A 114,598-nucleotide genomic window follows, 5' to 3' on the forward strand; every position below is an offset into this window, starting at 1 on the left:
GCAGCACACCATCGCGGTGATGTGGGCGGTGAGGATCTCCCGGGCGGTGCGCGGGGGCTGCAGGGGGAGGAGGGGGAGCGCCCGGTCGTCCCAGAGAGCGGCCGTGTCGGGGCCGGCCGGGGCGGGGGCGGGGGCGGGGCCCGGTGGCGGGGGCGGGGTGTCGGCTCCTGTCCCTGCCCCTGTGGCGCCGCCTGCTCCGGTGGGCTGGGCCGCCGCCTCCTCGCGGGCCAGCTGGGCACTGAGCCCGGCCGCCAGGGCCGCTCCGGGGGCGGTGGTGCCGGCGAGGTCGTCATCGTCGTCGAGGGGGTGGTGGTTCGGGTGGTTCAGGTGGTTCGGGTGGTTCGGGTGGTCGAGGCTGTCCTGGAGGCCCGGGTGATCCGGGTGATCCGGGTGATCCGGGTGATCCGGGTGATCCGGGTGATCCCGGTGATCCCGGTGGTACGGGTCCTGCTCGTCGTACGCCCGGTACGAGCCGTCGGCGTGCTCGCGTAGGCCGGTCACGATCTCCCGGGGACCGTCGGCCAACGGGACGGGGGCCGACGGGACGGGGGCCGACGGGACGGGGGCCGACGGGACGGGGGACGTCGGGGCGGGGGACGTCGGGGCGGGGGACGTCGTGAGGTGGTCCAGGACGCGGGCCAGGGTCGGGCCGTCCGTGCCCGGTGCGGCGTCTTCGGTGGCGGCGCGGCGGACGCCCAGGGTGTCCAGGACGCGGTGGAGGCGGGCCGCGTCCGTGCGCCAGGTGCGGTCGACGACCTCCTCGGGATAGTCGTCCCAGCCCACCGGTGCCCAGTCCGGACCCGTTTCGGCGGGCCCTCCGTGGAAGAGGCGCGCGGCGAGGAGGGAAACCGCCTCGTCCATCACCCCGGGCTCCTCCAGCAGGTCGCAGGCGGGACGCTCGCCCAGACGGGAGGCGAAGCCCTCGGCCAGGCGGTCGCGGCGGGACAGCTCCGTCAGGGCGGCGACCACGCCCACGTCCAGCCGGGAGGGCCAGCGGCCCATCCGCCAGGCGGGCAGCGCGACCCGGGTCAGCAGCCGGTCCCAGCCCGCGTAGGCGAGCCCGACCTGTTCCTGCGCGACGATCCGCAGGCCGTAGTCCACAGCCTGGGCACGCTCGGCGGCCGCCGCGGCGACTCCGCGCTCCATTTCCGCCGCGTGCACACGGCAGCTGCGCAGCAGGAGCCGGCACACCCGGCCGAGCCCCGCGTACACCGCGCGGGACAGCGGGTCGCGCCGCCCGCCCGACGAGGCCACCGCGACCGCGGCGTCCAGGCCCCGTATGAAGCGGCGGGCCGCGGCTATGTCGGGGTGGGCGGAGGGGCCCGTGCCGGCGACGACCGGGGCGAGGACCGCGCGCAGTTCTCCGACGCGCATCCACCAGAGGAAGGGTGAGCCGATGACGAGGACGGGCGCGGTGGGAGCCCGGCCCAGGGCGCCACCGGCGACGTCGTCGTGCTCCTCGGCCGGGGGCGGGCCGTGGGCCGGGTGGGTGCGGTCCTCCAGCCAGCTGTCGCAGTCCGGCGTGAGCGCTATCGCCGAGGGGGCCGGCACGTCGAGCCGGTCGGCCAGGTCGCGCACCATCCGGTAGAGGTCCGGCGCCGACTCCTCGGCGATCGTGACCGTGGGGGTCACCGCGGGCCGGGAGCGGGCGACGACCAGGGCGACACCGGCGGCGGCCGGCAGAACGACAAGCGCCAGCACGACGACGGCCCGGCGGACGACGTCCCACCCCTCGCCCGCGAGGTGCCCGGTGGAGTCGCCCACGAGCAGGATCACGGCGGCTGCGGCGGGCAGCAGGGCCACGGCCAGCGCACGGCTGCGGACGCGCAGCACGGCCAGCGCCCGGGAGCGCGCGGCCCGCGCGCCCATCTCCACACCACCGGTACCGGTCACGGCCGGACCTCACCCCCTCCTTGCCGACCTGTCTGTCCTGGGCTGTTCCGCTCTTCTCCCGCTCTTGCTCACTCCCCCACTGTGGCACCCGCCACTGACATCGCAATGCCGGTGGGCCAAGTGCCGGAACGCTTGCGCGGCACCATAGTTGGGACCTCCGTGCCCGTCAGCCGTATGGACCATCGGTCACTCGATGGAATGGCTTTGGGGAAAGGCGGATGACGGACAGCAAAGATCAGGCCCCGGTTCCAGGGAGTGGAACAGGGGCCTGTCGGATGCGGTGCGAAGGTGGTCCTCCGGGGCTGTACTACGCCCCCGTCGCGGCGTCCGCCGCGGCCTTCGCCGCGATGTCCGTGCGGTGCTGGGAGCCGTCCAGGCCGATGCGGGCGACGGCCCGGTAGGCGCGGTCGCGGGCCTCGGTGAGGTCCGTACCGGTGGCGGTGACGGAGAGGACGCGGCCGCCCGCGCTGACCACGGCGTCGCCCTCGTGCCGGGTGCCGGCGTGCAGGACGTAGGCGTGCGGGGCGTCCTCGGCGGCCACCTCGTCGAGGCCGGTGATCGGGTCGCCGGTGCGCGGGGTGCCCGGGTAGTTGTGGGAGGCGACGACCACGGTGACGGCCGCGTCGTCGCTCCAGCGCAGCGGCTCCAGGTCGGCGAGGTTGCCGGTGGCGGCGGCCATCAGCAGCCCGGCGAGCGGGGTCCGCAGGCGGGCCAGCACGACCTGGGTCTCGGGATCACCGAAACGGGCGTTGAACTCGATGACGCGAACGCCGCGCGAGGTGATCGCGAGACCGGCGTAGAGGAGCCCGGAGAAGGGGGTGCCCCGGCGGCGCATCTCGTCGACGGTCGGCTGGAGCACGCTCTCCACGACCTCGTCGGCCAGCTTGGGGTCGGCCCACGGCAGCGGCGAGTACGCCCCCATGCCGCCGGTGTTCGGGCCCTCGTCACCGTCGAGCGCGCGCTTGAAGTCCTGGGCGGGCTGGAGCGGGCGTACGGTCTCGCCGTCGGTGATGGCGAAGAGGGAGACCTCGGGGCCGTCCAGGTACTCCTCGATGACGACGCGGTCGCAGGCCGCCGCGTGCGCCCGGGCCGCCTCGAGGTCGTCGGTGACGACGACGCCCTTGCCGGCGGCCAGCCCGTCGTCCTTGACGACGTACGGGGCGCCGAACGCGTCGAGGGCGGCGTCGGCCTCGGTGGCGTTCGTGCAGACGTAGGAGCGGGCCGTGGGAACTTCGGCGGCGGCCATGACGTCCTTGGCGAAGGCCTTGGAGCCTTCCAGCTCGGCTGCCCGGCCGGACGGGCCGAAGACCGGGATGCCCGCCTCGCGCACGGCGTCGGCGACCCCGGCGACGAGGGGCGCCTCCGGCCCGACCACGACCAGCTCGGCACCGAGCCGCGTGGCCAGCGCCGTCACGGCCGCGCCGTCGAGGGCGTCGACCTGGTGCAGTTCGGCGACCTCGGCGATACCGGCGTTGCCGGGTGCGCAGTGCAGCGCGGTGACGTCGGGGTCGAGGGACAGGGAACGGCACAGGGCGTGTTCGCGGGCGCCGCCGCCGATGACAAGGACCTTCACGGGGTCAGCCTAATGGGAACGGGGCGGGCCGGTTTGTGCGGGCCGCTCAGGGGAGGGGGCGGGGCGGCTTGTGGCTTCCTCCAGTGCCCGTCCCGGGGGCCGGTCGGTCCGGGCCACAAGCGGCGCAGCGCCGGCCCCTTCGGTTGCCCGGTTGCCCGGCCGTGCGGTTGCCCGGCCGTGCGGCTGCCCGGCTGCTCTGCGCCTCGGTCACTCGTGCGCGATCTCCTCGACCACCGTCGCGCCCAGCTCCCGTACCAGCAGTTCCTTGCCGGAGAGGGCCGACTCGTCGAGGTCCGGGTCGTCGTCCTCCGGGATGTCGTCCTCGGGGGAGACCGGACGCCGCTCGGGCGCCGGGGGTGGGGGGGCGGGAGCGGGGGCGGGGGCCCGGTCGGACGCCGGTGCCGGTGTGGCGGGGGCGGACGGCGCGGAGGCCGGAGGCTGGTCCGCGGGGGCGGGCGCCGGCGGACGCGGCGCGGGCGCGCCCCCGCCACCGTTCCCGAACCCACCGCTGTTCCCGAACCCGCCGCCGGGCCCGCCGCCGGGTCCGCCGTATCCGCCGGAGGGGCCGGCAGGGGACGGGGGAGCCGAACCGCCTGAGGGGTCGACGACCGCCTCGATCTTCCACTGCACGTGGAACTGCTCGGTCAGGGCCTGTCGCAGCACGTCCTCGCTGCCGCTGCTCAGGAAGTTGTCGCGAGCACCGGCGTTGACGAAGCCGATCTGGAGGGAGGTGCCGTCGAAGCCGGTCACCTGGGCGTTCTGGCTGAGCAGGATCCAGGTGAAACGGCGCCGGTTCTTGACCGCCTCCAGGATGTTGGGCCAGATCGAGCGGGGGTCGACTCCGGAGCCCGGCGGCGGGGAGGCGGCGGGTGCGGGTGCGGGTGCGGCGGCCGCCGGCGCGGGGGCCGCCGCGGGTGCCGGGGGGGCGGCCGGAGCCGCGGGGGAAGTGGAGTCGGCCGGCGTCCCGGGCCGTCCGCCGCCCGCGGGTGCCGCCGTGGGCCACCCGCCGGGGCGGCGCCCGCCGCCCGCGGGAGCCGCGGTCGGCCAGGCACCGGGCGCGGGCCCCGAGGGGGGCGCCGCGGCCGGAGTGCCGGAGGGTGCGGCGGGAGGGGCCGTGGCAGACGCGGCAGGCGCGGCAGGCATGGCAGGGGCAGGCGCGGCGGCGGCTGGGGAAGGCGCCGGGGCGGCCGGAGGCTGTCCCACTCCGGCGGGGCCACTCTCACCGGGAGAAGAAGCGGTACCGGGAGAAGAAGCGATCCCGGCAGGGGAAACGGCACCGGTGGCGGGGCCCGAGGGCGACTCGCCCGGGCCTGCCCCACCGCCGCCGGGCCCGGGAGCCCGGACCGCCGCCCGGGCCGCGGCGGGCCCGCCACCGGGCGGGACCGGAGCCACGGTCGCGGCGGCCGGGGCGCGCCCGGCCCCGGGGTGCGCCTCGGGGCCGGGCGCGTACCCCATGGCGGGCGCCCCGGTGCCCGCGGAGAACTGCACACCGCGCTCGATCCGGTCCAGCCGGGCCATCACCGAACGCTCGTCGCCGTACGCGGCGGGCAGCAGCACGCGCGCGCAGATCAGCTCCAGCTGGAGGCGGGGCGAGTGGGCGCCGCGCATCTCGGTGAGCCCCTCGTTGACGATGTCGGCGGCGCGGCTCAGCTCGGCGGCGCCGAAGGACCGCGCCTGGGCCTGCATCCGCTCGACGACGTCGGCCGGGGCGTCGATGAGCCCCTTCTCCCCCGCGTCGGGCACCGCGGCGAGGATCACCAGGTCGCGGAGGCGCTCCAGCAGGTCGGTGACGAAGCGCCGCGGGTCGTTGCCGCCCTCGATGACCCGGTCCACGACCCCGAAGGCGGCCGAGCCGTCCCCCGTGACGAACGCCTCGACGACGGAGTCGAGCAGCGAGCCGTCCGTGTAGCCGAGCAGGGCGGTCGTCATGTCGTACGTCACACCGTCCGCGCCGGCGCCCGCGAGGAGCTGGTCCATGACGGACATGGAGTCGCGGACGGAGCCCGCGCCGGCCCGCACGACCAGCGGCAGCACGCCGTCCTCGACCGGGATCTCCTCCTTGCCGCACACCTCGGCGAGGTAGTCGCGCAGGGTGCCCGGCGGCACGAGACGGAAGGGGTAGTGATGGGTCCGCGACCGGATGGTCCCGATGACCTTCTCGGGCTCGGTGGTCGCGAAGATGAACTTCAGGTGCTCCGGGGGCTCCTCGACGACCTTCAGCAGCGCGTTGAAGCCCTGTGGCGAGACCATGTGGGCCTCGTCGATGATGTAGATCTTGTACCGGCTGGAGGCGGGCCCGAAGAAGGCCTTCTCCCGCAGGTCACGGGCGTCGTCCACGCCTCCGTGCGAGGCGGCGTCGATCTCGATGACGTCGATGGAACCCGGTCCGTTGCGCGCGAGGTCGCGACAGGACTGGCACTCGCCGCACGGTGTCGGCGTCGGGCCCTGCTCGCAGTTCAGACAGCGCGCCAGGATGCGGGCGCTGGTCGTCTTGCCACAGCCGCGCGGACCGCTGAACAGGTACGCGTGATTGACCCGGTTGTTCCGCAGCGCCTGCTGCAGCGGGTCAGTGACATGCCCCTGCCCGATGACCTCGGCGAAGGACTCCGGGCGGTAACGGCGGTAGAGCGCGAGAGACGACACGCATACGAGGTTATAGGCGCCCACCGACAACCGGATCGCCCCGTGAACCGCCACCCCGCGAACGCAGACGCCCCCCACGCACCCGCCAGAGCCGACCTACCCTTGCTGCCTTCCGGCCCTGGGGGAGTTCAGTCAGATAGCGCCGCGTGAGGGGCTGAGCCACACGTTACCCGATCCGGGGGCCCGAGAACGAGTTCGCAAGCACTCTCCGACGTCATGTAATGTTTGCCGCGGAGGATTCGCCTAGAGGCCTAGGGCGCACGCTTGGAAAGCGTGTTGGGGGCAACCCCTCACGAGTTCGAATCTCGTATCCTCCGCCATTGCTCTCACCGGGCAATACGTCGAAGGCCCCCGCAGCTTGCTGCGGGGGCCTTCGACGTTCATCGGGCGCGGTGCCGAGGGCGGGGTCGCCGGGGGTGGCTGGGCGCGCCTACTGCGTGTCGGCCCTGCTCGTGCGCCGGCTCCGCAGCTCCGCGTACCTCGAGCGCATAGCGGTGCTCGCGGCGGGGCCGGCAGCGAAGAAGAAGGCCTCGCTGTCATCGAGGCTTCTCCCCGTGCGGGCGTCCACCACGACCGGCTCGACCTCTTCGCCGCTGGCGGCGTCCACCAAGATCATGGATCGCTCCTGCGGTGCCAGGTGCCGGTTCCCCCAGGCCGCCAGGGCCAGGATCACGGGCCGGAGGGATCGGCCCCGCTCGGTGAGGACGTACTCGTAACGGAGTGGCTTGTCCTGGTAGGGCCGCCGTTCCAGCAGACCGTCCTCGACCAGCATCTTCAGCCGTGCGGTGAGCATGCTCGTGGAGATGTCCAGATTCCGCTGGAACTGGTCGAAGCGCGTGAAGCCGTCGAAGGCGTCATGCAGGATCAGCAAAGTCCACCACTCGCCGACATGCTGCACCGTCGTGGACAACGGACACTCCCGGTCCTCCAGCCGTACGCGACTCGGCATGCCGTCCTCCTGAGGTTACTGCTAATGTAGAAGTTACTGACTTCAATTTTAGCAGTTGCCGCGTGCTGCGGTGATGCGCGCACGCCGGGCGAGGCACGCGCGTACCCGGCACCGGCAGCAGCCGCCTCCCGCGCTGCTTCGCACCGGCATACAGGAGAACCAGTGACCGAGAGCCCGACGTCGATCGACCTCACCAACCTGCCCGAAGCGATCACCCGGTACCTGACGGGCCGCGCCGCCAAAGACGCCTCCGCCGCCGCGCCGGCCTTCGCGGCGCACGCCACCGTCACCGACGACGGACACACCTACGAGGGGAGTGAGGCCGTTACCCGATGGCTCGGGCAGACCGACACCGAGTACAGCTACACCACCACGATCACCGGTGCCGAACGCAACGCGCCCGACCGGTACACCCTCCACCAGCACCTCGAGGGGAACTTCCCCGGCGGGACGGTCGACCTGCGCTGCCGCTTCGTCCTGACTCACGGACTGATCAGCGAACTCAGCATCGCCCCCTGACCAGCCGCCCGCCACTTCCTGCGCACCCGATATCCGACAGGAGCACGCACAGCATGAGGACCTGGCTCATCACCGGCGGCACCCCCGGCGGATTCGGCATGGCCTACGCCGACGCCGCCCTGGAACTGGGCGACAACGTCGTCCTCACCGCCCGCCGCCCCCACCTGCTCGACGACTGGGCCGCCCGCCACGGCGACCGGGTGCTCGTCCACCCCCTGGACGTCACCGACGCACCGCAGACCCACCAGGTCGTCCGGGCCGCCGAAGACCGCTTCGGCCGTATCGACGTCCTGGTCAACAACGCCGGCCGGGGATGGTACGGCTCCGTCGAGGGCACGCCCGACAGTGACGTCAGGTCCTCCTTCGAGCTGAACTTCTTCTCCGTCACCCAGATGCTCCGCGTCGTTCTGCCGGGCATGCGAGAGCGCCGCAGTGGGTGGATCATCAACATGTCCTCCGTCGCCGGACTGCGCAGCGTGCCGGGCTTCGGCTACTACAGCGCCGCCAAGTACGCCGTCGAAGGGCTCACCGAGGCGTTGCGCCACGAGGTGGCCCCGTTCGGCATCAAGGTCCTGGCCGTGGCGCCGGGCGCTTTTCGCACCCACGCCTACGCGTCATTCACCGACGAAGCGGTGAGCGAGACGGTCGACGCCTACCTGCCTTTGATCCACTCCGTCCGTTCCTCCATGATCGAACGGGACGGTCGGCAGCCCGGTGACCCTCACCGCGGAGTGCGCGCCGTCCTGGACGCCATGAACAGCCCCACCCCGCCTCGCCGTATCGTCCTCGGCGCCGACGGCTACGCCGCCGTCCAGGAACAACTGACGGACATGGTGGCAGAACTGCGCTCTTTCGAAGCCGCCTCGCGCAGCGCGGACTTCCCCCCTTACTCCCCGAGGGCCCTACAGGACTGACTCGAGGCGCCGTCAGCAGATGAGTGCACGGCCGGAAGCGGGAAGGGCCGCGTCGCGCCCTCTCCGGCCGACCAGACGAAGCGGGAGGTCTCGCCCAAGGCCGACGGAGAGGGGGTCGTGCCGCGGGTGCTCCGCTTCACCCGCGGCACGATGCAGGGGTGAAGGACAGGGCGCCCCTCGTGGACTTTACGCGGGCGAAAGGGGCATGACCGGTGAAGTCGCCGACTGCCCGGAATCGATTCCGAGTTTCCGCCAAGTCGGCCGTTCGGGCCGGCCGCCGGTACGGGCCGGTCTCCTCGCCGGGCGGTCGGCGCTGACCTCGGGAGTGTGCCCTAACGCGGGGGGTGAGGGGGTCGTCGCGCACCGTTGCCGACGGGGCGGAGCGGGGCGGGCTTCCTGGGTGGGAAGGGGTCAACCTGGCAGTTCGCTCGCTACCGGACAGTAGCGTGAATGTGGCGCAATTCTCTCTCTCTGGGACGTCACCCTGTCACCATCAACGCCATCCAAGAACCAGGCGTCCGGACTGCGGCGGGGGGCGTAGCCATGGGACTGCTCGGCGACGAACTCGCTTTCGCGCAGGCACTGACCGTCCAGGAGCACGAGGGCGTGATGGCCCTCGGGAACCGGAAGCGCTACCAGGCCGACACCCACCTCCTGACCGAGGGCGACCGGTCCAGTCACGTCCTGATAGTCCTCCGGGGATGGGTGACCGTCTCCGTCGCGACGGACCGGGGTGCCACCCGGCTGATACTCGGTCTGCGCGGCCCCGGTGAGCTGCTCGGCGAGATGGCCGCGCTGGACCGCCACCCCCGCAGCGCCACGCCCGCCGGGTCGCCGCCGCCACCTCCGCCGCCGAGCCGCCCTCCCGACCGGACGACGGTTTCGAGCAGGCGCTGCGGCTCAAGCGCGCGGCGCCCGCCGCCCCCTCGGCGTCCGGGACGGGGGCGGCGGCCGGGGAGGACGACGGCGGGGTGCTCTGCCCGTACTGCCTGGAAACCATCCGGCTCGACCTCTCGGCGCTGTTCGTCACCGACAGCAGGATGCAGTACCGGCCCCTGGACCCGGCGGGCATCGGCAACGCCCTGCGCCGGCAGGACGTCATGCGCGGCGCCGTCCAGAAGTGCACGGCCGACCCGGACTTCCCCGAGCACTACATCCCGGTGCCGTACCTCACCTACGGGCGTCCGCTGACCGTCGCGATGGTCGGCCAGTCCGCCACCGGCAAGAGCCATCTGCTGACCCAGATGATCGCGGCCGTCACCGACGGCGGTCTGGAGCCGTTCGGGCTCAAGTGGCAGTCCGTCAGCCCCGAGCAGCACGCCCGTTTCGTACGGGAGCGGGTGCAGCCGCTGCGCAACGGGAGGGTCCTGGACCACACCGGCACGGTCGGCCTGGACGGCTTCGCCCGCTTCGTGGAGTCCCTGCTGATCACCGACCCCCACGGGCGGGTACGTCCGGTCGCCTTCTTCGACCTGGGCGGTGAGGACCTCGTACGGACCGACGCGGCGCTGCGGTTCCTGCTCGGCATCGACGCCCTGGTCTTCGTCGTCGACCCGGTCATGGCCTTTCCCCTGCCCCACCTGGACCACCTCAGGGAACGCCTGATGGTGGAGGTGAACCGGGACGGCGACCTCGCCTTCGGCACCGTCCTGGACCGGTTGCCGAAGACCGGCCCGTACCTGGACGTGGCGGCGGCGGTGGTGCTCGGCAAGGCGGACCTGCTCAGGTTCGAGCCGCCCGTCGACCGGTGGCTGGACCGGCCGCCGGCCACCTCGCTGGACCCCGCGCTGATCCGGGAGGAGAGCCGGGACGTCCACCGGTTGCTGCACCGGCACGCCGGCCAGGCGTGGTTGCGTCCCTTCGACGCGATCCGCCGCTGCACCCTGCACGTCGCCTCCGCCACCGGCGGCCAGGAGGACGGCGGACGCTACCCGGCCGGGGCCGGCCCCCGGCGGGTGCTGGAGCCCCTGCTGTCGCTGTTCGCGATGCACGGGCTCATCGAGGTACCCGGCGGCGCCGAGACGTTCGCCCTGGGTGCGGCGCCGGCGTTCGAGACGGTGCCGGTGGAGGACGCCCGAGGAGGAGAGCGGACATGAGCGAGGCGCAGAGCGGGTTCCCGGGCCGCGGGGAAGCGGCGGCCCCGCACGGACCGGACGGCGGCGCCGGCTCGGTGCACCAGGTCGTCTTCCGGTGGGAAGGCAACCACGGCCGCCAGGGCACCGGCATGAACGCCGTCGCCCGTTCCTGCACGGCCGAGCGGGCCGGGGAACTGGGCCGGGAGCTGGGCCCGCTGCTGTGGGTGTCCGGCGCCGCCGCCTCACGGCCGAGCACCGTGCGCACCCTGTCCCGCGACGGGGACGTCATGCTGGTCCGGCGCTGGCCCACCACCGACCCGGGCGGACGGCCCAGCACGGTCAGCCATGTCCTGGTCGGCGACCCGGGAACCCTGAAGACCCGTCAGTGCCTCGCCCTCGCCTACGGCGACTGGGGCACCCGGCAGGAGGCCGCCGAGACGGTGTCCGGACGGCAGCGCCCGGTCGACTGCGCGCATCTCGACCGGCTGGCCCGCGCCCGGCTGCCGCAGATGCTGGAGCGGTTGCCGACGGTCAGGGAGACGCTGACCGTGGTCGCCGCGGAGTGGCTGCGCGACCCGGCGCAGCGGGTGTCGCTGCTGGCGGAGCCCGGGGAGCACCGGCCCGGCCGTCCCGACGGCGACGAGGCCGCGCTGGTCTACCTGGGGCTGTTCCTGCTCTTCGGGGCGTGGCTGGGACGGGAGTGGACGTTCGCGACCTACGACGTGGTGGACACCCACCCGCTGCGGCTGATGTGCGTCCCGCGCTGGGAGTCGGACACCGGCGGGGCCGGCCCGCTGGCCCGGGTGAGCGGCCTTCCCGTGTCCGGTCCCCGCTTCGAGCACCGGGCGGCCGACCTGCTGGTCGACCACCTCCTCGCGCACCCGGAGGCGCCTGCCGGGGTGCCGCACCTGGTCCGGGCGTTCCCGGACGGAGCGGCCCTGGACTGGACGCGGCGGCGCGAACGGCTCCGGGACATCCTCGGCACCGACCGGCTCCTCCCGCACGCCGTGGTCCCCGCTCGGTCCCAGGCCCCGGCCCAGGCCTCAGCCCAGGCCCCGGCCCAGGCCTCAGCCCCGGCCCAGTCCCAGCCGCACGCCGCGGCTCCGGCGGCCCACTCCACTTCCAGACCCGGATGCCGGCCCCGGCACCCGCGGTCCCGGAAAGGGACCAGGACCAGGACTCGGAACGGGAGACGCTCCCTCCCGGTCCGTACTCCGGCCCCCGGTCCGCCCGCCCGCTCCCGGACCCCCCTCCGCACCCGTCCCCGGCACCACCGCCGGACGCGGCCCCGCCGGCGGAACCACCGGCCCACGACCCCGCCCACGACCCCGCCCACGACTTCGACCCCGCCCACGGCCCGCACCAGGCCGGACGAACCGGACACCGAGCGCCGGATCACGCTCAGGACCTCGAGACGTACGCCCTGCGCCAGGAGCTGCGGGACGCCCAGCGCAGGGACCCCGTGCGGCGCGAGGTCGTGAGGACACGGCTGCGCGCGCTGCCCGACGAGCCACTGGTGCGGGAACTGCGCTCCGACGACCTGCCCCAGGACTCCGTGGACCTCCTGCTCGACGAACTGGGCGACCCCCACCGCCTCCGGACGCGCCAGGAGGCGACCCGGCACGCCCTGTGCGACCACGTGCTCCGGAAGAACCTGTACTTCACCCCGTACGGACAGCCCGAGGCGAACGTGTCGAGGGCGGTCATGGCGGACCGCGCGGCCGCACTCTTCACCTGGGCCGTCGTCCCGCTCGCGCACGACAAGCGCTACCTGTCCGACCTGCGGGAGCTGCTGCACCGCATGCTCCGGGACCCCAGCGTCACCGCCGGCAACTGGCTCCACAAGGCCATCGTCGCTCCGGCGGGCGGCCAGGTGCCCGATCTCCCGCCCGCGTTGTGGCAGCAGATCGTGAGCGACGCGCTGCAACGCACCACCGGCCCCTCGGCGGTCGTCCCTCCGGTCGCGGCGGGGGCCGCGGCGCCGTCCCCGCGGCCGGCCCCGGAGGCCGGCCCCGAGCGGCCCGACCTCACGGCCCGGCTCACCGAGTTGCTGAACAACAATCCCGGTTGCCTGCTGGGGGTCCTCGGAGGGCTGGTCGCCGTACTCGTCGGCATCGTGGTGCTCGTCGTCTGACGCCGTACTCCTCCTGCCCCTGCCCCCTGCCCCCTCTCCCCTGCCTCCTGCCTCCTACCTCTCGATCCGTATCCGCCTCGACTCGCTCACCTGGTCGATTTCCGACACCCGGACCGTCGTCCGCATCGTCCAGGTGCCGGGGAGGGGCAGGGTGAGGGAGTTGGCGCTCCAGTAGCCGCCCCGGTCGACGAGCTCCGCGTGGACCGGGCCCACCCCGCGCTCGGGCAGCGTGAAGGACAGACGCAGTTCGGGTACGGCGGCCAGGCTGCCGTCGGGGCCGAAGACGACGGCCTGCACCGCGTTGTCGCCGGTGCGGCCGGGGTCCAGGGTGATCTGGACGGTGCCCCGGCCGGAGGAACCGAGGGCGAAGGGGATCGTGGTGACGGACGCGGGCAGCACCCCGCCCGCGGGTGCGGTCCGGGCCGCCTCGTCCGCCGCCCGGCCCGGCAGGGTGCCGGTGAGCACGGTCGTGACCGCCAGGACGACGCCCGCGACGGCGGCCTCGGCCAGCACGGACCGGCGCAGCCCCCGGCGGTGGGCGTCCCGGGCGGCGGGCGACTCCGGCGCCGGTTCCGGCCTCGGCTCCGGCTCCGGCTCCGGTGTCGGTGTCGGCTCCGGTGTCGGTGTCGGTTTGGGCTCCGGCCCCGGCGTCTCCGGCACCCGGGACGGTGAGCCGCCCACCGCCGCCGGAACCGGCACCCGCACCGGAACCGGCGTCCGCTCACGCAGGCGCCCGCGCTCGCGCCTCCGCTCGCTCACGCCCCCAGCCGCCCCCGTCACCGCGGCCCCCGCCACCTCCGTCTTCGCCGCCCCCGTCTCCCCAGCCCTCACCGTCCCCGTCTCCGCCACCTCCGCCACCTCCGCCACCTCTGTCTCCGCCGCCTCCGTCTCCGCCGGCACCAGTGCGGAGGTCCACCGCCGGGAGACCGCCGCCGCGGCCAGCAGCACGGCCACCAGGGCCAGTTTGGCGAGCAGCAGCCTGCCGTACGCCGTCCCGGTGAGCGCCGCCCAGGAACCGAGGCCGCGCCAGGACTGGTAGACGCCGGTGACGGCCAGGACGGTCACGGAGGTGGCGGCGACCCGGGAGAAGCGGGCGACCGTGGCGCCGTCCGGCCGGGCGCGCAGGGTCACCAGCAGGGCCACCAGGCCGCCGAGCCACACCGCGGTCGCCAGCAGATGCAGCACGGACGACGCCACCGCCGCCGGCACCTGGAGCCCGGCGGCGGCGTGTTCGGCGCCGGCCCAGGTCAGGGCGAGGCCGACCGCCAGCGCGGTGCCCGCCGCGGCGGCGAGGGGAGCGCGCTCCCGGTGACGGCCCCCGCGGGCCACGCGGGCGAGGAACAGCCCGACCGGCACCAGCAGCGCCAGCCTGACCAGCAGCAGCACACCGGGCCGGGTCGTCAGGGTGGCGCCGAGCGCGCCGGCGTCGAGGGCCGCCGACGGTCCCGCCCCCGCCTCGTACGGAGCCCGCAGCACCAGCAGGGCTGCGGTCGCCCCCAGCAGCGTCCACCAGCCCGCCCGCAGCGGCCGGCGCAGCGGGGCGGGGTCCGGCGGGCGGCACAGGGCGACGAAGGCGGCCGTGCCGATGAGCAGGGCGGCGGCCAGGTAGGAGAGGTACCGGGCGGCCTTGTGGAGGGCGGCGGTCAGCGGGTCCTCGGTGGGGCCGGTGTCCACCGGCGCCGTCGTCGCGGAGGGCTCGCCGACCGAGAAGGTGAAGGCGCCGGAGACGGGGTGGCTGTCCGCCGACACCACCCGCCAGGCCACGGTGTACGTGCCCTCGCCGAGTTCGCCCGGCAGTGCGACGCGGGCCGTGTCGGCACGGCCGTCCGCCCGCCCGGCCTCCGCCGTGCGCACCCGGTGGCCGCCGGGGTCCAGGACGCGGAAGGAGTCGTCGCGCAGGCCGACGGACTCGGTGAAGGTCAGGGTGACGTGGCGGGGTGCCCGTGGGAGGACGGTGCCGTCCCCGGGGTCGGTGGAGCGGAGGGCGGCGTGGGCGGACGCCGGACCCGCACCGCCGAGGACGAGCAGGACCAGCACGGCGCCCAGCAGCACCCGGGTCCGGACCCGCCGCAGGTCCACTCGCATCCGGGCTCCGGCGCGCCCACCGCCACCACGCCTCACGTCGCATCTCCGTCGTCGGGGACCCACTGCCTCGGCGCTACGTACGGACGCGGCGGGCACCGCGCTCACCGGATGCGCGGCCGGTTCACCACGACGGGCGTGCCGTCACCCCGCCGCCGGCCCCGCCGAGCCCCCTCGGCCGGCCCGCCGGGCCCCCCGGCCGGCCGCGGCGCGACGCCCGGCCGAGCCGCCGCCCGCGACCGGGACCGGGACCAAGGCCGGGACCGGGAACGAGACCGGGACCGCGCCCGCGCCCGGAGCCGGGCCCGCGTCCGGGGTGGCCCGCCCGCCGGGGAGGTTCACGCCCGGCACAGACGCCCGATCCGCGCGGCCTCGGCCGGATAGCGCGCGGTGAGGCCGGCCGCGTCGCCGTGCTCGTAGTCCCCGTGGGTGAACCCGGGCGCCATCGTGCAGCCGAACAGCGACCACGCGCCGCCCGCCGCCACCCGGCCGCCCATCCAGGTCCCGGCGGGGACGGTGAACTGCACGTGCTGCCCGCCCAGGACGTCCGGTCCCAGTACGGCCGTACGCGCGCCGCCGTGCGGGTCGAGGAGCAGCAGCTCCAGCGGATCGCCGAGGTAGAAGTGCCAGACCTCGTCGGCGGGCAGACGGTGCAGCGCGGAGAAGTCGTCCGGGCGGCCGGTCAGCAGGGCCACGATGGCCGAACCCGCCGGGCGTCCGTCCGGGCGTTCGGGCCCGGCCCAGGTACGCCGGAACAGGCCGCCCTCCCGGGGGATGGGCTCCAGCCCGTAGTGCGCGATCAGGTCCTCGGCGGTCGGCGGGGGCGGCGTCACGCCGGGAAGGCTACCTCCCGGCGGAGGAAGGCGAGCTGCGCCTTCTTCTCCGGCAGGTACACGTCCGGCAGGTCGATCTCGGGCAGGACGACCGCCGGTCCCGCGGTGAAGCCCTGCCTGAGGAAGCGGGCGATCGCCTTGTCGTTGCCCACGTCCGGGTCGACCACGATCCGCGTGCGGTCCAGGCCCAGCAGGACGTACGCCGTGAGGGCCGACGCCAGCGCGGCGGTCCAGCCGGGCCGCGCGCCCTCGGCCCCGGCGGGCGCGAGCAGCAGGTGGAGGCCGATGTCGCCGGGCTCGACGTCGTAGCACTCGCCCACCCGGTCGGCCCCGGGCTCGTAGGTCTGCAGCAGCGCGACCGGCTCGCCGTCCTTGACCACCAGGAAGGCGTGGTGGGTGTCGAGCGTGTCCAGGTGGGCGTAGAGGTCCGCGACCCGGTCGCGCGTGAGGCCGTTCATGCCCCAGAAGGCGGCCCGCTCCTCGCTCACCCAGCGGTGGATCACGGCGGCGTCAGCGGCGGCGTCGACGGGGAGGACGCGCACGGTGCCGAAGCCGCCGAGCGTCTGCTCGTGGACGGCGGTGCGGGAGGCGTACGGGTCAGACATCGGTCTCCTTCGTGAGCCGGTCGAAGTCGGTGACCACCGGGACGAGTCCGCCGTCGAGCCAGAGGCGCTGCTGGTCGCGGTGGTGGGGCGAGCCGGGGACGCCGACGGCGCCGTGGGGCACCACCCAGCGGCTGTCCTGCCGGTCGGCCAGGTCCCAGACGTACCGGGCGGCGGGGCCGCGCGCGGCCCGGTCGGTGAGGCCCGGCACGGCGGAGGTGCACAGCACGCAGTCGTGGTCGCCGGACAGGCCCGGTTCCCCGTCCGGGGAGGTGTCCGGCAGCGCCCGCCACGGTGCGAGGCGGTGGGTGTCGCCCCAGGTGCCGGCGGGCGGTCGCGCGGCCACCTCCTCCAGGGCGGCGCGGACCGCCTCGGCGCGGTCGATGCCGTACAGGCCGTCGGCGCGCAGCAGGTGTTCGAGGGCGTGGCCGACGCGCGGCAGCAGCGCGAGCCACGGCCCGAACACCTCGGGGTGGGCGGGCGGCACGGCGGCGGGGGCGAGGGCCGGGTGCGCCGCCAGCCGCCGTACGACCGCCGAGCGCACGGCCGCGTAGGCCGCCGCGTCGGTGCTGCCGGCGTCCATGCGCCGGTCCCAGGCGAGGAGACGTCCGCGCAGGGCGCCGGCCTCGGGGGACAGGTCGTCCAGGGCGGCCAGGTGATCCAGGAGGGGGCCGGCCGAGCCGAGGTGGGTGTCGGTGTGGATCGCGGGCATGTCGGCGGCCGACCAGCGGTCCTTCCCGGCGAGCAGGGTGGCGATGCGGTCGGCGCGGTGCGGTGGGGCGAACTCGACGCCGAGCGGGGCGGCCGGACCGCGCTGGTTGGCCATCACGGCGACGCCGTCGGTGAGTCCGGCGCGGGGCGGGGTGTGCCAGCCGTCCCAGTCGTGGCCGGGCTCCCAGGCGGGCACCGGGCGCAGGCGGTTGGCCTCGGCCCGTACCGGCACCCGCCCCGCGACCCGGTGCAGCAGTCCGCCCTCGGTGTCGGCGGCCTGCACGACGTTGACCGGCTCGGCCCACGCGTCCAGGGCGCGGTCCACGTCGGCGACCCGGCGGGCCCGCAGCAGCGGCAGCAGGGCGCCGAAGCCGAGGTCGGCGGTGACGCGGGGCGGGTGGCGCAGGCTGAGGGCGACCGGGGTGCCGTCGTCGAGGCCCTCGGGGCCGCCGGCGATCACCGGCCCCCGGTCGGTCTCGATGACCTCGACCTCGACGCTGCCCTCCCCCGCGACCCGGACCAGCTCCGTGTGCCGGGCGGCGCGGCGCCAGGTGCCGTCGGGGCCGAGCGCCTCGACGCCCGCGCCGGTGCGGCGCAGCCGCTCCCGGTAGAGGTCCTGGTAGTCGGCCATGGCGTTGGTGATGGCCCAGGCGACCGTGCCGGTGTGGCCGAAGTGGGCGATGCCGGGGACGCCGGGCACGGCGAGGCCGACGACGTCGAACTCCGGGCAGGACAGGTGGATCTGCTGGTAGACGCCGGGGTCCTCGATCCAGCGGTGCGGGTCGCCCGCGATGACCGCCTGCCCGGTGGTGGTCCGCTCGCCGCTCACCAGCCAGCCGTTGCTGCCGGCGGTGCCGGGTCCGTCGGTGGCGAAGAGCGCGACGGCCTCCGGGCCGAGGTGCGCGGTGATGTGCTCGCGCCAGAGCTTGGCCGGGAAGCCGGCGAAGAGGATGTGCGTGGCGAGCCAGACGCCGAGCGGCGTCCAGGGCTCCCAGCGGCCGGGGGCGAGGCCGGCGCGCGCGAACTCGGGCGCGGGTTCGTTTTCGGCCAGTGCCTCGTTCACCCCGTCCAGTCCCTCGTTCACCCCGTCGACGTAGGCCCGCACCCAGGCGGCCGTCTCCGGGTCGCCCTGCTCCAGGGCGGCGAAGCAGCGGCGGGCGGTGTCGGCGAGCCGGGCCCGCCGGGCGAGGCGGTCCCAGGACAGGGCCTCGGGCCCGAGGAAGGACGCGGAGGTCCCCTGGGCGCGGTGCCGCTCGACCTCCAGCTGCCACGCCCGGTCGCGGGCGGTCACCCGGCCCTGGGCGCGGGCGAGTTCCTCCGCGCTGTCCGCGCGCAGGTGCGGGATTCCCCAGGCGTCGCGGTAGGTCTCGGCGCTCACCCCTGTGCCTCTACTTTCCTTTAGGTTAGGCTCACCTAAGTTTTGGTCGTGGCCGAATAGTACGTGAAGGGTGAAGAAACGATGGGGCAGGGGCGGGGCTGGGAGGGCGCGGTCCTCAAGCTGATGCGGGGCAAGGACTTCGAGTTCACCGTGACGGACGTCGAGGACGTGACGCCGGACTTCCGCCGGCTGCGGCTGACCGACGGCGGCATGCTGGCGGCGACCGGCGTCCACCCCACGATGTGGGTGCGGCTGTGGTTCGACAACGCGGGCAAGCCGCACCAGCGGGCCTACACCCTGGTCGACCCGGACCCGCGGGCCGGCACCTTCGGCATGGAGTTCGCCCTGCACGAGGGGTGCGCCAGCGACTGGGCCAGGGCGGCCAAGCCGGGCGACACCGTCGAGGCGACGGTCCAGGGCACCGGCTTCGAGGTGCCCGAACCCGTCCCCTCGCGCCTCTTCGCGGTCGCCGACCCGGCGTCCCTGCCCGCCCTCAACTCCCTCCTCGACGCCCTGGGGCCGGTCCCCGCCACGATCTGGTTCGAGGGCGGCGGGGCGGACGACGGCCTGCCCTTCCGCACCGCCCCGGCCCTGCACGAGGTCCGCACGGTCCCGCGCCGCGAGGCGGGCGCCCACCTGGTCGCGGAGGTGAAGGAGGCTCTGCCGGGGCTGCTGCGGGCCACCCCGGAGCCGTACGTCTGGATCGCCTGCGACACGGTGACGACGCGGACGCTGACCTCGTACGCGCGCAAGGAACTGGGAGTGCCCAGGCAGCGGGTGAACGCGCTGGGGTACTGGCGCGCGACCTGAGCCCGCACGCGCGATCATCGGGGCATGGACGTCACACTGCACCTCGCCCAGGACCCCGAGGCGGACGAGCTCCTCGGCCGCAGTCCGCTCGCCGCGCTGGTCGGCATGCTGCTCGACCAGCAGGTTCCCATGGAGTGGGCGTTCAAGGGCCCGTCGGCCATCGCCCGGCGCATGGGCGCGGAGGACCTGGACGCGCACGACATCGCGGCCCACGACCCGGAGGCCTTCGCCGCCCTGCTCTCCGAGAAACCGGCGGTGCACCGCTACCCGGGGTCGATGGCGGGCCGCGTCCAGCAGCTGTGCCGGTACCTCGTCGAGACCTACGACGGTGACGCCGAGGCCGTCTGGCGGGGCGTGGACGACGGCGGGGAACTGCTGAGGCGGCTCCGGGACCTGCCGGGCTTCGGCGAGCAGAAGGCCCAGATCTTCCTCGCCCTGCTCGGCAAGCAGCTCGGCGTCCGGCCCGAGGGGTGGCGCGAGGCCGCGGGCGCCTACGGCGAACCCGGCTCCTTCCGGTCCGTCGCCGACATCACCGGGCCGGAGTCCCTGACCAAGGTGCGCGCCCACAAGCAGGAGATGAAGGCGGCGGCCAAGGCGAAGGCCTCCGGCACGTAACCGGGGCACCCGCGACGGCGGCCCGCCCGGCTTCGGCGGGGGTGCGCAACGCGTTCGCACCTCTCGCGCCGCGCCCGCCGAGACCCCCGGCCCTTCGCGCCCCGCCCCGGTGTCAGCCCGGTGGACCGGCCCGGGTGGCGGGTCCGGTCGGCGCGCTCCCAGCATGGAGCATGACCGAGCCACCGAGCGGTTCCCCGGAGGGCAGCCGTACGACGACCGCAGGGTCCACGCCCGGCTCGGGGCACCCGCCCCGGGCCCCGCGCCGCACGAGCCCGAACCGGCCTTCGAGGGACCCCTGCACCTGCTGTCCCGCACCGCCTGGCGGACCGTACTGCTCACCGGTGCCGCCTCACTGGTCCTGGGCGTGCTGGTCCTGGCCTGGCCGGGCGCCTCGCTGCTCGCCGCCGGCGTGCTCTTCGGCCTCTACCTCGTCGTCAGCGGCGTCCTCCAGCTGGCCGCCGCCTTCGGCACCCACCGGACGACCTCACTGCGCGTCCTCGCCTTCGTCAGCGGCGCCGTGTCGATCCTGCTGGGCCTGTTCTGCTTCCGCGGCCCGCTGCAGTCGGTGCTGCTCCTCGCGCTGTGGATCGGCATCGGCTGGCTCTTCCGGGGCGTCACGCAGGTCGTGGCCGCGGTCCACGACCCGGCGATGCCCGCGCGCGGCTGGCACGCCTTCCTCGGCGCGGTCACCGTGGTCGCCGGCGTCGTCCTGATCGACGCACCGGTCGAGTCGGCCGCCGTCCTCATGCTGGTCGGCGGCTGGTGGCTCGTGGCCGTCGGGGTCGTCGAAATCATCACGTCCGTACGCCTGCGCGGGCGCGCCCACCAAGCCCCGCACACGCCGTGAGGACCACCGGCCACGACCGGCCGCACGCCGAGCGGGCGGCCCCCGGGCCGGCGCGGCGGACGGCGTGCGCCCGGCGGAGGCGCGACCTGCCGTGAGCCCCGCACCGCACGCCGCCACCACCGTCCGCGCCGCACACGCCGGACGGACGACACACGCCGGACGGTCCACACACACCGGACGGCCCACACACACCAGCCAATCCACACACACCGGACGGTCCACACACGCCGGACGGTCCACACGCTCCTCGCGCCGCGTCGCCTGGCTGCGGACCCTGGTCCTGCTGCTCGCCCTGGTCGTGCCCTGCACGCACGCGACGGCGCAGGCGGCACCGCTCGCCCCGGCGGCCGGCGCGGGCGGGGGGGGCCGCGGGCAACGGCACGACCGGTGAGTACGACCACCTCGACACCGCCCTGCGCACACCGTCCCGCGGCGCGCGCCGCGCCGTCGCCGCCCGCCCGGCCCCGACGGCCCGCCTCCGCGTGCGCACCGACCGCGCGCTCGCGTTCCCCGTCCCGGCCGGACCGCCGCCCACCGTGCGCGGCCCGCGTTCCGTGGTCCTGCGCTGCTGACGGGACCGGACCGGCCCTCCGCGCCGGTCCGCCGGACCTCCGCGCCCCCCGCGGAGCGCCGCACCACGGAGCCACGGAACCAGGAACGGGAAACGAGGAACCCACCCATGCTGAACGACCCCTACGCCGTCCTGCGCGCCCTCCTGCGCGCCGAGGCCGCCCGCCGCTCCCCCGCGCCCGACGCCGGCAGGCCGCAGGCCCCGACTGAACCCCGGACCCCCGCGCGAGAAGGGAGGCGCGGCTGACGCGGTGGCCCCCGCGGCGGGGCGGTCCCGGTGCCGGGCCCGCCGCCGACGGCGCGCCGGGACGGCCGCCCGCCCCGGCCGCCACCCCCGTTTGCCCCGTTTGCGGCGTCTTTTCCGGAGCCGTACTCCAGCCCCATGGCTGCGCCTGCCGCGTCCTGGCCGGTAGGCTTTCCGTGTGATCTTCAAGCGCATCGGAAACGGCCGGCCGTACCCCGACCACGGCCGGGAGAGCACCCGGCAGTGGGCGGACGTCGCGCCGCGCCCGGTCCGCCTCGATCAGCTCGTGACGACCAAGGGCCAGCTCGACCTGGAGACACTCCTCGCCGAGGACTCCACCTTCTACGGCGACCTCTTCGCGCACGTCGTGAAGTGGCAGGGCGACCTGTACCTGGAGGACGGCCTGCACCGCGCGGTGCGCGCGGCGCTCCAGCAGCGCCAGGTGCTGCACGCGCGGGTCCTCGAACTCGACTGACGGGCCCCGGCGGCCCGCCGACGCCCCCGGTTGACCCTTTCGGGTTGCATTGCGCCGAACCGTGGAACGTCGACTGATCATCTAATAGGCATCGTCGCCCGGGCGCACTACGCTGCGCCCATGAGCATGCTCACTCCCCCTGGCATGGGTGGCCAGTACAAGATCACGGGGGACAGGTACCCGCGGATGCGACCGGCCCGACGGCGCGGCCGCTTCGCGTTCGCCGCCGTCGCCTGTGCCACCGCGCTCGGGCTGCTCGGCTGGGGCACGCTTCAGCTCATCGACGTCTTCACCGGCGGCGGCAAGGCCTCCGCGGCCGGGGCCGGGGCGGCCTGCCGGACGACCGCCGCGAAGGCGAGCGCCCCGCCCGCCGCCGTGGCCGTGCCGAAGCCGGCCCGGATCACCGTCAACGTGCTCAACGCCACGACCCGCGGCGGACTCGCCCAGAAGACCGCCGACGAGCTGAAGAAGCGGGGCTTCCGGATCGGCGAGGTGAGCAACGCGTCCGAGGAGTACGACAAGAAGGTCAAGGGCACCGGAGTGCTGGTCGGCCCCGCCTCCGCCGTCAAGGGCTCGCTGCCCGTGCTCGGTACCCAGCTGCCGGCGGCCGAACGCCGTACCGCCGCGGCCCGCAAGGACACCACCGTCGACCTGATCATCGGCGACGGCTTCAGGGAACTGGCGAAGCGGGCGGACGCCGACGCGGCGCTCGCCGAGCTGGCGGCGCCGCGGCCGACGCCCGCCGCGGAGAAGAAGAGCTGCTGAAAGAAGAGCCGCCGAGCAGCCGAGCAGCCGCGGGGGGCCGGGGGGCGGGACGGACCTACTCGGCCGACCCGTACATCCGGTCCCCCGCGTCGCCGAGGCCCGGCACGATGTAGCCCTGCTCGTTGAGCCGCTCGTCGACCGAGGCCGTCACGACCGTCACCGGGGTGCCGGCCAGCTCGCGCTCCATGAGTGCGACGCCCTCCGGAGCGGCGAGCAGCACCACGGCCGTCACGTCGTCGGCGCCGCGCTTGATCAGCTCCCGGATCGACGCGACCAGGGTGCCGCCCGTGGCCAGCATCGGGTCCAGCACGTACACCTGGCGCCCGGAGAGGTCCTCCGGCATCCGGGTGGCGTACGTGGAGGCCTCCAGCGTCTCCTCGTTGCGGATCATGCCGAGGAAGCCCACCTCGGCGGTCGGCAGCAGCCGCACCATGCCGTCGAGCATGCCGAGGCCCGCCCGCAGGATCGGCACCACCAGCGGGCGCGGGTGGGAGAGCTTGACACCGGTGGTCTGCGAGACCGGCGTGTGGATGTCGACCTGTTCGGTGCGCACGTCGCGCGTGGCCTCGTAGGCGAGCAGGGTGACCAGCTCGTCGGCGAGGCGGCGGAAGGTCGCGGAGTCGGTGCGCTGGTCGCGCAGCGTGGTGAGCTTGTGGGCGACCAGGGGGTGGTCGACGACGTGGAGACGCATGTCCCCCACAGTAACCGGGCCCCGTGGGACCGGCGTCCCCGCGGCGGGACTAGCCCCCGCGACACGGCCGCGCCCGTGTTCGGGCGTCAAACCGCCCGGGCGGGGGAAGGTGGGAGGGACGGACGCTGGGTGGTGAGACTGTGCCTGACCGGGACTTCCACAACATGCCGTCCCCCGGCGAGGAATCGGGGACGACGCGCGGGACTGAGCGGAGTACGGAACCGGAGCGGGAGGCCGAACGCCGTCGGCGGCGGGCCCAGTTCCTGCGCGACCTGGCGGAGGCCCGGGAGCTGCGGGACCGCGTGCAGCCGCGCCGCGCCAAGACCGCCCGGCTGCGCCACGCGATGCGCATGCGCACCTTCCGCTGGTAGCTCCCCGCCCCGGCCGGGGCGGACCGCCGCCGCGCCGCGCCGACGCCGCGGGGGCGGGCGTACGCGGACACGGCGGGAATCCGCGTACGATCCGCACGTGGCGGCGACGAGTGCGCTGAGGGGAGGCCACCCGGGCACGCACTCCCGGGAGGCAGTCGAAACTGCCGGACACAGGGCGCCGAAGACGCCCCCTGAGCGCCTTGTTTCTGCCACGATTCCGAGTGGGTGGGGCTCGGAGCACCGCTCCCCCACCCGCAGCCTCCGCCGGGGGGACCCCCAACCGGCACGCCTAGGACCAGTGGGAGAGTCACGGTGTACTTCGCCGCACTGCTCGCGCGCACCGAAGACGGGTGGGAAGCGAGCGACACGGAGCTCGACGATGTGGAGACCCTGTCGGATCTGGCCGACCTGGCCAGGGAAGCCTGTCCGGACGAGGACACGGTGCTCGTGCTGATCGAGCAGGAGGACGCGTGGTTCGGAGTCGTCCGGGTGGACGGCGAGGAGGACCCCCGTATCTACGTCTCGGACGCCGCCGCGGCCGCCCGCAGCAGCTACGGCGAGATCCTCCTCACCGACGAGCTGCTCGGCCGGGAGCCCGGCAAGGAGGGCGACGACCTCGACGCCCTCGACCTCGACGGCACCGAGGACGGTGAGTCCGACGACGAGGAGGACGCCGCCGACGGCGGTGACGCGGTCGCCGGCACCGCGGAGGCCGTGCCGCACGGTCCGGTCGGTGACGCGGGGGTCCTCGACGACCTCGGCGTGAGCGAAAAGGAACTGCGGGCGATGTCCGGGGACGCGGTCGGCGAGATCGCCGAGGCCCTGGGCGCCTCCGAGGTCCTGGAGACCGTCCGCTGACCGCCCCGGCCGAGGAGCAACCCGAGAACCCGGCACCGGCACCGGACGGGGCACCCCCCGGCCACCGCGCCCCGCCCGATCCCGTACGCGACCGGTGGCGGGCCGCGATGCGGCTCGCCCTGGCCGGGGCCGGGCGGGCGGCGCGGGGCGGGGACGTCCCGGTGGGCGCCGTCGTGCTGGCACCGGACGGCCGGACGGTGCTGGCGAGCGGACACAACGAACGCGAGGCCACCGGCGACCCCACGGCCCACGCCGAGGTCCTCGCGATCCGGCGGGCCGCCGCGGAGACGGGCGAGTGGCGACTGGCCGGCTGCACGCTCGTCGTCACCCTGGAGCCGTGCACGATGTGCGCGGGCGCCCTCGTGCAGTCCCGCGTCGACCGGGTCGTCTACGGCGCCCGCGACGACAAGGCGGGCGCGGCCGGCTCCCTGTGGGACGTGGTGCGCGACCGGCGGCTCAACCACCGCCCCGAGGTGGTCGAAGGGGTCCTCGCGGACGACTGCGCCCGGCTGCTCACGGACTTCTTCCGGGACCGCTGACACCCGCCGGATTCCGATTTCAAAGCACGCCGCACCGTGCTGTAAGGTCTGTCTCGGTAGCGTGTCCGAGCGGCCGAAGGAGCTCGCCTCGAAAGCGAGTGTGGCGCAAGTCACCGAGGGTTCAAATCCCTCCGCTACCGCCCCTGAAGGGCCCCGTCGAAAGACGGGGCCCTTCGTGCGATCATGAGCGACCGAAAAGCGTCGTCGAGGGACAGGGGAGGCCGCGGTGGCGGTGAACGCGAAGAAGGTCGCCGTCTACGCACTCGTGGTCTTCGCGCTGTATGTGATCATCACGGATCCGGCGAAGGCCGCCGACTACGTCCAGATAGGTTTCCAGGGCATATCCGACGCGGCGGGAGCCGTCGGCGACTTCATGACCTGGGCCGCCAACGGAGGAAAGTGATGATCCGCCACCTGGTGCTGTTCAAGCTCGACGACGGCGTGGAGCGCGACGACCCGCGCGTCGTGCGGGGCGTCGAGGCCTTCCGGGCGCTCGGCGGCCGGATCGAGGAGCTGCGCTCGTGGGAATGCGCCTGGAACATCAGCGACCGGCCCATCGCCTACGACTTCGCCATCAACTCCGCCGTGGACGACGCCGACGCCCTCAAGCGCTACCTCGAACACCCGGCGCACCAGGCGGGCGTCGCGCTGTGGCGGGAGTTCGCCACCTGGGTGATCGCCGACTACGAGTTCTAGGACCTCCGATACGGCCGTACGAAGCGGCCCCGCACCCGTCGGGTGCGGGGCCGCTTCGCGTTCGCCGTCGCCCGCGGTCCGGCGGGCACCCCCGCGTTCACTCAACACGACGTTATGAGGTGCTTGCACACAGTGCACATGTCTTGTGATGCTATGACCGCTTTTGACGGATGAGTGATGGAAGAGTTGACGGATCACGAGGTGGAGTTGACCGTGCCGGCCAGTACTGCGCCTCAAGCACCGCCCGCGCCGCCCGCACAGGCCCAGGAGCCGCCCGTACGGGCCCCGGCGCCGGCGCCCGCGCCCGAACCCTCGCCGCAGCGCAGCCGGGGTGCCGACACCCGGGCCCTGACCCAGGTGCTCTTCGGCGAGCTGAAGGGCCTGACTCCGGGCACCGCGGAACACGACCGGGTGCGCGCGGCGCTCATCGAGGCCAACCTCCCGCTGGTGCGTTACGCCGCCGCGCGCTTCCGCTCGCGCAACGAGCCGATGGAGGACGTCGTCCAGGTCGGCACCATCGGCCTGATCAACGCCATCGACCGCTTCGACCCCGAACGGGGCGTGCAGTTCCCGACGTTCGCGATGCCGACCGTCGTCGGCGAGATCAAGCGGTACTTCCGCGACAACGTCCGCACGGTCCACGTACCGCGCCGGCTGCACGAGCTGTGGGTGCAGGTCAACAGCGCGACCGAGGACCTCACGACCGCCTTCGGGCGCTCCCCGACGACCGCCGAGATCGCCGAGCGGCTGCGCATCACCGAGGAGGAGGTGCTGTCCTGCATCGAGGCGGGGCGGTCCTACCACGCCACCTCGCTGGAGGCCGCCCAGGAGGGCGACGGCCTGCCCGGACTGCTCGACCGGCTCGGCTACGAGGACCCCGCCCTCGACGGGGTCGAGCACCGCGACCTGGTCCGGCACCTGCTCGTCCAGCTCCCGGAACGGGAGCAGCGCATCCTGCTGCTGCGCTACTACAGCAACCTCACCCAGTCGCAGATCAGCGCGGAACTCGGCGTCTCCCAGATGCACGTCTCACGGCTGCTGGCGCGCAGTTTCCAGCGTTTGCGGTCCGCGAACCGGATCGACGCGTAGCCTCGAAAGCACCTCGAAGCACAATCGAAGGCGCGAGCGACAGGTCACCGGGGCGAGCGAATCGCTCACCAGGGCCGTTGTGGGCGAAATCGAGCCGAAAGGCCGTCAGACCCCCTGTTTCCAGGGGGTTTTCGCGTCTTGGATGTCGACATGTCACTACAGCGCGTTGCCGACATGTGACATTCTGCCGGAGACGCGTTTGCCGGAGCTTCGGCTCCGGTATTCAGGTGAAGGCTGCGTTCCCGGCGTGGGAGCGCGTGCCGTGACCGTCCCGCGACCCAAAGGGGGTGGCATGTCCGCAGACCAGGGCAGCTCGAAGGTGCTCGCGCTCGCGGAGAGCGAGACCGCGCCCGACACGATCGAGGCACTCGGCCCCATCGGCCCCGTCGGCTCCATCGACGACGTGCAGGCCGTCGACGCCGTACCGACCCTCGACGCCGTGCCGGCCCAGGCCCTTCCGACTCCGGGGGTCATCGACACCCGCACCCTGTCCCGCTCCCTGTTCCTGCGGCTCGCCGCGCTCGACGAGGACAGCCCGGAGCGTGCCTACGTCCGGGACACCCTGATCGAGCTCAACCTCCCGCTGGTGCGTTACGCCGCCGCGCGCTTCCGCTCGCGCAACGAGCCGATGGAGGACATCGTCCAGGTCGGCACCATCGGCCTGATCAAGGCGATCGACCGCTTCGACTGCGAACGGGGCGTGGAGTTCCCGACGTTCGCGATGCCGACGGTGGTCGGCGAGATCAAGCGGTTCTTCCGCGACACCTCGTGGTCGGTGCGCGTCCCGCGCCGCCTCCAGGAGCTGCGCCTGGCCCTGACGAAGGCCAGTGACGAGCTGTCCCAGAAGCTGGACCGCTCCCCGACGGTCGGCGAACTGGCCGCCGTGCTGGGCGTGTCCGAGGAGGACGTCGTCGACGGCCTCGCGGTGGGCAACGCCTACACCGCCTCCTCGCTGGACTCCCCGGCCCCGGAGGACGACGGCGGCGAGGGCTCGCTGGCGGACCGCCTGGGTTACGAGGACACGGCGCTGGAGGGAGTGGAGTACCGCGAGTCCCTCAAGCCGCTGCTGGCCAAGCTGCCGCCCAGGGAGCGGCGGATCATCATGCTGCGCTTCTTCGCCAACATGACCCAGTCGCAGATCGGCGAGGAGGTCGGCATCTCGCAGATGCACGTCTCCCGGCTGCTGACCCGCACCCTGGCGCAGCTGCGCGAGGGCCTCATCTCGGACTGAGTCCGGCCCACGACGCGACGGCCCTACGACAGCGCCAGCCAGGCCACGGCCGCGACGATCACCACGGCGGCCACGATCCCGGCGATCAGGCCGAAGCGGGGACCGGAGGAGGCTGCCGGGGCCGCCTGCCGGGTCTGGGGGGCGTCGTCGACGAACGCGCGGAACATCTGGGTGCTGCCTGCGGGGTCGTAATTGCCCTGGGGGCCCTGGTTGTTAGCCATGGGCCGAGACACTAGCGAATCCGCGGGTGGGGCCCAAGCGCGGGGCGCCCGCTTCCCCCTTCCCGACGGTCACCGCCCATCACCTGCACGTTTACGTTCGCAATACGTGCCTTTGCCAACTTTTTGTCGCCGGGCGCTCCCTTTTTGTTTGCCTGTAGCAACCAACGACTCCTATGGTTGCCCTAAGCAACGAAAGCGGGAGGTGCGCATGGCCGAGAGGGCGCAGTACGAGGAGCTGATCCGCCAGTTCAGTGCCTTCGGCGCCGTGAAACGGGAGATGGGCCGCATCCTGCCGGCCGAGTGCCCCGGCGGGTCCGCCGCCGTGCTGACCCTGCTCGGCCGCCACGGCGACATGCGCATCAGCAGGCTCGCCGAGCTGCTCGCCGTGGACATGTCGGTGACCAGCCGCCACGTCGCGCACATCGCCGACCGGGGATGGATCGAACGCTCCCCCGACCCGGCGGACAAGCGCTCGCGCATCCTGCGCCTGACGCCCGAGGGCCAGGCCCAGCTGGACGAGCTGTCGGAGCGGACGACGCAGTTGCTGGCCCACCGCCTCAGCGACTGGACCGACGAGGAGGTCGGCCAGCTCACCCGGCTCATGACCAGGCTCAGGGCGAGCTTCGACGACTGCCGGTCCCCCCAGGCGCGGGCCGCCGCACCACCCGAGGTCGACGAGACCACCCGTACACCCGCGATCACCACGTAAGCAAAGGAAGTCCATGGCAACGACCACACCAGCCGGTGTGCGGGCTCATGCCAAGCACGGGGGAGGCTCCACCGGAGACGCTCCGATGACGCACCGGCAGATCATGGAAGCGCTGTCCGGGCTGCTGCTCGGCATGTTCTGCGCCATCCTGTCCTCGACCATCGTCACCAACGCCCTGCCCGAGATCATCGGCGACCTCGGCGGCGGCCAGAGCGCCTACACCTGGGTCGTCACCGCCTCGCTGCTGACGATGACCGCCTCCACCCCCCTGTGGGGCAAGCTCGCGGACCTGGTCAGCAAGAAGGCGCTGGTCCAGATAGCCCTGATCGTCTACGTCATCGGCTCCGTCGTGGCCGGCCTGTCGCAGAACCCCGGGATGCTGATCACCGCGCGGGGCATCCAGGGCCTGGGCGCCGGCGGTCTGTCCGCCCTGGCGCAGATCATCATGGCCGCGATGATCTCCCCGCGTGAGCGCGGTCGCTACTCCGGCTACCTGGGCGCCACCTTCGCGGTCGCGACCGTCGGCGGTCCGCTGCTCGGCGGCGTCATCACCGACACCAGCTGGCTCGGCTGGCGCTGGTGCCTCTACGTCGGCGTGCCCTTCGCCGTCATCGCGCTGATCGTGCTGCAGAAGACGCTGCACCTGCCCGTGGTCAAGCGGAAGGTCAAGGTCGACTGGGCCGGCGCCTTCTTCGTCACCGCGGCCGTCTGCCTGCTGCTGGTCTGGGTCACCTTCGCGGACGACAAGTACTCCTGGATGTCGTGGCAGACCGGCGTCATGGTCGGCGGGGCGATCGTGCTGACGCTGGTCTTCCTGCTCGTCGAGTCCAGGGCGAGCGAGCCGATCATCCCGCTGCGGCTCTTCAGGAACCGCACCATCACCCTCGCCTCGCTGGCCTCGCTGTTCGTCGGCATCGCGATGTTCGCGGGCACTGTCTACTTCAGCCAGTACTTCCAGCTGGCCCGGGACAAGTCCCCGACCATGTCGGGCGTCATGACGATCCCGATGATCGGCGGCCTGTTCATCTCGTCGACCCTCTCCGGCCAGATCATCACCAGGACCGGGAAGTGGAAGGGCTGGCTGCTGGCCGGCGGCGTGCTGCTGACGGCGGGCCTGGGCCTGCTCGGCACCATGCGCTACGACACCCCCTACTGGCACGTCGCGATCTTCATGGCGCTGATGGGCCTCGGCGTCGGCATGATGATGCAGAACCTCGTGCTCTGCACGCAGAACCAGGTGGCCCCGAGCGACCTGGGCGCGGCCTCCTCCGTCGTGACCTTCTTCCGTTCCCTCGGCGGCGCGGTGGGCGTCTCGGTGCTCGGCTCCGTGATGTCGACCCGCATCAGCCACTACGCCTCGGACACCATCGGCACGCTCAGCCCGCAGGACCAGGCGGCGGCCGCCAAGGCCTCGGGCAGCGGCTCGATCCCCGACATGGACCTGCTGCCCCCGGGCATCCGGGAGTGGCTGGAGAGCGCCTACGGGCACGGCATCGCCGACATCTTCCTGATCATCGCCCCGATCGCCCTGCTGGCCTTCCTCGTCACCCTCTTCATCAAGGAGGTCCCGCTGCGCACCTCGGGCGCCCTCGCCCAGGCCGCCGAAGCCACCGCCGAGACCGCCTCCCCGGCGGCGCCGGCCCCGGCCGAGGCCACCCGGGTCGCCCCCGAGCCGGCCCCGGCCGGTGCGGTCACCACCCCGTCGGCCGCCGGCTCCGGCGCGCAGCCCGCGGCCACGCAGCGGCTCGCCGCCGTCGCCACGGCGACCGGCTCCGGCGAGCCCACGGCACCGGTCTCCGGCGGCATCGCGGTCCGCGGCTTCGTCCGCGGCGCCGAGTCCGCGCCGGTCCCGCAGGCGGCCGTCACGCTGATCTCGTTGGCGGGCCGCCAGCTGGGCCGCTCGGTCGCCCAGTCCGACGGCTCCTACGGGATCGACGCGCCGAGCGCGGGTTCGTACGTGCTGATCGCCTCCGCCGACGGCTTCCAGCCGCAGGCGACGACGATCGTCGTCCACGACGAGCCGGTCGCCCACGACATCCTGCTCAGCGGCACCAGCGGGCTGAGCGGCCTGGTGAGGGCCGTGGAGAACGGACTGCCGGTCGGCGACGCCATGGTGATCGTGACCGACGTGCGCGGGGACCTGCTGGCCACCGCCGCCACCGGGGAGACGGGCGAGTTCTCCTTCACCGAGCTGGTGCCCGGCACGGTGACCGTCGCGGTCAACGCCGCGGGCTACCGGCCGCGTGCCCTGCCCGTCGAGGTGGGCGGCACCGGCGTCACCCGGGTCGAGGTCGACCTCCAGGCCGGGGCGCGGGTCCAGGGCGTCGTGCGGGCGCCGCACGGTCCGCTGGCCGACGCCCGCGTCACGCTGGTCGACGTGGCCGGCAACGTGGCCGGCACGGCCACCACCGGCGCGGACGGGGCGTACGCCTTCACCGACCTGGACGCCGGCGAGTACACCGTCATCGCGACCGGCTACCCGCCGGTGGCGACGTCCCTGACGGTCGCCGGCCCGGGTGCCGACGGCCACGACATCGAACTCGCCCACCCGGGCGAGTAGCCGGACCCCGGCCCGTGGTGGCGGGCGCGCTCCGAGCGGAGGCGCGCCCGCCCGCCACGGGCCGGTCTCTCACGACCACTGTCCGAGCCTCTGCAGGGAGAAAACGGGATGGGACTGACCGCGAGGATCCGAACGCGGGACGGATGGGCCGTGTCGCACGCGGTCGTCACGGTGACCGACACGACCGGCACGCAGGTGCTGCGCGCCGAGGCGGACGCCGAGGGCACGGTGCGGGACACCACCCCGCTCACGCCGGGGGCGTACACCGTCATCGTCACCGCCGTCGGCTACGCGCCCGCCGCCTCCAGCGCGATCGTCACCGCGAGCGGCCGGGCCGAGGCCGGCACCGTGACGCTGGCCCGCCAGGGCGGCACCGAGCTGCCGCCGCCGGGGCCGTGGACCATCGACCCGGCGCACTCCAGCGTGGCCGCCGTCGCCCAGCACCTGGGCATCTCCAGCGTGCACGGCCGGTTCACGGACTTCGCCGGGCTGATCGAGATCGCGCCGGACGACGTCACCGGGTCCCGGGTGGAGGCGGTGATCCGGGCGGCCTCCATCGACACCGGCAACGGCACGCGCGACACCCACCTGCGCTCCGGCGACTTCCTGGACGTCGAGCGGTTCCCGGACATCACCTACCGCTCCACGGGCGTGACGCCGGCCGGCCGGGACCGCTGGACCGTCCACGGCGAGCTGGGCCTGCACGGCGTGGTCCGCCCCGTCGACCTGGACCTGTCCTACCTCGGCACCGGCGCCGACCCGTGGGGCGGCACCCGGGCGGCGTTCCGCGCGACCACGGAACTGCGGCGCGAGGACTTCGCCATGAACTACAACCAGGTCCTCCAGGCCGGCATCGCCGCCATCGGCACGACCCTCAGGGTCGAGCTGGACGTCCAGGCGGTGCAGGGGCAGTCACTGCCGGCGGCGTGAGGCGCCGCCGGACGCGCGGGCCACCAGTTCGTCGCACAGGTCCCGGAGTTTGACGTTGGTGTGCTGCGAGGCCCTGCGCAGCCGCTCCAGGGCGTGGTGGGCGTCGATCCGCTCCCGGGCCATGAGGATGCCGACCGCCTGGTCGATGACGCTGCGGGTGAGCAGGGCGGTGCGCACGTCGGCCGCCGATGCCTGCTGCAACTCCAGGCGCAGGGCCTCCGCCACGGCGTCCGCGGCCCGCCCGGCGAAGGTGCGGGCCGCTTCGCGTCCCTCGGCCAGCCCGTCCGGTTCCAGGCCGTAGAGGTTGAGCGCGGCGCCCGTCCCGCCCTGGACGGGCAGCGGCAGCGCCAGCACACAGCGCACGCCGGTGGCCAGCGCGTACTCCGTGTACGCGGGCCAGCGGGTCTCCTCGGACAGGTCGGGGGAGTACTGCACGCTCCCCGTCTCGGCGGCGTCGACGCAGGGGCCCGAGCCGTTCTCGTACTGCCGCAGGTCCAGTCCGGCGGGCAGACCCGAGCTGCCCGCCAGGGTCATCAGCCGGTCGGCGCGGCGCACCGTGACCGAGCACGCGTCGGCACCGGGCACGTGCGCGACCGCGCGATCGGTCAGATCGCGCAGCAGGGTGTCGAGGCCCTGGCTGCGCGCCATCGCCTGGTCGAGCGTGTCGGGGATCTCCGCAGTCATGACCGTACGGATATCCGCTCATCGCTCGTTGACGCCTCGGCCCCCCGCACCCCTGTTCGCATCGACGATGCGCCGGGCGAGGTCGCGCAGCTTCACGTTCTCCCGCTGCGAGGCCTTCACCAGGGAGTCGAAGGCGCCGGCCGCGTCGATGTCCTTGCGTTCCATGAGGATGCCGGTGGCCTGTCCGATCAGGTCCCGGGTGCGCATGGCCTCGGTGAGCTGCTCGCGCACGGTCGCCGCGTCCAGGGCGAGACTGACGTGCGCGGTGAAGAGCCGGCCGACGCGGGTCGCGGCCTCGTCGAAGGCGTTCGGCTTGCGGGCGTACGCCGTCAGCACGGTCAGGCGGCGCCGGTCGGCCCGCAGCCGCAGGGAGAGCGACGAGCGCAGGCCCAGGCGGGAGAGGACGTTGCCGCCGCCGTCCGCCTCGCTGTCGTCCGTCCGCACCACCGGTGTGGCCCACAGGCGTTCCCAGTCCGGGTGCGGCTCGCGGGCCGGGTGCCGGGACTCGTCGCCGAAGGCCACGGACTCGTCGGTGCAGGCGAGGATGCGGAACCGGCTGCCGCGCTGGATCTCCGAGATGCCCGCGTGCTCCGCGCCGGGCAGCAGGCGCACCGCCAGCTCGGCCGCGGTGGTCAGGGTGGTGTCCGGGGTGCCCGTGGCGTGCAGTTGCCGAGCCGCCGACGTCAAGGCTTCGGCCAGCTCGAAGCCCACCGGAAAACGCGGCAAATCAGTAAATTCGGACGCAGCCACCACGAACCTCTTCGGCGTGCACGGCCTGGCGGCCGTGCGCAGGAGAGCTCCGCAGCACATTCCTGACTGCGAGCACAGGACGGACAGCACTCTAGCTGCTCGGTTGCGCTCAGGTGACGCCCGGTCGACGGACCGCGCGGGCGCCTTACGCATCCCGTCGGCGGCGTGGTGGAATGGGGGGACGGGTCAGGAAGCGGCCTAGCCGGAAGCACGACGGACGTCTGCCAGGTGAGAGTGCCGTGACCTTCCTCCCCCGTCCCTGCGAGCCGTGCGATCCGCCCGGCTACGCCGTACTCGCCCTGCCTCAGGAGATCGACTTCTGCAATGCCATGGGCCTGCTGCCCATGATCATGACAGCGGTGCGCCATCACTCCGGTGACCTGCGCGTCCTCGTACTGGACCTGACCGCGACCCGCTTCATGGACTCCCAGGGCGTCCGCCTCCTCGACGAGGTACGCCGCCGTCTGCGGGGCCGCGCCGAACTGCGCGTGGTGGCCGCCCGGCAGGGCGTACCGACCCGTGTCATGGAGCTGTCCGGCCTGCGCCGGGACGTCCCGGTGCACGACAACCTCGCGGAGGCCCTGCGTCCGCAGAGCGGTACGGTCGGCGGGCCCGGCGGCCGGGCGGGCGGCGGAACGGCGTCCTAGGCCGGCCCGCAGGACGCCGGACGTCGCGACCAACACCCGTGTGTCCCCGGACGGGTGGCCGGACTCCGTGCGCCCCGGCACCGGGCGGCCTGCCGACCCGGCGGGCCGGCGGCAGTCCGCGGGGACCCCACCGGGACGAGTGCCGGCGGGCCGGGGTGGAGCGGGAAAGTCGATCATTCGGGTGACGTCGCGGACTGGGGCCGGCCCGGTGGCGGGGGGCGGCTTCCCGGCGCGGAGGGCGTCGGGCGACTTACGCGCCCGGTGGCGGCGGGTGCCGATCCCGGACGCCTGACGCACCCGGAGACCACCGGGCGCCGGCCCCGGACGCCTGACGCACCCGGAGACCACCGGGCGCCGGCCCCGGACGCCTGACGCACCCGGAGACCACCGGGCGCCGGCCCCGGACGCCTGACGCACCCGGAGACCACCGGGCGCCGGCCCCGGACGCCTGACGCACCCGGAGACCACCGGGCGCCGGCCCCGGACGCCTGACGCACCCGGAGACGACGGATGCCGGGCCCCGGCCGGGGCCCGGTCACCCGCGTTCGACCATCGCCTCGATGCCCGCCACGAGCAGGTCCAGCGCGAACTCGAAGTCGCGGTCCAGCATCTCGGCGACCGTGTCACCGCCGCGGGCCGACATGAGGGCCCGGGACTCCTCGACGACGTCCGCGGTGTGCGGCATGTCGGCCACCGCCTCCAAGGAGTCCCGGAAGTACTCGTCCGGGCTCCTCCCGGTGTGCGCCGCCCGGGCGAGGAGGTGGCCCTCGACCGTGCCGTAGCCGTAGACGAACTGGAAGACGGCGGAGATGGCGCTGGTCAGTCGGTGCGCGGGCAGGCCGCTGCGGCGCATGACGTCCTGCACCGCCCGGGAGAAGGCCAGTGAGTGCGGCCCGATGTTCAGGTAGGTGCCGGTCAGCCGGGACAGCCAGGGGTGGCGCACCAGCAGCCTGCGGTTCTCCCGGGCCAGCGTGCGCAGTTGGGCGCGCCAGTCCTCACCGGTCCCGGAACCGGTGAGGCGCAGCTCGCCGAAGACGGCGTCCAGGGCGAGTTCGAGCAGTTCGTCCTTGGTGTCGACGTACCAGTAGACGGACATCGCGGTGACGTTCAGCTCGGCGGCCAGGCGGCGCATGGAGAACCCGGCCAGGCCCTCGGCGTCCAGCAGCCGGACCGTGGCCGCGGTGATCCGCTCGCGGTCCAGCCCGGACGGCTGCCCGCCGCGCCGCCCGCCGCGCCGGTCCTCACCCGCCAGCCAGACACTGGCCCGCGGCCCCCGCCGTCCTGCCTTCGCCATGCGCACCTTCTCCTCGACCCATCAACGTGCCGGTCCCGCCGGACGCCCGCAGGGGGCGCGGGGAACGGCGCGGTACGGCCACGACGAGCCCGCAGCGGCACCACTACCCCGCCACCCGGACTCTCAGACGGCCGCCTTCTCCGCCCTGCGCAGCAGCACCGACGCGACCACCCCGCCGAGCAGTACGGCCACCGCTCCCACCGACTGGCTGCTCTCCAGCCCGGAGGAGAACGCGTCGATCACCCGGGCCCGCTCCCTCTCGCCCTCCGCCGAGGCCAGCGCCGCCGGCAACGACGCCGCCGTCACCGGCACCAGCGCCGCGAACCGCGAGTTCAGCACCGCGCCCAGCACGGCCACGCCCAGTCCGTTGCCGAACTCCGCCAACGTACCGTTGACGCCCGCGCCGACCCCCGCCCTGGCCGGCGGGATCGCGCTCATGATCGCGTGGGCCATGGCCGGGTTGCCGAGCGCGCAGCCGACGCCGATCAGCAGCAGGCCCAGCAGCGTGCCGGCGTAGCCCTCGCCGGTGAGCGTGGCGATGGCCATCAGGCCCGCCGACATCAGCACCATGCTCAGCAGCACCGCCACCGGGGTACCGAGCCGGGCCAGCCACTTCGCCGCCACCCCGGAGAAGTTCAGCAGCACCACCGTCAGCGCCAGCGGCGCGGTCCGCAGCCCCGCCTCCAGGGGGCCGTACCCGAGCACGAACTGCAGGTGCTGGGTGAGCAGGAACAGCGCGCCGCCCATGCCAAAGGTGATCAGCACCAGCCCGGCCACCGCGCCCGTGAACCGCCGGTCGCGGAAGAAGGCGAGGTCGAGCATGGGGTACGGGATGCGGCTCTCCCAGTACGCGAAGAGCGCGAGCACCCCCACCGACACCGCCGCCGTGGCCAGGACCCGGCCCGACGTCCAGCCGTGCTCCGGGCCGGAGATGATCGCGTAGACCAGGGCGGCCATGCCGACCGTGGAGAGCAGGGCGCCGATCAGGTCGGGGCGGTCGCCCTGCCGGTTCTTCGACTCGGGCACCAGGGTCACGACCGCGACCAGGCCCAGCGCCACGACCGGCAGATTGATCAGGAAGATCGCGCCCCACCAGAAGTGATCCAGCACGAAGCCGCCGATCAGCGGACCGCAGGCGAAGCCGAGCGCGCTGACCGCGCTCCAGATGCCGATCGCCCTGGGGTGCTCCTCGGGCGCGAAGATCTGCATCACCACGGCGAGCGTGGTGGTCAGCAGCAGCGCGCCGCCCACGCCCATGCCGGCGCGCGCGGCGGTCAACTGGCCGGTGGTGTCCGCGAGGCCCGCGGCCAGCGAGCCCAGGCCGAACAGGGCGAGGCCCGTCGCCAGCATCTTCTTGCGGCCGTAGCGGTCGGCCGCGCTGTCCGCGGTGAGCAGCAGGCCGGACTGCACCAGCGAGTAGGCGTTGATCATCCACTGGATGTCGGAGTTGGCCGCGCCCAGCTCGTCGGTGAGGGAGGGGATGGCCACGTTCAGCACGGTGTTGTCCAGCACCACGGTCAGCTGGGCGAGACTGATGACACCGAGGATCAGCCAGCGCTGCGGATGGCCCTGGACGGGGGGCGCGGCCGGCTCCCGGCCCGGTCGCCGTTGCCGTTCCGGTGAGGACGTCGTCATGCTGTACAGCGTAGAGGGACTCCCATACGCTGTACAGCAGAGCGGGGTGCGGTCAGGCCGTCGGCTGGGTGAGGTCGTAGAAGGTGGCCGAACCGACCGTGATCTCCTGGAAGTTGGCCTCGACCCACGACGTGATCTGCGACGAGGTGCCGGAGTCGCCGCCCATGCCGCCCGCGCCGCCGCCACCGATGAAGTAGTGGATCCTCCCGTCCGCCACGTACTCCTTGAACTGGGCGAGCGTCGGGGAGGGATCCGTGCCGTTGAAGCCGCCGATCGCCATCACCGGCTCGCCGGTGCTGAGCTGGTAGCTCGCGGCGTTCTGGGAGCCGATCGCGGCGGCGGCCCAGGTGTACGCGTCGGCATCGGCCGCCAGCAGCTCCCTGGCCTCGGAGTCGACCTGCGCGCCGTTGAGCAGACCGCCCACGCCGCCACCCCCTCCGCCCATGCCGGTACGGCCCTCGCCGGTCATGCCGTTCTGGCCGTTCGGAGCCGTCTGGTTGCCGTTCGGAGCCGTCTGGCCGTTCCGGCCCGGCGCGCCGCCGGGGAACCCGCCGGCGCCGGGGCCTCCCTGGCCCTGGCCTTGGCCCTGGCCTTGTCCGGGTGCGTTCCCGCCGCCGGGGAAGCCTCCACCACCGGGACCGCCGCCCCGGCCGCCGCCTCCGCCTCCGGGACCGCCCATCATGGTCGCGCCGGACGGGCCGGCCGTGACGATGGAGCCGCTGTGCCCCTCCCCCACGGTGCTCAGCGTGTACGCGGCCGGCGCGGCCAGCGACGCCACGAGGCCCAGCCCCGCCACCGCGAGCGCGGTCCGCCGCCCCAGGCGCCCGGCGAAGACCAGCCCGAGCGCGGCGCCCAGGCCGCCGACCAGGACCAGCCACTTCAGCCAGGGCAGGTAGGCGGGCGTACGGGCCAGCAGGACGTACCCCCAGGCCGCGGTCGCCGTGACGGCGGCGGCGAGGGCGAGGGACGCCCAGACCCGCTCCCGCCGCTCCCACAGCGCGGCGGACCCCGTGCCGACGACGGCGGCGAGGTACGGCGCGAGGGCCACCGTGTAGTACTGGTGGAAGATGCCCGCCATGTAGCTGAAGACGCCCATGGTCATCAGCAGCGAGCCGCCCCAGACCAGGAGGGACGCGCGGGCCGCGTCGGTACGGCCGCCGCGCCGCAGCGCGACCAGCCCGGCGACCAGCAGGATCAGGGCCGCCGGGAGCAGCCAGGAGATCTGGCCGCCGATCTCCGAGTTGAACATCCGGTCCCAGCCGGTCTCGCCCCACTGCCCGCCGCCGGCGCCACCGCCGCCGACGCTGCCGGTCTCCTCGCCGTTGAGCCGGCCCAGGCCGTTGTAGCCGAAGGTCAGCTCCAGGAAGCTGTTGTTCTGCGAACCGCCGATGTACGGGCGGGACGAGGCCGGCCACAGCTCCACGACCGCGACCCACCAACCACCGGAGACGACGATCGCGACGGTCGCCAGGGCCAGCTGCCCCAGCCGCCTCCTCAGCCGCACCGGCGCGCAGACGCCGTACACGAGGGCGAGGGCGGGCAGGATCAGGAAGGCCTGGAGGGTCTTGGCCAGGAACGCGAACCCGATCGCGACGCCCGCCCACACCAGCCACTTGGTCCGGCCGTCCTCCAGCGCGCGGACGACGAGGTAGCAGGCCACGGACATCAGCAGGGCCAGCAGCGCGTCCGGGTTGTTGAACCGGAACATCAGCGCGGCGACGGGCGTCAGGGCCAGCACCGCACCGGCGATCAGCCCGGCCGCGGGGCTGAACCGGCGGCGCACGGCCGCGTACACGACGGCAACCGTCGCCACGCCCATCAGCACCTCGGGGACGAGGATCGACCAGGAGTTCAGCCCGAAGATCCGCACCGCCAGCCCCATCGGCCACAGGGCCGCCGGGGGCTTGTCCACGGTGATGGCGTTCGCCGCGTCGAGGGAGCCGAAGAAGAACGCCTTCCAGGACTGGCTGCCCGCCTGCGCGGCCGCCGAGTAGAAGGAGTTGGCGTAGCCGGAGGCGCTCAGGTTGCACAGGTAGAGCACGGCGGTGGCGAGCAGCAGGCCGAGGAGGGCCGGGCGCACCCAGCGGGGGTCCTCGGGGCGGCCCCGCCACAGTCCGCGCCGTCTGGACCGCGCGGGTCCGGGAGGTTCCGCCGGCGAGCGCCCCCCGTCCCCGTCCCGGGGCCGGGTGTCCCCGGCGTAGACCGCCGGTTCCTGGTGCGTCGTCATCGTCCGTCCCTCGGGTCGGTGTCGGCGGGGGAGTCGGCGGGGGCGTCGGCGGGGCGCACCGGCTGCAGCTGCACGGTCGCATCGCTCCAGGCGCGGTACGGGTCCGGGTACCGGGGTTCCGGCACGCCGGCGGCGCGGGAGGCGCCCGCGGGGGGTGCGGTGTGCGTGAGGGGTGTGGGGGGTGCGGTGTGCGCGAAGGGTGTGGGAGGTGCGGTGTGCGTCGCGTGCGCGGGGGTGGAGGCGTTGGCGGGGTGCGCGGGGTGCGCGGGGTAGGCGGGGTAGGCGGGGTAGGCAGGGTGCGCGGCCGGCGCCCCGCCCGCGGCGGCCGGCAGCCCCACGGCGGGTGACGCGTCCGGGAACACCCAGGCGCGGAAGAGCAGGAACCGCAGCACGGTGGCCGCGAGGTTGGCGGCGATCAGCACCGCCAGCTCGGTGGAGTGGCCGGGATCGGCGGTCGCCGCGTTCAGGGCGGCGAGCGAACCGGCGGTCAGGACGAGACCGATGCCGAAGACGACCAGCCCCTGCGCCTGGTGCCGCACGGCACCGCCCCGCCCCCGCACCCCGAAGGTCAGCCGCCGGTTGGCGGCGGTGTTGGCGACCGCCGAGACCAGCAGGGCGAGCGCGTTGGCGACCTGGGAACCGGAGAAGAGGCGGAAGCCGCTGTAGAGCAGCAGGTAGAAGAGGGTGGACAGGACGCCGACGACGCAGAAGCCGACGAGCTGCCGGGCCAGGCCCTGCGGTACGTCCGTCAGTTCCCGGTCCCTCGGGTCGTCGCCGAACGGCCGGGCCAGCCGGTCCAGCGGCAGCGAACCGGTGGCCAGGGCCTTGCCGACCCGCCACACGCCCTTGAGATCCTCGGTCGCCGTCCGCACGATGTGCACGGTCGAGTCCGGATCGTCGACCCAGTCGACCGGCACCTCGTGGATGCGGCAGCCCGCGCGCTCGGCGAGCACCAGCATCTCGGTGTCGAAGAACCAGCCGGTGTCCTCCACCAGCGGCAGCAGTACCTGGGCCACGTCCCGGCGGATCGCCTTGAAGCCGCACTGGGCGTCGGAGAAGCGGGCCTGGAGGGAGCCGCGCAGGATGAGGTTGTAGGAGCGGGAGATGAACTCCCGCTTCGCACCGCGCACCACCCGCGAGTCGCGGGCGAGCCGGGAGCCGATCGCGAGGTCCGAGTGACCGGATATCAGCGGGGCCACCAGCGGAAGCAGCGCGTTCAGGTCGGTGGACAGGTCGACGTCCATGTAGGCGAGGACGGGCGCGTCCGACGCCGACCAGACGGTGCGCAGGGCGCGGCCCCGCCCCTTCTGCTCCAGCCGGACGGACGTGACCTCCGTCAGCTCGTCCGCCAGCCGCGCGGCGACGTACGGGGTGGCGTCCGTGGAGGCGTTGTCCGCGACCGTGATGCGGAAGCCGTACGGGAACGTCTGCGTGAGGTGCTCGTGCAGCCGCAGGACGCACGGCCTGAGGTCCGTCTCCTCGTTGTAGACGGGGATCACTACGTCCAGGACGGGCGTACGGTCTCCTGCGGCCGGGAGATGCTCCCGCGCCGGCAGGGAGCCGGGAGAAGAGTCGGTTCGCATGGCACCGACTCTTCTCAACTCCCCTGTCGCACCGGTGTGGTGAGGCTGTGCTGTGCCTGTGAGGGGCCCTGGCCGGACGGCCCCTCCGGGGCCGGCAGGGGCAGGTGCAAGGTGAAGACCGTACGGCCGGGCACGCTGTCCACCGTCACGGCACCGCCGTGCGCGGTCGCCACGGCCTGCACGATCGCGAGCCCGAGGCCCGTCGAACCGGTCGCCCGGGACCGTGCGGAGTCACCGCGCGCGAACCGCTCGAAGACCCGCGGCAGCAACTCGGCCGGGATGCCCTGCCCGTCGTCCTCGACGTCCACGCACAGCCACGCGCCGTTGCACCGCACGCGCGCGGTGACGGTCGTACCGGGCGGGGTGTGGTGGCGGGCGTTGCCCAGCAGGTTGACCAGCACCTGCTGGAGCCGGGCGGCGTCGGCGTAGACCAGCGCCGGCTCCTCGGGCAGGTCGAGCCGCCAGTTGTGGTCGAGCCCGGCCGCGCGGGCGTCGCTCACCGTGTCCACGACGAGCGGTACGAGATCGGTCCGCTCGAACCGCAACGGCCTCCCCGCGTCCAGGCGGGCGAGCAGCAGCAGATCCTCGACCAGCAGGGTCATCCGCCCGGCCTCGGACTCGATGCGGCCCAGCGCGTGCCGGGTGTCGGGGCCCACCTGCTCCCGTCCCCGGCGGGTGAGTTCGGCGTACCCGCGGATGGAGGCGAGGGGCGTCCGCAGCTCGTGGCTGGCGTCCGCGACGAACTGCCGTACCCGTGTCTCGCTCTCCTGCCGTGCGTGCAGCGCTCCGTGCACGTGGTTCAGCATCCGGTTGAGCGCGGCACCGACCCGGCCGACCTCGGTGTGCGGGTCGCACTCGGCGTCCGGGACGCGTTCGTCGAGGTTCACCTCGCCCGCGTGCAGGGGGAGTTCGGAGACCCGGGTGGCGGTGGCGGCGACCCTGCGCAGGGGGCGGGTGGCGACGCCGACGATGACGGTGCCGGCGAGGGAGGCGGCGATGAGGCCGGCGGCGGTGACGCTGGCCTCCACGAGCACCAGGGTGTTGATGGTCTCGGTGACGTCGGCGGTCGGGACGGCGGCGTAGTAGCCGTCGTGGTACTCCACCCGGTAGTCGCCGAGGCCGGGGACCTCGACGGTGTGCGCGCCGCCGTCCCGGGGGACGGAGGCCAGCGCGGCACGGCCCGCCTCGCCGAGGGAGACCGCCGTGGTCCGGCTGAAGTCGGTGCTCTCGTCGTCCTTCTTGCCGTACGTGGCGTCGACGACGTCATCGCCCTGCACCTCGGCGACGATCGTGCCGCGCGGCTGCGGGCCGTGCGTGACGAACGCGTCGAGGTCCATCCGCTGCGGGCCCCCGCCGTCGTCCAGGGGGCCGTCCGGCGGCCCGAACCCGGACACGCGCAGCGCGACCTCGTGCACCTGCCCGTCGAGCTGGTCGTACAGGTGCGACCGCAGCGCCACCGTCGTCACCGTCCCGATCACCGCGCACACCACCGCGATCAGCGCCACGGACGCGACGACGAGCCGCGTCCGCAGGGGCCGCGGCCGCGGTCGTCGCCGGCGGCTCATGACGCCGCGGGCTTGATCAGGTAGCCGGCGCCGCGCCGGGTGTGGATCATCGGCTCCCGGCCGGCGTCGATCTTCCGCCGCAGGTAGGAGATGTACAGCTCGACCACGTTGGCCTGCCCGCCGAAGTCGTACGACCACACGCGGTCCAGGATCTGCGCCTTGCTCAGCACACGCCGCGGATTGCGCATCAGGAACCGCAGCAGCTCGAACTCGGTGGCGGTGAGGTGGATGTTGTCGGAGCCCCGGGTCACCTCGTGGCTGTCCTCGTCGAGGGTGAGGTCGCCGACGACCAGGACGGAGTCGGAGCGCCGGTCGGCGGCACCGGAGCGCCGGATCAGTCCGCGCAGCCGGGCGACGACCTCCTCCAGGCTGAACGGCTTGGTGACGTAGTCGTCCCCGCCGGCGGTCAGCCCGGCGATGCGGTCCTCGACCGCGTCCTTCGCGGTCAGGAACAGCACCGGCACGTCCGGCAGGTCCCGGCGCAGCCGTCCCAGCACGCTCAGGCCGTCCATGTCCGGCAGCATCATGTCCAGCACGACGGCGTCGGGCCGGAACTCGCGCGCGGCCTGGACGGCGCCGTGCCCGTCCCCGGCGCTGCGGATCTGCCAGCCTTCGTACCGCAGGGCCATGGACAGCAGCTCGGTGATCGACAGCTCGTCGTCCACTACAAGCACCCGGACGGGGCTCCCGTCCGGCCTCAGCAGTTCGGTGCGCCCCTGGGGCGAGGTCGTGGTCATACCGGAGACGATGCCGGGGCCCTCTGAGAACACCCTTTCCCCAAGCTGTGATTTCTCTGAGAAACCCACAGGGGGCACTCAGGCACCGGACAGCCCGGCCGCGGTGGGCGGGGAGCCGGACGAGGCGGGGCGATCCGGCCCCGGGCGACGGAAAGCGCCGGGCCATCCAGCCCCGGGGCGACGGAAAGCACCAGCCCATCCAGCCCCGGGGCGACGAAAAGCACCAGCCCATCCAGCCCCGGGGCGACGGAAAGCACCAGCCCATCCAGAGCCCGAGCCCCTCCCAGAACCGGCGGACCCGGCCGGCCTCGCGGTCACTCATGCGGCCACGATCGCGCCCGCCCGCGTCCGCCCCGCCCGCGCACGGGGGGGGCGGGATCAGAACAGCCCGTCCTGCACCCCGGCCTCCCGCCTGAACTCCCGCACGGGCACGGTGCACGGCACGCCCCCGGCCGGCACCAGCTCCCACCCGGTCATCAGCCGCGTGTCGAGCGCGACGACCCCGCGCTCCGTCGCCAGATGCAGATCCGGCCCCGCGGCCGCCACCAGCTCACCTCCGACCGCGCCGCCCGCCACCAACTCGGCCACCTCCGCCACGGCGGCCGGCCCGCAGTCCGTCCCCGCGATCCCGAAGACACCCGCGTGGTCCACGCCCCGGAACGGCTCCGGCGTCAACGACTCCGGCCAGCCGCCCAGCCCCACCGCCCGCGCGTGCAGCTCCGCGATCTCGGCCAGCCGCTCAGCCTCCGCCCCGGGCAACCGCGCCCGCACCGCCCGCTTGTGGGCGTACGGAATCCGGTCGGGCACCCGCAGCGCGGCCCGCAGCAGCTCCTCGGTGCGCCGCGCGGCCATCAGCGGGCCGCGGCCCAGCCAGCTGAAGCACACCGCCCCCTGCTCCAGCAGCCGGGCGTCTCCCCGCGCGTACGCGGTGATCCCCACCTTGACCAGCCCCGGCCCGAACCACGCCAGGTAGACGCGGTACGGCTGCGGATCGTCCGCGATCGTGTCGGCGGCCACGGAGTGCGCCCGGTCCAGCCGCGCGCACTCCTCGCACCGCGCCCCCGTACTCCGTCCCGACACGGCCGTCCCGGTCGGACACGCGTGCCCCCGCGCTCCCCCGCATGTGCGCACACCCCCCTCGGCGACCGCGAAGGCCACCCGCTTCCCCCGGGTCAGCGCACTGCGCCGCCCACCGACCCACGTCAGCACGGGACCGTCGGCCGTCCACCGCAGCCCCGAGCACTTCCACGCCTGTGCCATCACCGTCGAGACTACGAGCCACCACTGACAACGCCCCTCGGCAACGGACAACGCCACGCACGGCGCACGGCGGAGCGCGAGGAGCCGCCCCACCTGGCCGAGCACGCACTTTCCTGCCGAAAGTGCCCATCGGTGAGTAGGGTACGGACATGGCCGACAGCAGGACGACCCTCGTGAACCGCGCGCGCGTCGCCGACGACGCCTCGACGTGCCCCGAGCGCCTGGTCATGGAGCACGTCACCAGCCGCTGGGGCACCCTCGTCCTGATCGCCCTGCTGGACCGCTCGTACCGCTTCAGCCAACTGCGCCGGGAGATCGGCGGGGTGAGCGAGAAGATGCTGGCACAGACCCTGCGGACGCTGGAGCGCGACGGGCTGGTCCACCGGGACGCCAAGCCAGTGATCCCGCCCCGCGTGGACTACTCCCTCACGGACCTCGGCCGGGAGGCCGCCGAGCAGGTCCGGGACCTCGCCCTGTGGACGGAGCGGCGGATGGCGGCCGTCGAGCGGGCCCGCGACGCGTACGACGCGACGAAGACCTGACGTACCCGGCGCGACGCCACCCGCGGCGGCGTCACTGCTTCAGGACCGCCTCCATGACGCTCTTGGCGATGGGCGCGCCGAGACCGCCACCGGAGATGTCCTCACGGGAGATGTCCATGTCGGTCGGGTCGATGAAGACGGCCACGGCGACGGAGGTCCCGTCGTCCTTCTTGCCGTAGGAGACGAACCAGCCGTACGGCACCTCGTCGTTCACGTCGACACCACGCTGCGCGGTACCCGTCTTGCCGCCGACCGTGATGCCGTCGATCTGGGCGCGGCGGGCGCTGCCCTCCTCGGCGGTGAACTCCATCATCTGCTGGACCTTCTGCGCGGTCTCGGCGGAGACCGCCTCGCTCATCACCGCGGGCTCGGTCTTCTCCAGCGTGCCGAGGTCGGGGCCCTTGACCTCGTCGACGATGTAGGGCTGCATCACCTTGCCGTCGTTGGCCAGCCCGGCGGTGACCAGGGCCATCTGCATCGGCGTACTGGTGAGGCTGCCCTGCCCCATGCCGGTGAGCGCGGTGCCCGGCGCGTCGAGGTCCTCGGGGTAGATGCTCCTCGTGGCGAGCAGGTCCCCGAAGTCGTCGGAGTAGACGTTCTCGTTGAAGCCGAACTTCTCGGCCGTCTCCCGCAGCTTGTCCTGCCCCAGTTCGGCGGCGGCGTCGAGGAAGACGTTGTTGCACGAGTACTGCATGGCGGTCTTCATCGAGGCCTTGTCGCAGACCGCGTCGCCGGCCTCGCTGCCGATCTTGTTGCTGGACTGCGGCAGGGGGTAGGGGGACACGGCGTCCGTGCGGGCGTCGACGTCGGTGACGACCCCGTGCTCCAGCGCGGCGGCCGCCGTGAGGATCTTGAAGGTGGAGCCCGGCGGGTAGGTCTCGCGCAGCGCCCGGTTGGCCAGCGGCTTGCGCTTGTCCTTGTCCAGCGCCACGAAGCGGTCGGACTCCTTGAAGGTACTGCCCGCGAACACCGACGGGTCGGCGGACGGCGCCGAGACCATGGCCAGCACCTTCCCCGTCGCCGGGTCGAGGGCGACCACGGCACCCCGCGCGCCCTTCAGGTCGGTCAGACCCTCCCAGGCGGCCTTCTGCGCCTTCGGGTCGATGGTGGTCACCACCGACCCGGCGCGCCGCCCCTCGCCGCTGACGACGTCGGCGAACCTCTGGAAGGCCAGCCGGTCGTCCTTGCCGGTCAGGATGCCGTCGTAGGTCTTCTCCAGCAGCGTCATGCCCTGGGCCTGCGACGCGTAGCCCGTCACCGGCGCGTACATCGGCCCGTCGACATAGGTGCGCTTGAACTTGAGGTCGGTGCCCTTCACCTCGGCGGAGCCGGTGATGGCCCGGCCACCGACGATGATGTCCCCGCGCGGGGTGGCGAACTGCTCGATCTGCACCCGCCGGTTCTTGGTGTCGGAGGCCAGCTCCGGCGCCCGGACGTACTGCAGCCAGTTCGCGCGGATCAGCAGACCGAGCACCAGCAGCCCGCAGAAGATCGCCACAGCCCTCAGCGGCTTGTTCACCGGTCTCCCCCGTCAAGGATCGGCCGGATGGATATGAAGACGCGTCCTCGCAACATGGGCACACCCTAGACACAGTCCCGAGAGGGCATCACCCGGGTGTGGAAAAGCCCGAGGCCCCGTCGACTGCTCGACGGGACCTCGGGCCTGCTGTGCACTCGGCAGGATTCGAACCTGCAACCTTCTGATCCGTAGGATCGGGCACCGCACTGTGAAGACTGCCTGCGGTCCCTCACTCCGTTTGCACAGATTGGCGATCATGTGCGCCCGTGTGCCGTCGTTGCCGTCAAGGCTGCCGTCACCTCCGAGCGATGGTGTAACGGCGGTTCGACCTGGCCTCGCGCATCAGGGGCGGACTCGCAGCGACCAGGACGAGTCGGATGCAGACTGGCACCACACCAGGCCGACCCGCCTTCCCGCCTCCGCACCAGTCTTACTGCCCAGAAGCGTATGCAGAGCAGTCAACCGCTTGACTCCGAGTTGGGGCACGTCGCAACCGGTCTGCTCCTACCGCCCAGGCTGGCAGCATATTAGAACACAGGTTCTTGTGACTAGTCAGACTAAAGTGGTCAAAGTTACCGATACGGAGAAACGGGTTGTCTGTGGCCAGAGACCGGCTCCATGATTAGTTGACATGAGGATGATCCGAGCGCGGATTGAGAATTTCCGATGCCTTCAGTTGGCCGAAGTACGGTTTGATGGTGTCACTTCCATCATCGGCCCCAACGGAGTTGGCAAATCAACTATCTTGCGCGCGCTCGATTGGTTCTTCAACGGAGAAAAGGGAACGTCCCTAGATCTCGACGATCTGTGCGTTGAGGCAGGCAGCAGTCGCATCCGTGTAGAAGTTGAGTTCGACTCACTCACCACGCAAGATCGGGAAGAACTAGGCCACTACGCCCCCGACGGGGTGGATAGTCTCGTCATTTGGCGCACATGGGATAACGGCGATGACAAGATCACCGGAAAAGGGATGACCTTCCCGCCATTCGAAGCGGTCCGCAGTCAGCCAAACGCTACCTCCAAGCGAAAAGCTTACAATTCGCTACGCGAGGAACGGCCCGATCTTGAACTTCCATCAGCTGGCAGTGAAGCACTGGTGGAAGAGGCAATGATCGTTTGGGAAAGAAATCACCCCGACAGGCTCGTAGAGTCCGACATCCAAGCAAATAACTTCTTCGGCTTTGCCGGAAAGGGGAAGCTCGCAAGCCTATTTGAATTCATCCTCGTGAGCGCAGACCTGCGTGCGCTTGAGGAATCCACTGACACCCGATCTGCGATTTTCGGGAGAATCATCGAACGCGCCGTGGACAGAAAGATCGCTGATGCCGAATTGGCGGATCTCGATGCACGATTGAATCTTGAACGGGCGCGCATTTCGACCAAAAACTTTGCCCCGCAGTTGGATCTAATCTCCAAAGAACTAACCAAGGCAGTCGAGGTTTTCTCAGCAGGTAGAAACGTGACGGTTTCGCCAGTCGACAACCCTTACAAGCCCGTTAGGGCATCCTTCAAGGTGAGTATTATTGATGGCCCTGTCGAGACAACCGTCGAGCGTCAAGGGCACGGATTTCAGCGTGCCATGATTATTGCCGCACTAAAACTTCTTTCGGATCGTGGCGGCGAAGGATCGCGATCCAAGGCTGTGTGCTTGGCCATCGAGGAGCCAGAGCTATACCAGCATCCCGTACAGGCCCGAGCCTTCTCTCAGGTGCTACGTAAGATCGCTGAAGATCCGAACCAAATGGCCCAAGTGGCATACGCCACCCATAATCCGATCTTCGTTGACCCGCATCACTTTCACGAAATCCGCCGAATCAGCCGTGTGCGGAACAGTTCCAGCCACAGGGCCATTTCCATCGCCCATGTGCGAGTTGATGACGTGATCGAGAAGTTGTCAGGTTTCGTGCCTGAGGAGCGAGTTCGCAAGCAAATTGGGGCGGCGATTCTAAACAGGCTACCTGAGGCCCTCTTCGCCTCTGCCGTTGTACTAGTAGAGGGGGAAACCGACAAGGCGGTCCTGGAAGGAGCCGCTACACGCGATGGAGCTCCGTTGGCGGTGGAAGGCGTTCATGTTGCCGAGGCCGGCCACAAGACAGCTATCTACCTAAGCCATGCCATCCTTACGCTGCTCGGAATTCCATGTTTCGCAGTATTTGACGCCGATGCCGGGGTTGGCATCAGAATGGAAAAGAATGGAAGGAAATCGCGAGATATCCGCAATGCAGAACTGAATGAGCGTGCGGAGAATCACCGCCTTCTCATGTATCTCGGACAATCGAACATTCCAGATCTGCCCCCCACTCACGCAGATATTGGCTACGCAGTATTCGCAGACTGCCTGGAGGAGACGCTTATATCCGATTGGCCCGAGTGGGGAGAGAAAGTGGAGGAACTGATTCAATCCGGCATCGGGTACAGCGAGAAGAACACCTACACCTACGCACGAGCAGCATTCGAGGCAAGTGGAGAACCGCCGTTCGTCATTAAGCAGATCATCCAGAATGTAAAAGCCCTGGCGAGACAGGGGCAGTGATGGAGAGACTTCCAGTTACCTCTTCCAACATCATATCGGTCGGCTACGAACCGGCAGAGATGGTACTAGAGATCGAATTTCACTCTGGGATCTACAGGTATTTTTCCGTCCCGGAGAGTGTCCATAGTGGCCTGATGTCGGCTTCAAGTCACGGCCGCTACTTCGCTCGCACAATCAAGGACCGGTACTTATTCTCGAAGGTTGCCTAAGCTGGAGATTAGCGAAACAAAAACAGCAAGAGCCCCGCAGCTTGCGCATGCGGGGCTCTTGTTCGTCAGCTCAGGTAAGGAGTGCGCCGGCAACGCTGTTCGTGGCGATCGCTTTGGCCACTTCCATGCCCGCGATCAATGTCATCCTGATTTGTGTCATGATGCACTCCTTTCGTTCGAAGATGGACTCGGACTCCGGCTTGTTTCTCTTCAGGAACTGGATTCCGTAACTCAGACCAACTGCGACCAAAACGAGCACCAAGATCAGCGCTACGGGAGTCGAACCCGCCCCACATACCCCTGACCTCAACTGACGACGCCTCAAAGTAGCACGAGCGCCCAAGTTTGACACCTATCAGGTCAGGTTGAGCAGAGTGGCTGTCGAGTTGAACAGCTGTCAATGTGCCCTCCCAACGAATTGGAGGGTGAGTTGTGAGCCGCCTCCACCAGAGTTGCCGTTCACGCGGTCTACGGGATCAGCCGAGGTAGGGGCGATCACGGTGCTCCAGGAAGTGACGGATCCGGAGCCGCTGCGTGTGGTGCATCGGCAGTTGATCGATCTCGCCCGGCTTGACGAACCGCAGTTCCGTGGACTCGTCCGAGATCGCGAGCTGGCCCCCGACCACACGGGCGGTGAAGCAGACGTTGAACTGTCTGCGCACCTCACCGTCCGAGTAAGCGATGATGTGGCGAGGGTCGGTGTACGTGCCCACGAGCCCGGTGATCTCTACGTCCAGACCCGTTTCCTCCTTCACCTCACGGACGGCGGTTCCCGGGAGGGAGTCGGTCATTTCCATGCCGCCACCAGGTAGCGCCCAAAGGGCGTTATCCCGTCGACGCTGAAGGAGCACACGCCCTTCACGGTCGGTAACCACGGCGGACGCGGCGACCACCAAGCTATTCGGCTCAGGTGCCGCCGGGTCGTCGTAGTACTCGGTCCGTGCCATGATCACCCTTCGCTTACCGGCGTCGCGGTCTCCCAGACCGCGTCGAAGCTGCTGGCGTAGGTGTCGAACATGCCGCCCTCTCCACTGCGCCGCAGATGCCACACGGGAGCGCCGTAGGCGTTCACGCCCCAGACATGAGCATTGACCATCGCCTGGTCATCCGCACGGTAGATCGAGTTGTAGAGCGTGGTGGCATGGGTCCGCACTTCGATGCCAGGTACCCCAGCAAGGGGGCGATAGTGCATGAGGGCGAGTCGACAACGGGACTCGATCCCGTGGCCGAACCTCTCCTCCTTGCCGCGCTGTTGAACATTGGTGCTGTCCGGGTCGCCGATCGCGATACGGACCGCACACCCGTCGGCAGCTCGCTCTCGCAGCAAGTCGTTGAGCCGCGGGTACGCCTCGTGCAGGAAGACGGCCGCGTACACCAACACGTCGATGCGCTTGCGGGCTTGGGTCAGCATGTCCACGAAGGTGGACACGGGGATGTCCGCCCGCTGGTCGTAGAGAGCCACAAGTTCCGGACTGACAGCGCGGGCAGGGCGTGCCTGCCGGAGCGCGGGCCATAGAGCGTGCACGTCTTCTCCTAGTGTTTCCGCTGCCAGCATGGCCGTGGCACGGCGCGGCGTACGCCCCAGATTGACCCATCTTTCGACGGACTTGGGATCGACTTCGACCTTGTCCGCAAGGGCGGCATACGTCCAGCCGCCGGCCGCCATGGCAGCACGTAACCTCTCGTTCGGCATCTCAATCTCTCCTAACACCCGGGGACGGCACTAGGGACGTTCTACCCGACGCGGGACGTCCCGAAGTGGGGTTTGTCGGAGGTTCCGACGTCCTGATGAGTGGCAGGATCCTCGTCCGCATGGCGAGCAACCAGCAGACCAGACCAGGCATCGGTGAACTGGCGAAGGACACCGCCAGGGGACGTATCGGCGTCGTCATGGGCGAGGTCGGCGGCCGTGTGCAGATACGGCCGATCCGCGGTGGCACGGAGTGGGATGCCATGCCGGACAACGTCGTGCCGCCGAGTGCGCGGGAGGAACTGAGCGCACGTCTGGCCATCCGGAACGCCAACACTCGGGACGGGCTGTGATGCGCGCCATCGGCCGGTATGCGGGAGTCCTGTTCATCGTCATGATCAGCGGGTCGTGCGGCCCGGTGATCGGCATGGCTTTCGCCGTCGGCCAGTAGACCGGCCGCCCCGAGCGGGTGCCAGTTCCCCGGCTCCCCGTCCCCGTTCGGGGCCGGCCCCCCAAGCCCGCCTTCTGGTCGTCCTTGAGCCGTGGCTCAGCGACTGAGGCGGGAGGTAAGTGCCACGCACCGCCACACACAAGGAGTAGTCGCATGACGGCAACGGCGAACAATCAGAGGACCGGTCGCGCAGTGGCTGGTGAGGAGTTGTTCGAAAGCCTCGCCCACTTCGTGGTCGTCCACAACGGACAGTCGCCCGAGCGTGCCCAGCGGATCGCGGACCAGGCCGTGGCCTTCTTGGTCACCGCTGCCACCGCCACCGTTCCCATGGTCCCGTCGGACGACGTGGACCTCGGGCTGCACGCGCTCATCCTGCACACGAAGGAGTACGCGGCCCTGTGCGAGCGGTACGCGGGCCGCTTCCTGCACCACAACCCGGCGCCGGGCGGCGGGGCCCGTGACCCGGAGAAGGTCGCTGCCTCCGCGCGCGCCATGAAGGCGGCCGGGTTCATGGTCTTCGACAACCTGTGGACCATGGACGGCACCAACCTCGCGCAGTGCGACTCGGATTGCGGCCGACCGTACGGTCAGGCGTAGCACACGACAGCAGCGACGCGGCCGACCACGTGTCGTGGCCGGCCGCGTTCGCCGGAACCGGAAGGAGAAGAGACGTTGTCCGGGTCATCCCCTGAACTGCCGATCGTGGTGCTCGACGCCCTCATGCCTACGGCTCAGCGCCTGGTGGTGGACCGCCGGGGCTCCACGGTCTGGGACGTGGAGAGCCATCGGGGTCACTACGCCGTGAAGCTCGGTCATCCGATCGAGGCCACGGCCGACTGGCCCGCCCAGCCCTGGACCGCGCTCGCACCCGCACGCGAGGGGGCCGTGCTGCATCGCCTCGGCTTGGATGACTTGGCGTACGGCGAGTGGGAGCGCGGAACGTGGAACCTCCAGCCGTGGCACGAGGGACCCGACCTCTACCGACTGTGGGAACCCTGCCGCGAGAAGGACTCACCCGTCGAACCGCACACCGGCGTCGCCCTGGGCTGTGTCGAGGCGCTGGCCGAACTCCATGCCAAGGGCTGGGCACACGGTGACGTACAGCCCGCCCACTTCATCGTCGGGCCGGAGCGGACGCACCTCATCGACCTCGCTCTTGCCCGGGGCGGGCACGTACCCGAGGGGTACGACTTCCCGTTTCGCGGCTGCCTCGTCCACTACGAAGCTCCGGAGATCGCGCGCAGCGTGCTCGCGACCGGAGAGGCCGAACCCACACAGGAAGCCGACATCTACGGACTCGGCGCGTCTCTCCTCATCTCCGCCACTGGGTGGCGAGCCGTGGAGTATCCGGACGACGCTCCGCGCCCCGTCCAGAGAGAGGCAGTGGCGAACGGCAAGCGCCGTCCTGTGAAGGCTCCCGGTCCACTGGGCGAGCTGATCGACGCGATGCTCAGCCATGCCCCGGAGGATCGGCCAACCATCTACGAGGTGGGTAAAGCCCTCAGCTGACTTCCATCAGCCAAGGACCGGCTCACCCCTCAGCCTGGACGGTTCGGGTGGTTCGGTCGCGGAATCCCAGCCTGCAACCCGGTTGCTGATGGCGCCGGATGGTTGGCAATCTCGAACATGAGTGCTACCGCGTAAGGGAACGGCGACAGCCCTTGACCACTCAGCTCAGCATCGAACGGGTCTCCTGATTCACTCGAGCCCCACCGGTTCCCCACCCGCCCCCCTGAGGCGGTTGCCGTCAGACGCGCCATGAAGGCAAAAGCCCGAGGCCCTGTGGATCTCTCCACAGGGCCTCGGGCTTGCTGTGCACTCGGCAGGATTCGAACCTGCAACCTTCTGATCCGTAGTCAGATGCTCTATCCGTTAAGCTACGAGTGCTTGTTTGTTCAGTTTTTCCGCCGTTTCCGTTCCTTTCGGCCCGTCGCGGCGACAGGAAGAACACTACATGACTGCCGCCGTCATGTGAAATCCGTTGGCCCCACCCCTTGTGACCTGCGGAAACGCCGTCCAGGCCGCCAGGAGGGGGCCTCCGGGAACACCGAAGCCCCGGCCGTGTGGGCCGGGGCTTCGGTGAGCGGTGCGGAGGCGGAGGGATTTGAACCCTCGATGGGCTTTAAGACCCAAACCGCATTAGCAGTGCGGCGCCATAGACCGGACTAGGCGACGCCTCCAGACAACATCACCCTCCCGCGTGCGAGCGCGGGTGGTGCGTGCCGATGATGACACAGTTGAGCGCGCTGTCACCAATCGACGCCTACGGTACTAGGCGGGCAGGCCACAGGGCAAAGCCCTGACGACGCGGGCGGCAGTCGCCGCGCAACGTCCGGCGGTCCCGCGCGTTAGTCAGGTCATGCTCCAGGTCACCCGCATCCCCGCCGCCCGCCTCCTCGGCGCCGCCGCCCTGTCCGTCGCCTCCCTCGCCTCCCTGTCCGCCGCACACCCGGCAGCGGCCGTCGGATTCGGCGCGCCGGACGGCGATCACCTGACCGTCACCGTCCGGGACGCCGGACCGGGCGCCGACGGGACGTACGAGCTGCACTGCGACCCCGCCGGCGGCACCCACCCCGACCCGGCCGGCGCCTGCGACGTCGTCGGGCGCGACACGCGGTGGGGGCAGGACGCCTTCGCACCGGTCCCCGAGGGCAGCTTCTGCACCATGCAGTACGGCGGACCGGCCACCGCGCACGTCACGGGCACCTGGGCCGGCCGCCCCGTCGACGTGACGTACGACCGCCGGGACGGCTGCGAGATCTCCCGCTGGAACCGCATGGTGCCGCTGCTGCCCGAGGTGGCGGCGCCGGCACGGCCGTAGTCGGCCGCCCTCCGAGGCGTCGAACGGGCGTCGAACGGGCGCCGAACGGGCGGTGGGCGGACGGTGTACGGGCACCCGGTCACACGTTCTGCGTCACTTCCGCGTGCGACCTCCGTCCCATCCCACGCCGCCCGGCGGGCCCCAGCCCTTAGACTCCCTCGCGTGACACGCTGTGGGCCGATTGGCAAGATGGCCCAGGCGGTCGGCAAGTGCGGTAACAGGAGGGAAGCGTCTCGTGAGCAGCAGGCCATCCCGAGGCACTGCTCGCCTCGCAGCCATACTGGACGCGCTGCCGGACGCGTTGGTCCTGGTCAACGCGAACGGCACCGTCGTCAACGCCAACACCATCGCGCTGGAGGCCTTCGAGACCCCGGGCACCGCGCTGGTGGGGCGCGGCCTGCTGGATCTGCTGCCGCAGTTCGACTCGCGGCTCATCCCCGGGTCCATGCGGCGGCCGGACCACATCGACCCGCGGGCGCGCACCAAGCCCACGCGGATGGTCGCCCGGCGCACCGACGGTTCCGAGTTCCCGGTCGAGGTCACCAGCGCCAACCTGGAGACCGGCCAGCAGGCCTACGACACCTACGGCTACACCGCTGACGAACTGCTGATGCTGGTCGTCCGCGACCTCTCCGGCACCGTCGACACCGAGGCCGAGCTGGCGCGTTCGCAGCGGCAGACCGAGATGATCCTGCGGGCCGCGTCCGAGGGCGTCGTCGGCACCGACACCGACGGGCGGATCGTCCTCGTCAACCCGGCCGCCGCCCAGATACTGGGCTACCGGGCCAGCGACCTCGGCGGCCGTGAGCTGCACACCCTCGTCGCGCACTCGCGGGCCGACGGCTCCCCCTTCCCGTACGACGAGTCCCCGCTCGCCGACACCCTGCGCTCGGGGCGCAAGCACCGGGTGCGCGGGCAGGTGCTGTTCACCAAGAGCGGCGACCAGCTGCCGGTCGACCTGACGACCGCTCCGGTGCGCGACGGCGACCAGCTCGTCGGCGCCGTGATGACCTTCACCGACCGGCGCCCGTACGACGCGCTGGTGCAGGAGCACGAGGACGCCGAGCGGCGGCACGCCGGAGAGCTGGAGCGCCTCGCCGCGGAGCACGCCGCCGAGCTGGCCGCCCTGCGCCAGGAGCACGCGAGCGAGCTGGAGGAGCTGCGGGAGAAGCACGCGGAGGAGACCGCCGCGGACGCGGACCGCTACGCCGCGCTCGGTGAGCGGGAGAAGGACCGCTACGAGGCGCTCGCCGCCCGGCACGAGCAGCTGCTCACCCTGCTCGGGGGTTCGCTGCGCGGGCCCCTGGACGAGCTGCGCCAGGAGCTGGCCGCGCTGGCCGCGGACGACGCCGGGCAGTTGTGGCCCGAGGCCAACCAGGTGCTGCACCACCTGTCAGCCGGCTACTCGCGCATCACCACCCTCATCGACAACGTCCTCGGCTACCAGCGCCTCGACGTCGGCAACGAGACCGTGGCCCGTACGAAGGTGATGCTCGACGCCGTCGTCGCCGCCGGTGTCGACGGGGCCGTCGAGCTGATCGGGCCGGGACGCGTGCAGTTCGCCGTGCACGCGCCGCCCATCGAGGCCGAGGTCGACCCGCGGCTGCTGGCCATCGCGCTCGCCCACCTCGTCGCGGACGTCGCGGGCGTCGACGCCACCGGCAACTCGCCCGTCTCGGCGACGGGCGGCTACCTGGACAACACCGTCGTGGTCGCGGCGGCGCAGCGCGGCGAGGGCGTACGCATCGAGGTGCGCGGGCCGTACGCCGGGGGAGACCCGGTGCACGAGCCGATCGTGCGCGGGATCGTGCGGGCGCACGGCGGCGTACTGCAGACGCACGAGGTGCCGGGCATGAGCGGCAGCGCGTACGTGCTGGAGGTGCCGATCGGGGGCGGCGCGGGGGCCGACGTGGCCCCCGCTCCGGCACTGGCCCGGGCAGTAGCGGTACCCGCCGGGGCACCGGCCGGCGAGACCGAGGGCGCCGCGGGGGCGGGCGCCGCCCCAGCCGTCCGGGAGGCGGTCGTCCACGAGCCGGCCGCCGGTGGCGGACGGCGGCGCGCTCGGCGGGTGTCGGTCGACGCGTTCCTGGAGAGCGGGGCCGCGGGCGCGGCGGACGAGGGTGCCGACGGCGCCGCCGCCGATCCGGGTGACGGAGGTGCCGCACCGACCGGGCGGCGCAGGCGGCGTGCCGCACAGAGCGAGGAGCAGGCCGCCCAGGCCGGGGCGGGGCAGGCCGGGGCCGTCGGGGGACAGGCCCGGGCGTCGGCCCCGCTGCCGGTTCCCGCGCAGGCGGCGCCGGGCGAGGGGGCCGGCGGGACCGGACGCCGGCGCGGGCGTCCCGCCGATCACGCGGTCGCCGCCCCGGACGAGCACCAGGGAGAGCCCGCCGGGGTGTCCGAGGGTGCCGTCGTCATGGCCGGCGAGCACGGTGGAGGGGCCGCGGCCTCCAACACCGGTCTCGGCGGAACCGTACCGCCGCAGGGCGTTCCCGGACCCAGCGGCCGGCGGGCCCGGCGGGACGGCGGTGAGCAGCACGCGCTGCCCCCGGCGCTGCCCGCGCAGGCCGGCGAGGCGGACCCGGCCGACGCCGACCGGCCGACCGGACGCCGACGCCGCGCCCTGGCCTCCGCGAACGAGCGTGCCGCCGCGCAGGAGGCGGCGCCGCGTCAGGTCTTCGCCCTGCCGCCCGCCGACGCGGACCGCCCGTCCGACGGGACGGCGGAGCCGCACGGGACGCCGGGAACGGCCGAGACGCAGGGGGTGCCGGGCGGAACCCACGCCCACGCCCACGCCCACGGGACGCCGGGTATGGCCGGTCCCCGGAGGGCCCCGGGCATCGCCGAGGCGCACGGGACCACGGAAACGACGGACGCCCGTGCGGCCCAGCCGGCCGAGCCGTTCCCGACGCACGGGTCGGCCGGGGCCGTGCCGCCCGCAGGGGTGGCACCGGGGCACGTCCAGGTGCCCGGCCCTGCTGTTCCCGTCGGCGCCCCGCTCGACGACGGCCGGCACGACGCCGTACCGCACCACCAGGCCGACGACCACACCCCGCCGCAGCCACACCCGGCCGAGGCACCCACGGGGCGCCGCCGCCGGGCCGGGGCCGCCCCCCAGCAGGCCGAGGAATCGGTGCCGTTGCCGGCGCAGGGCGGCCCGGCACCGGGGGCGCCCGTGCACGGGGCCCCGTTGCCGCCGCAGAACACCGCAGGTCAGGGCGAGGGCGCACAGGCCGTCCCCGCGCCGGTCCCCGCGCCCGCCCAGGTCGCTGCCCCCGCTTCCGCCCCCGCACCCGCCCTCGCCGAGGCGCCCCGGTCGGCCGAGGCCGACGCCGGCACCGCTCCGCCCACCGCCCCCGGCCTGGACGACGGTCAGCCGTGGCCCGGCGCCGCGGACCCCTCCGGCACCGGGGCCCCCGCGCCGTCCACCGGAGCCCCTGTACCGCCCACCGGAATCGCCGCGCCGCCCCACGGTGCCCCCGCCCCCGCGCCGACGGCCGCTCCCGGGCCCACCGGGGCGATCCCCGCCGGGCCGTCGGCCCCGATGCCCCCGCCGGGCGTCCCCGTCTCCACGCCGAGCCGGGGCACGCCGCTGCCGCCCGAGAACGCTCCCGCCCCCCGCACGGCGCAGCCCCTGCCCGCCGAGGCGTCCGCGCCCGTCGACCCGAACTCGACCCAGGGACGGTCGATCAGCGTGCGGACGCTGGGCCAGGGCGTCCCGTTCAACCGGCAGGCGCTCCAGGTGCAGCAGCCGCCGGCCACCCCCGCCCCGCAGCAACCGGGCGGCTCGGGTCGGCGCCGCAAGCTGGGTACGCCGCCCGACCCGGGCCCGGCCCGCCCGGAACCGTCGGCCGAACAGCCGCCCACCGCCGCGCAGCACACCGCGCAGCAGCAGCCCCAGCCGCAGAGGCAGGGGGCGCAGGGCCAGGGCCAGGGGCAAGGGCAGGAACAGCCGCCCCTGGCCGGCGGACAGCCCCGGCGCACGCCGGGGACGGAGGGCGTCGGACGGTCGTACGCCATAGGGGCACCGGACAAGAACGCCGCCGAGGGGCCCGAGCCGCTGGACGGACCCGGTGGGGCCGTGGAGGTGGCGGACCCGCCGCGTCCGCAGCCGATGGACGACGAACTGCCCCCGGAGCCGCTGGACAACCCGCGCCGGCTACTGGTGTGGCCCGCGCCGGACGTCTCCACGCAGCAGGCGCTCAGCGACCGCGGCTACCGGCCGGTGATCGTGCACTCGCGCGAGGAGGTCGACGCGCAGATCGCGGCGTTCCCCGCCGCGCTGTTCGTGGACCCGCTGACCGGGCCGATCACCCGCACGGCGCTGCAGTCGCTGCGGCAGGCGGCGGTGGCGGCCGAGGTGCCGGTGCTGGTCACGGCCGGACTCGGACAGGCCTCGCGCGACGCGGCCTACGGCGCCGACCCGGCCGTACTGCTGAAGGCGCTCGCACCGCGGGACAGTGAGCAGCACCCGCCGCGCGTCCTGCTCATCGAGGAGCACGCGGAGATCGCGCTGGCGCTGACCGCGACGCTGGAGCGGCGCGGGATGCAGGTGGCGCGGGCGGCGAGCGACGCCGACGCGGTGGCGCTGGCGGGGCAGTTCCGGCCGAACCTCGTCGTGATGGACCTGATGCAGGTCGAACGGCGCCAGGGGGGCCACGCCGGGATCATCGACTGGCTGCGCGCGAACGGGCAGCTCAACCGGACCCCGCTCGTCGTCTACACCGCCGCCGTCGACCACGCCGACCTGCCCCGGCTGGCCTCGGGCGAGACCGTGCTGTTCCTGGCGGAGCGTTCCACCAGCGGCGAGGTGCAGTCCCGGATCGTCGAGATGCTCTCGCGGATCGGGACCAACTGACGTACGAGGGCGGGGGAGTACCGTTCCCCCGCTCCTTTCCCGTTCCCCCCGACCCTCTCCCGTCCCCCGCTCCTGCGCTCGCCCGCTGCTCCCCACCGCGCCGCCGTCCGAGGCCGGGCCTACGGGCGCACCGCTCCGCCTACGGGCGCCGGCCCTGCACGCGCTACGCCGCCCTCGTCGCTACGCCGCTCAACCGCTATACCGCCATCGTCGCTACGCCCCTACACCGCTGCCCCGCTGTCGTGCCGGCCCGCGACGATCCTGCGTGCCGCCTCCTTGATCGAGGTGCGCAGGCGGTCGGCGTCCGCGGCCTCGCCGCCCACCAGGACGCGCTTCATCTGGGGCACGACCGAGGCCCAGTTGGCCATCGCGACCAGCAGGAAGAGGAGGTCGGGCGCCGGGATGGCGTCGGTGACCACGCCGCGCGCCTGGCCGTCCCGTACGGCGGCGACCTTGCGGGCGTAGTGCTCCTGGCGTTCGGCCTCGTGGGGCAGTTCGGCGGTGCCGTACTCCAGGCCCTCCCAGAAGAGGAGGCGGAGCAGCTCGGGGTGGGCGGCGTGGTAGTCCATGAGGCGGTCGACCCAGCCCTCGACGTCGTCCGGGTCGACGGGGACGGAGACCGCGAGGTCGACCATCTTCTTCTCGAGGACGGACGCGAACAGCTCGCTCTTGTTGCCGTAGTAGGCGTAGATGAGCTGCTTGTTGGCCTTGGCCTCGGCCGCGATGCGGTCGATGCGGGCGCCGGCGATGCCGTGACGGGCGAATTCGGCGACCGCGGCCTCGAAGATCCGGGCCTTCGTGGCCTCGGGGTCTCTTGCTGCCATGGGGACAGGGTAGCGGGGCGGTCGAGGTAACCAACCGTTTGGTTGACAGAGGTGGGAATGAGGGCGAGACTTCCGGGGCTGGTTCCAACCAACCAGTTAGTTGTTAGTGTGCGCTCGAAGGAGTCGCTCCGCTCATGTCGTCACCGTCAGCAGCCGACCGGACCACGCCGGAGACCGAGGCCCGCGGCGCCCTCCGGGAACGGCCCTCCGCCTCCTCCCGCCTCTTCCTCCCCCTGATCGCCGTCTGCACCGCCGTCACGGCCGCCAACATCTACCTCGCGGCGCCGCTGCTCCCCCTCATCGCCCGGGACTTCCGCTCCACCCCGCCGGCGGTGGCCTGGCTCGCGGCGGTCGCGCAGTTCGGGTACGCGGCCGGCCTGCTCTTCTTCGCCCCGCTCGGGGACAGCGTGAACCGGCGCCGTCTCGTCGCCGCCCTCTCGCTGGCCGCCGCGGCCGCCCTGGTGGCCGGCGCCGCCTCGGGCGGGACCGGCATGCTCGCGGGTGCCGTACTGGTCGCCTCCGCCGCGACCGTCGTCCCGCAGCTCCTGGTCCCGCTGGTCGCCGAGCGTGCGCCCGCCGACCGCCGGGCCCGGCATGTCGCGGCCGTCATCGCGGGCCTGTTCACCGGCGTCGTGGCGGCCCGGGTGCTGGGCGGGCTGGTCGGGCAGGCCTTCGGCTGGCGGGTGGTGTTCGTGGGCGCCGCCGTACTCACCGCGGTACTGGGCCTGGCGACCGCGTACGCGCTGCCCGCCGAACGGCGGCGGCGCCGGGGCCCGCTGTTCTCGGGGCTCGCCGCGCTGCCCGGAGTGGTGCGCCACTCGCCGGACCTGTGGCGGGCGTGCGTGCGCCAGGCCGGGATGTACGGCGCCTGGAGCGCCCTGTGGACCTCGCTGGCGCTGCTCCTGGCCGGGGACGACGGGTACGGCATGACCACCGCCGCGGCCGGGCTGTTCGGCCTGTTCGGGCTGGCGGCGAGTGTCGTCGCGCCGCTCGCGGGCGGTCTGGTCGACCGGTTCGGTGCCGCCAGGGTGGTGCGGTCCGCGTATGTGCTCGCCGCCGTGTCCGTCCCGCTCTTCTGGCTGGGCGGGCGGATGATGGCGGCCCTGTGCGCGGCGGCGGTCCTGGTGCACGCCGCCCTCGTCGCCTCCCACGTCGCCAACCAGACCCTCGCCCTGACCACCACGTCCGCCCCGGCCACCGCGAACACGGCCTACGTCGTCTCCGGGTTCGCGGGCGGCGCCCTGGCCTCTGCCCTCGCGGGGCCCGCGTTCGGCCGCAGGGGCTGGCCCGGAGTCTGCGCGGTGGCGGGCACATGGCTGGTGCTGGGGTGGACGGCGACCGCCGTACGGAAGCGGTGAGCGCGGGGTGTACCGGGTGGCGGGACCCTCCCGGCACCCCCGCACCGGTCAGAGCCGGGTGACGTCCAGGCCTCCGTCGGCGTACTGCCTGCGCAGCACCTTCTTGTCGAACTTGCCGACGCTCGTCTTCGGCACCGACTCGATGATCGTCCAGCGCTCCGGGAGCTGCCACTTGGCGATCTTGCCGTCCTCGGCGAGGAAGGTGCGCAGGGCCTCGAAGCCGACGCTCGCGCCCTCCTTGAGGACGACCGTGGCCAGCGGGCGCTCGCCCCACTTGTCGTCGGGGACGGCGACCACGGCGGCCTCGGCGACGTCCGGGTGGGCCATCAGGGCGTTCTCCAGCTCGACGGAGGAGATCCACTCGCCGCCGGACTTGATGACGTCCTTGGCGCGGTCGGTGAGGGTCAGGTAGCCGTCGGGGGAGATCGTGCCGACGTCGCCCGTCTTGAGCCAGCCGTCCTCGCTGAACTTGTCGGCGGGACGCAGCGGTTCGGCGCCGGGGCCGTTGTAGTAGGCACCCGCGATCCAGTTGCCGCGGACCTCCAGCTCGCCGGCGGACTCGCCGTCCCAGGGCAGGCGCTCGCCGCCCGGGCCGGTGAGGCGGGCCTCGACGCCGGCCGGGAAGCGGCCCTGGGTGAGGCGGTAGGCGAACTCCTCCGCCGTACCGACCGCGTGGGCCGGCGGCCGGGCGACCGTACCCAGCGGGGAGGTCTCCGTCATGCCCCAGGCGTGGCAGACCCGCATGCCGAGCGCGTCGAAGGCCTCCATCAGCGACGGCGGGCAGGCCGAGCCGCCGATCGTGACCTGGGTGAGGGCGGAGACGTCCCGCGGCCTGGCGGTCAGCTCGGCGAGCAGGCCCTGCCAGATGGTGGGCACGGCGGCGGCGTGCGTCGGCTTCTCGCTCTCGATCATCTCGGCGAGCGGCGCGGGCTGCAGGAAGCGGTCCGGCATCAGCATGTTGACGCCGGTCATGAAGGTGGCGTGCGGCAGCCCCCAGGCGTTGACGTGGAACTGGGGGACGACGACCAGCGAGGTGTCCTCGTCGGTCAGGCCCATCGACTGCGCCATGTTGACCTGCATCGAGTGCAGGTAGATGGAGCGGTGGCTGTAGACCACGCCCTTGGGGTCGCCGGTGGTGCCGGAGGTGTAGCACATGGCGGCGGCGGCCCGCTCGTCCAGCTCGGGCCAGTCGTACGTGGCCGGCTTCCCGGCGATCAGGTCCTCGTACTCGTGCACCTGGACGGACACCCCGGCCAGCGGGGAACGGTCGCCCGGACCGGTGACGACGACGTGCTCGACCGTCTTGAGGTGCGGCAGCAGCGGGGCGAGCAGCGGCAGCAGTGAACCGTTGGCGATGACGACCCGGTCGGCCGCGTGGTTCACGATCCAGGCCAGCTGCTCGGGCGGGAGGCGCAGGTTGAGGGTGTGCAGGACCGCGCCCATGGAGGGGATCGCGAAGTAGGCCTCGACGTGCTCGGCGTTGTTCCAGGCCAGCGTCGCCACACGTTCGTCGCCCTGGACGGCGAGGTCCTCGCGCAGGGCGTGCGCCAGCTGGGCGGCCCGGGCTCCGATCTCGGCGAAGGAGCGGCGGTGCGGCTCGCCCTCACCGGTCCAGGTGGTCACCTGCGAACTGCCGTGGATCGTCGACCCGTGGGTGAGGATTCTCGATATCAGCAGCGGTACGTCCTGCATCGTGCTCAGCACGGTGTCCTCCCGGGGCGACATTGCCTACGCGGCGGCAAGAGTTGCGCTGATTCTGCGCACATACCGCGCGGTATGTCACTACCTCCGGATGATCGATCAGTGGGCGTTCCCCGGCGCTCTCCTGTCCCGGGCCCTCACAGAACGGCTCATCACCGGACGAACAGCAGCTCAGGGTCCTCGCGGAGCTTGCCGAGCGCCCGGGACACCGCCGACTTCACCGTGCCCACGGAAACCCCGAGCACTTCGGCCGTCTGGGCCTCGCTGAGGTCCTCGTAGTACCTGAGGACGACCATCGCCCGCTGCCGCGCGGGCAGCTTCGTGATCGCCCGCCACATCGCGTCGTGCAGGGCCTGCCGCTCCGCCGGGTCGTCGCCGCCGGCTACGGGCTCCGGCTCGGGCAGCTCGTCGCAGGCGAACTCGTCGACCTTGCGCTTGCGCCACTGCGACGTCCGCGTGTTCAGCAGCGCCCGGCGCACGTAACCGTCCAGGGCGCGATGGTCCTCGATGCGCTCCCAGGCCACGTACGTCTTGGTGAGCGCGGTCTGCAGCAGGTCCTCCGCGTCGCTCGGGTTCGCGGTCAGCGACCGGGCGGTACGCAGCAGCACCGGCTGGCGGGCCTTCACGTACGAGGAGAACGACGGGTACGGAAAGGTCTGCGCCCTTGCTGCCACCAGGGTCGTGGTCATGGCCCCCGCCATGACTGAACCCCTGGCCGGGACCTTGGCCGGAGCCTTGGGCATGGCCTTGGGCATGGCCTTGGGCATGGCCTTGGGCATGGCCTTGGGCATGGCCTTGGGCATGGCCTTGGGCGTGGCGGCGTCCGAAGCGCTGGAGCAGACGGATGTGGTCATGGCTCAACGCTAAGAGCGCGGGGGCCTCCGGCGGATCGGCCGCAAGTCCCGAAGCAGAGTCCGCCTCAGGTTGTAGGGGTGGTGCCGGCTGCACCTCCTGTAGGTGGACGAGGGGAGGAGAGCCACTGCGGGTTCGCCCCTGGGGGCTCCGCCGGGCACGGGCTTGGGCGGGGAGCCGTCAAGGGCTTCCGGTGCGGGCGGGGAGCCGTCAAGGGCTTCCGGTGCGGGCGGGGGTGGGTCTTTAGGGCTGTTCCGCAGGTGTGCGGGCGGGGGTGTGTCTTTACGGCTGTTCCCCGGCTGTGCGGGCGGGGGTCTTGGGCGACTCGCGCGGATGGGCGATGCGGGTGGGCTTGGGCGACTCACGTGGGTGGGCGATGCGGGCGGACGGGGCCTCGCGCGGGCGGCGCACGGGCGGGCATGCGGGCGGACGGGGCCTCCCGGAGGCGGCGCGCGGGCGACTGCGGCTCCTCGGGACCCCACGTGAAAACGCCTGCGCGGCGATACCGGAGTACCGCCGCCCAGACGTCTTGCGACCCCATGAAGCACACCCGCACAGAGACTGAGGGGCCGGCGTGGGAGCGCACCCGCGCCGGCCCCTCAGGTCACCACCACAGCGGGGTGAAGCTGACGGCCACGTTGTCGTTGCCCTGGTTGATCGCGTTGAACGCGGAGCCGTCGACCTGCGCGGTGTTGCTCTGGTTCGAGGCCCCCGAGCCGACCGCCTGCTGCTGCGTGGTGGACGAGTTGCCGTTGTTGTCCCCGCCGACTCCGCTGCCGAGGATGCCCGCGAAGGCCTCCGAAGCGGTCGCGTTCGATCCGTCGTCCGCGATAGCGCCGTTGTCCGCCGTCGCCACACCGCTGAAGAGGGCGGCGGCGAGCGGGAGGGCGGCGACAGCGGCGACGACGCGGGCGGTACGGATGCTTGCCATGTTTCGTTCCTCCAGAACAAGTGCGCACCGGCTTGAGCCGAGAACGCGAGAAGTACGTGAAGCTGCCAGGACCTGCGTGAAGTCGCGTGAAGCGGTTTCCACTAGGGCTTGTGTCAGGGCAGTTGGCCGACCGCCTCGACGCTGTGCACGACGTCGCGTGATCAGAGTTGCCCACCGCATCCCGGCGAACCACCCCGGAAGCCCTGATTCGCCCTCAAGCGTGAGAACAAGTCGATAAACCCTTTTGCTTCTCTTCCGTACCAGTCCAGGACAGCTGGGGCGGCGCCTTCTCAAGCGCCACAAGCGGTGAAGCGTTCCCGCACTTCTTCCGCACCGCGCGCCTCCCCGGCGCGTCGCGTGCACCCACCCTTCCCTTTTTCGAACAGACGTACGAACATGGAAGCATGGCCCCCACAGAACGGCAGGCCACGACACCGGCCCTCGCCCACGCCCTGTCAGCCGCCGCACGCGGACTGGCCGTCATCCCGCTGTCCCGGACGAAGCTCCCGGCCCTGCGCTCGCCCCACCGAGACGACCCGGCCCCCTGCCACGGCGGGTGCGGCCGCTTCGGCCACGGGGTCCACGACGCCGCCACCGACCCGGCCCGCGTCCGCGAACTCTTCGCCGCCGCCCCCTGGGCCACGGGCTACGGCATCGCCTGCGGACTGCCCCCGCACCACCTCATCGGCGTCGACCTGGACACGAAGTCGTCGACGGACTCCTCGGCCGCGCTGCGCGAACTCGCCCTGCGCCACCTGTTCACGATCCCGCCCACAGTCGTCGTACTGACTCCCAGCGGAGGCCGGCACCTGTGGCTGAGCAGTCCGCCCGACGCCGTCGTCCCCAACTCGGCCGGCCGCCTGGCCCCCGGCATCGACGTCCGCGGCGCCGGCGGCTACCTGGTCGGCCCCGGCTCCCGCACCCGGCACGGCGCGTACACCACCGCGCCCGGTACGGCCCACCTCGCCCCCGCGGCCTGTCCGCCCGCGCTCCTGCGCCTCCTGCTGCCGCCGTCCCGTCCCTCCCGGCCGGCGCGGGCCGGCGCCGAGGCACACGGCCAGGGACTCGTCCAGTTCGTCCTCGCCGCCCACGAGGGTCGGCGCAACACCCGCCTCTTCTGGGCCGCCTGCCGCGCCTACGAGGGGGGCATCGGCCCCGCCCTCTTCGCCCCCTTGGTCGAAGCGGCCCTCACGACCGGCCTGACCGAACCCGAGGCCCGCACGACGATCACCTCCGCGGCCCGCGTGACGGGCCACCACCCCTGACCCGGCCGGCCCCCGCTCTCGGCACCCCCACCCGTCGTCGCGCACCCCCTCGGCACGAACCCCGAAAGACCTTCATGCACGACCGCCCCAAAGCGCCGGCCATGTCACTGACCCGCGTCGTCCTGTCGTCCGGCCGCAGCATCGACCTGACCGAGCTGCACCTCGCGCCGACGTACGGCGGCCTGCTGGAGGACTATCCGTGCAGGCCCGTCAACGACCTGCGCATCAAGGCGCTCGTGCACGCCGCCGAGCGGATGTCCCCGACCGCGCCGGTGCACCTGGTGCCGCCCCCGCGCGAGTACCCCCACCAGTACGCGGGCGCCCTCGGCCCCGTGGAAGTGCTGCCACGCGTGGCCTGCGTGGGGCGTTTCTCCTCCGCGGCCCTCGACCCGGCCAACGACCCGTTCCTGCACCGCTCCGGGCTGACCGTCGTCTGGTTCCAGCCCACCCCACGGGTCCCGTCCGCCCGCGACACGGAACCCGCTCTGCGGGACGTCGACTGGCCGGGCCTGGCCCGGGACTACGAGCTCTGAGGCAGGCTCGGTGCACTCGTGGCCTCGTGTTTCTGCCACGGACCGACGCCCAGCTCGCCCGTGGTGCCGAGGTCGAGGCAGGGCGCGACCACCACGGGGTCGGAACCGGACTCGGCCCGCACCCTGACGTACGGCACGGTGACCGCCTCACCGGACTGTGTGGTGTTGCGCCACGCCATGCTCGCCCCGGCGGACTCGCCCGGCCGCAGGGTCACCGGCCGGACCGGCTCTCCCCCGCCCGCCATGGGGATGCCGTCGGTGCCGCGCAGGATCTCGATCCCGTCGACCGGTGCGAGTTCCTCGTCGAGCAACTCGAGCACCGGGTAACCCTCGACGGAGTACGGGCGACTGCCGCAGTTCTCCAGGTGCAGCCCTACGACCCGCAGCCCCATGGCAGCGTCCCCCCGGTCCGCGGTGAGACGCAGTCCGGACGGCGGGCAGGAACCGGCGGGCGCCGGCGCCTCGTCGGTGGGCACCCGCTTCACGTCGAGGATCCGCACGTGCTCCGCGTCGAGACGCTGACCACTCAGGTACCCGATGCCCTCGAGCGTGCGCCGCACGGTCCGCCCCGCCGCCACGGACACCGTCTCCTCGGAGTCCGACATCGTCCTGCCCTGGTCGTCCACCAGGGAGAAGGTGATGGTGTAGGTGAGGGACTCGGCCATCCGGTTGGTCACCGCGTACGCGACCACACACGGGGACCCGCCCTCCGCGCCGAAGGACTCGCCCACCCCCGGCAGGCTCTCCGCCGTGACGGACACCCCGGGCCGCCCGCTCGTCCCACCCCCGGGCGAGGCACTCGCCCCCGCACCGTTCCCGGCCCCGGCGGTCCTCTCCACCATGCCGGCGATCCGCACCCCGTCCCGCTCCCGCCCGGCCCCGACGGCAGAACCGGCAGAGCCATCGCTGCTGGCGGCACCGGAGGCACCGCTACTGGCGACGCCACCGGACGTCGTCCCGACCCCGCACCGGCTCTCCGACGACGTACCCTCTCCCCCCGTACCTCCCCCTCCCGACACGGCGGACTGGGCGCCACAGGCACCGAGCAGAACACTGGCGACGAAAGCTCCGGAGACCGAGAGCGGCACGCGGAGGCGGGGGATACGCATCGCCCCACCCCACCAGCCCGGCCCTCCAACCACCATGGCGCACCCCACACTTCCGGTCACATCCCTGTCACAGGAACGCCCCGCGCCTCACAGCGACGACCACGGCGGCAAGAACGGCGGTCACCACCAAGCTCCCCACCATGACCATCCCCACCCCGATGAGGGGAAGAGGCCGCCGGCGTCGGCCGACCCTTCGTAGTAGGTGGCAGCGGTCAAACCGACGGTCACGCCCGGCACCGCGCCCACGGCGTGCCTCCGTCATCGTTCCATGCCCCCAGCCTTCCGACGCCCGCTCGGGCCGACCAGAGCACATACTCAGTTCCTCCCGAACACGGGCACCGAGACCACGTGGGTCCAACGCACGCCCGACAGCAACAACCCGCCACCACACCCACCGCACACGCCGACGGCCCCTGACCACAACGCCTGGTCAGGGGCCGTCAATCACCGCGGTGGGTGTGGGATTTGAACCCACGGTGACATCGCTGCCACGACGGTTTTCAAGACCGTTCCCTTAGGCCGCTCGGGCAACCCACCCACGCACCGGCCCACCTGGGACGGAGCGGGTACAGCGTACCGGTCCCGGGCGTTGTGCGGGGTCCGTGGGCCGTCGTGCTGGCGGATCGCTTCGGAGTTCTCCACCGGCTTCCGGTGCGGCGGGGAGCCGTTCCGTCGGGCAGGTCGCTCCGTGCCCGTGCCTGAGCGGCGGGGCGGGGGGTCAGTCGTCGCCGACCTTGGAGCCGAGGGTGAGTTCGGTGGTGTTTTCCTTGCCACCGCGCTCGTAGGTGACCGTGACCTCGTCGCCGGGCTTGTGGGTCCAGATCTCGCCGATCAGGGTCGGGCCGCTGTCGATCACACGGTCGTCGAGCTTGGTGATGACGTCGCCGGGCTTGAGGCCGGCGTCGGCGGCGGGGCCGCCCGCTTCGACGGGGTCGGAGCCGTTGACGCCCTGTTCGGTGAGCTTGGCACCGTTCGTCGTCTCCTCCAGGGAGACGGAGGCGCCGATCTTCGCGTACACCGGCTCGCCGGACTTGATCAGCTGCTTGGCGACGAACTCGGCCTGGTTGACCGGGATGGCGAAGCCCAGGCCGATCGAGCCGGCCTGGCCGGTGCCGAAGCCGCCGTTGCTCGTGGACTGGATCGCGGAGTTGATCCCGATGACGTTGCCCTGCGCGTCCAGCAGCGGACCTCCGGAGTTGCCCGGGTTGATCGACGCGTCGGTCTGCAGGGCGCTCATGTAGGACGCCTTGCTGCTGCCACTGCCGTCGCTGGAGGCCACGGGGCGGTTCTTGGCGCTGATGATGCCCGTGGTCACCGTGTCGGACAGGCCGAAGGGGGCGCCGATGGCGATCGTGGAGTCGCCGACCGCCACCTTGTCGGAGTTGCCGAGGGGGAGCGGGTTCAGGTCGGAGGGGGCGTTCTCGAGCTTGATGACCGCCACGTCGTAGCCCTGGGCGTGGCCGACCACCTCGGCGGCGTACTTCTTGCCGTTGGGGAAGGTCGCGCTGAGCTTGCCTCCGTCGACCGCCTCCGCCACCACGTGGTTGTTGGTGACGATGTGGCCCTGCTTGTCGAAGACGAAGCCGGTGCCGGTGCCGCCCTCGCCGTTGCTGCCCTCGGCCTGGATGGTGACCGTGCTGGGCAGCGCCTTGGCGGCGACGCCGGCGACCGTGCCCGCGTCACGCTTGAGGGAACCGCCGGTGTCGGACGCGGCGACCGTCGTGGAGCCGGTCTCGTCGTTGTTCTTGGCCAGGGTGTAGCCGAGGCCGCCGCCCAGAGCGCCCATGACCAGTGCGGCGACCAGGAACCCGGCGACCAGGCCGGTCCGGCCGCGGCCCGGCTTCGGCGCGGGTGGCTGGTACGAGGCGCCCCAGCCGCCGTGGCCGTCGCCGCCTCCGCCACCGTACGTCGGGGCGCCCGGCGGCGGGGGCGGAGGCCAGGAGGCGTCGGGAGGCGTGTGCCCCTGGGGTGCGTCCGCCGTATGGCCCTGGGATGCGTCCGGGCCCTGGTTCGCGGGCTGCTGCTGCGCGGGGGCGGCGGGGGCGGCAGCCGGCCCGAAACCGTCGTGCGGCGCGGGCGAGGGCGCGTGGGACGGCGGCTGGTCCGGGTACGGCGCGGCCGGCTGGGCGGAGGCAGCGGGAGTGTCCACCGGCACGGGGGGTGCTGACGGGGCCGGGGGTACCGCGGTGCCCTCGTTCTCGGTGCTCACAGCTTCTCTCCTAGTTCCACGGCTTCCACGGCTGTTCCTCGGTCACTGCGGTCACTGCGGTCGCGCTCGGCCACGCTCACGCGGCGCTCCACGGTCCGGCCCTATGCAGGTGCGCGGTGTTCTTGTATGCCATCAGCTTTTCCCACGGGCCGTCAGAGCACCATAAGCGGTTGCTGTGGGTTCACGATCGCCCTTTATATCGGTCATCGAAGACTAAACGGGCAGGCTGACGATGACTCCGGTGGTACGTCTACCCGTACGCGGTGACACCATGACGCGGTGACCCACGCACGACAGCACCGGATTCAGGTCGTCGCCCACCGGGGAGCCTCCGAGGAGGCCCCCGAGCACACCCTGGCCGCGTACCGGAAAGCGATCGAGGACGGCGCGGACGCTCTCGAGTGCGATGTCCGCCTGACCGCCGACGGTCACCTCGTCTGCGTCCACGACTGGCGTGTCAACCGTACGTCCAACGGCCGCGGCGCGGTCTCGGCGCTGGAGCTCGCCGACCTGGCCGCGCTGGACTTCGGCGCCCGCAGGACGAGGGAGTTCTGGCGCACCCGCGACGAGCAGCCCGACTGGGAGCACCGGCCCGAGGACCGGGAGGAGACCTCCGTACTGACCCTGGAACGTCTGCTTCAGCTGGTGTCCGACGCGGGGCGGCGGGTGGAACTGGCCATCGAGACCAAGCACCCCACGCGCTGGGCGGGGCAGGTGGAGGAGCGGCTGCTGCTGCTCCTGAAGCGGTTCGGACTCGACGCCCCGGACTCGGCCGCCGAGTCCCCGGTACGCGTGATGAGTTTCTCGGCCCGCTCACTGCACCGGGTACGGGCCGCGTCGCCGACCCTGCCGACGGTCTATCTGATGCAGTTCGTCTCGCCGCGGCTGCGCGACGGCCGACTGCCCGCGGGTGTCCGGATCGCGGGCCCCTCGATCCGCATCGTGCGGAACCACCCCACCTACATCGAGCGCTTGAAGAGGGCCGGCCACCAAGTCCACGTGTGGACGGTGAACGACACCGACGACGTCGATCTCTGCGCCGACCTGGGCGTCGACGCCATCATCACCAACCGGCCGCGGGCGGTACGCGACCACCTCGGTCGCTGATCCGTCCGCGCCTCTTGACCCGGCGGTCTCCCTGGCGCATTCTCCCATCCCGGCCATACCGGCGATTTCCAGCCATGCGCATACGGGAGTGCTCCGGCGCGTTCGGTACGTGTTCGACCGTGTCGAATGCGTCACTGGGCGGAGACGGGCCGGTTTCCGGTTCAGGCCGGGAGGGCATCCACACCGTGGCGTGGGACGAAGGAGGTCTCGGGGGTGGCGTTGGTGGTGGCACAGGAAGTGCCCACGTCGTCGAGCATGGCCGTTCCTCATGGCCCTGCGGGCGTGGGGGAAGCGAGGCACCGCATGCGGGCGCAGTTGCGCAGCGGCGGTGTGGCGGAATCGGTCATCGACGACGCCGTACTGGTTCTGTCGGAACTCTTGAGCAACGCGTGCAAACACGGTCGCCCGCTGGGCGGCGCCCTGGCGGGGGACGGCGACGTACGCGCCGCGTGGCAGGTGGACACGGGCGGCCGGCTCGTCGTGGAGGTCACGGACGGTGGCGGCCCGACCCGCCCGGCACCGGCGACCCCCTCGATCACGGCGCACGGCGGCCGCGGGCTGAACATCATCACCGCGCTCGCCGACGACTGGGGCGTACGGGACAACGCCCGCGGAGAGGTCACGGTCTGGGTCGTCGTCCACGACGCCGTGCACGACCCGGACGCCGCGCACCGGCGCCACGACTTCGCCACGCGGATCACGGCACCGGCGGTGTCGGAACTCCCCGGTCTGGACTTCGCGGACGCCTTCGACGACCTCCGCTGACCCGGTCGGGTCGACCCCGTGCCGGGCCGCCGCGACGGGTCCGGCACGGACGCGCGGTGGGTCCGGCGCGGACGCGTGGTGGGCCCGGCGCGGACGCGTGGTGGGCCCGGCACGGGGACACGCGGTGGGTCCGGCTCCGAGTCACTCGGCGACTCGCCCTCCGGGACATAACGGCGGCTCGCGCTCGGGGATGCAGCGGCGGCTCGCGCTCGGAGAACGCGCGGGAAGCCGCACACGGGCCTTGGACCCGTGCGGCCGGCCGCACGCGGGGCGTGGGACACGGGCGGCCCGGTGCGGAGTGCCCGGCACCGTACGCGACATGCGGTCCGTCGGCTGCGGGGCGCCCGGCACGGGCCGTCGGACACCGGCCACAGGACACGGGGCGCAAGACACGGGGCGCAAGACACGGGGCGCAAGACACGGGGCGCAGGACACCGGCCACGGAACACGAGGCGCAGGACACCGGCCGCAGGGCACGGGCCGCCCGCAAGCTTCCCCCGCGCCGGCTGGCGACCCGTTGTCCACAGGGCCCGTTGTCCACAGGGCCCGTCGGCCAGGGTGCGAACGGCTAGGCTCGCGCCCGTACGGAATGAGCCGCAACCGGGAGACACCCACGATGGCCAAGAAGCGACCCCAGACGAAGGCCAAGCGGCCGCAGCTCACCGACGGAGAGATCCCGGTCGTCGGTGCCCGCGAGCCCTGCCCCTGCGGCAGTGGCCGCCGCTACAAGGCCTGCCACGGCCGGGCCGCCGCGCAGGCCACGACCGCGCTGGTGCAGCGCCCGTTCGAAGGGCTGCCCGGCGAGTGCGACTGGGTGGCCCTGCGTGAGCTGGTGCCGGCCGCCACGGTCGAGCTGACCCTCAAGGACGGCCTGCCCGAGGGCGTCCCCTCCGTCACGCTGGCCACGGTCCTGCCGATGGCCTGGCCGGCCCTGCGCCGCGACGACGGCAGCGTGCTGATCGGCCTGCAGAACGACACGGCGTCGGGCGACCTCAGCCGCGACCTCGCCGACACCCTCCAGCAGGCGCTGACCGCCGCGCCGGGCACCCCGGTGCAGGGGCGCCGCGCGCCGGCCGACGGTCCGCGACTGCAGGACCTGCTCGCTTCCGAGGGGGCGTTCGAGCCGACGGTGCACTCGGGCTTCGAGTTCTGGGTCCCGGACCCGGAGAACGCCACGCCGGAGGTGTCCGCCTCCCTGGAGCGGGCCAACGCCGCGGCCATCCCGACCGTCCGGCTGCAGAGCGTGGACGCCGCCTACTGGTGCGAGACTCCGGAGAAGAACCACCTGCGCTGGGTCATGCCGCACGAGGAGGAGCGGCTTCTGGACGCTCTCGCCCGGCTGCACGCGGCGGGCCGGTCGTCCCTCGGCGAGGGCACCCGCCTCGTCGGCTCCTTCCGCGCGCACGGGCTCACGGTCCCGGTGTGGGACCTGCCGAGCGGGGTCACCGCGCAGGACGTCGAGAAGCCGGCGGCGGAGTTCGCCGAGCGCCTCGCCGAGGCTCTGGGCACGAACGCGCCGCTCACACCCGACGAGCGCCGGGCGCGGGGTGGCCTGACCAACCGGCAGGTCACCCTCAGCTGACATACCGTCACGGGCTTTGCCCCGGCTGACCGACCGGTCAGCCGGCGCCCCGGCCGGAACATGCGTGACTCCGGTCACAACTCCCGCTGGAGACAAGCCGATCCGTGACCGGAAAACAGGAGATCGAATTTGCTAACCGCCAATCTCTTGTTACCGTTCGAGTAGCCCGGTTGCTGGTGCATCCCCCGTCGCCAGCAACCGGGTCTTTCCATGCGCCCGGTCGCACACGCACCGCAGTCGCCCGCCAACTCCCCGTCCCGGTACGGTCGTTGCCTGACCGACCTCCGCGGCTCCCGGTCCCCGCACTCTCGCCGCTCCGATCACCGCGCCACTCTCGCCGTTCGGGCACTCGGGCACTCTGACCTGACGCGCGTGACGGAGGTGGCGGGGCCGCGCGGTCCCTCAGGCCCCTCGGACCACCGGGCCCTCTGACCGCGTGGGCGCTCCGACCCCTCGGGGCACTCGGGCCCCTCCCGCCGGGCCGTACTCCCGGCACCGTCCGGCACCCTCGTCACGTCAGCCGCCCCTGTTGCCCACGCCACCTCCGTCACGCGCGTCACACACGTCACACACGTCACCCCGGCCACTCGACTCCCCCCCTGCCTCGCCCGTCCCTGCGGTCACTCCCGTCCCCCAACCGCTCTGGTCACCTCCGCCACTCCCGTCCCCCCCGGCCGCTCTCGTCGGCCCGGTGACTCCCGTTGCTCCCGGTACGCAGCAGCAGCGCCCCGTAGCCGGCCCGGCGGGCGAACTCGGCGACCGCCGTGTAGTCCGCCGGCCCGCCCCTCAGGCGCTCCCGGGGCGTCTCACAGGTGCCCGGCGCGTCCTCGGCGCCCACCGCGCAGCGCATCCGCACACTGCGCCCGTCAGGCCCCATGAGGCTCAGCAGGGACTCCAGTGGGCCACCGGTCGCGTTGCGGTAGTAGGTGCGTGCCCAGGTCCGCGACCCCTGGGTGAGGACGCAGGTCTGCGCCTCGACGCCCTCGGGCGAGGTGAGTCCGGGGCCGCAGCGCACCGCGGTGGCCGGTCCGGGCGGCAGTGGGGAGCGGGAGGGTTCGGCCTGCGCCGGGGTGCGGCCGGCTCCTCCGGCGCCCTTGCCGTCGCCCCCCTGCGGGAGGAGACGGACGGCCGGAGGGTCCTCCTCCCCCGCTTCCGGGGACCCGGCGGACGCCACCGCGAACGGCAGCACGACCGCGCCCACCACGACACCGGCGAGTCCGTACAGACAGGCCCGCCGCCGGTCCGGCCCCCGCCGCCCGTCCGGACCGCTGCGGTCCAGTCCGCCGCGGTCCGGTCCACCCCGGTCCAGTCCGCCGCGGGGCGGCCCGGCGGCGCGGTGCTTCCCAGCGTGAGGCGGCATGGGCGGACGATACGGCCACGGGCGGGCGCGGACCCCCACGCGCGCCGGGCGCCCCTACAACTCGGGCGCGCTCACACCCGTACGAGTGAGGGCGTCGACCACCGCGTCCACCACGGCCTCCACGTCGGGCACCCAGGGCGTGGCGGAGCCGGGCAGCGGAGCCCGCTCCCAGCGGACGGTGCCCTGGCCCGACTCGGACGGCGGCAGCGCGAGATAGCCGCCCTCGCCGTGGAACCGCAGGGAGCCGGGGACGAAGTCCTTGGCGTAGAGCAGCTCGCCCAGCTGCTCCATGGTGTACGGCTTGACCAGCAGCGACCAGCGTGTGGGCGAGGCGACGACCGGGCCGATCCTGAGGCCGGCGCGGTCGAGGGCTGCCAGCGCGTGGGCGGCCGGCAGGGCGGGCAGCGAGACGGCGCACGGAGCGCTGCCCCCGGTGGCCAGGACGATCGGCGCGGCGGGCCGGTTGCCCCACCACCAGCGCACCATGCGCGCGTCGGTGGTGGCCGCGAGGAGGCCGGGGTCGAAGGGATGCGCTCCGGGTACCGTGCAGTCCGGGTCGGGGCAGCCGCAGCGCGACCGCGCCTGCGGGTCCGCCGCCACACCCGGGAGTACGGGCCACTGCCATTGCGTCGCATAGGTCAGGGCCGCGCCGATCAGCTCAGGCCGCCCGTCGTCGTGCTGGGACAAAAGCCTGCGTCGCCTTCCGAGGATCTCGCGCATGAGCGCTCGTTCCTTTCCGTTGCACGCCTGGCAACACCGTGGTCACATCACCATGTGTCGATCTCTTCGCTGTGCGTAGCTGGTGGCGCATCACACCCCTGCCGTAGGCAAGGGGAACCCCTCTGGGCCGAGCACTGACTGCGTCTGCGGCGGTTCCGTCCACACTGCGTCCATCAAAAGCATGGGCGTGGCGCGGGGTGGCGAAGTCTGGCGTTTTGCCGTCCCGAGTATTTCTCTCCGCCTCCGCCACGGGAGGATGGGGCACGGTCGTCGGTGGATAGGACGCCCGGGCCCACCGCCAGGTTCCGGGTGGTCCCCAACCACCCCTGGCCTACTCCGAGTACGTACCCATCACGACCGCTGTGACGCTCCGTGAAGCACCCCCAGTCGACCGCAACAAGCCGTCCTCCTGGGCAGTTTCAAGCCAATTTCGTATTTCCGCAAGAGGTCGGGAGGAAAGCCGCCCGCACCTCACGGACACCAGTAATCCCAGCAGGACAATGCTGGACATCTCCTTACGAGTGCGTGTACATGTGGAGACACTGCTAGCGGCGCAGAATGACATGGGGGTTTGCGATGCTTTTGAGCAGTAAGCGCCGGTCGGGAGGCCGGACGCCATGAACGCCCCGCACCCTGCGAAAGTGGCTGGAATCGATGCAACGGTTCCGGCCCCCGCACACACTGTCGCGGCCGTCGCCCCGGGTGCTTCCCCGGCCGCTCCGCAGGCCGCGGCGGCCCCGGGCACCCCGGGTGCGCCCTGCGCCCCGGGCACCCTGCTCCAGGACCGGCTGGCCGGCTGGGTCTCGGACCTCACGACCCTGCACGAGCTGACCGAGCGCCTGGTCCGTACGGACTCCCTCGCGGACGGGCTCCAGGAGGTGCTGTGCGCCGGGGCCGCCCTGGTGGGCGCCCGGCGCGGTCTCGTCGTACTGGAACCGGCCGACGGACTCGGCCCGGACACCACCGTCGGCCTCGGACTGACCCGCGCCGACCTCGGCCACCTCGAGACGGTGCCCCGCGGCTCCCTGTCGTACGGGCGGATCCTGGACGGACTGCCGGTCGGCGCGGGCGGGATCGCCGAGCCCGACCTGTTCGCCGACCAGGGACTCGACCCACGCCACCGCGAGGTCGCCGGCCGCCTCGGCTACGCCGCCAGCTACGCGCTCCCCCTGTCCGCCGAAGGCACCGGGCGCCTGGGCGCGGCCGTGTGGCTCTACGACGAGCCCGCCGAGCCGGGCGAGCGGCCACGCCACCTCGCGGGTCTCTACGTCCGGTACGCGACCCGGCACCTGGCCCACCTCAGGGAAGTCGAACGCACGCGCGCGTCCATGGCGACAATGGCGGAGGAACTGCTCCCCTCCCGCCTGCCGCGCGTGCCCGGTGTCCAGCTGGCCGCCCGGCACCGCACCAGTCCGCGCGGCGGCGGCGACTGGTACGACGCGCTGCCGCTGCCGGACGCCGGGCTCGGTCTCGCCGTCGGCTCCGTCACCGGGTCGGGGCCCAGCGCGGTCGCCGCCATGGGCCGACTGCGGGCCTCCCTTCGCGCGTACGCCGTGATGGAGGGCGAGGACCCGGTCGCGGTCCTGTCCGACCTGGAGCTGCTGCTGCGGCTCACCGAGCCCGCCCGCTCGGCCACCGCCCTGTTCGGCTACTGCGAGCCGGCACTGCGCCGGATCACGCTGGCCGGCGCCGGGCACAGTCCGCCGCTGCTGATCGGGGAGCGGCGCACGGAGTTCGTCGAGACCTCCGTCTCCGCGCCGCTCGGCATGCTCGCCTGCTGGGAGGCACCGAGCGTGGAGTTCCAGGCCCAAGCCGGAGAGACGGTTCTGCTGTACACGGACGGGCTGCTCCACCGCACCGGTGACCCGGCCGACCGCGCCTTCGCCCGGCTGCACGCGGCGGCGGCCTGCGTTCCCCGGGCGAAGCGCCAGGACCCGGACGCCGTCGTCGAGCACGTCCTGCGCACGGTGCTGCCCGAGGGGGCGGCGGAGACGGACTCCGAGGAGGACGTGGTGCTGCTGGCGGTCCGGTTCGACTGAACACCGGTCGCATACGGCACCGACCGCATGAGACACCGGACAAATACAGCACCGTCCGCATCAGGCACCGGTCGCATACAGCCCCCGTCCGCATAAGGCACCGGTCGCATACGACACCGTTCGAGCAGGGAACCGTTCGCACAGCGGGGCACCGGACCCCGGTGTGTCCCGCTCAGCGGACGGTGCCGCCCCCGGGGCGACGGGCCCTTCGGCCCTGGGCCCCGTCCCGTACGACCGTACGATGGGGGTGGTCCAGTGCCGTACCTAGGAGGATGACCGTGGCGGAGGAGCTCACCCCGGAGACCCCGGAAGAGACCGAAGAGCCGATCAAGCAGCGCAAGAACGGCCTGTACCCGGGCGTGTCCGACGAGCTGGCCGAGAACATGAAGTCCGGCTGGGCCGACACGGAGCTGCGCGACCTGGAGCCGATCGCCCAGGCCGCCGAGACCGCCGCCCGCCGCGCCGCGCTGTCCGCCCGCTTCCCGGGTGAGCGCCTGGTGATCCCCGCGGGCAACCTGAAGACCCGCTCGAACGACACGGAGTACCCCTTCCGCGCCTCGGTCGAGTACGCCTACCTCACCGGCAACCAGACCGAGGACGGCGTCCTGGTCATGGAGCCCGAGGCCGAGGGCCACACCGCGACGATCTACCTCCTGCCGCGCTCAGACCGCGAGAACGGCGAGTTCTGGCTGAACGGCCAGGGCGAGCTGTGGGTCGGCCGCCGCCACTCCCTCACCGAGGCCGGGAAGCTCTACGGCATCCCCGCCTCCGACGTGCGTGAGCTGGCGGACAGCCTGCGCGAGGCCACCGGACCGGTGCGCGTCGTGCGCGGTTTCGACGCCGGCATCGAGGCGGCCCTGGCCGACAAGGTCACCGCCGAGCGCGACGAGGAACTGCGCGTCTTCCTCTCCGAGGCCCGCCTGGTCAAGGACGAGTTCGAGATCGGCGAGCTGCAGAAGGCCGTCGACTCCACCGTGCGCGGCTTCGAGGACGTCGTGAAGGTCCTCGACAAGGCCGAGGCGACCAGCGAGCGCTACATCGAGGGCACCTTCTTCCTCCGCGCGCGCGTGGAGGGCAACGACGTCGGCTACGGCTCGATCTGCGCCGCCGGACCGCACGCCTGCACCCTGCACTGGGTGCGCAACGACGGCCCGGTCCGCTCCGGCGACCTGCTGCTGCTCGACGCGGGCGTGGAGACGCACACCTACTACACCGCGGACATCACGCGCACGCTGCCGATCAACGGCCGCTACAGCGAGCTGCAGAAGAAGATCTACGACGCCGTGTACGACGCCCAGGAGGCCGGCATCGCGGCGGTGAAGCCGGGTGCCAAGTACCGCGACTTCCACGACGCCTCCCAGCGCGTGCTGGCCGAGCGGCTCGTCGAGTGGGGCCTGGTCGAGGGCCCCGTCGAGCAGGTGCTGGACCTGGGCCTGCAGCGCCGCTGGACGCTGCACGGCACCGGCCACATGCTCGGCATGGACGTCCACGACTGCGCGGCCGCCCGCGTGGAGTCGTACGTCGACGGCACCCTGGAGCCCGGCATGGTGCTCACCGTCGAGCCGGGCCTGTACTTCCAGGCCGACGACCTGACCGTGCCCGAGGAGTACCGGGGCGTCGGCGTGCGCATCGAGGACGACATCCTCGTCACCGCGGACGGCAACCGGAACCTGTCCGCCGGGCTGCCCCGCCGGTCGGACGAGGTCGAGGAATGGATGGCCGCCCTGAAGGGCTGACCGTCGCGCCGATGGCCGGGTACCGCATGCGGTGCCCGGCCATCGCCATGTCCATCGCCATGTCCATCGGCATGACCAGAGGCACGCGGAACGGCTCCCCCGGCCAGGGCCCACCAAGAGGATCAAAGGGCGGCGAGGGGCTCAGGGTGTGGCAAGAGGCTCGGGGCGCGGCGACGCGTGGACGGCTCTCACACCGCGACGAGCGGAGTGCCCTCGCGCCACTTGAGGATCTTGTCGAAGCTCACCACCGCACCCGCCCGGCCCGGCGTACCGCCGATGTGGACGTGGTCGGCGAGTTCCCGGATGAGGCAGAGGCCGCGGCCGTGCTCGGAGTCGGCGGACACCGGGCGCGCCACTCCCTGCGGCCGTCCCGGAGCGGCCGCGGGGAACCCCGGCCCCGTGTCGGCGACCTCGATGCGGCAGCGTTCGCCGTCGAGGTAGGCCGTGACGCGGTACGCCTCCGAAGGGCTGCCGCCGGGCTCGTCGTCCCCGCCGTGCTCCACGGCATTGGCACAGGCCTCGCTCAGCGCGACGGAGAGGTCGAAGGAGATGTCGGGGTCGACGCCCGCGGTCTCCATGGTGCCGATCAGCAGGCGGCGGGCCAGGGGCACGCTCGCGGCCTCGCGCCGCAAATGGAGTGACCACCAGATGCTCATGCTCCAGCCTCCCGGCCGCGGCTCGACATACCGTTACGTATTGCCCCCGTCACCCCTGAGTAAGCGCACCGGCCGTATGAGACCGCCCATATGGCGGATGTCTCCCTGCCGCCGATCGGTGTATGTCGGACGGCGCGCGCCAGAGAGTGATCTTCCGGTCGTACGGCATCTTGTGGACCTGCCGTACGACGCGAGGGGTGCCAGTGCGATGATGAGCCCGCCATGACTGCCCCCCACCCGCCAACGGCGCGCTCCGGGAACGATCTCCGGGTCCTGCGGGCCGCGGTGTTCGCCGCGGTCTGCGTCGTGCTGGCCGCGGCGGGGCACACACTCGGCTCCTACGCCACCGTTCCGCTGTGGGCGCTGGGCGCGGGGTTCCTCGGGGCGGTCGCGGTCGCCGCGCCCCTCGCCGGACGCCGGCGGTCGCTGCCCGGCATCACGGCACTGCTCGCCGTCGGCCAGGCCGCACTGCACACCCTGTTCGGGCTGGGCCAGCACGGCACCACGGCGGTCACTGCGTCCGGTACGGCCGTCGCGTCCGCCGGCGGATCAGCCGCCCTGTCCGCCGGCGGAGCGGGCGCGCTCTCCGACGCCTCACTGGTCGAGCAGGCCGCCCGGCTGGTCTGCGGGACCACCGCGGCGGCGATCAGTCCGGCCCAGGCCCAGCGGATCCTCAGCGACGCGCGGATCGCCCCGAGCGCCGGCTCCCACGCCGACGCCGCGCACCACCCCGCCGACCTCCTGTCGGCCGCGGGCTCCCCGACCTCGCTGGTGCCGTCCCTGCCGATGCTCCTCGGCCACGTCCTCGCGGCCCTGGCCGCCGGCTGGCTGCTGCGCCGCGGGGACCTGGCCCTGGCCCGGCTCATGGACCTCTCGACGCATTCGGCGCACGCGGTGGCCGAGGCGGCGCTCGTCCGCGGCCTGCGCGCGGCCCTCTCCCTGGTGTGCGCCCTGCACGCCGGTCTCGCCGGCAGCCCCGGTACGGGGCCGTGTCCGCCGCGCACCGCGCTGCCGGCGCCGCCGTGGCCGCACACCACCGCACTCCAGCACACGGTGACCAGGCGCGGTCCCCCGAGCGGCGCGTTCGCCCTCGCCGCCTGACACGACGCGCCCATCCGCTCGGCTTCGGCCCGTCGGCCCCGGCCCTCCGGCTCTGCCCCTCGGCCCCGCCTTCGGCCCGACCACGGGTCTTCGACCGCCGGCTCCGCCTTCCGGCCCGCCCCGTCGGCCCGCCCGTCGGTCCGCCTCCCGGCCGGAGTGTGGAGGGACCGCCGTCGTGCGGCACGCGCGCGTGCGCGCATCCGTCCCGTCATCCGTCACCGGCTCAGCACCGGTGACCCACTCGAAGCGGAGTGTTCCCTTCCATGAAGTCCATGAAGGCTTCCCGTATCGCCGCCGTCGGCGCCGTCTCCGGCATCGCCGTCCTCGCCCTGTCCGCCCCGGCCTTCGCGCACGTCAGCGTGCAGCCGGAAGGCACGGCCGCCAAGGGCGGCTACGCGACCGTCAACTTCAAGGTCCCCAACGAGCGCGACAACGCCTCCACCACCAAGCTGGAGATCAACTTCCCCACCGACCACCCGCTGGCGTCCGTGATGCCGCAGCCGGTCGCCGGCTGGAAGGCCCAGATCACCAAGTCCACGCTGGACGAGCCGCTGGAGTCGCACGGCGAGCAGCTCACCGAGGCCGTCACCAAGGTGACCTGGACCGCTGACGGCGAGGGCATCGAGCCCGGCTACTTCCAGAAGTTCCCGGTCTCCGTGGGCGCGCTGCCCGAGGACGCCGACGAGCTGGTGTTCAAGGCGATCCAGACGTACTCCAACAAGGAAGTCGTCCGCTGGATCGAGGTGCCGCAGGAGGGCCAGGAGGAGCCCGACACCCCGGCGCCCGTCCTCAAGCTGTCCGCCGCCGAGGAGGACGCCCACGGCTCGTCGGGCGCCGACGCCTCCGACGACACCGAGGCAGCCGCCCAGAACACCGCCGCCGACACCGCGTCCGACTCCGGTTCGGGTGACGGCAGCGACACCACCGCCCGTGTTCTCGGCGTCGTCGGCATCGTCGTCGGTGCCGCGGGCGTCGCGTACGGCGTGCTGGCCGGCCGCCGCCGCACCACCGGTGCCTCGGCGTAACGACGCCCGCGCCGGTGCGTCGGGCTGAACACGCCGACGCATCCTCTCGTCCGGTGCGCGCCGGGTCTCCTCCGCCGGTCCGGCGGAACCACCCCGGCGCGCGCCGGAGCACCTCACATCTGGGACATTTTTCTATGCGCAAGAAGACGTTCGCCGCGGCCGCCCTGCTCGCCGCCGCCTCCCTCACCCTGTCCGCCTGCGGCAGTGGCTCCGACGGCGACAAGCCCGTCACCATGGTCTCCGAGGAGTCCGGCCGGCAGGCCGCCACCGTCCTCGACAAGCCCTTCGAGAAGCCCGACCTGGTACTCACCGACACCCGGGGCGAGGAGTACGACCTCCGCGAGCAGACCGCCGGCAAGCCCACCCTGGTCTACTTCGGCTACACGCACTGCCCCGACGTCTGCCCCCTGACCATGAACAACATCGCCGTGGCCAAGAAGCAGCTGTCCCAGGCCGAGCAGGACGAACTCCGCATCGTGTTCGTCACCACCGACCCGGAACGCGACACCCCGGCCGCACTCGGTACGTGGCTCAAGGGCATCGACCCGCAGATCGTCGGTCTCACCGGCGACTTCGACACCGTCCAGGCCGGCGCCCGCACCCTCGGCATCACCATCGACCCGCCGACCAAGGACAAGGACGGCAAGGTCGTCTCGACGCACGGCACCCAGGTCGTCGCGTTCTCCCCGAAGTCCGACGCGGGTTACGTCCTCTACGGTGAGGACGCCGGCGTCGAGGACTACACGGAGGACCTGCCCAAGCTCGTCAAGGGGGAGAACCCGTGAGGGGCCGCCCCGCTCTCGCCGCCGTGACGCTGGCCGGCGCCCTGGTCCTCGCCGGCTGCGGCGACCCGGACGCGGGCTCCGGACCGGGCTCCTCGGCGTCCGGTGCCGAACTCTCCGTCGATGCCGCCTACATACCGCAGCCCGTCTCCGCCTCGATGGCGGCGGGCTTCCTCACCGTCACCAACAAGGGCGACGCCGAGGACGCGCTGACCTCCGTCACCAGCGAGGCCGGCGACGTCACCGTGCACGAGACCGTCGACGGGACGATGAAGGAGGTCGACCGCCTCCCCATCCCCGCCCACGGCCGGCTCGTGCTCGAAAGCGGCGGCAACCACCTGATGTTCGAGAACCTGGAACAGCAGCCCAAGCAGGGACAGACGGTCTCCGTCGAACTGCGGTTCGCCCACTCCGACCCGGTCACGGTCGAGCTGCCCGTGAAGGCGGCCACCTACCGGCCCGGCGCCGGCCATTCCGGACACTGAGGGAGGGACCACCTTGACGCAGACCATCGCCCCACGCGTCCGGACTCTGGTGCTGCTGCTCCTGGCCGCGGCCTGCGCGCTGCTCGCCGGCGCCGGCCCGGCCTCCGCGCACGCCGCGCTGACCGGCAGCGACCCCCGGCAGGGGGCGGTGGTCGACCGGGCTCCGGCCCAGGTGTCGCTCACCTTCTCCGAGTCGGTCTCCATGGACGACGACTCGCTGCGCGTCCTCGACCCCAAGGGCAAGCGCGTCGACGACGGCCGGCCGGCCGGCACGGGCGGCACGACGTACACGGTGAAACTGCACGCCGGGCTGCCCGACGGCACGTACACCGTGACCTACCAGGTCGTCTCCGCCGACAGCCATCCGGTCGCCGGCGCCTACACCTTCTCCGTCGGCGCCCCGTCCGAGACCTCCGTCGCGGCCTCCGCCACGGAGGCCGGCGGCGGTGTCGTCGGCTTGCTGTACGGCCTCGGACGGTACGTGTCGTACGCCGGGTTCATCGTCCTGGTGGGCGGTGCCGCCTTCGTCCTCGCCTGCTGGCCGCGCGGCTCCGGGGTACGGGTGGTGCAGCGGCTGGTCGTCTCCGGGTGGCTCGCGCTGACCGCCGCCACCCTGCTGCTGCTCCTGCTGCGCGGTTCGTACACCGGTTCCGGGAGGGTCGGCGACGTCTTCGACCTGAGCCTGCTCGGCGAGGTGCTGCAGACCAAGACCGGCGCTTCGCTCGTCTCCCGGTTGCTGCTGCTGGCGGCGGCCGCGCTGTTCGTCGCCGTGCTCTTCGGCGCCTACGACAAGCGGGAGGACGAGGAGAAGCGGGACCTCACCTTCGGGCTCGCGGTCGGCGGGAGCGTCGTGGCGGCCGGCCTCGCGGCAACCTGGGCGATGTCCGAGCACGCCTCCGTCGGCCTCCAGGCCGGCCTCGCCATGCCCGTCGACGTCGTCCACCTGCTCGCCGTCGCCGCCTGGCTCGGCGGGCTCGCCACCCTGCTCGTCGCCCTGTTCCGGGCGCCCGCGGACACACCGGTCCCCGCCTCCGCCGTACGCCGGTTCTCCCGTGTCGCCTTCACCTGCGTGGTCACGCTGGTGGCGACGGGCACGTACCAGTCCTGGCGCCAGATGGGTTCCTGGACGGCCTTCACCGACACGCGGTACGGGCAGCTGCTCCTCCTCAAGATCGGGCTCGTGGCGGTGCTGGTCTGCGTCGCCCGCCTCTCACGGCGGTGGACGGCGCGGCTGGCGGACACGGCACCCGCGGTGATCCGCCGGCGTGAGAAGGAACAGGCCGGGGCACCTGCCGGCCGTACGTCCGAGAAGGCGGGGGCCGGCGAAGCGACGTCCGGGGCGTCGAAGGGCCCCGGTGCCGCCCAGCGCGCCGTCCAGCTGGCCCGGCAGCGTGCCGCGATGGACGCCGCCCGGCAGAAGCGGCAGCGGGACGCCGACCCCCACCGCTTCGGCCTGCGCCGTTCCGTACTCGCCGAGGCCGGCGTCGCCGTCGTCCTGCTCGCCGTCACCACCGTCCTCACCCAGACCGAGCCGGGCCGGACCGAGGAGGAGGCCGAGGCCGGCATCTCGTCCGCCGCCTCCGCGTCGGACCCCTCCACCGGGGCGGTGACCCTGGACATGCCCTTCGACACCGGCAGCCGGGACGGCAAGGGCGTGGTCCGCGTCGAACTCGACCCCGCACGGGTGGGCGCCAACGACGTGCACCTCTACGCCGAGCGTCCGGACGGCAGCGCCTTCGACATCCCCGAGGTGAAGGTCGCCTTCACCCTCGAAGCCAAGGACATCGGGCCCCTGCCCGTCGTCCCCGACCACATCACCACCGGACACTGGTCGGCGGGTGGAGTGCAGATCCCCATGGCCGGCGACTGGGAGGTCGCCGTGACCGTACGGACCTCCGACATCGACCAGGTGACCGTCTCCAAGAACGCGCAGATCGGCTGAACCGCACCATGGCTGAACAGTCCACCTCCCCGACCCGGGCCCCCGGCGCGACCGGCGAGGCACCCGGCGGGCCCGGACCGCACCACTCCGGGAACACCACCGCCCGCGAAGGCGTCTCCCGGCGGCGGCTGCTCGGCACCGCCGGCGCCACCGGACTCGTCCTCGGCACGGCGGGCGCCGCCGCGGGCTACGCCGTCGCGCCCTCCTCCGCGGCCACGCCGCTCACCTCGCTGGGCAGCGAGGAGGCGATGTTTCACGGGAAACATCAGCCCGGCATCACCACCCCGATGCAGGCCTGCGGCCATCTCGTCGCCTTCGACCTGACGGCGGGCGCCGGGCGCAAGGAGGCCGCCGCGCTGTTGCGCCGCTGGTCCGACACCGCCCGGCGCCTGATGGCGGGCGAGCCGGCCGGAATCCGTGACACGGACGTGGCCCGGGACGCGGGGCCCTCCTCGCTCACCGTCACCTTCGGGTTCGGGCACAGCTTCTTCGGCCGGACGGGCCTGGAGAAGCAGCGCCCGGTCGCCCTCGACCCGCTGCCCGACTTCTCCTCGGACCACCTCGACAGGAACCGCAGCAACGGCGACCTGTGGGTGCAGATCGGTGCCGACGACGCCCTGGTGGCCTTCCACGCCCTGCGCGCCATCCAGCAGGACGCCGGTTCGGCCGCCCGCGTCCGCTGGCAGATGAACGGCTTCAACCGCTCACCCGGCGCCACCGCCCGTCCGATGACGACGCGCAACCTGATGGGCCAGATCGACGGCACCCGCAACCCGAAACCGGCCGACACCGATTTCGACGAGCGGATCTTCGTCCCCGGCCGGCCCGGAAAGACCGAGCAGGCATGGATGGCGAACGGCTCCTACGCCGTCGTACGCCGCATCCGCATGCTCCTCGACGACTGGGAGAAGCTCTCGGCCAAGGGCCAGGAGGACGTCATCGGGCGCCGCAAGTCCGACGGAGCGCCGCTGTCGGGAGGCGCCGAGACGACCGAGATGGATCTGGAGAAGACGGACGAGGAGGGGAACCTGGTCGTCCCGATCAACGCCCACGCCCGCATCACCCGCCCCGACCAGAACGGCGGCGCGGCCATGCTCCGCCGCCCCTTCTCGTACCACGACGGGTTCGACGCGGACGGTGTCCCGGACGCGGGCCTGCTCTTCGTCTGCTGGCAGGCGGACCCGTTGCGCGGCTTCGTGCCGGTGCAGCGCAAGCTGGACCGGGGGGACGCGCTGTCGCAGTTCATCCGGCACGAGGCGAGCGGGCTGTTCGCCGTGCCGGGCGGGGCGGCGGAGGGAGAGTACGTGGGGCAGCGGCTGCTGGAGGGGTGAGACCGGACGGGAGTCACCCCCGGGAAGGGCTGGTGCGAGACGCGTGAGACGGGTCTCGCCGGGCCCATTAGGGTGAGGTCATGCCAGCCAGTTACGCGTATCTCGGCCCTGAAGGCACCTTCACCGAAGTCGCCCTGCGCACTCTCCCGGAGTCGGCGACCCGGGAACTGGTCCCGTACGTGTCCGTCCAGTCCGCGCTCGACGCGGTGCGCACCGGCGAGGCAGAGGCCGCGTTCGTGCCGATCGAGAACTCCGTCGAGGGCGGCATCACCACCACCCTCGACGAGCTGGTCGCCGGCCAGCCGTTGATGATCTACCGCGAAGTGCTGCTGTCCATCACCTTCGCCCTACTGGTCCGCCCCGGCACCCGGTTGACGGACATCAAGACGGTCACCGCCCACCCGGCCGCTCAGCCCCAGGTGCGCAACTGGCTCAAGGCCCACCTCCCGGACGCCGCCTGGGAGTCGGCCGCCTCCAACGCGGACGGCGCCCGCCTGGTGCAGGAGGGCCGGTACGACGCGGCCTTCGCCGGCGAGTTCGCCGCAGAGCGCTACGGCCTGGAGGTCCTGGAGGCCGACATCCACGACGCGGAGAACGCCCAGACGCGTTTCGTGCTCGTGGGCCGTCCCGCCCGGCCCGCGGCGCCGACCGGCGCGGACAAGACGTCCGTCGTGCTCTGGCAGCGCGACGACCACCCCGGCGGTCTGCGTGACCTGCTGGGCGAGTTCGCCACCCGGGGCATCAACCTGATGCTGCTGCAGTCCCGGCCCACCGGAGCCGGCATCGGCAACTACTGCTTCTGCATCGACGCCGAGGGACACATCTCCGACCGCCGGGTGGCCGATGCCCTGATGGGGCTGAAGCGGACCTGCCTCCAGGTGCGCTACCTCGGGTCGTACCCGCGGGCGGAGGCCGAGCCGGCGGACGTGGACGCGCTGCGGCCGGGCACCTCGGACGAGGCGTTCGTGGCGGCGGCGGACTGGGTGGCGCGCTGCCAGGACGGCCGGTTCTGACGGCCGGTACCGAGGGCCGGTTGTGACGGCCGGTTCTGACGGCCGGAGCCGGCTGGTGTTACCTGCTGATTTTCGTTGTCCACAGAAGTTATCCACAGGTCTGCTTCTCGACCTGGGGACAAGTCGACAACGCGGCGGGATTCAGTCGACAAATCCCCCTATAGCCCCTTCGCCCTCCCCAGGGGTGCAGGCCACCCCTCGTCCACCTACTTCTTGCCCTCCATCCTTCGGAGGGACACCGGGTGCCCCGTTTCCACTCGAAAGACGGGCCGCGGAGGGTTTGAAGAGTGCGTCACCGGCATCCGGAATGATCGCCCCCACCCAGTCCACAGATCTTGCACACAGCCTGTGGATAACTTTCCCGGGTTGTGGATTCCTGTGGACAGTGGACCTTCAAGTCCCGTCCTCCACAAGGAAATCCAGTCAACCAAGCACGCCTCCACTGCCTCGTACAAGGGACGGGAACGATTCCTTTGACAAGCGGAAACGCAGGGAACACAAGCCGCAATACCCACATAACGGAATGCACGACCCGCGATCGGCAAGAGTGAGTCGAGAGCCGTCACCGCACACCGGTAGCCTTGACCGCGTGATTGACCTTCGCCTGCTCCGTGAGGACCCCGACCGTGTGCGCGCGTCGCAGCGCGCCCGTGGAGAGGATGTCGCGCTCGTCGACTCCCTCCTGTCTGCCGACGAGCGGCGCAGGTCGTCCGGCGTCCGCTTCGACGAGCTGCGTGCCGAGCAGAAGGGCCTCGGCAAGCTCATCGGCAAGGCCACCGGCGACGAGAAGGCCGAGCTGCTGAAGCGGGCGGGCCAGCTCGCCGCCGACGTCAAGACGGCCGACGCCGAGCGCGACGCGGCCGACGCCGAGACCCAGGAGCTGCTCCAGCGGCTCGGCAACCTCGTCCACCCCGACGTCCCCGTCGGCGGCGAGGAGGACTTCGTCACCCTGGAGACGCACGGCACGCACCGCGACTTCGCCGCCGAGGGCTTCGAGCCCCGGGACCACCTGGAGCTGGGCCAGCTGCTCGGCGCCATCGACGTGGAGCGCGGCGCCAAGGTCTCGGGTTCGCGCTTCTACTTCCTGACCGGTGTCGGCGCACTGCTGGAGCTCGCCCTGGTCAACGCGGCGATCGCCCAGGCCACGGCGGCCGGCTTCACGCCGATGCTGACCCCGGCGCTGGTCCGCCCGCAGTCCATGGCCGGCACCGGCTTCCTCGGCCAGGCCGCCCAGGACGTCTACCACCTCGACAAGGACGACCTCTACCTGGTCGGCACGTCCGAGGTGCCGCTCGCCGCGTACCACATGGACGAGATCCTCGACGCCGGCCGTCTGCCGCTGCGCTACGCCGGTTTCTCGCCCTGCTTCCGCCGCGAGGCGGGCTCGCACGGCAAGGACACCAAGGGCATCTTCCGGGTACACCAGTTCGACAAGGTCGAGATGTTCTCCTATGTCCTCCCCGAGGACTCGCAGGCCGAGCACCAGCGCCTGCTGGAGTGGGAGAAGCAGTGGCTGACGTCGCTGGAACTGCCGTTCCGGGTCATCGACGTCGCCTCGGCCGACCTGGGCGCCTCGGCCGCCCGCAAGTACGACTGCGAGGCCTGGATCCCGACCCAGGGCAAGTACCGCGAGCTGACCTCGACCTCGGACTGCACCGAGTTCCAGTCGCGCAGGCTGTCGATCCGTGTCCGTGAGGACAAGAAGGTGCGCCCGCTGGCCACGCTCAACGGCACGCTGTGCGCCGTCCCGCGCACGATCGTGGCGATCCTGGAGAACCACCAGCAGGCCGACGGTTCGGTGCGCGTGCCCGAGGTGCTGCGCCCGTACCTGGGCGGCCGAGAGGTCCTGGAACCGGTGGCCAAGTGAGTGACACCGGCTCCGCCACGGGGACCGACGCCGGCACCGCCGGAGGCTTCCCGTACCGGTTGGTCGCGACCGACCTCGACGGCACACTGCTGCGCGGTGACGACACGATCTCGCAGCGCACCCGTGACGCGCTCGCCGCCGCCACCGCGGCGGGGGCGGCCCACATCGTGGTCACCGGCCGCGCCGTCCCGTGGACCCGCCACATCCTCGACGATCTCGGCTACAACGGCCTGGCCGTCTGCGGGCAGGGCGCGCAGGTCTACCACGCCGGAGAGCACCGTCTGCTGACCTCGGTCACGCTGGACCGCCAGCTGGCCGGGGTGGCACTGGCCAAGATCGAGGCGGAGACCGGTCCGCTGTACCTGGCCGCGAGCCGTGACGGCCTGGACGGCGACGTCCTGGTCGGCCCGGGATACGCAGTCGGGGGCGACCTGCCGGCGGTGCCCTTCACCGACGCCTCCGACCTGTGGTCGGCGCCGCTGAACAAGATCTACATCCAGCATCCGACGCTGTCCGACGACGAACTGGCCGAGGCGGCCCGGCGTACCGCGGGTGGCTTCGTCACGGTCGTCATGGCCGGGGCGGGCGTCGTCGAACTGCTCCCGCTCGGCCTGTCCAAGGCCACCGGCCTGTCACTGGCGGCGCGCCGACTCGGTCTGAAGGCCGCGGACACGATCGCCTTCGGTGACATGCCCAACGATGTTCCGATGTTCGGCTGGGCCGCCCGGGGCGTGGCGATGGCCAACGCCCATGCAGAGCTGAAGGCGGTGGCCGACGAGGTGACGTCCTCGAACGACGAGGACGGCATCGCGGTGGTGCTGGAGCGCCTGGCGGCCTGAGCCCGGCTCAGGCCCGTCCGGCTCAGGCCCGTCCGGGCCAAGCCTGATCGGCTCAAGCCCGCCCGGCGCAACTCCGATCGGACGGTGGCTCCGCGATCGTGGCTCCGCGATCACGGTTCTGTGATCGTGGCCCTGTGATCGCGGCCGTGAGGCCACGGGCGGTCCGGACGGCGTCGGCGTCCCCGTCGGTCGGCCCACGCGAGGAGTCCTCGCGTGCTCGAAGCGGCCGCCCGATACGCCGACGCCGTCCGGCCTCGTGCATGCACCACACTGCCGGTACGGAAAGCCGGGCGCCACCGATTAAAAGCGGACGTATTCCGTCTTACCGCCTGCGCCACCTACGGCGCCGGCCCTTGCTGAAGAACCATCCGGCAGGCTCCTCGTCGGACCGCCACGGCTGCGGCTCCGGCTTCTCGCGGCGCCGGCGGGCGGCGAGCACACGGGCGCGTGCCGAGGGCTCGGAGGCACCGGCGCCGCGTACGAAATCCTCGTCCAGAACGAGGCCGTCCCAGGTGTCGTCACCGGCGCCGGCCCGTCGGGAGCCGTCTCCGCCGGCGTCCTCGGGTCCGTCCTCCGGCCCTTCGCGGCCATGCGGCTGAGGTGGCTGGTCCGCCATCGTGCCCCCTCCCGGCCCTGCGCGTTCCCTCGTGTCCCACTCGGTGTGCGCCCTGTTTCCCATGTGCCAGTGGCGCGCGCCCTGCGCCCCGTGCAGCCTGCGTGGCGCGGTGGTACGCCCTGTGTGGGTCCTCGGCCCAGTGTGCCCGGGCCGGGGTGGAGGCTCCGTCAGGACCGGGGCCGGTCACTCCTCCCCGGCGAGCGTCAGCGTCCGCAGCTTCTGACCGGCGTACCAGGTGGCGAGCACGGTGACCCCGGCCAGCAGCACCGTCGCGGTCACCAGGCCGACGTCGGAGGTCACCAGGTTCCCCTCGGCGACCTTCTGGGCCACCGCCAGCGACCACTGCTGGACGCTCAGTGTGCGGGCACCGGGCACCAGGGAGCCGAACAGGGCCTCCCAGACGAGGGCGTAGACCAGTCCGAAGACCACCGCGTGCCGGGACACCGTGCCCAGGAGCAGGAACAGCGCGGCGTAGGCGATGGAGGCGACCAGCGCGGCGATCGTGTAGGCGACGGCGACCTGCTGCCCGTTGCCGTTGAGGATCAGACCGGCGAGCAGGGTCGGCACGGCGGAGAAGACCATCGTCACGGCGACGGCCACGATCAGCTTGGTGAAGATGATCGTCGGCCGCTTGATCGGCTTGGACAGCAGGTACACCACCGAGCCGTCGTCGATCTCGGGCCCGATGGCCCCGGTACCGGCGATGACACCGATGATGGGGACCATGGTGGCGAGGGCGAATCCGCCCAGCACGTCCGCCGCGGTCTGGTCGTCGGCTCCGGCGAGCGCGCGCACCGCCACGGCGATGACGAGCAGCAGCAGGGGCAGCGCGCCCAGGATGAGCGCCCGGCGGCGGCCGAGCAGGGCCCGGTAGGTGAGCCTGGCGACTGTGGGGTCGTACATTCTTCGGCCTCCTACGCCGCGACGAGATACGAGAAGACGGACTCGAGGGACTCGTCGGACGGCGAGACCGCGAGCAGGCGGATGCCGTGGTCGCGGGCGACCCTCGGCAGCAGGGCCGTGAACCGGCCGAAGTCGACGGCCTGGATACGCAGGGCGCCCTCGGCGAGGTCGACCTCGATGCCGGACGTCGACGGGTCCGCGATGAGCGCTGCCGCCAGGGCCCGGTCGTCGCTGGAACGCACCAGGTAACGGTGCGGCCGGTCGGTCATCAGGCGGCGGATCTTGCGGAAGTCGCCGCCGGCCGCGTGCCGGCCGGCCACGATGACCTCGATGTGCCAGGCGAGCTGTTCGACCTCTTCGAGGATGTGCGAGGAGAACAGCACCGTGCGGCCCTCGTCCCCCATCCGCCGCAGCAGGTCCATCAGCTGCATGCGCTGGCGCGGGTCCATGCCGTTGAACGGTTCGTCGAGCAGGAGCAGCGAAGGGTTGTGCACGAGGGCGCTCGCCATCTTCACGCGCTGCCGCATGCCCTTGGAGTACGTGGCGATCTTCCGGTCCTGCGCGTACTCCATCTGCACGGTGGCGAGCGCCTCCTGGGCCGCCTTCGCTCCCAGGCCGTGCAGCTCGGCGTTGGCGAGGACGAATTCGCGGCCGGTGAGGAAGTCGTACATCGACTCGCGTTCGGGGACGACCCCGATGTGCCGGTAGATGGCCTCGTTGCGCCAGACCGGCCGGTCGTCGAGGGTGACGCTGCCGGTCGAGGGGGCGAGGAAGCCGCCCATCATGTTGATGAGGGTGGACTTGCCCGCGCCGTTGGGGCCGAGGAGCCCGGTGACACCGGGGCCGATCGTCATCGTGATGTCGTTGACGGCGACCACGTTGCCGAACCAGCGGGAGACGTGGTCGATGTTCAGCGTGGTCACAGTCCCACCTTCGAGTAGCGGCGCATCAGCAGGCCGTAGGCGCCGGCGATCATGCCCAGGGTGACGAGGACGTAGACCGCCCCTTCGCCGTTGCTCGGCCCCACCCCGCCGGGGAATGACGAGGTGGCGCCCAGGAAGGCGGACTGCACACCGTCGATGAGGGTGATCGGCGAGAACAGGCCGATCCAGGCGACGGCTCCCGGGCTGCCCTGGACTTCCGCGATGGCCTGGAGCGTGGAGACCGCGCCGTAGGTGATGGTCAGCACGGCGATGACGGCCGCGATACCGAATCCGCGGCGCGGCGTGACCGACGCGACGACCAGCCCGATACCGGCGAAGAGGAGCGACAGCAGTGCCACGGAGACGAGTCCCTGTGCGAACCCCTTGCTCTGGTCCGCGAAGTCGAGTTTGGCGAGCAGCGCGCCCACGTAGAGCACCAGCAGGGGAGCCGCGGTGAGGATGAACAGCGCCGAGGCGAGCGACGCGTACTTGGCGCGGACGTAGTCGGAGGTCTCGATCGGACGCGAGAAGTACAGCGGCACGGTCTTGAAGCGCAGGTCGCGGGAGACGGACTGCGGGGCCTGCGAGGCGACGTAGAGGCTGATGACGGCCTGGAGGACGATCGCGTAGCGCGTGTAGTCCAGAGGCAGGTCGTTCGCCTTGGTGACCACGGTGACGGCGACCAGGATGCCCGCGACCAGGCACATCACCGCGAACAGCAGCATCGGCAGCACCTTCGACCTGGCCGAGCGGCCGAAGCCGTAGGCACCGCGCAGGGACTGCGAGTACAGCGAGCGGCGGGCGTAGGCGCGGCCCAGACGGGGGCCGTCGTAGCTGCGGTAGCCGATGTTGTGGATGCGGGTCTGGTCACCCGGGACCGTGGCTGTGGGCTGTTCAGCTGCCATGGCCGACCGCCTCCTTCCGTTCTGCGTCGCTGTCCTGGAAGACCTCCGAGATGTGGTGCCGGCGCTGTTCCATGCGCACCAGGCCGAGGCCGAGGTCGGCGATGACGTCCCGGACCAGGTCGTAGGTCTCTTCGCCCGCCGCGGTGAGCAGCAGGACGTGTCCGGCGCCGGGCAGGCCGCTGCCGTCCTGGACGGTCACCCCGCGCGCGTCGAGCGCGTCGCGCACCGCGCGGGTGCCGTCGGGGTGGTCGTCGGTGTCGGTGACCTCGATCGCCAGGGTCGTCGTGGTCTGGGTGAAGTCGGTGGTGGAGCTGGAGCGCAGCAGTTTGCCGCCGTCCACGACGACGACGTGGTCGCAGGTGCGTTCCAGTTCGCCCAGCAGGTGCGAGGTGACCAGGACCGAGATGCCGAAGTCGGTGTGGATGCGGCGGATGAGGCCGAGCATCTCGTCGCGGCCGACCGGGTCGAGGCCGTTGGTCGGCTCGTCGAGAAAGACCAGCCGCGGGTCGTGGACGAGGGCCTGCGCGAGCTTCACGCGCTGCTTCATGCCGGTCGAATAGCCGCCCATGGGCCGGTAGCGCTCCTCGTACAGACCGACGTGGCGCAGGGTGTCGGCCGTGCGTTCGCGGGCGGCGGTGGGGGGCAGGCCGGACATGCGTGCCATGTGGACGACGAACTCGGTGGCCGAGACGTCGGGCGGCAGGCAGTCGTGTTCCGGCATGTAGCCGACTCGCTCGCGGATGTCGGCGCCCTTGGTCGCGACGTCGAGTCCGAGCACTTCGGCCCGGCCCTCGGTGGCGGGGGAAAGACCCAGCAGGATCTTGATCAAGGTGGACTTGCCGGCGCCGTTGGCACCGACGAGTCCGGTCACACCGGGTCCGACGTCCATGGAGAGCCGGTCGAGTGCGGTCACCCGGGGGTACCGCTTGCTCAGGCTTTCGGTCGCGATCACAGTCACATCCCTGACGGTAGTGACGCGGGCCACTGAGGTCGTCAGACCGGAGAGCCGTCTTGGAGTCAGACTCGAGTAGTACGGGCCCGGAGGGGGTCCCGTACCTGAGAGCCATGCAGCGGTGCCCGGGGTCGCCCACGACCGCCCTATTGACGGTAGGTCTAACAACTGGGAGATTCGGCGGCGTCACGTGGCGAGCGGTTCGCTCGGCGGCGCGGACCGCGCCGCTCGGGCCGGGTGGCGGATGGATCGGGGTGGCATGACGACGGCGGCGCGGCCGGACACCGTACGGAGTCGCGGGGTTCGGGCGGGTGCGGTTCTCGTCCGTGCAGGGGCCGGGGCCGTGGCGGGCCGGCCGGCCGGAGCCGGGCGTTCCCGAGCGCGGTGCGGCCAGGACGCAAGGCGCGTGGCCGCGCAAGGCGCGTGGCCGCGCAAGGCGCGTGGCCGCGCAAGGCGCGTGGCCGCCGGCCGGCGTGCGGAGTCCACGAGGGCGTGGCCCGGTTCCTGGTCCGCCGGAGCCGTGCCGGCCGGTACCAGACCCGTCCCTTCGGTGCGCCCGCCCCGGCGGTGGACCGAGCACGGGCAGGGGGTCTGCCCCCGGGCCGGCACCTGGCGACCGGACGACGAACTGCCGCACGGGCGGCGCTGGACGGAGGAGAGATGGCGTTGGACGGTGCGCGGGAGCGCTGGGTGCGCACGGGCGGGGTCGAGCTGTGCGTGGCCGAACTGGGCGACCCGCTTCGGCCCACGGTCGTCCTGGTGCACGGCTACCCGGACAGCAAGGAGGTCTGGTCCGAGGTGGCCACCCGCCTCGCCGGCCGCTTCCACGTGGTCCTCTACGACGTCCGGGGCCACGGCCGGTCCACCGCGCCGGTCCCGCTGCGGGGCGGGTTCACGCTGGAGAAGCTGACGGACGACTTCCTTGCGGTGGCCGACGCCGTCAGCCCCGAGCGGCCCGTGCACCTGGTGGGTCACGACTGGGGCTCCGTGCAGTCCTGGGAGTTCGTCACGGTCGGGCGCACCAAGGGCCGTATCGCCTCCTTCACCTCGATGTCCGGACCGTCCCTCGACCACTTCGGGCACTGGATCGACGAACGTCTGCGGCGCCCCACCCCGCGCCGGGTCGCCCAGCTGCTCGGCCAGGGCGCCAAGTCCTGGTACGTCTGTCTGCTGCACACACCCGTACTGCCCGAGCTGGCCTGGCGCGGCCCCCTCGGCAGGAGCTGGCCGGGCATCCTCCGGCGCGTCGAGAAGATCGCCGACGGCGGATACCCGACCCCGTCCCTGCCGACGGACGCGGCGCACGGGGCGTGGCTGTACCGGGACAACGTCCGGCCCCGGCTGCGCCACCCTCGCGCCGACGCCTACGCGCACACGCCCGTGCAGCTCATCACGCCCCTCGGCGACGCGTTCCTGTCGGAACGGCTCTACGACGGCCTGGAGCGGTGGGCGCCGCGGCTGACCCGCCGTACGCTGCCCGCCAAGCACTGGGTGCCGCGCACCCGGCCGGACCGGCTGGCGGACTGGATCACGGAGTTCGTCACCGCCGTCGAGGGCGGACGGCCCGGTCCAGCGGCGAGCGGGAAGCACGCCGACCGCTTCGGCGGCCAGTTGGTGCTGGTCACCGGGGCGGGCGGTGGCATCGGGCGGGCCACGGCGCTCGCCTTCGCCGAGGCCGGCGCCCGCGTGGTGGCCGTCGACCGCGACGCCGAGTCCGCCGCCCGCACCGCGGAGCTGTCGCGGCTGATCGGAGCGTCGGCGGCCTGGGCGGAGACCGTCGACGTCTCCGACGAGCAGGCCATGGACAAACTCGCGGCCAAGGTCGCCGCCGAGTACGGCGTGGTGGACGTCCTGGTCAACAACGCCGGGATCGGCCTGTCGGGTTCCTTCTTCGACACCACGCCGCAGGACTGGAAGAAGGTCCTCGACGTCAACCTGTGGGGCGTGATCCACGGCTGCCGCCTGTTCGGCAGGCAGATGACCGAACGCGGGCAGGGCGGCCACATCGTCAACATCGCCTCGGCTGCGGCCTTCCAGCCGTCCAGGGTGCTGCCCGCCTACGGCACCTCCAAGGCGGCCGTGCTAATGCTGAGCGAGTGCCTGCGCGCCGAGCTGGCCGGGCAGGGGATCGGGGTCACGGCGATCTGCCCCGGCCTGGTCAACACCGGTATCACCTCGACGGCGCGCTTCGCGGGCGTCGACGCCGACGAGGAGAGGCGCCGGCAACGGCGGACGGCACGGTGGTACGGACTGCGCAACTACCCGCCCGAGAAGGTGGCCGACGTCGTCCTGGAAGCGGTGGTGCGCGACAGGCCCGTGGTCCCTGTGACGCCCGAGGCGCGTGGTGCCCACCTCCTGTCCCGTCTCCTTCCGGGGGTACTGAGGCGCCTCGCCCGGGTGCGACCGCCGCTGTAGTTTCCACAGGAGGCACCAATTCGCCTGTGGATAACTGCACTTGACTGTGGATCAAACCTGGGCGGCGAAATCGTTCGCGTGATGTGCGTCGCAATCGGCAGGCTGGTTCCATACAACAGGAACACACGGATGCCAGACGCATCGTGCAGGTGTCCAGATATCCGTCGAAACATCTGCGCCACCGGCCGGAGAGGATCGGCCTCACCCTCGACGAGGGCGGATGGGTCGAGATCGACACACTGATCACCGTGGCCGCCGCGCACGGCTTCCGCTTCACCCGCGAAGAGCTCGACCACGTGGTCGCCACCCACGACAAACGGCGCTTCGCGATCGAGGACGCCCGTATTCGCGCCAGTCAGGGTCACAGCGTCGACGTGGACCTCGGACTGGCCGCGGCGACCCCGCCGCCGTACCTCTGCCACGGGACCGTCACCCGTCACCTGGACGCGATCCGCACCGAGGGGCTGCGGGCGATGAACCGGCACGACGTGCACCTCTCGCCGGACCGCGAGACCGCGACCCCGGCCGGTGCCCGCCGAGGCGGGCCGATCGTGCTGTCGGTGGACGCCGGCGCCATGCACCGTGACGGACACGTCTTCCACGTCAGCGCGAACGGTGTCCGGCTGACGCAGCACGTGCCGCCTCGGTATCTGCCCTTTCCCACGCAGCACTGGCCCCTACCGCCCGGACGGACGTGCGTCGGGTTCGGGGGAGCGCCCGCATCCCGGGTGACGCCGCGTGCGCTTGGTGATCCACAGCCGTGCGTACGCCGAGGCGAACGCACACAGCTCGCGCCGGCGCCCTCTCGCCCTTCGTGGCCTCGCAGCCGCGTACGGTGACGCCGGTGGTTGTTTCACGTGAAACCCGGTCGACCCGCATAGGCTCGGAGCCATGAGTCTGCGCCTGAGCACTGTGATCCTTCCGTACCGCCGCTGGCACGAAGGCGGGCGTTCAGCCTGGACCCGTGCCGAGCAGCTCGGCTTCCACACCGCGTACACCTACGACCACCTGTCCTGGCGGAGCTTCCGGGACGGCCCGTGGTTCGGTGCCGTGCCGACGCTCACCGCGGCCGCCGCCGTCACCGAACGGCTTCGCCTGGGCACGCTGGTGACCTCACCGAACTTCCGGCACCCGGTGACGCTCGCCAAGGAGCTGATCTCCCTCGACGACATCTCCGGCGGCCGGACCACGCTCGGCATAGGAGCGGGCGGAACCGGCTTCGACGCCACCGCCCTCGGCCAGGAGCCGTGGACTCCGCGCGAGCGGGCCGACCGGCTCGCCGAGTTCCTCCCACTGCTCGACCGGTTGCTGACCGAGGACGCCGTGTCGTACGAGGGGGACTTCTACTCGGCCCACGAGGCGCGCAACATCCCGGGGTGTGTGCAGCGGCCCCGGCTGCCGTTCGCGGTGGCCGCGACCGGACCCCGTGGGCTGCGGCTCGCCGCGCGGTACGGCCAGGCATGGGTGACCACGGGCGACCCGAAGTTGTACGAGAACGGCACCCCCGAGCAGTCGGACCGGGCACTGCGGGGGCAGGCGGACAGGCTGGCCGACGCCTGCGCCGTGATCGGCCGGGAAGTGGGCGAGCTGGACAAGGTCATGCTCACCGGCTTCACACCGGACCGCAGCCGCCCCCTGGAGTCCGTGGACGCCTTCGTCGACTTCGCCGGCCGGCACCGGGACCTCGGATTCACGGAACTCGTCGTGCACTGGCCGATCCCGGACTCCGACTTCACGGCGGACGACAAGATCTTCGAACGGATCGCCATGGAGGCACCGGCACAGCTGGAGGGATGAGAACCATGGCTCACAGATGTGCGGACTCGCGCACGTGCGTGCAGGCATATGCGTGACAATGACCGGGTGATCTCAGCGACCCGACCGCCCGAGCCCCCGGCCGCCGCCACCCGCCCGCGCCTCATCGCCACCGACCTCGACGGCACCCTGCTGCGCGACGACCAGTCGGTCTCCCCGCGCACGGTCGCCGCACTGGCGGCCGCCGAGAAAGCGGGCATCGAGGTCTTCTTCGTCACCGGTCGCCCCGCCCGCTGGATGGACGTCGTCAGTGCCCACGTCCACGGTCACGGCCTCGCCATCTGCGGCAACGGCGCCGCCGTGGTCGACCTGCACGGCGGCCCCGGTCAGCACCGGTTCGTGAAGGTGCGGGAGCTGGCCCGGGAGAACGCGCTGGACGCCGTACGGCTCCTGCGCGAGACGGCGCCCGGCACGGTGTACGCGGTCGAGCAGACCTACGGGTTCCACCAGGAGCCCGCTTACCCGAAGCTGCACATGGAGGTCCCCGACAACCTCCTGTCCGCCGAGGAACTCCTGGCGCCCGACGGTCGCGCCGCCGCCGAGCCGATCCTCAAGATCCTGGCGTACCACCCCGAGCTGGACCCCGACGGCTTCCTCGGGCTGGCCCGCCTCGCCATCGGCGCCCGCGCCAACGTCACCCGCTCCAGCCCCAGCGCCCTGCTGGAGATCAGTGGGCCGGAGGTGTCCAAGGCCAGCACGCTCGCGCTGTGCTGTGCCGAGCGCGGCATCTCGCACGAGGAGGTCGTCGCCTTCGGTGACATGCCGAACGACATCGAAATGCTCACCTGGGCGGGACAGTCGTACGCGATGGGCAACGCGCACCCGGACGTGATCGCCGCCGCGTCGGGCCGGACGGTCGCCAACAACGACGACGGGGTGGCGGTCGTGATCGAACGGGTGCTGGCGGACCTGCCCGAGTAGCCGTCCGCCGGCTCCTTCCCGTCCCGTCGGGGCGTCACCCCGCGCTGCGACGGCCCACGGCACCGGGTCGAGCGCCGAACCCGTCCCCGGTGTGACCCGGACCCCGAAATGCAGGTGCGGCCCGGTGGAGTTCCCGGCGCTGCCCGAACTGACCGATCCACTGACCGGGCCGGACCCGTCAGCCGGGAGCGGGCCGCCTCGAGCCTGTCCTCGATCCTCCTCTTCAGCTCCGCCGGTCCGGCGTTGCGTTCCTCCAGCGCCTCCCACGCCACCCACGCCTCCCGCGCCACCCGCGCCACCCGCGCCTCGGCCTCGTCCGAGGCGAGCCGGGCTCGGCCCGCAGGCTCTTGCCGATGGCCCTGTCGACGGCCAGATCGGCACGCGCGAGCGTCCGCCGGCCACGCATCAGCTCGTCGGGATCGTCCGCGAGGATCATCCGCGCGGTGAGCGGGAGCCCGCCGCCGTCGCGGTACCGGGCGCGTGCGATCCGGCCCAGGTCCTCGTGCACGGCGTCGACCCTCCGCCGCTACCGGTCGAGCCGCTTCTCGTACGCCAGGGCCCCTGACGGTCCGGCGAGGAGCCGGGAGACGCTGCTGATGGCGTGACCCGAGCCTCATGAGACCCCTTTCCTGGGAAAGCCGGATGCTCCGGGAGTGTCGTGAGACATCGGTACGGCGACTCCGCTCAGCGCGCTCCCACCAGCAGGTCCGACGCCGCCTCCCGTTCGGCCATCGCCCGCAGCGGCCCCGGCACGGCGGCCAGCTCCGCATACGCCCCCCGCTGCACCACGAGGCCCTCGTCGAGCACGATCACCTCGTCCACGGCCTCCAGACCCGCCAGCCTGTGCGTGATCAGCAGAGTCGTACGGCCCTCGGTGACGGCCAGCAGATCGGCGGTGAGCGCGTCGGCGGTCGGCAGGTCCAGGTGCTCGGCGGGCTCGTCGAGCACGAGGACCGGGAAGTCGGCGAGCAGCGCCCGGGCCAGTGCCAGCCGCTGCCGCTGCCCGCCGGACAGCCGGGCGCCGTGCTCCCCGACCAGCGTGTCCAGACCGTCGGGCAGGCTGTCCGCCCACTCCAGCAGCCGGGTCCGCGCCAGCGCGTCGCGCAATTCGTCTTCGGTGGCGTCCTTCCTGGCCAGGAGCAGGTTCTCGCGCACCGAGCTGTCGAAAAGGTGTGCGTCCTGGGCGCAGAGTCCGACGTGTCGCCGGACGTCGTCGCCGGCCAGCGCGTAGGCGTCGACACCGGCCAGCGTGTAGGAACCCGCGTCCGCGTCGAGAAACCGCAGCAGCACCTGGGCCAGCGTCGTCTTGCCGGACCCGGACGGCCCGACCACGGCGACACGGCGCCCCTCCGTCAGCGTCACGTCGAGCCCCGCCAGAGCGTCCCGGTGCTGCCCGGCGTGGCGCGCGGCCAGCCCTTTGAGGACGACCGGGAACGGCGACGCGGGAGCCTGCCGGGGCGTCTCCGGTTCCCGCACCGGATCGGCGGCGTCGAGCACCTCGTACACGCGCTCGGCGCTCCTGCGCACGCGCTGCCGGTACTGCACGGCCAGTGGCAGCCCGAGTACGGCCTCGAAGGCGGCCAGCGGAGTCAGCACGACGACGGCCACGGCCACGCCGGTGAGCCGGCCGTCGGCGACCGCCTGGACCCCGACGAGGGCGGCGCCCGCGACGGTCAGACCGGAGACCAGCGCGGTGAGCCCGTCACCCAGCGCGGTGGCGGTGGCCGCACGCGAGGCGATCCGGGTGAGCGTGCCGTCGGCCCGGCGCGCGGCGGCGGCCCGGGCGGGCAGCGCGCCGGCGACGGTCAGCTCGGCGGTGCCGCTGAGCAGATCGGTCACCCTGGTGGAGAGCAGTCCACGGGCGGGGGCCAGCCGGCCCTCGGCCCGCCGTGCCACGGCGGCGGTGACCAGCGGGACACCGGCCCCGGCCGCCAGCAGACCGATCGCGAGCACGGCGCCGGCCGCCGGCAGCAGCCATGCCGTGAAGCCGACCGACGCGGCCGAGACGACCACCGCGGACGCGGCGGGCAGGAGCCAGCGCAGCCAGTAGTCCTGCAGGGCGTCGACGTCGGCGACGAGCCGGGACAGCAGGTCTCCCCGCCGACTGCGGCGCAGCCCCGCGGGTGCGAGCCGCTCCAGCCGCCGGAACACGGCGACCCGGGTGTCGGCCAGCATCCTCAGCACGGCGTCGTGCGACACGAGTCGCTCCGCATAGCGGAACACGGCCCGCCCGATGCCGAAGGCACGCGTCGCCGTCACGGCCATCATCAGGTACAGCACCGGCGGCTGCTCGGAGGCCCGCGAGATCAGGTAGCCGGAGGTGGCCATCAGGCCGACGGCACTGCCGAGCGCCAGGCTGCCGAGCAGCAGTGCGAGACCGATCCGCCCGCGACGCGCCGCGGACATGGCACGCACCCGGGCGAGGGCACCGCCTCGGGGCTCCGGCGAGGGCCCCCGGTCGTCGAGGGGGACCGGAGCAGCCCCTCCGGCGGCCTCTTCGCGGAGGCTCGCGGCCGGGGCCGCGCGGGAGCCGTCGGCCACCCCGCGAGCCCCGTCGGTCGCGGTCCCCGGGGCCGGCTCCCCCAGCCGCACCACCCGGTCGGCCACCTCCAGCAGGGCCGGACGGTGCACCACCAGCAGCACCGTCCGCCCCTCGGCGAGCCTTCGCACGGCGGTCACGACCTCGGCCTCGGTGGTCCCGTCCAGAGCGGCCGTCGGCTCGTCGAGGAGCAGGACCGGCCGGTCCGCGAGGAACGCCCTCGCCAGCGCCAGCCGCTGCCGCTGTCCGGCGGACAGCCCGGCCCCGTCCTCGCCGAGCACGGTCCCCGCCCCCTCGGGCAACGCGTCCACGAACGTGAGCGCGCCCGCGTCCCGCAGCGCTTGCCGTACGGCGGCGTCATCGGCGTCCGGCCGGGCCAGGCGTACGTTCTCGGCGATGGTGCCGGCGTACAGGTGGGGGCGTTGCGGAACCCAGGCGACACGGGCGTGCCACTGCGCCAGGTCGAGCGTCGCGAGGTCGGCTCCCCCGATCCTGACCTGTCCCCCGGCCGGACGCACGAAGCCCAGGAGGGTGTTGAGGAGCGTCGACTTGCCCGCCCCGCTCGGGCCGACGAGCGCGACCGTCTCCCCGGGCCGGACGGTGAGGCGCACGTCCGTCACGGCGTCCGCGGTACGTCCCCGGTAGCGGACGGTCACAGCCTCGAAGGACAGGGAGCCGCCCGCCGGCACCGGGCCGGTCCCCGACGCCGGTACCGGTTGTTCCAGCACCGCGAAGATCTCGTCGGCGGCGGCGAGGCCTTCGGCCGCCGCGTGGTACTGCGCTCCCACCTGCCGCAACGGCAGATAGGCCTCGGGCGCGAGCACGAGCACGACCAGGCCGTCGTACAGGGCCATGTCGCCGTGGACGAGCCGCATGCCGATGGTGACGGCGACGAGCGCCACGGAGAGGGTGGCGAGCAGTTCCAGCGCGAAGGACGACAGGAAGGCGATCCGCAGCGTCCGCATGGTCGCCTGACGGTAGGCGCCGGTGATGCGCTTGACCGAATCGGCCTGCGCCTTGGCCCGCCCGAAGACCTTCAGCGTCGGCAGCCCCGCGACCACGTCCAGGAAGTGACCGGACAGCCGGGACAGCAGCTGCCACTGGCGGTCCATCCGGGACTGTGTGGCCCAGCCGATCAGCACCATGAAGACCGGGATGAGCGGCAGCGTGCCGACGATGATGGCCGCCGACACCCAGTCCTCGGTGACGATGCGGGCCAGCACCGCCACGGGTACGACGACCGCGAGCCCCAGTTGGGGCAGGTAGCGCGAGAAGTAGTCGTCGAGGGCATCGACTCCGCGGGTGGCCAGCGCGACCAGCGATCCGGTCCGCTGTCCGCTCAGCCAGCCGGGACCGAGCACGGTGGCCCGCTCCAGCAGCCGGCCCCGCAGCTCCGACTTCACCGCCGCGCTCGCCCGGTGTGCCGCCAACTCGGTCAGCCAGCCGATCAGCGCGCGTCCGCCGGCTACGACGACCAGGAGTAGCAGGGGAGTGCGGAGTTCGGCTGCCGTCATGCCGTGCTGGAAGGCGCCCACCACCACCTCGGCGATGAGCATCGCCTGCGCGACGAGCAGCCCGGCCCCGACCGTGCCCAGGGCGACGACCGCCGCCAGGAAGAACCGGGTGGCGCGGGCATACCGCAGAAGACGTGGATCGATGGGTTTCACGTGAAACATGCCCTCCCGTCCCGAGAGTGTGTTTCACGTGAAACGTGACGCCGTGCCACGTGAACACACCCGTCCGGACTCAGTGCGCGGCTTCGGCGAGGTGCTGTGTGCCGATCCGCTTGCGGAACACCCAGTACGTCCAGCCCTGGTAGAGCAGGACGACCGGCGTGGCGACCGCGGCCAGCCAGGTCATGATCTTGAGGGTGTAGGGGCTGGACGAGGCGTTGGTGACGGTGAGGCTCCACTCCGCTTCGAGTGTGGACGGCATGACGTTCGGAAAGAGCGTCAGGAAGAGCATCGCCACGGCGGCCACGATGGTGAGGCCGGACAGCGTGAACGCCCATCCCTCGCGACCTGCCTGGTTGGCCATCAGGGCGACGACCAGCGACGCGACGGCCACCGCGAGCGCGACCAGGCTCTTGCCGTCGCCGCTGTCGAATTGCGTCCAGAGCAGGAACACCAGAGCCAGCGCGGCCGTCAGGAGTCCCACGCGCAGCGCCAGGGCCCGTGCCCGCTCACGGATCTCACCGACGGTCTTGAGCGCGGTGAAGACCGTCCCGTGGAAGGTGAACAGCGTCAGCGTGACCAGGCCGCCCAGCAGGGCGTACGGGTTGAGCAGATCCCCGACGGAACCCACGTACTCCATGTCCTGGTCGATCTTCACGCCACCGACGATGTTGCCGAAAGCCACGCCCCACAGGAACGCCGGGATCAGCGAGGTCCAGAAGATCGCGGTCTCCCAGTTGCGCTGCCAGCGCTCCTCGGGCCGCTTCACCCGGTACTCGAAGGCGACGCCCCGGACGATCAGACAGACCAGGATGACGAGCAGCGGGAGGTAGAAGCCGGAGAAGAGCGTGGCGTACCACTCGGGGAAGGCGGCGAAGGTCGCGCCGCCGGCCGTGAGCAGCCACACCTCGTTGCCGTCCCACACGGGGCCGATGGTGTTGATCAGCACCCGCTTCTCGGCCCGGTTCCGGGCCAGCAGCCTGGTGAGCACGCCGACCCCGAAATCGAAGCCCTCCAGGAAGAAGTAGCCGGTCCACAGGACGGCGATCAGAACGAACCAGACGTCGTGCAGTTCCATGACTGTGCAGCTCCCTCGGCCTAGTACGAGAAGGCCATCGGCTTGTCGGCGTCACGGAGATCGCCGCCGACCTTCGTGGGCGGGTTGCGGTCGGCCTCGGTGAGCTCGGGCGGGCCCGCCTTGACGTACTTGGCGAGCAGCCTGACCTCGATGACGGCGAGGACGGCGTAGAGCGTGGTGAAGACCACCATCGAGGTGATGACCTCGGCCTGGGACACACCGGGGGAGACCGCGTCGCGGGTCTGCATCACGCCGTAGACGACCCAGGGCTGCCGGCCCATCTCGGTGAAGATCCAGCCCCAGGAGTTGGCGATCAGCGGGAACGCCATGGTCCAGAGGGCCAGGAGCCAGTACAGGCGGGTGAGTTTCGTGCTCAGTGGCTTCCGGAGCAGCACCAGGTGCGGCACCTCGTCCTCGCCGGTCCGCAGGCCGGGGGGCAGCAGGAACCTCTTCCGCGTCAGCCACAGGCCCAGCAGTCCGAGGGAGAAGGACGCCATGCCGAAACCGATCATCCAGCGAAATCCCCAGTAGGCGACGGGGACGATGGGCTTGTAGTCACCCGGGCCGAACTGCTCCTGCAGGGCCTTGTTGGTGTCGTTGATACCGGGCACGTACGAGTCGAAGTCGCTGTGCGCCAGGAAGGACAGCAGCCCGGGGATCTCCAGGGCGACCTTGTTGTGGCCCTCGTCGACGTCCCCGTAGGCGAAGACGGAGAAGGGCGCCGGTTCCTCGCCGTCCCACAGGGCCTCGGCGGCGGCCATCTTCATCGGCTGCTGCTCGTACATGACCTTGCCGAGGGTGTCGCCACTGATCGCGGTGAGCATGCCCCCGACGGCCAGGGTGACCAGACCGAGCCGGAGCGACGTCCGCATCACCGGGATGTGCTTCTTGCGCATCAGGTGGAAGGCCGCGATGCCGACCATGAAGGCGCCGCCCGTCAGGAAAGCCGCCGAGAAACTGTGGAAGACCTGGTTGAGGGTGGTGTTCTGGGTCAGGACTGCCCAGAAGTCGGTGAGCTCCGCGCGGCCCTTCTCCTCGTTGATCCGGTAACCGACGGGATGCTGCATCCAGGAGTTGGCCGCGAGGATGAAGTACGCCGACAGCAGGGTGCCGATCGAGACCATCCAGATGCAGGCCAGGTGGAGCTTCTTGGGCAGCTTGTCCCAGCCGAAGATCCACAGGCCGATGAAGGTGGACTCGAAGAAGAAGGCGATCAGCGCCTCGAAGGCGAGCGGAGCCCCGAAGACATCGCCCACGAAGCGGGAGTAGTCGGACCAGTTCATGCCGAACTGGAACTCCTGCACGATGCCGGTGACGACACCCATGGCGATGTTGATCAGGAAGAGCTTGCCCCAGAACTTGGTCGCCTTGAGGTACTTCTCCTTCTCCGTGCGGACCCAGGCGGTCTGCAACCCGGCCGTGAGGGCGGCCAGCGAGATCGTCAGGGGGACGAACAGGAAGTGGTAGACGGTCGTGATGCCGAATTGCCAGCGCGCCAGCGTCTCCGGCGCCAGAGCCATGTCCACGTCGTCACTCTCCTTGCGTTGCCACTCACCGTGTCGGCGGCAGTTTGAGCGTGTATGTCACACCTATGTCGGGCGCAACCGGGACACGCTTGTGAACGCGTTCACATTCACAAGCAATTATGACGTACTGCTTTTCGGCATCGGAAGGGGGGTCCCCTGTGACGTCAACCCCTTGGCGCTCTTGGCGGGATCTTCAACATCTTGTTGAATTCGCCGCGTGAAGATACGGATCTCCTGGCTGCGGGACACCTCACCGCGGCACTCGACGACACACCGACCACGCAGGCCCTGCTCAAGGCCCTGCCGCTCACCGCCACCGCCCACACCTGGGGCGAGGAGGTGTACTTCGACACAGGTGTGTCGGTTTCACGTGAAACCGACGCCCGGCAGGTCGTCGAACCGGGCACGGTCGCCTTCTGGGTCGACGGCGACGCTCTGGCACTGCCGTACGGACCCACGCCGATCTCACGAGCCGGAGAGTGCCGCCTCGCCAGTCCATGCAACGTCCTGGGCCGTCTCGACGGCGACGCGCGCCTGCTGGCGACGGTACGCAACGGCGACCCGGTACACGTCGAACTCGTCGACATGCAGGGCCGCCACCACGGCGGCCCCGAAGCTCCTACATCTCCTTGCGGAACTCTTCCGACGCCTTGAGGAAGATGTCGTTCGCCTCGCTCTCTCCGACCGTCACCCGCACACCCTCGCCCGGGAACGGCCGGATGACCACGCCGGCCCGCTCGCACGCATCCGCGAAGGCGACCGTCCGCTCCCCCAGCCGCAGCCACACGAAGTTGGCCTGGGTCTCCGGCACCGTCCAGCCCTGCGCGCGCAGTGCGTCGACCACGCGCGTGCGCTCGCACACCAGCGAACCGACCCGGCCGATCAGCTCGTCCTCGGCACGCAACGAGGCGATCGCCGCCTCCTGGGCGATCTGGCTGACCCCGAACGGCACCGCCGTCTTGCGCAACGCCGCCGCCACCGGCTCGTGGGCGATCGCGAAGCCGACCCTGAGGCCGGCGAGACCGTACGCCTTGGAGAAGGTCCGCAGGACGCAGACGTTGGGGCGCTCACGGTAGATCTCCACGCCGTCCGGCACCTCGGGGTCGCGGATGAACTCGCGGTACGCCTCGTCGAGGACCACCAGGACGTCGCTCGGCACCCGGTCCAGGAACCGCTCCAGCTCGGCCCGCCGCACCACCGTGCCCGTCGGGTTGTTGGGGTTGCAGACGAAGACCAACCGGGTCCGGTCGGTGATCGCGGCCGCCATCGCATCCAGGTCGTGCACGTCACCCGACGTCAGCGGTACCTTCACGGACGTCGCGCCGCTGATCTGCGTGATGATCGGGTACGCCTCGAAGGAACGCCAGGCGTAGATCACCTCGTCGCCCGGGCCGGAGGTCGCCTGGATCAGCTGCTGGGCCACACCGACCGAGCCGGTGCCGGTGGCGAGGTGGGAGAGGGGCACGCCGAACCGGTCCGACAGCTCGCTCATCAGAGACGTACAGGCCATGTCCGGGTAGCGGTTGAAAGACGCCGCCACGGCCGTCACCGTCTCCATGACGCCCGGCAGAGGCGGGTAGGGGTTCTCGTTGGAGGACAGCTTGTAGGCCACCGGGCCGTCGGCCGCTGCGGGTTTGCCCGGCTTGTAGGTAGGGATTCCCTCCAACTCGGCGCGCAGCTTGGGGCTCGTCTCGCTCACCGCAGTCCTCCTCGTGACCACCACCATCGAATACTTCTCACCTTAAGAGGATTCGGCGCTGCTGCGTATAGGTGAGGCCAGACCTGCTTCAGAGCCCCTCCACCACACTGGCATCAGGGGCATCAGCGCACGAAGGCGCATGATTCGGGGGGCGCGCCGCACATATATCTACGCGCTGGTGGCTCGCGCCGTGGCGCGCATCCCCCGTGCAGGTGAGTTGAGACCTCTTCGCAACATCCGCCACGCAGCAGGCCCTCGCGGGTCGGCACGCCAGATACTGGCCTGAAGGGCATCAACTGGCTTGCTTTCCATGCTTGTTAGAGCGGAATGATCTTGCAGAAACGTGACTGTCAACGCATGCATATGCGTCCGCCCTACCCCACCCGATGAGCCCTACTATCGGCTCGCCATGACAGCAGCAGGGAAGCACCAGGTGAGCCGCGCGGAAACCTCCCGTCGAGGCAACCGGCCGGGCCGGGCGGGCATCAGGGACGTGGCCGCCGCCGCCGGAGTATCCATCACGACCGTCTCCGACGCCCTCAACGGCAAGGGCCGACTCCCGGATGCCACCCGGCGCCATGTGCGCGAGGTCGCCGACCGACTGGGCTACCGGCCCTCGGCCGCCGCCCGCACGCTCCGCACCGGCAAGTCGGGACTGATCGGCCTCACCGTGACGACGTACGGGGATGAACCTTTCACCTTCACCGAGTTCGCGTACTTCGCCGAGATGGCGCGGGCCGCCACGTCCGCCGCGCTGGCCCGCGGCTACGCCCTTGTCATCCTCCCGGCGACCTCCCGTCACGACGTGTGGTCCAACGTCGCACTCGACGGCACGGTCGTCATCGACCCCTCGGACCACGACCCCGTCGTCAGCGAACTGGTACGCCAGGGCTTACCCGTCGTGTCCGACGGCCGCCCGGCCGGCACGCTCCCCGTGACCGCCTGGGTCGACAACGACCACGAGGCCGCCGTACTCGGCATCCTCGACCACCTGGCCGACGCCGGCGCCCGCAGGATCGGGCTGCTCACCGGCACCACGACCGACACGTACACCCATCTGTCGACCACCGCCTATCTCCACTGGTGCGAGCGCGTCGGCCAGGACCCGGTCTACGAGGCCTACCCGGCACACGATCCGTGTGCGGGCGCCGTGGCCGCCGACCGGCTGCTGGCCCGCCCCGACCGGCCCGACGCCGTCTACGGTCTCTTCGACCCGAACGGCACCGACCTGCTCGCCGCGGCCCGCCGCTACGGGCTGCGCGTCCCGGAGGACCTGCTGCTGGTGTGCTGCAGCGAGTCCACCGTGTACGCCAGCACCGAGCCGCCGATCACCACGTTGTCGCTGAAACCTCGCCGCATCGGCACGGCGGTGATCCAGGTCCTCATCGACGCCATCGAAGGACTCGACGCGGACCGGCCGATCGAGCAGGTGATACCGACCGAACTGATCGTGCGCACGTCGTCGCAGCGCCGCCCGCCCCGCACGACGGTCAGCCCACCGCGGTCACCCGAGCGCGAATAGGACCGGCGGGCCGGCACGTCCGGAGGATGGGCGCGCCCCCTTCACGGACCGGCCAAGCCCGGCCCAATCGGGGCGAAAGCCCCGGTGAACCGGAGTGTTGTTCTGATTCACCACCCCTGGGTCATCACACAGCGCGATCCGCATTCCTATGATGGGCGCACACACCGCGGGCCGCTGCGACCAGGCAGTCCGAAGCGGTGCAGATGCGGCGCGATGGTGGAGGGGTCGATGACTCAGGGGGCCGGTCAGGGACCCGAGGTGGAGCGTACGGCGACGGTGCGCGACTTCCGGGTACCCGCGTACGTCCACGAGACCGCTCCGTACGCCGCCCCAGGGGCGCACCCGAGCGAGGCCGCACCCCCTTCCGAGGAGCGGGACGAGGAGTCCTACCCGGAGGGTTACACCCCCACTCAGCGGGATCTGCCCGTCATCCGTAGGGGTGACACGGTCCAGGAGAACGTGCACCCCGAACCGGCCGTGGCGCAGCAGGACGCCACGGGCCAGGGCCCGCTGTTCGTCGTCGGTGACGTGCACGGCTACCTCGACGAGCTTCTGGCCGCCCTGCAGGAGAAGGGCCTCGTCGACGCCGCGGGCCAGTGGTGCGCGGGCACCTCCCGCCTGTGGTTCCTCGGTGACTTCACGGACCGCGGCCCGGACGGCATCGGCGTCATCGACCTGGTGATGCGGCTCTCCGCCGAGGCAGCCGCGGCCGGCGGCTACTGCAAGGCGCTGATGGGCAACCACGAGCTGCTGCTGCTCGGCGCCAAGCGGTTCGGCGACACCCCCGTCAACTCCGGCGCGGGCACCGCCACCTTCCAGGCGGCCTGGCTGCTGAACGGCGGGCAGAAGACCGACATGGACCGTCTTCAGGACCACCACCTGCAGTGGATGGCCCGCCTCGACGCCCTCGAAGAGGTCGACGGTCATCTCCTGGTGCATTCCGACACCACCACCTACCTCGACTACGGCCGCTCCATCGAGGAGGTCAACGACACCGTCCGCGAGGCGCTCACGCGCAACGACGCGGAAGAGGTGTGGGACCTGTTCCGCAAGTTCACCAAGCGCTTCTCCTTCCGCGACGAGGGCGGCGCCGACGCCGTGCGTTCCCTGCTGGATACGTACGGCGGCACCCGGATCGTTCACGGCCACAGCCCCATCCCCTACCTGCTGGGCGAAGTCGGCTCCGAGGACGGCGAGGACGACACCCGCACCGCCGTCGAGGGACCGCACGTCTACGCGGACGGACTGGCCATCGCGATGGACGGCGGGGTGACCATGGCCGGAAAACTGCTGGTCCAGCAACTGCCGCTCGAAGTCTGACCGTTCACCGGACAGCTTTCGGACGGCTTTCGGAGGGCTTTCGCGACGGCGGCGTCCGCACAGGCCGGCACCCAATTTCCGGAAACCCCCTGTCACCCTCCACCGTCACCGCTCTACCATCGGCTTATCCGTAGCAGGCTCCCCTCCGTTTCTGCCCGACGGCTCGTTGGCATGCGAGCCCCAAGCCCTACGGAGCATCGGGGGATGCACATGAACAGCGTTCCGCAGCACTTGTCGAACGAAGACCGCCAGGAGTACGAGCGGATCCTCGAGGAGGCGCTGCGCTCCGCACCACACCGCCCGGAGCTGGCCGCTGTCGGTCAGCGGCTCAACTCCGAACAGCTGCGCACCATGGCACTCAACGCCACCGCGCTCATCGCCGCGGCGGCCACGGCCGAGTACCAGCACTACGTGAAGGTCCGCGAGGAACTGCGCCATCCGGCGCCGTCCGCCCGGACGCCGGCCGCCCGCGAGTCCGGCTCCGACGAACCGGACTCGGGCGCCGCGGGACTCGCCGCCACCATGGACGAGGTCGCCGAGACGGCCGGCGCGGGTGCCGTCGCCGTCGTCGCCGTCCTGGCACCCGTCCTGGCCGGCACCGCCGCGGTGATCTTCCTGAGCGTCGGCTACGTCCTGAAGATGCTCGATCCCGAACCGGCCTTCGCGCGGACCATGCTCACCACCGGCTGGGTGTTCGGTGCCATGACCGCGGTCGCGATGCTCGTCGCCGCGGTGGGACTGCTGCTCACCGCGCTGCGCAACCGTCCGTCCGCCGAGTCCGGCTTCCACGACGAGCGCGACGAGGAAGTGGTACGGGCCCGGGACGCCTGGCGCGACGCACTGCTGGAGCGGGGCATCATGCCGTTTCTGCGGGAGGCGCTCACCACCGGCCCGGGCGCCACGGAGCTGCACCGCACGGGGCCGGCGGCACCGACGAGCCGTATGCCGCACCTCGGCTACGACCGCCCCGGGTTCACGAGCCCCGGCGAGGGCTCCGCCACGGGCCGGCGTCCGAGCTATTCGAGCCCGGATTACAGCAGTCCGGACTTCGGCGGCCCGGATCACCGGCCCGAGTAGCCACCGGCCCGGGCGGGCAGGACGTCAGAGGATGCCCGCCCGGCCGGCGGCAGTGATCCAGGACGGGAACTCGGACAGCAGGCGGTCGTACAGCTCCGGGTCGGGGACCGTGCTGATGTCGTCGACGGCGAAGAAGCCGACGTTGTCGACCCGGCGGCCCGGCAGCGTGTCGAAGCGCTCGAGTACGCCGTACTGGGACCTGCCGAGCCCGACGAACTGCCAGAAGACCGGCTCCTCCACCGCCTCTCGCAGCTCGCGCTCGATGTCGGCGTCGCGGTAGACGCCACCGTCGGAGAAGAACAGCACCAGGGTCGGAGCCGCCGCCGGGTGGTCCCGGACGAAGGCACGCACTTCGGCGATGGCCTTCTGCTCCTCGTTCTGGATACCGACCGCCCGCATGTCGACCTGCTCGGGGTGCAGACCCTTCTTCCTGCCACGGCGGAAGAGGCTGATCTCCCCCACGCGCACGTGCAGCCGCAGCCACTCGGGGAGGTCGCCCAGACGGAGGTCGGGCAGCCGCGCCGGATTCGAGGCGAAGGTCCACGCCTGCATCTCACCGTCGTCGTCCAGCTGCGCGGCGACGGCGGCCATCCGCTCCACGACGTCCGCGACCACGCCCCTGGAGTAGAGGAAGGACATGGACCCGGAGGCGTCGAGCACCAGGATGACCCGCGCCGTGACACCGGCCGCCCCGTGCTTGCGCAGGCTGACCGCGACCTGCTCCTTGCGCAGGGACAGTCGCTTGCGCATGTCGACGGGCAGGTGTTCTTCCCCCTTGGTGAGACGTGGGCCCGCGTCGGTGGGGACCGGCGACGGGGCCGGTGCTGCGTGCGGGGCCGGTGGGGACGGCAGGTGGGTCGGGGGAGTCGGGGCAGCCTCCGGGGGCGACGGGACCGCGGGCGCGGCCACCGGTGGCGCCTCGTCCACGGTGATCCCGAAGTCGGTGGCCACTCCGGCGAGCCCCGTGGCGTATCCCTGGCCGACCGCGCGGAACTTCCACTTCCCCTGACGCCGGTACAACTCACCGCCGACCAGCGCGGTCTCCGTCCCGGCCGTCATGTCGAACCGGGCCAGCTCGGTACGGGTCCCGGCGTCCAGCAGCCGCAGGGACAGTCCCGGGACCTGGCCGAAGGTCCCGCCGTCCGCCGAGGCGCACAGGACGATGCGGTCCACGGCCGGTTCGACCGAGCGCAGGTCCACCTCGACCGCGTCGGTGGTGACGCCCGCGCCCGCGCCGGAGCCGCCCTGCTTGCCCGAGTGCCGCACCGCGTCGGACGTGTGGCGGGGCTGGTTGTAGAAGACGAAGTCGCCGTCGTCCCGTACCCGTCCGGCCGGTGTGAGCAGCAACGCCGACGCGTCGACCGCGGGTACGCCCGGCCCCGCGGCCCAGACGAGTTCGACACGCACCGCGGGGGACTCGACGGCGAGGTTGGCGCCCTTGCTCAGGGAAGTGGCTGTCATACGCCCAGTCTGCCCAGAGGGGCCCTCGGTGGGGAGGGGGCGGGCCCTGTGGTCCGTCCCCTCCCCACAACCGCCCGGTCAGTCCGCGATCGGCAGGTACACGCGGTTGCCCGCGGCGGCGAACTCCTTCGACTTCTGCGCCATGCCCTCCTCGATCTCGGCCCTGCTGCCTCCGTGCTCCCGCCGGATGTCCTGCGAGATCTTCATCGAACAGAATTTCGGGCCGCACATCGAGCAGAAGTGAGCCGTCTTGGCGGGCTCGGCCGGCAACGTCTCGTCGTGGAACTCCCGTGCCGTGTCGGGATCGAGGGCCAGGTTGAACTGGTCCTCCCACCGGAACTCGAAACGGGCGTCGGACAGCGCGTCGTCCCACTCCTGCGCACCTGGGTGCCCCTTGGCGAGGTCGGCGGCATGGGCGGCGATCTTGTAGGTGATGACGCCGGTCTTGACGTCGTCGCGGTTGGGCAGGCCCAGATGCTCCTTGGGCGTGACGTAGCAGAGCATGGCCGTGCCCCACCAGGCGATCATCGCGGCACCGATGCCGGAGGTGATGTGGTCGTACGCCGGCGCGACGTCCGTCGTCAGCGGGCCG

The 114,598-nt window shown here is 72.3% G+C and carries 94 protein-coding genes, 5 tRNA genes, 1 other RNA gene and 4 pseudogenes (2 of these 104 running past the window's edge); 58 read left to right on the forward strand and 46 right to left on the reverse strand.

Annotated features, from left to right (window positions below; all coding sequences use genetic code 11):
- The 4 genes from ACVV2G_RS06860 to ffs all read right to left on the reverse strand — a co-directional run.
- Window positions 1-1,893 carry the 5' portion of a hypothetical protein gene (locus tag ACVV2G_RS06860; protein WP_453841689.1) on the reverse strand. It extends 195 nt beyond the left edge of the window, so 1,893 of the gene's 2,088 nt are visible here — the first part of the coding sequence; the start codon lies at window positions 1,891-1,893; its stop codon lies beyond the left edge, outside the window.
- Window positions 1,894-2,200: 307 nt separating this feature from the next.
- Entirely contained in the window at window positions 2,201-3,466 is a 1,266-nt protein-coding gene (gene purD / locus ACVV2G_RS06865; RefSeq protein ID WP_453841690.1) for a phosphoribosylamine--glycine ligase, read from the reverse strand.
- Between the two features lie 207 nt (window positions 3,467-3,673).
- Window positions 3,674-6,109, reverse strand: a complete 2,436-nt coding sequence (locus ACVV2G_RS06870) for a DNA polymerase III subunit gamma and tau (protein ID WP_453841691.1) — start codon at window positions 6,107-6,109, stop codon at window positions 3,674-3,676.
- Window positions 6,110-6,172: 63 nt separating this feature from the next.
- Window positions 6,173-6,267, reverse strand: an RNA gene (ffs, locus tag ACVV2G_RS06875) — signal recognition particle sRNA small type.
- Window positions 6,268-6,341: 74 nt separating this feature from the next.
- On the opposite strand from ffs, the gene ACVV2G_RS06880 reads away from it, so the two are divergent.
- Window positions 6,342-6,429, forward strand: a tRNA-Ser gene (locus tag ACVV2G_RS06880).
- 110 nt (window positions 6,430-6,539) lie between these two features.
- Here the strand turns inward: ACVV2G_RS06880 and ACVV2G_RS06885 are convergent.
- A complete protein-coding gene (locus ACVV2G_RS06885; protein ID WP_453841692.1) occupies window positions 6,540-7,058 on the reverse strand; it encodes a winged helix-turn-helix transcriptional regulator in 519 nt (172 codons plus the stop codon).
- A gap of 162 nt (window positions 7,059-7,220) precedes the next feature.
- Here ACVV2G_RS06885 and ACVV2G_RS06890 point away from each other — a divergent pair, with 162 nt between their 5' ends.
- The 6 genes and pseudogenes from ACVV2G_RS06890 (at window position 7,221) to ACVV2G_RS06915 (ending at window position 12,700) form a co-directional block, all read left to right on the forward strand.
- A complete protein-coding gene (locus tag ACVV2G_RS06890; protein WP_453841693.1) occupies window positions 7,221-7,577 on the forward strand; it encodes a nuclear transport factor 2 family protein in 357 nt (118 codons plus the stop codon).
- A gap of 53 nt (window positions 7,578-7,630) precedes the next feature.
- Window positions 7,631-8,491 (forward strand): SDR family NAD(P)-dependent oxidoreductase, encoded by an 861-nt coding sequence (locus ACVV2G_RS06895; RefSeq protein ID WP_453841694.1) that lies wholly within the window; start codon window positions 7,631-7,633, stop codon window positions 8,489-8,491.
- A gap of 609 nt (window positions 8,492-9,100) precedes the next feature.
- Window positions 9,101-9,253 (forward strand): annotated as a pseudogene (locus ACVV2G_RS06900) (Crp/Fnr family transcriptional regulator); the annotation flags it as partial.
- Between the two features lie 209 nt (window positions 9,254-9,462).
- A complete protein-coding gene (locus ACVV2G_RS06905; protein WP_453842057.1) occupies window positions 9,463-10,587 on the forward strand; it encodes a hypothetical protein in 1,125 nt (374 codons plus the stop codon).
- On the forward strand, window positions 10,584-12,047 hold the full coding sequence (locus ACVV2G_RS06910; RefSeq protein ID WP_453841695.1) for a hypothetical protein: 1,464 nt from the start codon (window positions 10,584-10,586) through the stop codon (window positions 12,045-12,047). Before ACVV2G_RS06905 ends, ACVV2G_RS06910 begins: the two co-directional genes overlap by 4 nt.
- Window positions 12,029-12,700: a hypothetical protein gene (locus tag ACVV2G_RS06915; RefSeq protein WP_453841696.1), complete on the forward strand. Its 672-nt coding sequence runs from the start codon at window positions 12,029-12,031 to the stop codon at window positions 12,698-12,700. The genes ACVV2G_RS06910 and ACVV2G_RS06915 overlap by 19 nt, the downstream gene beginning before the upstream one ends.
- 54 nt (window positions 12,701-12,754) lie before the next feature.
- Here the strand turns inward: ACVV2G_RS06915 and ACVV2G_RS06920 are convergent, their stop codons facing one another.
- From ACVV2G_RS06920 to ACVV2G_RS06935, 4 genes are all read right to left on the reverse strand, one after another.
- Entirely contained in the window at window positions 12,755-14,752 is a 1,998-nt protein-coding gene (locus ACVV2G_RS06920) for a copper resistance CopC/CopD family protein (RefSeq protein WP_453842041.1), read from the reverse strand.
- Between the two features lie 368 nt (window positions 14,753-15,120).
- Window positions 15,121-15,615 carry a cupin domain-containing protein gene (locus tag ACVV2G_RS06925; protein WP_453841697.1) on the reverse strand — a complete coding sequence of 165 codons (495 nt, stop codon included), beginning with the start codon at window positions 15,613-15,615 and terminating at the stop codon, window positions 15,121-15,123.
- Complete coding sequence (locus tag ACVV2G_RS06930; RefSeq protein ID WP_453841698.1) at window positions 15,612-16,220, reverse strand: GNAT family N-acetyltransferase; 609 nt, start codon at window positions 16,218-16,220, stop codon at window positions 15,612-15,614. Before ACVV2G_RS06930 ends, ACVV2G_RS06925 begins: the two co-directional genes overlap by 4 nt.
- Window positions 16,213-18,306, reverse strand: a complete 2,094-nt coding sequence (locus ACVV2G_RS06935; protein WP_453841699.1) for a penicillin acylase family protein — start codon at window positions 18,304-18,306, stop codon at window positions 16,213-16,215. The genes ACVV2G_RS06930 and ACVV2G_RS06935 overlap by 8 nt, the downstream gene beginning before the upstream one ends.
- A gap of 81 nt (window positions 18,307-18,387) precedes the next feature.
- On the opposite strand from ACVV2G_RS06935, the gene ACVV2G_RS06940 reads away from it, so the two are divergent.
- From ACVV2G_RS06940 to ACVV2G_RS06965, 6 genes and pseudogenes are all read left to right on the forward strand, one after another.
- Entirely contained in the window at window positions 18,388-19,116 is a 729-nt protein-coding gene (locus ACVV2G_RS06940; RefSeq protein ID WP_453841700.1) for a siderophore-interacting protein, read from the forward strand.
- 24 nt (window positions 19,117-19,140) lie between these two features.
- The gene (locus ACVV2G_RS06945) at window positions 19,141-19,731 is read left to right on the forward strand and encodes an HhH-GPD-type base excision DNA repair protein (RefSeq protein WP_453841701.1); all 591 of its coding nucleotides are present in this window, start codon (window positions 19,141-19,143) and stop codon (window positions 19,729-19,731) included.
- 170 nt (window positions 19,732-19,901) lie between these two features.
- Window positions 19,902-20,578 (forward strand): annotated as a pseudogene (locus ACVV2G_RS06950) (HdeD family acid-resistance protein).
- A gap of 679 nt (window positions 20,579-21,257) precedes the next feature.
- The gene (locus ACVV2G_RS06955; protein ID WP_453841702.1) at window positions 21,258-21,395 is read left to right on the forward strand and encodes a hypothetical protein; all 138 of its coding nucleotides are present in this window, start codon (window positions 21,258-21,260) and stop codon (window positions 21,393-21,395) included.
- A gap of 175 nt (window positions 21,396-21,570) precedes the next feature.
- On the forward strand, window positions 21,571-21,867 hold the full coding sequence (locus ACVV2G_RS06960) for a type II toxin-antitoxin system VapB family antitoxin (protein ID WP_003999914.1): 297 nt from the start codon (window positions 21,571-21,573) through the stop codon (window positions 21,865-21,867).
- Window positions 21,868-22,011: 144 nt separating this feature from the next.
- Entirely contained in the window at window positions 22,012-22,632 is a 621-nt protein-coding gene (locus ACVV2G_RS06965) for a LytR C-terminal domain-containing protein (RefSeq protein WP_453842042.1), read from the forward strand.
- A 55-nt stretch (window positions 22,633-22,687) separates the two neighbouring features.
- Here ACVV2G_RS06965 and upp read toward each other — a convergent pair whose 3' ends face one another.
- The gene (gene upp / locus ACVV2G_RS06970; protein ID WP_453841703.1) at window positions 22,688-23,323 is read right to left on the reverse strand and encodes a uracil phosphoribosyltransferase; all 636 of its coding nucleotides are present in this window, start codon (window positions 23,321-23,323) and stop codon (window positions 22,688-22,690) included.
- Between the two features lie 140 nt (window positions 23,324-23,463).
- Between upp and ACVV2G_RS06975 the strand changes: the two genes are divergently transcribed.
- From ACVV2G_RS06975 to ACVV2G_RS07010, 8 genes are all read left to right on the forward strand, one after another.
- Window positions 23,464-23,694, forward strand: a complete 231-nt coding sequence (locus ACVV2G_RS06975; RefSeq protein ID WP_453841704.1) for a hypothetical protein — start codon at window positions 23,464-23,466, stop codon at window positions 23,692-23,694.
- Between the two features lie 312 nt (window positions 23,695-24,006).
- Complete coding sequence (locus tag ACVV2G_RS06980) at window positions 24,007-24,552, forward strand: tRNA adenosine deaminase-associated protein (protein WP_453841705.1); 546 nt, start codon at window positions 24,007-24,009, stop codon at window positions 24,550-24,552.
- Between the two features lie 107 nt (window positions 24,553-24,659).
- Window positions 24,660-25,091: a tRNA adenosine(34) deaminase TadA gene (gene tadA, locus ACVV2G_RS06985; RefSeq protein WP_453841706.1), complete on the forward strand. Its 432-nt coding sequence runs from the start codon at window positions 24,660-24,662 to the stop codon at window positions 25,089-25,091.
- Between the two features lie 55 nt (window positions 25,092-25,146).
- Window positions 25,147-25,231: transfer RNA gene (locus ACVV2G_RS06990), tRNA-Ser, on the forward strand.
- Window positions 25,232-25,317: 86 nt separating this feature from the next.
- Entirely contained in the window at window positions 25,318-25,494 is a 177-nt protein-coding gene (locus ACVV2G_RS06995; protein WP_453841707.1) for a hypothetical protein, read from the forward strand.
- A complete protein-coding gene (locus ACVV2G_RS07000) occupies window positions 25,494-25,787 on the forward strand; it encodes a Dabb family protein (RefSeq protein ID WP_453841708.1) in 294 nt (97 codons plus the stop codon). Before ACVV2G_RS06995 ends, ACVV2G_RS07000 begins: the two co-directional genes overlap by 1 nt.
- Before the next feature lie 177 nt (window positions 25,788-25,964).
- Complete coding sequence (locus ACVV2G_RS07005; protein WP_453841709.1) at window positions 25,965-26,876, forward strand: RNA polymerase sigma factor SigF; 912 nt, start codon at window positions 25,965-25,967, stop codon at window positions 26,874-26,876.
- A 292-nt stretch (window positions 26,877-27,168) separates the two neighbouring features.
- Window positions 27,169-28,107 (forward strand): RNA polymerase sigma factor SigF, encoded by a 939-nt coding sequence (locus ACVV2G_RS07010; RefSeq protein ID WP_453841711.1) that lies wholly within the window; start codon window positions 27,169-27,171, stop codon window positions 28,105-28,107.
- A gap of 23 nt (window positions 28,108-28,130) precedes the next feature.
- Here the strand turns inward: ACVV2G_RS07010 and ACVV2G_RS07015 are convergent, their stop codons facing one another.
- On the reverse strand, window positions 28,131-28,328 hold the full coding sequence (locus ACVV2G_RS07015) for a hypothetical protein (RefSeq protein WP_453841712.1): 198 nt from the start codon (window positions 28,326-28,328) through the stop codon (window positions 28,131-28,133).
- 208 nt (window positions 28,329-28,536) lie between these two features.
- Between ACVV2G_RS07015 and ACVV2G_RS07020 the strand changes: the two genes are divergently transcribed.
- The 3 genes from ACVV2G_RS07020 (at window position 28,537) to ACVV2G_RS07030 (ending at window position 32,527) form a co-directional block, all read left to right on the forward strand.
- Window positions 28,537-29,037, forward strand: coding sequence for a MarR family winged helix-turn-helix transcriptional regulator (locus tag ACVV2G_RS07020; RefSeq protein WP_453841713.1), 501 nt, complete (start codon window positions 28,537-28,539; stop codon window positions 29,035-29,037).
- 85 nt (window positions 29,038-29,122) lie between these two features.
- A complete protein-coding gene (locus ACVV2G_RS07025; RefSeq protein WP_487248105.1) occupies window positions 29,123-31,597 on the forward strand; it encodes an MFS transporter in 2,475 nt (824 codons plus the stop codon).
- Window positions 31,598-31,705: 108 nt separating this feature from the next.
- Complete coding sequence (locus tag ACVV2G_RS07030) at window positions 31,706-32,527, forward strand: YceI family protein (protein WP_453841715.1); 822 nt, start codon at window positions 31,706-31,708, stop codon at window positions 32,525-32,527.
- Here the strand turns inward: ACVV2G_RS07030 and ACVV2G_RS07035 are convergent.
- Together ACVV2G_RS07035 and ACVV2G_RS07040 are read right to left on the reverse strand one after the other, a co-directional pair.
- The gene (locus ACVV2G_RS07035) at window positions 32,510-33,211 is read right to left on the reverse strand and encodes a GAF and ANTAR domain-containing protein (protein WP_453841716.1); all 702 of its coding nucleotides are present in this window, start codon (window positions 33,209-33,211) and stop codon (window positions 32,510-32,512) included. The two genes, ACVV2G_RS07030 and ACVV2G_RS07035, sit on opposite strands and share 18 nt — an antisense overlap.
- A gap of 18 nt (window positions 33,212-33,229) precedes the next feature.
- Window positions 33,230-33,937 (reverse strand): ANTAR domain-containing protein, encoded by a 708-nt coding sequence (locus ACVV2G_RS07040; protein WP_453842043.1) that lies wholly within the window; start codon window positions 33,935-33,937, stop codon window positions 33,230-33,232.
- A 263-nt stretch (window positions 33,938-34,200) separates the two neighbouring features.
- On the opposite strand from ACVV2G_RS07040, the gene ACVV2G_RS07045 reads away from it, so the two are divergent.
- Complete coding sequence (locus tag ACVV2G_RS07045; protein ID WP_453841717.1) at window positions 34,201-34,608, forward strand: STAS domain-containing protein; 408 nt, start codon at window positions 34,201-34,203, stop codon at window positions 34,606-34,608.
- Window positions 34,609-35,143: 535 nt separating this feature from the next.
- Here ACVV2G_RS07045 and ACVV2G_RS07050 read toward each other — a convergent pair.
- The 7 genes from ACVV2G_RS07050 to ACVV2G_RS07080 all read right to left on the reverse strand — a co-directional run bounded on the left by ACVV2G_RS07050 (window position 35,144) and on the right by ACVV2G_RS07080 (window position 44,909).
- Window positions 35,144-35,902, reverse strand: coding sequence for a TetR/AcrR family transcriptional regulator (locus ACVV2G_RS07050; protein ID WP_453841718.1), 759 nt, complete (start codon window positions 35,900-35,902; stop codon window positions 35,144-35,146).
- Between the two features lie 123 nt (window positions 35,903-36,025).
- On the reverse strand, window positions 36,026-37,537 hold the full coding sequence (locus ACVV2G_RS07055) for an MFS transporter (RefSeq protein WP_453841719.1): 1,512 nt from the start codon (window positions 37,535-37,537) through the stop codon (window positions 36,026-36,028).
- A 52-nt stretch (window positions 37,538-37,589) separates the two neighbouring features.
- The gene (locus tag ACVV2G_RS07060; protein WP_453841720.1) at window positions 37,590-39,764 is read right to left on the reverse strand and encodes an ArnT family glycosyltransferase; all 2,175 of its coding nucleotides are present in this window, start codon (window positions 39,762-39,764) and stop codon (window positions 37,590-37,592) included.
- Window positions 39,761-41,347: a bifunctional glycosyltransferase family 2/GtrA family protein gene (locus ACVV2G_RS07065; protein WP_453841721.1), complete on the reverse strand. Its 1,587-nt coding sequence runs from the start codon at window positions 41,345-41,347 to the stop codon at window positions 39,761-39,763. The genes ACVV2G_RS07060 and ACVV2G_RS07065 overlap by 4 nt, the downstream gene beginning before the upstream one ends.
- 14 nt (window positions 41,348-41,361) lie before the next feature.
- Entirely contained in the window at window positions 41,362-42,912 is a 1,551-nt protein-coding gene (locus ACVV2G_RS07070; RefSeq protein WP_453841722.1) for a sensor histidine kinase, read from the reverse strand.
- Entirely contained in the window at window positions 42,909-43,649 is a 741-nt protein-coding gene (locus ACVV2G_RS07075; RefSeq protein WP_453841723.1) for a response regulator transcription factor, read from the reverse strand. Before ACVV2G_RS07075 ends, ACVV2G_RS07070 begins: the two co-directional genes overlap by 4 nt.
- A 378-nt stretch (window positions 43,650-44,027) precedes the next feature.
- Window positions 44,028-44,909, reverse strand: coding sequence for a DUF2797 domain-containing protein (locus ACVV2G_RS07080; protein WP_453841724.1), 882 nt, complete (start codon window positions 44,907-44,909; stop codon window positions 44,028-44,030).
- A gap of 149 nt (window positions 44,910-45,058) precedes the next feature.
- Between ACVV2G_RS07080 and ACVV2G_RS07085 the strand changes: the two genes are divergently transcribed.
- Window positions 45,059-45,451, forward strand: a complete 393-nt coding sequence (locus ACVV2G_RS07085; protein ID WP_453841725.1) for a winged helix-turn-helix transcriptional regulator — start codon at window positions 45,059-45,061, stop codon at window positions 45,449-45,451.
- 31 nt (window positions 45,452-45,482) lie between these two features.
- Here the strand turns inward: ACVV2G_RS07085 and ACVV2G_RS07090 are convergent, their stop codons facing one another.
- Window positions 45,483-46,970, reverse strand: coding sequence for a peptidoglycan D,D-transpeptidase FtsI family protein (locus ACVV2G_RS07090; RefSeq protein WP_453841726.1), 1,488 nt, complete (start codon window positions 46,968-46,970; stop codon window positions 45,483-45,485).
- A 631-nt stretch (window positions 46,971-47,601) separates the two neighbouring features.
- Here ACVV2G_RS07090 and ACVV2G_RS07095 point away from each other — a divergent pair.
- Together ACVV2G_RS07095 and ACVV2G_RS07100 are read left to right on the forward strand one after the other, a co-directional pair.
- Window positions 47,602-49,503: an ATP-dependent nuclease gene (locus ACVV2G_RS07095; protein WP_453841727.1), complete on the forward strand. Its 1,902-nt coding sequence runs from the start codon at window positions 47,602-47,604 to the stop codon at window positions 49,501-49,503.
- On the forward strand, window positions 49,503-49,712 hold the full coding sequence (locus tag ACVV2G_RS07100; RefSeq protein ID WP_453841728.1) for a KTSC domain-containing protein: 210 nt from the start codon (window positions 49,503-49,505) through the stop codon (window positions 49,710-49,712). Before ACVV2G_RS07095 ends, ACVV2G_RS07100 begins: the two co-directional genes overlap by 1 nt.
- Window positions 49,713-50,188: 476 nt before the next feature.
- Here the strand turns inward: ACVV2G_RS07100 and ACVV2G_RS07105 are convergent, their stop codons facing one another.
- A complete protein-coding gene (locus tag ACVV2G_RS07105; RefSeq protein ID WP_453841729.1) occupies window positions 50,189-50,659 on the reverse strand; it encodes an NUDIX domain-containing protein in 471 nt (156 codons plus the stop codon).
- 2 nt (window positions 50,660-50,661) lie between these two features.
- The gene (locus tag ACVV2G_RS07110) at window positions 50,662-51,405 is read right to left on the reverse strand and encodes a DUF5919 domain-containing protein (RefSeq protein WP_453841730.1); all 744 of its coding nucleotides are present in this window, start codon (window positions 51,403-51,405) and stop codon (window positions 50,662-50,664) included.
- A gap of 95 nt (window positions 51,406-51,500) precedes the next feature.
- Between ACVV2G_RS07110 and ACVV2G_RS07115 the strand changes: the two genes are divergently transcribed.
- The 3 genes from ACVV2G_RS07115 (at window position 51,501) to ACVV2G_RS07125 (ending at window position 53,362) form a co-directional block, all read left to right on the forward strand.
- Window positions 51,501-51,755, forward strand: a complete 255-nt coding sequence (locus ACVV2G_RS07115) for a hypothetical protein (RefSeq protein ID WP_453841731.1) — start codon at window positions 51,501-51,503, stop codon at window positions 51,753-51,755.
- Window positions 51,756-52,006: 251 nt separating this feature from the next.
- The gene (locus tag ACVV2G_RS07120) at window positions 52,007-52,450 is read left to right on the forward strand and encodes a glycine-rich domain-containing protein (RefSeq protein WP_453841732.1); all 444 of its coding nucleotides are present in this window, start codon (window positions 52,007-52,009) and stop codon (window positions 52,448-52,450) included.
- A 75-nt stretch (window positions 52,451-52,525) separates the two neighbouring features.
- Window positions 52,526-53,362: a protein kinase family protein gene (locus tag ACVV2G_RS07125; protein ID WP_453841733.1), complete on the forward strand. Its 837-nt coding sequence runs from the start codon at window positions 52,526-52,528 to the stop codon at window positions 53,360-53,362.
- A 305-nt stretch (window positions 53,363-53,667) separates the two neighbouring features.
- On the opposite strand, the gene ACVV2G_RS07130 is transcribed toward ACVV2G_RS07125, so the two are convergent.
- Window positions 53,668-53,740 (reverse strand) — tRNA-Arg (locus ACVV2G_RS07130).
- 202 nt (window positions 53,741-53,942) lie between these two features.
- Window positions 53,943-54,033: transfer RNA gene (locus tag ACVV2G_RS07135), tRNA-Ser, on the reverse strand.
- 179 nt (window positions 54,034-54,212) lie between these two features.
- Between ACVV2G_RS07135 and ACVV2G_RS07140 the strand changes: the two genes are divergently transcribed.
- Both ACVV2G_RS07140 and ACVV2G_RS07145 read left to right on the forward strand, forming a co-directional pair.
- Window positions 54,213-54,674, forward strand: a complete 462-nt coding sequence (locus ACVV2G_RS07140; protein WP_453841734.1) for an SSI family serine proteinase inhibitor — start codon at window positions 54,213-54,215, stop codon at window positions 54,672-54,674.
- A gap of 235 nt (window positions 54,675-54,909) precedes the next feature.
- A complete protein-coding gene (locus ACVV2G_RS07145; protein WP_453841735.1) occupies window positions 54,910-59,529 on the forward strand; it encodes a PAS domain-containing protein in 4,620 nt (1,539 codons plus the stop codon).
- 221 nt (window positions 59,530-59,750) lie between these two features.
- Here the strand turns inward: ACVV2G_RS07145 and ACVV2G_RS07150 are convergent, their stop codons facing one another.
- Window positions 59,751-60,353: a TetR/AcrR family transcriptional regulator gene (locus ACVV2G_RS07150; RefSeq protein WP_453841736.1), complete on the reverse strand. Its 603-nt coding sequence runs from the start codon at window positions 60,351-60,353 to the stop codon at window positions 59,751-59,753.
- A gap of 134 nt (window positions 60,354-60,487) precedes the next feature.
- On the opposite strand from ACVV2G_RS07150, the gene ACVV2G_RS07155 reads away from it, so the two are divergent.
- Window positions 60,488-61,711, forward strand: coding sequence for an MFS transporter (locus ACVV2G_RS07155; RefSeq protein WP_453841737.1), 1,224 nt, complete (start codon window positions 60,488-60,490; stop codon window positions 61,709-61,711).
- A gap of 48 nt (window positions 61,712-61,759) precedes the next feature.
- On the opposite strand, the gene ACVV2G_RS07160 is transcribed toward ACVV2G_RS07155, so the two are convergent.
- The 3 genes from ACVV2G_RS07160 to ACVV2G_RS07170 form a co-directional block, all read right to left on the reverse strand.
- Window positions 61,760-63,436, reverse strand: a complete 1,677-nt coding sequence (locus ACVV2G_RS07160; protein ID WP_453841738.1) for a long-chain fatty acid--CoA ligase — start codon at window positions 63,434-63,436, stop codon at window positions 61,760-61,762.
- Window positions 63,437-63,564: 128 nt separating this feature from the next.
- Window positions 63,565-64,113 carry a SigE family RNA polymerase sigma factor gene (locus ACVV2G_RS07165; RefSeq protein ID WP_453842044.1) on the reverse strand — a complete coding sequence of 183 codons (549 nt, stop codon included), beginning with the start codon at window positions 64,111-64,113 and terminating at the stop codon, window positions 63,565-63,567.
- A 755-nt stretch (window positions 64,114-64,868) separates the two neighbouring features.
- Window positions 64,869-65,195: a hypothetical protein gene (locus tag ACVV2G_RS07170; RefSeq protein WP_453841739.1), complete on the reverse strand. Its 327-nt coding sequence runs from the start codon at window positions 65,193-65,195 to the stop codon at window positions 64,869-64,871.
- 404 nt (window positions 65,196-65,599) lie between these two features.
- Here ACVV2G_RS07170 and ACVV2G_RS07175 point away from each other — a divergent pair, with 404 nt between their 5' ends.
- The gene (locus ACVV2G_RS07175; RefSeq protein WP_453841740.1) at window positions 65,600-66,460 is read left to right on the forward strand and encodes a bifunctional DNA primase/polymerase; all 861 of its coding nucleotides are present in this window, start codon (window positions 65,600-65,602) and stop codon (window positions 66,458-66,460) included.
- 74 nt (window positions 66,461-66,534) lie between these two features.
- Complete coding sequence (locus ACVV2G_RS07180; protein WP_453841741.1) at window positions 66,535-66,993, forward strand: hypothetical protein; 459 nt, start codon at window positions 66,535-66,537, stop codon at window positions 66,991-66,993.
- On the opposite strand, the gene ACVV2G_RS07185 is transcribed toward ACVV2G_RS07180, so the two are convergent.
- From ACVV2G_RS07185 to ACVV2G_RS07195, 3 genes are all read right to left on the reverse strand, one after another.
- Entirely contained in the window at window positions 66,981-67,754 is a 774-nt protein-coding gene (locus tag ACVV2G_RS07185; RefSeq protein ID WP_453841742.1) for a DUF4232 domain-containing protein, read from the reverse strand. The two genes, ACVV2G_RS07180 and ACVV2G_RS07185, sit on opposite strands and share 13 nt — an antisense overlap.
- Window positions 67,755-68,552: 798 nt before the next feature.
- A tRNA-Ser gene (locus tag ACVV2G_RS07190) sits at window positions 68,553-68,639 on the reverse strand.
- 181 nt (window positions 68,640-68,820) lie between these two features.
- Window positions 68,821-70,311, reverse strand: coding sequence for a S1C family serine protease (locus tag ACVV2G_RS07195; RefSeq protein ID WP_453841743.1), 1,491 nt, complete (start codon window positions 70,309-70,311; stop codon window positions 68,821-68,823).
- Between the two features lie 279 nt (window positions 70,312-70,590).
- On the opposite strand from ACVV2G_RS07195, the gene ACVV2G_RS07200 reads away from it, so the two are divergent.
- The 3 genes from ACVV2G_RS07200 to ACVV2G_RS07210 all read left to right on the forward strand — a co-directional run bounded on the left by ACVV2G_RS07200 (window position 70,591) and on the right by ACVV2G_RS07210 (window position 73,765).
- The gene (locus ACVV2G_RS07200) at window positions 70,591-71,418 is read left to right on the forward strand and encodes a glycerophosphodiester phosphodiesterase (RefSeq protein WP_453841744.1); all 828 of its coding nucleotides are present in this window, start codon (window positions 70,591-70,593) and stop codon (window positions 71,416-71,418) included.
- 213 nt (window positions 71,419-71,631) lie between these two features.
- Window positions 71,632-72,183 carry an ATP-binding protein gene (locus tag ACVV2G_RS07205; protein WP_453841745.1) on the forward strand — a complete coding sequence of 184 codons (552 nt, stop codon included), beginning with the start codon at window positions 71,632-71,634 and terminating at the stop codon, window positions 72,181-72,183.
- Between the two features lie 616 nt (window positions 72,184-72,799).
- The gene (locus tag ACVV2G_RS07210) at window positions 72,800-73,765 is read left to right on the forward strand and encodes a DUF5926 family protein (protein WP_453841746.1); all 966 of its coding nucleotides are present in this window, start codon (window positions 72,800-72,802) and stop codon (window positions 73,763-73,765) included.
- Window positions 73,766-74,411: 646 nt separating this feature from the next.
- Here the strand turns inward: ACVV2G_RS07210 and ACVV2G_RS07215 are convergent.
- Together ACVV2G_RS07215 and ACVV2G_RS07220 are read right to left on the reverse strand one after the other, a co-directional pair.
- Entirely contained in the window at window positions 74,412-75,125 is a 714-nt protein-coding gene (locus ACVV2G_RS07215) for a hypothetical protein (RefSeq protein WP_453841747.1), read from the reverse strand.
- Between the two features lie 54 nt (window positions 75,126-75,179).
- The gene (locus ACVV2G_RS07220) at window positions 75,180-75,845 is read right to left on the reverse strand and encodes a bifunctional DNA primase/polymerase (protein ID WP_453841748.1); all 666 of its coding nucleotides are present in this window, start codon (window positions 75,843-75,845) and stop codon (window positions 75,180-75,182) included.
- Window positions 75,846-76,462: 617 nt separating this feature from the next.
- Between ACVV2G_RS07220 and ACVV2G_RS07225 the strand changes: the two genes are divergently transcribed.
- A complete protein-coding gene (locus ACVV2G_RS07225; RefSeq protein ID WP_453841749.1) occupies window positions 76,463-77,884 on the forward strand; it encodes a PP2C family protein-serine/threonine phosphatase in 1,422 nt (473 codons plus the stop codon).
- A gap of 278 nt (window positions 77,885-78,162) precedes the next feature.
- Window positions 78,163-79,620: an aminopeptidase P family protein gene (locus tag ACVV2G_RS07230; RefSeq protein ID WP_453841750.1), complete on the forward strand. Its 1,458-nt coding sequence runs from the start codon at window positions 78,163-78,165 to the stop codon at window positions 79,618-79,620.
- Window positions 79,621-79,808: 188 nt separating this feature from the next.
- Here the strand turns inward: ACVV2G_RS07230 and ACVV2G_RS07235 are convergent, their stop codons facing one another.
- Window positions 79,809-80,276, reverse strand: coding sequence for an ATP-binding protein (locus ACVV2G_RS07235; RefSeq protein ID WP_453841751.1), 468 nt, complete (start codon window positions 80,274-80,276; stop codon window positions 79,809-79,811).
- Between the two features lie 222 nt (window positions 80,277-80,498).
- Between ACVV2G_RS07235 and ACVV2G_RS07240 the strand changes: the two genes are divergently transcribed.
- The 9 genes from ACVV2G_RS07240 to ACVV2G_RS07280 all read left to right on the forward strand — a co-directional run bounded on the left by ACVV2G_RS07240 (window position 80,499) and on the right by ACVV2G_RS07280 (window position 90,661).
- A complete protein-coding gene (locus ACVV2G_RS07240) occupies window positions 80,499-81,377 on the forward strand; it encodes a hypothetical protein (protein WP_453841752.1) in 879 nt (292 codons plus the stop codon).
- Between the two features lie 272 nt (window positions 81,378-81,649).
- Window positions 81,650-82,402 (forward strand): YcnI family copper-binding membrane protein, encoded by a 753-nt coding sequence (locus ACVV2G_RS07245; protein ID WP_453841753.1) that lies wholly within the window; start codon window positions 81,650-81,652, stop codon window positions 82,400-82,402.
- 134 nt (window positions 82,403-82,536) lie between these two features.
- Window positions 82,537-83,187: an SCO family protein gene (locus ACVV2G_RS07250; RefSeq protein ID WP_453841754.1), complete on the forward strand. Its 651-nt coding sequence runs from the start codon at window positions 82,537-82,539 to the stop codon at window positions 83,185-83,187.
- Window positions 83,184-83,669 (forward strand): copper chaperone PCu(A)C, encoded by a 486-nt coding sequence (locus ACVV2G_RS07255; protein ID WP_453841755.1) that lies wholly within the window; start codon window positions 83,184-83,186, stop codon window positions 83,667-83,669. Before ACVV2G_RS07250 ends, ACVV2G_RS07255 begins: the two co-directional genes overlap by 4 nt.
- 13 nt (window positions 83,670-83,682) lie before the next feature.
- Window positions 83,683-85,611 carry a copper resistance CopC/CopD family protein gene (locus ACVV2G_RS07260; RefSeq protein WP_453841756.1) on the forward strand — a complete coding sequence of 643 codons (1,929 nt, stop codon included), beginning with the start codon at window positions 83,683-83,685 and terminating at the stop codon, window positions 85,609-85,611.
- A gap of 8 nt (window positions 85,612-85,619) precedes the next feature.
- Entirely contained in the window at window positions 85,620-86,942 is a 1,323-nt protein-coding gene (efeB, locus tag ACVV2G_RS07265; protein ID WP_453841757.1) for an iron uptake transporter deferrochelatase/peroxidase subunit, read from the forward strand.
- Between the two features lie 80 nt (window positions 86,943-87,022).
- Window positions 87,023-87,955: a prephenate dehydratase gene (gene pheA, locus ACVV2G_RS07270; RefSeq protein WP_453841758.1), complete on the forward strand. Its 933-nt coding sequence runs from the start codon at window positions 87,023-87,025 to the stop codon at window positions 87,953-87,955.
- A 589-nt stretch (window positions 87,956-88,544) separates the two neighbouring features.
- Entirely contained in the window at window positions 88,545-89,822 is a 1,278-nt protein-coding gene (gene serS / locus ACVV2G_RS07275; protein ID WP_453841759.1) for a serine--tRNA ligase, read from the forward strand.
- Complete coding sequence (locus ACVV2G_RS07280) at window positions 89,819-90,661, forward strand: HAD family hydrolase (RefSeq protein WP_453841760.1); 843 nt, start codon at window positions 89,819-89,821, stop codon at window positions 90,659-90,661. The genes serS and ACVV2G_RS07280 overlap by 4 nt, the downstream gene beginning before the upstream one ends.
- 322 nt (window positions 90,662-90,983) lie before the next feature.
- Here the strand turns inward: ACVV2G_RS07280 and ACVV2G_RS07285 are convergent, their stop codons facing one another.
- From ACVV2G_RS07285 to ACVV2G_RS07305, 5 genes are all read right to left on the reverse strand, one after another.
- On the reverse strand, window positions 90,984-91,277 hold the full coding sequence (locus ACVV2G_RS07285; RefSeq protein ID WP_453841761.1) for an SGM_3592 family protein: 294 nt from the start codon (window positions 91,275-91,277) through the stop codon (window positions 90,984-90,986).
- Window positions 91,278-91,460: 183 nt separating this feature from the next.
- Window positions 91,461-92,180 carry an ABC transporter permease subunit gene (locus ACVV2G_RS07290; protein WP_453841762.1) on the reverse strand — a complete coding sequence of 240 codons (720 nt, stop codon included), beginning with the start codon at window positions 92,178-92,180 and terminating at the stop codon, window positions 91,461-91,463.
- Window positions 92,181-92,191: 11 nt separating this feature from the next.
- Window positions 92,192-93,103, reverse strand: a complete 912-nt coding sequence (locus ACVV2G_RS07295; protein WP_453841763.1) for an ABC transporter ATP-binding protein — start codon at window positions 93,101-93,103, stop codon at window positions 92,192-92,194.
- Complete coding sequence (locus ACVV2G_RS07300; RefSeq protein ID WP_453841764.1) at window positions 93,100-94,008, reverse strand: ABC transporter permease; 909 nt, start codon at window positions 94,006-94,008, stop codon at window positions 93,100-93,102. Before ACVV2G_RS07300 ends, ACVV2G_RS07295 begins: the two co-directional genes overlap by 4 nt.
- Window positions 93,998-94,960, reverse strand: a complete 963-nt coding sequence (locus ACVV2G_RS07305) for an ABC transporter ATP-binding protein (RefSeq protein WP_453841765.1) — start codon at window positions 94,958-94,960, stop codon at window positions 93,998-94,000. Before ACVV2G_RS07305 ends, ACVV2G_RS07300 begins: the two co-directional genes overlap by 11 nt.
- Window positions 94,961-95,620: 660 nt before the next feature.
- On the opposite strand from ACVV2G_RS07305, the gene ACVV2G_RS07310 reads away from it, so the two are divergent.
- The 4 genes and pseudogenes from ACVV2G_RS07310 to ACVV2G_RS07325 all read left to right on the forward strand — a co-directional run bounded on the left by ACVV2G_RS07310 (window position 95,621) and on the right by ACVV2G_RS07325 (window position 100,111).
- Window positions 95,621-97,375, forward strand: a complete 1,755-nt coding sequence (locus ACVV2G_RS07310) for an SDR family oxidoreductase (RefSeq protein WP_453841766.1) — start codon at window positions 95,621-95,623, stop codon at window positions 97,373-97,375.
- A 110-nt stretch (window positions 97,376-97,485) separates the two neighbouring features.
- Window positions 97,486-98,046 (forward strand): annotated as a pseudogene (locus tag ACVV2G_RS07315) (RNA 2'-phosphotransferase); the annotation flags it as partial.
- Window positions 98,047-98,266: 220 nt separating this feature from the next.
- Window positions 98,267-99,172 (forward strand): LLM class flavin-dependent oxidoreductase, encoded by a 906-nt coding sequence (locus ACVV2G_RS07320; RefSeq protein ID WP_453841767.1) that lies wholly within the window; start codon window positions 98,267-98,269, stop codon window positions 99,170-99,172.
- Between the two features lie 48 nt (window positions 99,173-99,220).
- Entirely contained in the window at window positions 99,221-100,111 is an 891-nt protein-coding gene (locus tag ACVV2G_RS07325) for an HAD family hydrolase (RefSeq protein WP_453841768.1), read from the forward strand.
- 684 nt (window positions 100,112-100,795) lie between these two features.
- On the opposite strand, the gene cydD is transcribed toward ACVV2G_RS07325, so the two are convergent.
- From cydD to ACVV2G_RS07340, 3 genes are all read right to left on the reverse strand, one after another.
- The gene (gene cydD, locus ACVV2G_RS07330) at window positions 100,796-104,317 is read right to left on the reverse strand and encodes a thiol reductant ABC exporter subunit CydD (RefSeq protein WP_453842045.1); all 3,522 of its coding nucleotides are present in this window, start codon (window positions 104,315-104,317) and stop codon (window positions 100,796-100,798) included.
- Window positions 104,318-104,396: 79 nt separating this feature from the next.
- Window positions 104,397-105,401: a cytochrome d ubiquinol oxidase subunit II gene (gene cydB / locus ACVV2G_RS07335; protein WP_453841769.1), complete on the reverse strand. Its 1,005-nt coding sequence runs from the start codon at window positions 105,399-105,401 to the stop codon at window positions 104,397-104,399.
- Between the two features lie 20 nt (window positions 105,402-105,421).
- Window positions 105,422-106,927 carry a cytochrome ubiquinol oxidase subunit I gene (locus ACVV2G_RS07340; RefSeq protein WP_453841770.1) on the reverse strand — a complete coding sequence of 502 codons (1,506 nt, stop codon included), beginning with the start codon at window positions 106,925-106,927 and terminating at the stop codon, window positions 105,422-105,424.
- A 217-nt stretch (window positions 106,928-107,144) separates the two neighbouring features.
- Between ACVV2G_RS07340 and ACVV2G_RS07345 the strand changes: the two are divergent.
- Window positions 107,145-107,581 (forward strand): annotated as a pseudogene (locus tag ACVV2G_RS07345) (cyclophilin-like fold protein).
- Here ACVV2G_RS07345 and hisC read toward each other — a convergent pair.
- Window positions 107,547-108,626: a histidinol-phosphate transaminase gene (gene hisC, locus ACVV2G_RS07350; RefSeq protein WP_453841771.1), complete on the reverse strand. Its 1,080-nt coding sequence runs from the start codon at window positions 108,624-108,626 to the stop codon at window positions 107,547-107,549. The pseudogene ACVV2G_RS07345 and the gene hisC overlap by 35 nt on opposite strands.
- A gap of 409 nt (window positions 108,627-109,035) precedes the next feature.
- On the opposite strand from hisC, the gene ACVV2G_RS07355 reads away from it, so the two are divergent.
- The 3 genes from ACVV2G_RS07355 to ACVV2G_RS07365 all read left to right on the forward strand — a co-directional run bounded on the left by ACVV2G_RS07355 (window position 109,036) and on the right by ACVV2G_RS07365 (window position 112,545).
- A complete protein-coding gene (locus ACVV2G_RS07355; RefSeq protein ID WP_453841772.1) occupies window positions 109,036-110,148 on the forward strand; it encodes a LacI family DNA-binding transcriptional regulator in 1,113 nt (370 codons plus the stop codon).
- 213 nt (window positions 110,149-110,361) lie between these two features.
- Complete coding sequence (locus ACVV2G_RS07360) at window positions 110,362-111,468, forward strand: metallophosphoesterase (RefSeq protein ID WP_453841773.1); 1,107 nt, start codon at window positions 110,362-110,364, stop codon at window positions 111,466-111,468.
- A gap of 204 nt (window positions 111,469-111,672) precedes the next feature.
- The gene (locus ACVV2G_RS07365; RefSeq protein WP_453841774.1) at window positions 111,673-112,545 is read left to right on the forward strand and encodes a hypothetical protein; all 873 of its coding nucleotides are present in this window, start codon (window positions 111,673-111,675) and stop codon (window positions 112,543-112,545) included.
- A 24-nt stretch (window positions 112,546-112,569) separates the two neighbouring features.
- Here ACVV2G_RS07365 and ACVV2G_RS07370 read toward each other — a convergent pair whose 3' ends face one another.
- Together ACVV2G_RS07370 and thiC are read right to left on the reverse strand one after the other, a co-directional pair.
- Entirely contained in the window at window positions 112,570-114,006 is a 1,437-nt protein-coding gene (locus tag ACVV2G_RS07370) for a VWA domain-containing protein (RefSeq protein ID WP_453841775.1), read from the reverse strand.
- Between the two features lie 78 nt (window positions 114,007-114,084).
- Window positions 114,085-114,598 carry the end of a phosphomethylpyrimidine synthase ThiC gene (thiC, locus tag ACVV2G_RS07375; RefSeq protein WP_453841776.1) on the reverse strand. It continues 1,280 nt past the right edge of the window, so the window shows 514 of its 1,794 coding nt (coding positions 1,281-1,794); its start codon lies beyond the right edge, outside the window — the gene reads right to left on this strand; it ends in the stop codon at window positions 114,085-114,087.

It is taken from the genome of Streptomyces sp. JK94 (genome assembly GCF_053613315.1).

What these genes read in the sequence shown, in the direction of transcription:
- ACVV2G_RS06885 (WP_453841692.1), bottom strand. Translation starts at nt 7,058, where the DNA reads ATGCCGAGTCGCGTACGGCTGGAGGACCGGGAGTGTCCGTTGTCCACG.
- ACVV2G_RS06895 (WP_453841694.1), top strand. Translation starts at nt 7,631, where the DNA reads ATGAGGACCTGGCTCATCACCGGCGGCACCCCCGGCGGATTCGGCATG.
- ACVV2G_RS06910 (WP_453841695.1), top strand. Translation starts at nt 10,584, where the DNA reads ATGAGCGAGGCGCAGAGCGGGTTCCCGGGCCGCGGGGAAGCGGCGGCC.
- ACVV2G_RS06930 (WP_453841698.1), bottom strand. Translation starts at nt 16,220, where the DNA reads ATGTCTGACCCGTACGCCTCCCGCACCGCCGTCCACGAGCAGACGCTC.
- ACVV2G_RS06940 (WP_453841700.1), top strand. Translation starts at nt 18,388, where the DNA reads ATGGGGCAGGGGCGGGGCTGGGAGGGCGCGGTCCTCAAGCTGATGCGG.
- ACVV2G_RS06945 (WP_453841701.1), top strand. Translation starts at nt 19,141, where the DNA reads ATGGACGTCACACTGCACCTCGCCCAGGACCCCGAGGCGGACGAGCTC.
- ACVV2G_RS06955 (WP_453841702.1), top strand. Translation starts at nt 21,258, where the DNA reads ATGCTGAACGACCCCTACGCCGTCCTGCGCGCCCTCCTGCGCGCCGAG.
- ACVV2G_RS06965 (WP_453842042.1), top strand. Translation starts at nt 22,012, where the DNA reads ATGGGTGGCCAGTACAAGATCACGGGGGACAGGTACCCGCGGATGCGA.
- upp (WP_453841703.1), bottom strand. Translation starts at nt 23,323, where the DNA reads ATGCGTCTCCACGTCGTCGACCACCCCCTGGTCGCCCACAAGCTCACC.
- tadA (WP_453841706.1), top strand. Translation starts at nt 24,660, where the DNA reads ATGCGGCTCGCCCTGGCCGGGGCCGGGCGGGCGGCGCGGGGCGGGGAC.
- ACVV2G_RS07000 (WP_453841708.1), top strand. Translation starts at nt 25,494, where the DNA reads ATGATCCGCCACCTGGTGCTGTTCAAGCTCGACGACGGCGTGGAGCGC.
- ACVV2G_RS07005 (WP_453841709.1), top strand. Translation starts at nt 25,965, where the DNA reads ATGGAAGAGTTGACGGATCACGAGGTGGAGTTGACCGTGCCGGCCAGT.
- ACVV2G_RS07010 (WP_453841711.1), top strand. Translation starts at nt 27,169, where the DNA reads ATGTCCGCAGACCAGGGCAGCTCGAAGGTGCTCGCGCTCGCGGAGAGC.
- ACVV2G_RS07015 (WP_453841712.1), bottom strand. Translation starts at nt 28,328, where the DNA reads ATGGCTAACAACCAGGGCCCCCAGGGCAATTACGACCCCGCAGGCAGC.
- ACVV2G_RS07020 (WP_453841713.1), top strand. Translation starts at nt 28,537, where the DNA reads ATGGCCGAGAGGGCGCAGTACGAGGAGCTGATCCGCCAGTTCAGTGCC.
- ACVV2G_RS07025 (WP_487248105.1), top strand. Translation starts at nt 29,123, where the DNA reads ATGACGCACCGGCAGATCATGGAAGCGCTGTCCGGGCTGCTGCTCGGC.
- ACVV2G_RS07030 (WP_453841715.1), top strand. Translation starts at nt 31,706, where the DNA reads ATGGGACTGACCGCGAGGATCCGAACGCGGGACGGATGGGCCGTGTCG.
- ACVV2G_RS07035 (WP_453841716.1), bottom strand. Translation starts at nt 33,211, where the DNA reads ATGACTGCGGAGATCCCCGACACGCTCGACCAGGCGATGGCGCGCAGC.
- ACVV2G_RS07050 (WP_453841718.1), bottom strand. Translation starts at nt 35,902, where the DNA reads ATGGCGAAGGCAGGACGGCGGGGGCCGCGGGCCAGTGTCTGGCTGGCG.
- ACVV2G_RS07055 (WP_453841719.1), bottom strand. Translation starts at nt 37,537, where the DNA reads ATGACGACGTCCTCACCGGAACGGCAACGGCGACCGGGCCGGGAGCCG.
- ACVV2G_RS07060 (WP_453841720.1), bottom strand. Translation starts at nt 39,764, where the DNA reads ATGACGACGCACCAGGAACCGGCGGTCTACGCCGGGGACACCCGGCCC.
- ACVV2G_RS07065 (WP_453841721.1), bottom strand. Translation starts at nt 41,347, where the DNA reads ATGCGAACCGACTCTTCTCCCGGCTCCCTGCCGGCGCGGGAGCATCTC.
- ACVV2G_RS07070 (WP_453841722.1), bottom strand. Translation starts at nt 42,912, where the DNA reads ATGAGCCGCCGGCGACGACCGCGGCCGCGGCCCCTGCGGACGCGGCTC.
- ACVV2G_RS07075 (WP_453841723.1), bottom strand. Translation starts at nt 43,649, where the DNA reads ATGACCACGACCTCGCCCCAGGGGCGCACCGAACTGCTGAGGCCGGAC.
- ACVV2G_RS07080 (WP_453841724.1), bottom strand. Translation starts at nt 44,909, where the DNA reads ATGGCACAGGCGTGGAAGTGCTCGGGGCTGCGGTGGACGGCCGACGGT.
- ACVV2G_RS07085 (WP_453841725.1), top strand. Translation starts at nt 45,059, where the DNA reads ATGGCCGACAGCAGGACGACCCTCGTGAACCGCGCGCGCGTCGCCGAC.
- ACVV2G_RS07095 (WP_453841727.1), top strand. Translation starts at nt 47,602, where the DNA reads ATGAGGATGATCCGAGCGCGGATTGAGAATTTCCGATGCCTTCAGTTG.
- ACVV2G_RS07100 (WP_453841728.1), top strand. Translation starts at nt 49,503, where the DNA reads ATGGAGAGACTTCCAGTTACCTCTTCCAACATCATATCGGTCGGCTAC.
- ACVV2G_RS07105 (WP_453841729.1), bottom strand. Translation starts at nt 50,659, where the DNA reads ATGGCACGGACCGAGTACTACGACGACCCGGCGGCACCTGAGCCGAAT.
- ACVV2G_RS07110 (WP_453841730.1), bottom strand. Translation starts at nt 51,405, where the DNA reads ATGCCGAACGAGAGGTTACGTGCTGCCATGGCGGCCGGCGGCTGGACG.
- ACVV2G_RS07115 (WP_453841731.1), top strand. Translation starts at nt 51,501, where the DNA reads ATGAGTGGCAGGATCCTCGTCCGCATGGCGAGCAACCAGCAGACCAGA.
- ACVV2G_RS07120 (WP_453841732.1), top strand. Translation starts at nt 52,007, where the DNA reads ATGACGGCAACGGCGAACAATCAGAGGACCGGTCGCGCAGTGGCTGGT.
- ACVV2G_RS07140 (WP_453841734.1), top strand. Translation starts at nt 54,213, where the DNA reads ATGCTCCAGGTCACCCGCATCCCCGCCGCCCGCCTCCTCGGCGCCGCC.
- ACVV2G_RS07150 (WP_453841736.1), bottom strand. Translation starts at nt 60,353, where the DNA reads ATGGCAGCAAGAGACCCCGAGGCCACGAAGGCCCGGATCTTCGAGGCC.
- ACVV2G_RS07155 (WP_453841737.1), top strand. Translation starts at nt 60,488, where the DNA reads ATGTCGTCACCGTCAGCAGCCGACCGGACCACGCCGGAGACCGAGGCC.
- ACVV2G_RS07160 (WP_453841738.1), bottom strand. Translation starts at nt 63,436, where the DNA reads ATGTCGCCCCGGGAGGACACCGTGCTGAGCACGATGCAGGACGTACCG.
- ACVV2G_RS07165 (WP_453842044.1), bottom strand. Translation starts at nt 64,113, where the DNA reads ATGGCGGGGGCCATGACCACGACCCTGGTGGCAGCAAGGGCGCAGACC.
- ACVV2G_RS07170 (WP_453841739.1), bottom strand. Translation starts at nt 65,195, where the DNA reads ATGGCAAGCATCCGTACCGCCCGCGTCGTCGCCGCTGTCGCCGCCCTC.
- ACVV2G_RS07175 (WP_453841740.1), top strand. Translation starts at nt 65,600, where the DNA reads ATGGCCCCCACAGAACGGCAGGCCACGACACCGGCCCTCGCCCACGCC.
- ACVV2G_RS07180 (WP_453841741.1), top strand. Translation starts at nt 66,535, where the DNA reads ATGCACGACCGCCCCAAAGCGCCGGCCATGTCACTGACCCGCGTCGTC.
- ACVV2G_RS07210 (WP_453841746.1), top strand. Translation starts at nt 72,800, where the DNA reads ATGGCCAAGAAGCGACCCCAGACGAAGGCCAAGCGGCCGCAGCTCACC.
- ACVV2G_RS07215 (WP_453841747.1), bottom strand. Translation starts at nt 75,125, where the DNA reads ATGCCGCCTCACGCTGGGAAGCACCGCGCCGCCGGGCCGCCCCGCGGC.
- ACVV2G_RS07220 (WP_453841748.1), bottom strand. Translation starts at nt 75,845, where the DNA reads ATGCGCGAGATCCTCGGAAGGCGACGCAGGCTTTTGTCCCAGCACGAC.
- ACVV2G_RS07225 (WP_453841749.1), top strand. Translation starts at nt 76,463, where the DNA reads ATGAACGCCCCGCACCCTGCGAAAGTGGCTGGAATCGATGCAACGGTT.
- ACVV2G_RS07235 (WP_453841751.1), bottom strand. Translation starts at nt 80,276, where the DNA reads ATGAGCATCTGGTGGTCACTCCATTTGCGGCGCGAGGCCGCGAGCGTG.
- ACVV2G_RS07240 (WP_453841752.1), top strand. Translation starts at nt 80,499, where the DNA reads ATGACTGCCCCCCACCCGCCAACGGCGCGCTCCGGGAACGATCTCCGG.
- ACVV2G_RS07245 (WP_453841753.1), top strand. Translation starts at nt 81,650, where the DNA reads ATGAAGGCTTCCCGTATCGCCGCCGTCGGCGCCGTCTCCGGCATCGCC.
- ACVV2G_RS07250 (WP_453841754.1), top strand. Translation starts at nt 82,537, where the DNA reads ATGCGCAAGAAGACGTTCGCCGCGGCCGCCCTGCTCGCCGCCGCCTCC.
- efeB (WP_453841757.1), top strand. Translation starts at nt 85,620, where the DNA reads ATGGCTGAACAGTCCACCTCCCCGACCCGGGCCCCCGGCGCGACCGGC.
- pheA (WP_453841758.1), top strand. Translation starts at nt 87,023, where the DNA reads ATGCCAGCCAGTTACGCGTATCTCGGCCCTGAAGGCACCTTCACCGAA.
- ACVV2G_RS07285 (WP_453841761.1), bottom strand. Translation starts at nt 91,277, where the DNA reads ATGGCGGACCAGCCACCTCAGCCGCATGGCCGCGAAGGGCCGGAGGAC.
- ACVV2G_RS07290 (WP_453841762.1), bottom strand. Translation starts at nt 92,180, where the DNA reads ATGTACGACCCCACAGTCGCCAGGCTCACCTACCGGGCCCTGCTCGGC.
- ACVV2G_RS07300 (WP_453841764.1), bottom strand. Translation starts at nt 94,008, where the DNA reads ATGGCAGCTGAACAGCCCACAGCCACGGTCCCGGGTGACCAGACCCGC.
- ACVV2G_RS07310 (WP_453841766.1), top strand. Translation starts at nt 95,621, where the DNA reads ATGGCGTTGGACGGTGCGCGGGAGCGCTGGGTGCGCACGGGCGGGGTC.
- ACVV2G_RS07320 (WP_453841767.1), top strand. Translation starts at nt 98,267, where the DNA reads ATGAGTCTGCGCCTGAGCACTGTGATCCTTCCGTACCGCCGCTGGCAC.
- ACVV2G_RS07325 (WP_453841768.1), top strand. Translation starts at nt 99,221, where the DNA reads ATGCGTGACAATGACCGGGTGATCTCAGCGACCCGACCGCCCGAGCCC.
- cydB (WP_453841769.1), bottom strand. Translation starts at nt 105,401, where the DNA reads ATGGAACTGCACGACGTCTGGTTCGTTCTGATCGCCGTCCTGTGGACC.
- ACVV2G_RS07355 (WP_453841772.1), top strand. Translation starts at nt 109,036, where the DNA reads ATGACAGCAGCAGGGAAGCACCAGGTGAGCCGCGCGGAAACCTCCCGT.
- ACVV2G_RS07360 (WP_453841773.1), top strand. Translation starts at nt 110,362, where the DNA reads ATGGTGGAGGGGTCGATGACTCAGGGGGCCGGTCAGGGACCCGAGGTG.
- ACVV2G_RS07365 (WP_453841774.1), top strand. Translation starts at nt 111,673, where the DNA reads ATGCACATGAACAGCGTTCCGCAGCACTTGTCGAACGAAGACCGCCAG.
- ACVV2G_RS07370 (WP_453841775.1), bottom strand. Translation starts at nt 114,006, where the DNA reads ATGACAGCCACTTCCCTGAGCAAGGGCGCCAACCTCGCCGTCGAGTCC.